The sequence below is a fragment of the Fredinandcohnia onubensis genome, assembly GCF_002734285.1.
In the GTDB taxonomy this organism is placed as follows: domain Bacteria; phylum Bacillota; class Bacilli; order Bacillales; family Bacillaceae_L; genus Ferdinandcohnia; species Ferdinandcohnia onubensis_A.
The window spans coordinates 313,111-428,453 of the sequence record NZ_NSEA01000003.1; the positions used below are offsets into that span (position 1 = coordinate 313,111).

Below are 115,343 nucleotides of genomic sequence, written 5' to 3' on the forward strand. Positions count from 1 at the left end.
CCGCATCTGGATAAAATTAGGAATTAGCGAACCAGTGAAGAAGAGAAAGAGATTCACAACTGGATAAAACTAGGAATCACTGTACCAGGTATAAGTTTTAATAAAAGCCATCTCCTTAAATACCCACTCAAAAATTACTCAGAGATCTTTACTTCCTTTTATCCATATAATATGAGCCTCTACCAAATGATATCAAATCAAAATTCTTGGATAGTATTTTTTGTATTGTTTTTTTTGACCTGATAACCTTACACCAATTATAAATAACATCCACAGTTATCCGTTTTTCAGGAAAAAGGAACCTAAACTCCTCTACACTCCTAAGTACCGCTGATTCTTTGTCCTCTACAAATCCACATTTTTTACAGACCAAAGTTTGTCTATTTGTATCTTCATAATCCAAGCACCCACACTTACAAACAATCCCCTTCTCTAACTCCTCATATGTGTAATCTGGCAGCCTCGAATAGGGATTCTTCGTTATATGCAAAGAAGCCAATTTTTTAGCTAATTCTATATGCCCCCCAGAAACCCTAGAAGTCGCACCTGCATCTATTTTTTTCAAAAATCGACCAAGTTGCGCATGAAATACAAAGGGGCCACTAACCGGTGCCTCATATAAATAAAATTCTGGGTTTATGAATATTACTTGAGATTCAACTGGTACATTAAACCTCAGTTCTTGGAGGAGTTGCCGAAATAATGATTCGCTACGAGAGATTTGGATGAGGGGATTTTTGATTTCTTTTCCATTAATTATGTGCAAGCGGCCATCTTTGATGTAATAGTCTCCTTCGTAGTTTTTTACTTCAAAGATGAATATTTTCTTTTGTGTGATAAGCAGGGAATCGATTTGGAATAGGGTGTTGTTCACTTTAAGGAGTAGGTCGTTTAATATGAGGCTTTCATTTGTGAGGCCTAAAAGCAACTGGTCAAACTGTTTTTCACCTAGCCAGCCTTTTTCGAGGGATACAAAATTGTTTTCATCTTCTTCTGCTAGTTTCTTATGAACTCGTATAGAGCGTAGTAACTCTAGTTCAATATTCTCACCACGTGGTTTAATAACTTTAACCAATTTACCACATCCTTTCAGCAATATTTTACAAAACAATTTGTATTTTTACAATATTTTCTGTTGCATTCTCGACCTGTATAAAACCGCATAGACTCCAAAAACTACTAACAAGGGAGTGAATGAGATGAGTGAAAATAGAATCAAATGGATCTTTAGAATATCACTATTATTACTAGCATTTTTGACAATCTATATTTTCTTAAAATTGGCTCCAGTCTGGCTCCCGATTGTGTTACTCTTAAAAACATTTCTAGTTCCTTTTGTTGTTTCTATTTTTATCGCTTACTTACTGCATCCTATAATCGAAAAAATCAGCAATCGTGGTGTACCGAGAGCACTAGCGATATTACTGATATATTTGTTTTTTTTCGGTGGAATTGGTTTTGCTATATACAAAGGGATTCCGGTGATTCTTGCACAACTCAAGGACCTTGCTGAGAGCTTCCCTGAATTCAGTAAGACCTACAGAGTCTGGTTAATAGAAATTGAATCAGGAAGTTCACAGCTTCCTGCTCTTGTTCACGCACAGCTTGATGATTTGCTTAATTCCTTAGAAAATTATGTAGATTATCTGCTTTCAAGGACAATTGAATTTTTGAAAGCATTGCTTAATTCAATTTTCATCATTGCCATTATTCCATTCATCGTTTTTTATTTGTTAAAGGACCACGACCAAATGATGAAAGCACTTTGGTATATAACGCCTCGAAAACTTAGAAAAGCAGGTCAGCTTTTTTTTCGAGATGTTGATGAGTCATTGGGGAATTATATTAGAGGACAGTTAATTGTTTGTTTGCTTGTTGGAACAACAGCCTCAGTCGCGTTTTGGATTTCAGGTATGAAATATCCCTTATTATTTGGAAGCATAGTGGGCATAACGAATATCATCCCATACTTCGGTCCGATTATTGGTGCGATACCTGCCGCCATTATTGCTGCAACAATTTCAATCAAAATGCTAATTATCGTTGTTTTTGTTGTGTTTGGCCTTCAGTTTATTGAAGGAAATCTGCTTTCACCAATTATTGTCGGAAAAAGCTTACGCTTGCATCCGATTGTAATTATAGCGGCGTTATTAGTAGGAGGAGAAGTTGGAGGAGTGGTGGGCCTTATTGTTGCTGTTCCGGTTGTTGCCATATTAAAGGTGTCTATCGTTCACGCGAAACAGCATTTTACAGTCGCTCGTAAGGAACAATAACACATTGAACGCCGGCGTTGACAAACATTTTTGACTTGAATATAATTGACAAGAACTAGGTAATACATAATGTGACAATTAAATCACGATTAGTGAAAACTATGAAGGAATCAGTATGTTACAGTACCATCAAACCAGAGAGAAATTTCCAAGGCTGAGAGGAATTTCGGATGAAGGGTAACAGAAAGCTACTCCTGAGTGTAGGTAAACCTACCGGTGAATACCGTTATCAATATACGAAGGTGATGGGCACTATTTCTTTGTGTCCGTAATCAGGGTGGTACCGCGAGCATACTCTCGTCCCTGTTTTTTAGGGGATGAGAGTATTTTTTTATGTCTAAAATGATATTGGAGGTAATGAAATGAAACAATTAACATCAGCTCAAGTTCGCCAAATGTTTTTGGATTTTTTCCAATCTAAGGGGCATGCAATAGAACCAAGTGCTTCCTTAGTTCCACATGAAGATCCGTCCTTACTATGGATCAATAGTGGTGTTGCTACTTTAAAAAAATATTTTGATGGACGTGTAATCCCTCAGAATCCAAGAATTTGTAATGCACAAAAATCAATTCGTACAAATGATATTGAAAATGTAGGAAAAACAGCACGCCACCATACTTTCTTTGAAATGCTAGGAAATTTCTCCATTGGTGATTATTTTAAAGAAGAATCAATTGAATGGGCATGGGAATTCTTAACAAGTAAAGAGTGGATTGGTTTTGACCCAGAGAAGCTTTCTGTTACGATCCATCCTGAAGATGATGAAGCATTTGAGCTTTGGAATAAAAAGATTGGAATTCCTGAGGAGCGAATCATTCGTCTAGAAGGAAACTTCTGGGATATTGGTGAAGGTCCAAGTGGTCCAAATACAGAAATCTTCTTTGATCGGGGCGAGGAATTTGGAAATGACCCGAACGATCCAGAATTATATCCAGGTGGAGAAAATGAACGTTATCTAGAAATATGGAACCTTGTGTTCTCGCAATTTAACCATAACCCAGATGGTTCTTATACGCCACTTCCTAAAAAGAATATTGATACAGGAATGGGTCTAGAAAGAATGTGCTCTGTTATTCAAAACGTGCCTACAAACTTTGACACAGATCTTTTTATGCCGATTATTGAGGCAACTGAATCCATTTCAGGTGAAAAATATCGTCAAGCAAAAGAAAAGGATGAAGCATTTAAGGTTATTGCTGACCACATCCGTACAGTTACATTTGCAGTAGGAGATGGAGCGCTTCCTTCCAATGAAGGGCGTGGCTATGTTCTTAGACGTCTATTAAGACGCGCTGTACGATATGCTAAACAAATCTCAATCAACCGTCCATTCATGTATGAACTCGTCCCAGTTGTAGGGGAGATTATGGTTGATTTTTATCCGGAAGTGAAAGAGAAGACTGAATTTATTCAGAAAGTCGTGAAAACGGAAGAGGAACGCTTCCACGAAACTTTACATGATGGACTAGCAATCCTATCAACTGTTATTCAAAAGGAAAAAGCAAAAGGCAGTGACACTATTCCAGGTGCAGATGTATTCCGCTTATATGATACGTATGGTTTCCCTGTTGAACTAACAGAGGAATACGCTGAAGAAGAAGGTATGAAAGTCGACCACGATGGCTTTGAGCGTGAAATGGAAAATCAACGTGAAAGAGCAAGATCTGCTCGTCAAGATGTTGATTCCATGCAGGTCCAAAGCGGGGTTCTTGGTGAAATTAAAGTTGAGAGTACGTTCGTTGGCTATGATGAACTTGAGGCTGATTCAATTGTTCTTGTAATTGTAAAAGACGGTGAATTAGTAGAAAGCGCAAACGAAGGTGACGAAATTCAGCTTATTTTAGACAAAACACCTTTCTATGCTGAGAGCGGTGGACAAATCGCTGATGAAGGTACAATTGAAAACGAAAATACAAAACTAGTTGTAAAAGACGTTCAAAAAGCGCCTAATGGACAAAACCTTCATCGAGTAGTTGTTGAACAAGGAAGTTTAACAAAAGGTGACAAGCTTCATGCGAAGGTTGACCAAGAGAATCGTGCGGGGGTTATTAAAAACCACACGGCAACTCACTTATTACATCAAGCATTAAAAGATGTGCTCGGTGCACACGTAAACCAAGCGGGTTCACTGGTAACATCAAATCGTTTACGTTTTGACTTCTCTCATTTTGGTCAAATTAAACAAGACGAGATTGAGCAAATTGAAGCGATTGTGAACGAAAAAGTTTGGAGCAGCATCCCGGTTAATATTGACTATAAATCGCTAGCTGAGGCAAAAGAGATGGGAGCAATGGCCCTTTTCGGTGAAAAATATGGCAACATCGTTCGTGTTGTTCAAGTTGGTAACTATAGTTTAGAGCTATGTGGTGGATGTCATGTACCAAATACATCAACTATTGGGTTATTCAAGATAGTTTCTGAGTCCGGAATAGGCGCAGGTACTCGTCGTATTGAAGCTGTAACTGGTGAAGCGGCATACCATGTAATTAATGATCAAGTTAAAATGCTGCAGGAAGTTGCTAACCTTTTAAAAACAAAGCCGGCAGAAGTTCCAAGTCGCATTGAAGCATTACAACATGAAATTCGTAATTTACAACGTGAAAATGAATCACTTTCAGCGAAACTTGGCAATATAGAAGCTGGTAGCCTTGTTGAAAAAGCGAAAGAAATTAATGGGGCAACTGTTTTATATAGTAAGGTAAATGCCCAAGATATGAATAATCTTCGTGCAATGGTTGATGACTTAAAGCAGAAGCTTGGCTCAGCAGTAATTGTCTTAGGTTCTGTTAACGAAGACAAGGTAAACTTAACGGCTGGTGTAACAAAAGACTTGATTGATAAAGGTTTCCATGCAGGAAAATTAATTAAGGAAGTAGCAACTCGTTGTGGCGGCGGCGGCGGTGGCCGTCCTGATATGGCGCAAGCGGGTGGTAAAAATCCAGAACAGCTTGAATCTGCATTACAATATGTAGAAGAATGGGTAAAAAATATCTAAAAGATGTCAATTTGTATCATTCTGTCTAAAGGAATGCTACAAATTGTCACTTCTTGTTTCTATTTAGTTGTGATTAGTGTACAATGAGTGGTAAGATTTACATGTACGGATGCGGACACCAGAATCTAAAGAGTGAGGTGCAAAACTTGAGCTCATTTGATAAAACGATGAAATTCAACTTTCCAGAGGAACCAGTTGAAACCAATGTTAATGAAGTATTATTCAATGTTTATGATGCTCTTCAAGAAAAAGGATACAATCCAATTAATCAAATTGTAGGGTACTTGTTATCCGGAGATCCTGCATACATTCCACGTCATAATGATGCAAGGAATATCATCCGAAAGCTTGAACGAGATGAAATAATCGAGGAGTTAGTGAAGTCGTATTTAAAGATCCATCGTGAGGGGTAAAACGAATGAGGATTCTCGGTTTGGACGTCGGCTCAAAAACAGTCGGTGTCGCCGTCAGTGATGAAATGGGCTGGACTGCTCAAGGTATTGAAACAATCAAGATAAATGAAGAACGACAGCAGTTTGGCTTAGAAAGACTTGGTGAAATTATCAAGGAATATGAAGTAGAATCTGTCGTAATTGGTTTACCTAAGAATATGAATGGAACTATTGGACCACGTGGTGAAGCCAGTCAATATTATGCTGATATGGTACAGGAGAAATTCGGTTTGCCTGTTGAATTGTGGGACGAGCGTCTCTCAACAGTAGCAGCTGAACGAGTCCTATTATCAGCGGATGTAAGTCGAAAAAAGCGAAAGCAAGTCATCGATAAAATGGCTGCAGTCATGATCCTCCAGGGGTATCTAGATAGTAAAAATTAATGAGGTGGATTAACATGGAACATGGTGAAAAGCAAATAACAGTAATTGACGAGCAAGGAAATGAAATTCTTTGTGAGGTATTATTTACATTCGAATCAGAAGAATTTGGAAAGTCATACGTCCTTTACTATCCTGTAAGTGATGAGAATGAAGATGAGGAAGATATCGAAATTCACGCTTCAAGCTTTAGCCCTTCTGAAGACGGAGAAGATGGTGAACTTAAACCAATCGAAACTGAAGAAGAATGGGACCTTGTCGAAGAAATGCTAAATACATTCCTTGATGAAGAAGGAGAAGAATAAAAACAGCCGCGGGCTGTTTTTTCTTTTTCTCCAACTTATGGCTTACAAAATTAAATAGATAAATAAAAAAGCACAAAATTTTTAGAAAAAACTGCAAAAATATAGTGAATTCTCCCTAAAATTGACGAATTAGATAAAAAAATGTAGTATAATAATTCGAGTGAGGGGAGGATTTTCGATATATGTCTGATAACGAATCGAAAAAGGATTTATATAAAAAGAATTTGCAAGAACGGCATAGAGAAGCCAAAACAATCCGTAAAATTGTGTTTATCGTATTTATCGTTATATTAGTAGTTTTATCTGGAATAATTGGCGGAGGCTATTTATATATAAAATCAGCACTTGAGCCTGTTGACCCTACAAATAAAGAACCAATCGAAGTAACTATACCAATTGGTTCGTCGCCAACAGCGATTGCAAGAATTCTTGAAGAAAATGATATTGTAAAACATGCAAAAGTTTTTCGTTACTACACGAAATTTAAAAATGTATCTGGTTTTCAGGCTGGAGAATATACATTTAATCAATCTATGAACTTTGATCAAATCATTGAAAGTCTGAAATCAGGAATCCTTATGGGAGAACCAGCTTTTAAACTAGTGATACCAGAAGGAAAACAACTTGAAGAAATAGCAATAATTATTGCGGAGCAAACAGGCTATACTAAGGAAGAAATCATGGAAAAGGTAGACGACCCTACCTATATTAAAGACTTGATTAGCAGGTTTCCGAATACATTATCGGAAGAAATTTTAAATAAGGATATTAAACATCCACTTGAAGGTTATTTATTCCCAGCAACCTATCCATTCTATGAGAAAAAGCCTTCAATAGAATCCATTGTCGAAACAATGCTAGAGCAAACTGATAAAATCCTAGTAAAATACGTAGGGCTAATGGAAGGGAACAACTATATTGATTCTACTCATAAACTATTAACCATGGCGTCGTTAATAGAAGAAGAGGCCACGGCACAAACAGATCGTGAACAAATTTCTAGCGTATTTTATAATCGTCTAGATAATGGAATGCCACTTCAAACCGACCCTACTGTTCTTTATGCATTAGGAGAACATAAAAAACGTGTTCTATATGATCATCTTGAAGTGAATTCGCCATACAACACATATAAAAACCAAGGTTTAACACCTGGACCGATTGCAAATGCAGGTGAATCATCCTTATCAGCGGCTTTAAACCCTGCAGAGACGGATTATCTATATTTCTTAGCTGCTCCAACAGGAGAAGTGTATTACTCCAAGACATTGGACGAGCATAATGCTAAAAAAGCACAGTATATAACTAATCAACAATAAGTAACTAGGGAACCCAATATGGCGTTCCCTTTTTCTTTATGGTAAAATAAGTTGAAATTATTATCATACAAAAATAAAAAAGCAAAATTACTGCACTTTTTAACCAATACCACCATACTGAAATGGAGGTTTTTTTCTTGTTATCAAGCAAAATAACCAATTATCTAGAAGCTCTATTTCCCAAAAGAGACGAAAACATTCAAGAAATTGAACATTATGCAAAAGAAAACAATGTACCAATTATGGAACTAGTAGGCATTGAAACAATGCTTCAAATATTGCGTATATCCGAGCCTAAGCAAATATTAGAAATTGGAACAGCGATTGGCTATTCTGCTATTCGGATGGCTCAGGCACTTCCAAATACGAAGATTGTCACAATTGAAAGAGATCAAGAAAGATACGAAAAAGCCCTTGAAAATATCGAGCGAACAGGGACAGGCTCACAAATTGAAGTGATTTTCGGTGATGCTCTTGAAGCAGCTGAAGAAGTAAAGAAACATGGTGAATTTGATTGCATCTTTATCGATGCTGCTAAAGGGCAATATCGACATTTTTTTGACATCTATGAAAAATGCCTTTCAAAGGATGGTTTAATTGTTACGGATAATGTACTATTTAAAGGGCTTGTTGCAGAGGAACAAATTGAGAGTAAAAGAATAAGAAATCTCGTAACAAAAATTAAATCGTACAATGAATGGCTCCTCGCACACCCAGATTATCTGACTACTATCTTACCTGTTGGGGATGGGGTTGCATTAAGTAAAAGAAGAGGTGTAACGGAATGAAGAAACCAGAGTTACTGGTGACTCCTACATGTGTAGAAGATATTGAACCATTAATTAATGCTGGTGCTACAGCTTTTATTATAGGTGAACAAAGATATGGTTTGCGTCTTGCTGGTGAATTTAACCGCGAGGAAATTGTAAAAGCGGTTGAGGTTGCTCATGCACATGACGCAAAAATATATGTTGCAATGAATGCCCTTTTTCATAATGAAAAGGTCCCTGAGTTAGGAGACTATGTAGCGTTTCTACGTGATAGTAATGTTGATGCGATTGTTTTTGGTGACCCTGCGGTACTGATGACTGTAAAAGAGGTAGCACCAGAAATGAAACTTCACTGGAATACTGAAACAACAGCGACAAATTGGTATACATGCAATTACTGGGGCAGAAAAGGCGCAAAGCGTGCGATTCTTGCTCGTGAGTTAAATATGGATGCAATTGTTGAAATAAAGGAAAATGCAGAAGTTGAAATTGAAGTTCAAATACATGGAATGATGTGTATGTTCCAATCGAAACGTTCATTAGTTGGAAACTATTTCGAATATCAAGGCAATGTAATGGAAATTGAAAATCGTAAAAAAGAAAAAGATATGTTTCTATTCGATGAAGAGCGTGGTAATAAATATCCTATTTTTGAAGACGAAAATGGCACTCATATCATGAGCCCAAATGATGTGTGTATTGTCGATGAATTGGAAGAAATGATTGATGCTGGTATAGATAGCTTTAAAATCGAGGGGATTTTAAAATCAAATGAGTATCTGATTGAGGTTACAAAAATCTATCGAAAAGCAATTGACTTATGTGTCGAAAATCGTGATGAGTATGAAGATATTAAGGATGACCTATTAACAAAACTTGAAGAACTTCAACCAATTAATCGCCCACTAGATACAGGTTTCTATTTTAAAGAAACGGTTTACTAATAAGTGATAAAGGAGGAATATGTATGACAGCAGTTGTAAAAGAACCTATTTCAAAGATAGTAGACGGCAAACGTGTAATTGTTAAAAAGCCTGAATTGCTTGCTCCAGCAGGTAACCTTGAAAAACTAAAAATTGCTGTTCATTATGGTGCGGATGCTGTTTTTATCGGTGGTCAAGAATACGGACTGCGTTCAAATGCTGATAATTTTACACTAGAAGAAATCGCAGAAGGTGTGGAATTTGCAAAAAAATATGGTGCGAAAATCTATGTTACGACAAATATATTTGCTCATAATGAAAATATAGATGGATTAGATGAATACTTAATCGGACTAGAAAATGCCGGAGTATCTGGAATTATCGTAGCAGATCCACTTATTATTGAAACATGCAAGCGAGTGGCTCCAAAAATGGAAGTACACTTAAGTACACAGCAATCACTTTCTAACTGGAAGGCTGTTCAATTTTGGAAGGAAGAAGGCTTAGAACGTGTTGTTTTAGCACGTGAAACAAGTGCCGAAGAAATTAAAGAAATGAAGGAAAAGGTCGATATTGAGATCGAAACTTTTGTTCATGGTGCGATGTGTATTGCCTATTCTGGACGTTGTACATTAAGTAATCATATGACAGCACGTGATTCGAATCGTGGTGGTTGTTGTCAATCATGTCGATGGGATTATGAATTATTTAAAATGGACGAAAATGAAAATGAAGTAGCCCTATTTGGTGAAAATGATGCTCCATTTGCAATGAGTCCAAAAGACTTAAAGCTTATCGAATCGATTCCACGCATGATTGAATTAGGAATTGATAGCTTGAAAATTGAAGGACGAATGAAGTCAATTCACTATATAGCAACAGTAGTAAGTGTTTACCGTAAAGTGATCGATGCGTATAGTGCTGATCCAGATAATTTCGTCATAGATAAAGAGTGGCTTAAAGAACTCGATAAGTGTGCAAATCGTGAGACAGCTCCTGCCTTCTTTGAAGGGGTTCCTGGTGTATCAGAGCAAATGTATGGTACACATAGTAAAAAAACAACTTATGATTTTGCAGGTCTCGTGTTAGACTATGAAAAGGAATCAGGAATTGTAACGTTACAACAACGCAATTACTTTAAAAAGGGAGACCAGGTTGAATTTTTCGGCCCTGAAATTGACAACTTCACACAAACAGTTGAGACGATTTGGGATGAGGACGGAAACGAAATAGAAGCTGCGAAACATCCATTGCAAATTGTTTCGTTTAAAGTGGACAAGCCTGTTTATCCAAACAACATGATGCGAAAGGGGAAGTAAGATGAGCAGAAAGCCAATTGTCATTGGCATTGCTGGGGGCTCAGGATCTGGTAAGACAAGTGTTTCAAAAGCCATTTATGAGCATTTTAGAGGCCATTCAATCATGATGATTGAGCAGGATTCCTATTATAAAGATCAAAGTGATATACCTTTTGAAGATAGATTAAATACAAATTATGATCATCCACTGGCTTTTGATAATGATTTACTCATTGAGCATATTAAAAATCTTCTTGAATATAAAGGTATAAGAAAACCAGTTTATGACTATAAATTTCATACAAGGTCTTCTGAAGTGATCAATGTTGAACCTAAAGATGTCATTATTTTAGAAGGAATTCTTGTTCTTGAGGATGCAAGATTACGCGATTTGATGGATATTAAGCTATATGTTGACACGGATGCCGATATCCGCATCATCCGAAGAATGCTACGTGACATAAAAGACCGTGGACGTACGTTAGAATCTGTTATCGAACAGTATGAAACAGTGGTTCGTCCGATGCATAATCAATTCGTTGAACCAACGAAACGATATGCAGATATCATTATCCCCGAAGGTGGACAAAATCACGTTGCAATAGACTTAATGGTAACAAAAATTCAAACAATTCTTGAACAAAATGTCATTTTGTAATAACATAACAGAGAAAAAGGTGTTATGATAGTACAATCAATAAGGAAAGGAGTGGTGGTAATTTTCTACCATTCCTTTCCCTACATACAGTAAAGAAAAAAATTCGTACTACATATTTTAACTTAAAAGCAATCACAGGGGGATTGTAACGACTACAAGGAGTGAAGGGATTATGGTAGAGAAAGTATTTCCTATGACATTAGAAGGAAAGCAAAAATTAGAGCAGGAATTAGAGCATTTAAAGACAGTTAAGCGCAAAGAAGTAGTTGAGCGCATTAAAATTGCAAGAAGCTTTGGGGACCTTTCAGAGAACTCAGAGTATGACTCTGCGAAAGATGAACAAGCATTTGTTGAAGGACGTATTACAACAATTGAAAATATGATTCGTAATGCAAAGATCATTGAAGAAGATGCTGACAGTGCTGGTCGTGTCTCACTAGGAAAATCAGTGACGTTTATTGAACTTCCAGATGGTGAAGAAGAAACATATACAATTGTAGGAAGTGCAGAAGCAGACCCATTTGAAGGGAAAATTTCAAATGACTCTCCAATTGCAAAAAGCCTTTTAGGCAAACATGTTGGTGATAAGGTAACTGTTCAAACTCCAGGTGGAGAAATGCTTGTCGAAATCACTAAGATTGACTAATATCGACATTGCATCAGGTCTTTTTATAACATTTTAATATGTATAAATAGTGTGACACCTCGTCGAAACTGTAGACGAGGTGTTTTTCTATGGTTATTAAAAGACGAGCATTACTAATTCTGGTACTAATTCTGTTAGGCTTAGCTGGATTAATCGGCAGGCTTATACAATTACAGCTAGTAAGTACAGAATCATTTACGGATAGAGATGTGAATTTAATTGAAGCGAGTGTATCGCAACGAACCCAAGAACTTGTTATAGACCAAGGCCGGGGTAGATTTATTGACCGAAATAAAAAGGCGCTAACTCATGAATATTATCCAACACTAGTGTTGTTTCCTTTTTTAAAAAACGTTGAATGGCCAGCTGAAGAAGTGGCGGATATCGTAAATATTCCTGCTTCAAAACTAAATGATGAAATTTTGGAAGCGAAAAAGCCAGTTATTGTAGGTGGAGATAGACCCATAGAATTAACGGAAACGCAAATGAATAAAATCAATAATCTCCAAATTCCTGGTGTATTTGCTGTCCATCGTCAATATGAACTCGATAGTGAAATCGCCGAGCACTTAATCGGCTTAATCCGGGAAAACAGAGAGTTGTTCGAAAATCGTTATCCAGAGAAAAACTATTTACCGAAAAATACAAAGCTAGGAATCACTGGTTTACAATCTACGTTTGATGAATTCCTATTACCAGAAGGAGAGGCGAAGCTTTTATATCATGTAGCAGGCGATGGAGGACCCTTATTCGGCATTGATGTAAAGTACACTGCACCTGCAAATCCGTATTATCCAGTTGCTATTCAAACAACACTTGATCGAGACCTCCAGCAGATGACAGAAGAGATACTTGATAAGCATGATTTGAAAAAAGGTGGAATTGTCCTTCTTGACGTTGAATCTAATGATTTACTTGCTATGGTAAGTAAACCAGATATAAATTCATCAAACCCATTTAGGGATGGCTCTGCTGAAAATCAAATGATTATGCCACAATTCCCTGGTTCTGTGTTTAAGACAGTCATTGCCGCTGCTACAATCGAAAATCAACAAATCTCAAACGATCGTATGTTCAATTGTGACCAAGATTTGTATGGGGAGGGGCAAGCCGAATATCCACATGGTATGCTGAATTTTCATGATAGTTTTGCAAAAAGCTGTAATTTTACCTTTGCTAAGCTAGCCCAAGAATTAATACAAAAAGACCAAAACGTGATTGAACAATATTCTGAAATGCTTGGTTTACTTGGCCCAGTTGGATGGAATGGGGATGTATTTCGTTTTCAAGATTTTAAGCAGCTGCCAAATGAATACAATGGTCGAATTTGGACGGATGAACGCGATAAAAAAGTAGCGAAAGCAGTGGCGCAAACAGCCATTGGACAAAAGGATGTTAGGGTAACTCCATTGGGGATTGCAAATATGATGGCAACTATTGCTCGTGGCGGTTCCAAAAAGGAGGTTCGTACTGTTAGTGATGTATTATATAAAAACGGGACAACCCTATTCTCATTCTCCAAACAGGATATGGATGGACCGAAGATTGCTCCTTACACGGCAAGTAGGCTTCAGGAATTATTAAGGGGTGTGGTTACATCCGGAACGGGACAAAGGTTCGCACAACTTCCATATACAGTGGCCGGAAAATCAGGTACAGCTGAGACAGGAAAAAAACAAGGAGATGCAGTCCTTGTAAACAAATGGTTTGCGGGTTATTTTCCATTTGAAAAACCAAAGTACGCGCTTGTCGTCGTCGATTTAGAACAGCCAGGAGCAAAGTCTGTAGCGAATACTGTTTTTTATGAAATCGTACAAGGTATATATCAACTGGAACAGGAAAAAGGTACCAAACAAAGCGACTGATAAAGAAATGTCTTCAACCTTTCTTTCACACATGCTAGAATAAGAAGATAGTTTACTGATTAATAGTCGTTTTTAGGAGGTACTATAATATGGGGTATGAGTTAGACAAATTGAATGAAGGGCCTCGATCTGGAAGAAGAGCGAAAAGAAAAAAGGTAAATCGAATTTTAAATATTTTAATCGTCCTTGTGGTTGTTATGATTGTCTTTTTTGGAGGAAAGTTAATTTTTGGCGATAAAAATATAGATGATTCTGTAGCTTCCAAACAGACAAACCAACCGGCAAATGATAATGGAAAAGTTGCTTCAGATCCTTCAGATAACAAAGAGAATGAAGCAGAAGAAACTTCAGGCGAAACGAATGAACAAACGAAAGAAGAGACAAAAAAAGATACGCCTGAAGGAAATGAAGAGGAAAAAACTACAGAATCTGATGAATCTGAAGTGATTACAGAAGGTGCTCCTGAATCAAATATTGTGAAAACAATCGTCAATCCGGCATGGAAGCCAATCGGTACTGAGCAAGCAGAACCACATACAACGAATTTTGAAACCGATTCAGTTGACCGCATCGAAATGGAAATGGCTACAAGCTACGCCACCGGTTTTGACCGCTCAGCTATGGTTGTGTGGTGGCTTGGCAGAAATGGTGGAAATTCGATCACTGCTACTGTTTCATCAAAAACAACAAAACAAGTTCTTAAAGTATATTTAGAATGGGTTCCTAACGAAGGCTGGAAACCAACAAAAGTTGAAGAATTAAAAGAAAATGACAGTGAAACATATAAAAACTATAAAACCTCAGAACCAGATGAAGACGAAAACGAACCAGATGAGGATGAGGATGAAGATTAATTATAGCGCAGGATATTCCTGCGTTTTTTTGTGCCGTCTTTTCATCTAATAATTGATAATAGCAGTATAATATGTTAAATTTAGAACAATTCATTGTTTAATTCATAGTATACTTATAGGAATAATATATAATTGTGGAGAGTGAGAAAAATGGGGCGAGAATTTTTAGATGTTTTTGAAGGTTGGGCAGATTCCTATGATTCAACTGTAACCGGTCATGATGTGGAATATAAAGAAGTGTTTTCACGATATGATGACATCTTAAATGATGTTGTACAAAAATCTGGCCACGCTGTTTTGGAGTTTGGTGTGGGCACAGGAAATCTCACTCAAAAATTACTTAACAATAATAAGAAAGTGTATGGAGTGGAACCATCAAAGCCTATGCGGGAAATCGCCTTAGAAAAGCTTCATTACTTTAATTTTACAATAGAAGATGGAGATTTTATCGTTTTCAATAAGCCAACTGCCCAAATTGATACCATTGTAAGTACGTATGCATTTCACCACTTAACTGACACCGAGAAAAACCAAGCTATTTCACAATATAGCAACTTGCTTGAAAAAGGTGGTAAAATAGTGTTTGCGGATACAATGTTTGAGAATAAACAAGAATATACAATGACGATTCATTCCGCAAAACAAAATGGCTTTCATAACCTTGCAAAAGATTTAGAAACGGAATATTACACAACCATTCCTGTATTACGTGAAATTGCAAAGCAAAATGGCTTTACTGTTGAATTCACACGTTTTAATCATTTTGTTTGGGTCATGGAGGCAACGAAACAGTAAAAACGAAAGGTGATACGTACTTATGAAGATAGCAATTATCGGAGCAATGGATGAAGAAGTAGGAATTTTAAGAGATAAAATTGAAAATAGACAGGAAACCACAGTTGCCGAAAGTGTTTTTTATACTGGGACGCTGAATGGGTATGATGTTATTTTATTAAAATCAGGAATTGGAAAAGTGAATGCAGCCATATCTACAACTATTTTATTACAGCAATTTAAACCAAATTATGTTGTAAATACAGGCTCTGCAGGCGGTCATTTAAAAACGCTAAATGTAGGCGATATCGTCATTTCTTCAGAAGTAAGACATCATGATGTGGATGTAACTGCATTTAACTATGAATATGGGCAAGTTCCTGGATTGCCAGCAGCATTTAAAGCGGATGAAAAGCTAATAGAATTAGCCGAAAAAAGCGCCGAAGGAATCACAGATATACAGGTTGTGACTGGATTAATTGCAACAGGTGACTCCTTCATGAATGATCCAGAGCGAGTATCATTTGTAAGTCAAAAATTCGGTGATTTATATGCTGTAGAAATGGAAGCAGCGGCTGTAGCGCAAGTTTGTCATCAATTTAAAGTACCATTTGTAGTTATCCGTGCCTTATCAGATATCGCAGGTAAAGAATCTGATGTATCGTTTGAACAATTCCTACAAACTGCAGCAGCACATTCATCAGACGTAGTTGAAAAAATGGTAGAACAAATTAATAAGTCTTTGTAAACGGAGTGAATCTAAAATGCAAGTGTATCAAAATGTTCACGGGCTTATCGGAAATACCCCGATCGTAGAGATTACGAAATTTCCATTATCTAATGGTGTTCGTCTTTTTGCAAAGCTCGAATTCTTTAATCCAGGCGGAAGTATAAAAGATCGTTTAGGAGTTGAACTTCTTCAAGAAGCTTTTGCTACAGGTCAGATAACTGAAGGAGGAACGATCATTGAGCCTACTGCCGGCAATACTGGGATTGGACTTGCACTTGCTGCAATCAACCGTAATGTAAATGTGATTCTTTGTGTTCCTGAAAAGTTCTCAGTTGAAAAACAAGAATTGATGAAGGCGTTAGGAGCAACTATCGTCAATACTCCAACAGAGGCAGGTATGAAAGGTGCCATTGAAAAGGCAAAAGAGCTTCTTAATGAAATTCCAAATTCCTATTGTCCACAGCAATTCGCTAACCCTGCGAACCCTGAAACCTACTATAAAACAATTGGACCCGAGATCTGGGAACAGCTTGAAGGACAATTAGATATATTTTTAGCGGGAGCAGGTACAGGTGGTACTTTTATGGGGACTGCTAAATATTTAAAGGAAAAGAAAAAGTCCATAAAGACCGTTATCGTTGAACCAGAGGGATCGATCCTAAATGGCGGTGAATCAGGTCCACATAAAACAGAAGGTATTGGAATGGAATTTCTTCCAGGATATATGGATACATCCTATTTTGACTCGATTCATACGGTATCAGATGAGGATGCTTTCCGTCGTGTGAAAGAAATAGCACGTACGGAGGGGCTTCTTGTCGGCAGTTCTTCAGGGGCAGCCCTTCATGCCGCTCTTTTAGAGTCAGAAAAAGCACAGCCAGGATCACATATTCTAGTCATTTTTCCTGACAGTAGTGAACGCTATTTAAGTAAAAAAATATATCAAGGTGGGATTTAAGAATGAAACGTAAAACAATGCTTATTCATGGAGGAGTTGGCGAGGATCCACAGACAGGTGCGGTTAATACGCCTATCTATCAGGTTAGCACTTATAAACAAGAAGGTATCGGAGGCCATAAAGGCTTTGAATATTCACGAACCGGAAATCCAACCAGACATGCACTAGAAGAATTAATCAAGGACATTGAAGGTGGAGAAAGAGGCTTTGCATTTGGCTCAGGTATGGCTGCAATCACAGCCGTAATGATGTTATTTAACAGCGGAGACCATGTCATTTTAACAGACGATGTGTACGGCGGTACATATCGCATAATGACAAAGGTTCTTAATCGACTAGGTATTGATTCAACCTTTGTTGATACAAGCAATCTAGACAATATTGAGGGTGAGATTCGTGAAAATACAAAAGCAATTTACATCGAATCTCCGACAAATCCTTTATTAAAAATTACCGATATTAAAGGTGCTTCAGAAATTGCAAAGAAACATAACCTTTTAACTATCGTTGATAACACGTTTAGCACGCCATATTGGCAAACACCAATAGCTCTAGGTGCTGATATTGTCTTACACAGTGCTACCAAGTATATTGGTGGTCATAGTGATGTAGTAGCTGGTCTTGCGGTTGTTAACTCCGCTAAGCTAGGTGAAGAATTGCATTTTGTTCAAAACTCAACGGGTGGTGTACTTGGTCCTCAGGACTCCTGGTTGTTAATTCGTGGGATACGTACACTTGGAGTACGGATGGAAGAGCATGAGGAAAATACGAATAAAATAGTCGAGTTCCTTCAAAACCATCCAGCAGTTAAAAAGGTATACTATCCTGGGATTGAATCACATCCAAATCACGCCATTGCGAAAGAACAAGCAAAAGGATTTGGTGGTATGGTATCCTTTGATGTTGGCAGTGAAGAAAATGCAGATAAGCTATTAAGGAAAGTTAAATACTTTACCTTAGCGGAAAGTTTAGGGGCAGTCGAAAGCTTAATTTCTGTGCCAGCTAAAATGACCCACGCCTCCATTCCAGCAGATCGCCGTGCAGAATTAGGCATTGGAGATGGGCTAGTACGGATCTCTGTTGGATTAGAAGATGTTGAAGACTTAATCGAAGACCTCGAACAAAGCTTACAATAAGAAGTAAACCTCTGGCTCATTTAAGGGTTAGAGGTTTTTTTGGGGGAATTAAACTGCTAAAATTTACATTCTTAACAACCTATCAAGCTATGATATTATAGGGTAGAAGTTTAATAATTTGGTAGGTGAGACATGATGGAACAAAATAAACAAGTGAAAAACCTGCGTACTAAAGTCACAGACTACACAAACTTCGGATATATCCTTCTTGTTTTAAGTGTATTTTTATATATCGGTGTTATCATTCCGGAGGGACGTTCTCCGTTTCAACTATATACAATGATGGGTTCTACACTCATTCTCTTAAGCTTGTCATTTACATTTTTTATTTTAGTGATTAAATATAAAAAACAACTCGAAGATTAATAGTCCTTCACCTAAATTTTTGGTGAAGGAATTTTTTTGCAAAAAAGTGTTTACATGTGTACCTTAATTGGTTATAATTACCACAGTAGGAAAAATTAATGATAAAAGGAGGTCGAATAAAATGATTAAATTAAATGCTATTGCTACAAATATCACAACTTCATATGAAACAATCTATTCGACCAAACCGGTGATTAATTTTTAATTTTATTTGATACGTTAATCATGCCACAGGTGGAATAGTACGCCTGTGGCTTTATTATGCCTTTAACGCCACAGGACTCGTATGCCTGTGGCTTTTTGGTGCCAATTTTTCCTACACGAATTTTAAGATGTATAGCTAACAAACAAAGGAGGTGAGTAAATAATGACCATCAATCTATTTTTCTTAACGATCTCAATTTCAAAACGTCAAAAGTCAATCGAAGAATATGTACATGAAGAAAAAGTTAATAAACATATGGAAGAAATGAAGGAACGCCAATATTCAATGATGCGCTTATTCTAATCAACAAAAATAAAAATTGGAAAGGGGAATGATGAAAATGTTAATGAGAAATTGTCCGATTATAGCTTGGTTATTTGTGGAGAAAGATTCCACCTAACGTACTAAAAATCATAGGAGGAGTTTCCGATGCTTTCGGTACATGTACTGATTTTTACCATTTTATTTTCAAAGAAAAATAAATAATAAATTGAAAGGAGCGCCATGCTAGGCGCTCCTTCCGTCTTAATTTTGTCAAATTTCTTTAACACAATGTTCAAAAGTGGATAACGTTTACACAGTTCGTAAGTGATAAAGTAAAAGTAAGAAATACATCTCTTTATGGAGGATGATTTATATGTTTATGATCGTTATGGGGCTTGTTATTACAGCTGTTATTGCCATTATTATTGGAACAGAGGTAAGTGTAGAGTTATAGGATAATTAGATAAGAAAAGGGTGGACTGCATATCTAGCAGACCACCCTATTTTTATGTCCTTCTTTTTTCTTTTTCTGCTCGATAAAATTCATGGAACATTTTCATTAATGCACGCTTTTCAATCCGTGAGACATAGCTTCTTGAGATACCAAGCTCTTTTGCAATTTCACGCTGTGTTTTTTCCTTCTTTAAATCAAGTCCGAACCTGCCCACAATTACTTCCTTTTCCCGGTCATCGAGGACATCAATGTATTCTTTGATCTTCTCAAGCTCCATATTTAATTGGATGGTTTCAATCACATCTTCCGTTTCAGATTTCAACACATCAATTAGACTAATTTCATTTCCTTCTTTATCCTGGCCAATTGGATCATGAAGAGAAACATCCTTTTTTGTCTTTTTTAGAGCACGCAAATGCATTAAAATTTCATTTTCAATACATCTTGCTGCATACGTAGCAAGTTTTGTCCCTTTTCCTTGTGAATAGCTTTCGATGGCCTTAATCAAACCGATAGTCCCAATTGAAATGAGATCCTCTGTGTCCTCACCTGTGTTTTCGAATTTTTTTACTATATGAGCGACTAACCGTAGATTATGTTCAATTAACACATTCCGAGCATGTTCATTTCCCTCGGCCAACAATTGTAAGTATTTCTTCTCATCAGAAGATGATAACGGTTGAGGAAAAGCATTATTTTTTACATAAGATACTAAAAATAATAATTCTTTTACAAAATAGCCTAATGCTGCTAAAAGTCCAGACATTCGCTCACCTCCACATATATCGTAGTGTATGTATGCATATCCATTACACTACTACCCTAGGCGTTTGCCCATTACTTAATGTTATGTAGTAAGTTGCTTCCTTGTGTCTGTCCAATGTAAAAAAGCTGATGATAGTACAAAAGACGATCTTTTATACACCAACAGCCCTAACAATAAATTTAATTTATTTAAAGATTGTAAAAAAAGGTCCAATAGCTATGATTATAGCTAATCCAAATACAACAATGGAACCTGATTTGTTTTTATCCTTCCAGAGGGAAACGGAAAACATGATTGTATAGAGAAACATGATTATCAACAACAAATATGTTATTGCGGTCATACGTTAGTCCCTTATCCTTTCGTATGTTGGTAATTCAGATTGTCGCCCAAATTCTCCAAATGTGATATCGACACTGACCCTAATATCTGCTTCAGGATAAGATTTCATCCAATCGTAGTTCTCCCACTCTGGTATGGTTAAGAATTGTTTTCTTGCTGTAAGAGAAAAACCAAATAGATCTGCTTTAAACTCCTCTTGGCTTCGTTTAACAAGATCACTTATTCTTGTTTCGAAGCCTCTAATGATATGTTCTTTCAATTCATTTCTTTTCTCTTCATCTTCTGCATAATTGACCATACTGTGATCTGTCAAAATCTCAGCTTGAATTGGGACTTTTACCATGATCTTGGGCGCCTTCTTCGATACATCAATATTAATTTGTGGTGCTTTTAGCTGTGAAAATCGTGCAGTAATAAAAAACTCTTTCAAAAAGGGATCAGGCATAGAAACTAAAAAGCTTGGTTTATCCCTCCATTTGTTTAACAGTTTAGAAATTCGTGTCTCTTGCACGGTTAATTTTCCAACCATTCGTCCTTCTTTAAAGACGGCTGAGCCAAGAAATTGTGCAGGATTCGTATTTCCAGTCACCTTCATTTTTCCAGCAATTAATTCTTCATCAATATTTTTATTAGCTGTATCCTCATCTAACTCTGTTGTTGCATAAGCAGTAGTAAATAGTTCTGCATCCCCTTCGGTTATTCTAAAAAAATTATGTATTTCCGAATTAGGCACTAAGCCAATTTCAGTTGCATTTTTAAAGATTACTTCAAAGTATTCATGCCTTCTAGTTTCTAATTTCGGTTTGTTTTTGCTAATAAATGTACTTGCATCTTCCTTCGTTACGATGATTTTCGTATCACGTCTAATCTCACGATCTTTAGTTGCATCATAAATCCAACGAACAAATTTTGCATCTTTCGCAAGTTCTTCTGAAACAACATAAAAGTCCAAAATGTCGTATGTAATAGCCTTTGCTATTACTGCGTTAGCGATATTTTGAGATTCAATAAAACTTGAGGAAGTGAAAGTGATAATTTCATGGGTGGGTTCATTTCCACCACCACCTTGTTGTGTTGAACCTGTTTCCGGATTTGAAATTAAATACGTAATTTTTAAAAAACCTTCCGTTTCGGATTTGTCTAAACCTATACCTAGTACATAGGCTCTTTGGTCAATTTCCTCTATATCCCAGCAACCAACTAATATTAATAATGTAGAAAATACGAATATGAGTCTAATTATTTTGTTTCGTTTTTTCATGCTTCAAATCCCCTCTTACTTTCGCGAGTATCCACATAAGACAAGGAACTAACACAAAAATTGGGCTCATAATATTTAATATAATTTCTCTTATTGAAAAGACTGTAAAGGTTGGCGCTTCAGGGGCAACTCCAAAAATAACAGTAATCGTCGCAATTATTGGAGCCAGATACTCAAACTTCTTAATATTAAAAATGCCTCCCAAAAATATTGAAATTAGATATAAATAGAATGAGAATCGAATAAATGAGGCAATAATCCAAAATGGAAAGAAAAAGGTTTCGATGTTTGTTAAAAATCCAAGCCTAATCAGGCGAATTAACTCTTGATATGGATAATCCAGAAATTTTAAACCTTCAAAGTCGAAGACGAGTAAATACACAAGAAATGAAATGGTCATCTCAATAACGAGTATAACTAGAGCGATCCATGTTCCTTTTTTAAATGCTTTTACAGATGCAATATAGGGAGCAATTAAACCGATAAAAAAGAATTCTGCAAAAATGGAAACATGGGAAGTACTCCTTTTTACTACTTCCCAATAACCAGGACCAAAAATCGGGAATATATGGGGTATTCTACTCTCCCTTAATGCTAAGATAAATGCAATTAATAGTGTGAATTTGATATAGAAAAGAACTAACCAAGAAACGGAGCCAATATGTTCAAGTCCTTTTTTAGCTCCATAAGCACAAACAAACATAAATACAATGTAAATAATTAATATTGGTGTTTCAGTAAAATACATCGTACCAATAATATCAATATACATGGCTGAATCAAAAGTAAGCGCCAAGAAACCTGAGAGAACTAGTATACATGATAAGAAATTGCCAATATATCTTCCAAATAAATGAAGGATTACATCATGTAAATTTTTATTCTTGTAAGCTGTAATAACCTTTATCGTGAAATAAATCGGTATAATCGATAATATTCCAATTAGGATGGGTGCCATCCATATTGCGTTCTTTAGGAAATCAGCAAAAATCGCCGGTGTATCATCTGATAACTTTACACCCACAGTTAGGAGTAAAATAGCCACATATTCTCTTATTCCGATTTTCCCTCTAGATTGCTCCATTTTCTATTCCTCTGCCTTTTTAGTGATGTCCTTTGGTTTTAGATAGCCAGGACGTAATCTTTCATTTTTGAGTATTTTTCGAATGATAGTATCTTCAGAAGACTTATATTTAGGCGACATTGGTGATAAATAAGGAACACCAAACGTTTTAATGGACACCATGTAAAACAATCCTATGGTAAACATGGCAGTCATACCATAAATTCCAAAAAAACCTGCTGATAAAATAAACGCAAAACGAACGATTCTTATGGCAAAATTCATACTAACATCACTAATTGTAAAGGAACATAATCCGCCTAATGCTACAACAATTACGACAATCGGACTGACAATATTCGCCTGTACAGCTGCTTGACCTAATATTAGAGCTCCAACAATACCAATTGTTGGCCCGATCGGGTTAGGGACTCGAAGTCCGGCCTCCCTAATTAACTCAAATGCAATTTCCATCATAATAATTTCAATTAGAGATGGAAAGGGAACCTTTTCGCGTGTGGCAGAAATAGCTAATAAAAGGTCGGTTGGAACCATTTCTGAGTGATAATTGGTAACTGAAACATAAATTGCAGATCCAAAAAGGGTAATAAATAAGGCAAATACCCGCATTATTCGTATAAAATTCCCATAAATAAACCGTAAATAATGATCTTCAGGGTTATGAATAAAAGACCAAAATGTTGCTGGTAATATTAATGCTGCAGGTGAGTTATTCATTAATAAGGCTATATATCCGTCTTCTAAGAAGGATGAAGTACGATCAGGTCTTTCAGTATACAAAAGACTAGGGAATATTGATTTCGGCCTTTCTTCAATATATTGTTCTAATAGAGAAAGGTTTTGGATTGCATCTACATCCAAAGCACTTACTCTTTCTTTAATATTTTTGATCATTTTTTCGTTTGCAAGATCCTTGATATATAGAATATACAGTTCATTATGAGAACGTTTAGATATAGTGGTTTGCTCAACCACTAAGTTTTCACTTCTAATTTTTTTTCGAATCAGTGAAATATTTGTATCTACCTTTTCGTTAAATGCTTCTTTTGGGCCCTTAATTACTACTTCGTTTTCGGCTTTTTCAACGGACCTACTTTGAAAATTAGAAGTTCCGAAGACAAATGCAAATTGCTCACCATCAATTAGTAATATCGAGTTTCCTTGATTTGCACTGTTGACAACATCCTGTATTTGTTGTGCCTTTGAAAAGGATTGGACTTCAATAAGGTTTTGGATTTCCTTTGATTGATCTTCATTTTTTAGCAACGGATCAAGTATATGTCCATTAATCATGTCCACATCAGTAATGGTTGAAATAAACAATATTGCAGCTTCTTTATTTAATCCGCCGATTGAAAAGTTATGAATCTTTACATCATTGTTCTCAGGTATTGTATATAATTCCTTCAAAATGGAAATGTTTCTCTGAAGATCTAGGTCAATTTTTTGCTTTTTTAATTGTATTTCTTCTTCCGCTGATTCTTCCGGATATTGTTCGGGGTCTAGATTAGCGTTTTTAAACTTATCTATATAGTTTTGAATTAATTTCTTCTTCATTACAAACAACTCCGGGTTTTTCCTAAGTTTGCCACTAAAGGTATATTTTAATTCAGAGAGATCAAAAAGCTTAAGAAAAGGTAAAAACTTCACGAAATGATAGAAATTTTATAAAACTCCCTTTATAATGAATCATATAAATTATTTAGAGAGTCTAAATAATTAAGAAGGGGGAAATAATTTGAGTACCAGTACATATGAACAAAAATGGGATTTAGACGTATTTTTTGAAGGAGGGAGCAGTTCAGCTGCATTTCACTCCTTCTTGGAAGCGCTACATAAGGAACTTTCAGAATTCAATGCTTTAGTTGACGCTTTTCAAGTACCAACAAATGAAAAAGATAAAGGCGAATTATTAAACATACTAAATGCTTTCCAATCTTCTTTTAAAAAGCTTCGCCAAGCAGGTGCCTTTGTTAGCTGTTTGACAGCACAGGATACTACAGATCGTGGAGCTACTCTTTTACAAGGAAAAACAACACAGTTAAGTGCACAACTTCAATCCGTCCTTACTGCTTTTGATCAAAAGCTAGTTGCAGTAGAGGAATCTGTTTGGACTAACCTTTTATCAGAGGAACCATTAAATGAGCTATCGTATGTATTAGAAGAAAGAAGAGCGAGAGCAAAAGAAAAGCTATCTCTTGAGCAAGAAAACCTAATTAATGCTTTAGGTGTTGATGGCTATCATGCATGGGGACAGCTTTATAATATGGTAGTTGGAAACATCAAAGTTCCATTTGAGGAAAATGGTGAGGAAAAACAACTTTCTGTTGGACAAGCATTTAACAAATTTTCAAGCTCTGACCGTAATGTTCGTAAAACGATGTTTGAGCAATGGGAAAAAGCCTGGGCTGAACATTCAGATTATATTGGTGAATCGCTGAATCATCTTGGTGGGTTCCGTTTAAATGTATATAAAGCACGAGGTTGGGAAAATGTTCTTCGAGAACCGCTGGATATAAACAGAATGTCTAAGGAAACGCTTGAAACCATGTGGTCTGTCATTACGGAATACAAAGCTCCATTTGTGGAGTATTTGAACCGTAAAGCAAAGGTATTAGGTCTAAATAAACTTAGTTGGTATGATCTGGATGCACCCGTTGGGCAAACTGAAACTAGGGTGTCCTATCAAGAAGGTGCGGAATTTATTTTAGAACAATTTAGTAAGTTTGGCACTGAGCTTACTGAATTTACCCAAAAAGCATTTGAAGATAGCTGGATCGAGGCTGAAGATCGTCCTGGTAAGCGACCAGGCGGATTCTGTACGAGCTTCCCTGAGAGCAATCAATCTAGAATCTTTATGACGTTCTCAGGAACTCCATCTAATGTATCAACGCTTGCCCATGAGCTTGGCCATGCATTCCATCAGCATGCAATGGCAGGGGTTCACACGTTAAACCGTAGTTATGCTATGAACGTTGCAGAAACTGCATCCACGTTCGCAGAAATGATTGTCGCTGATGCATCAGTAAAGAATGCAAAATCAGAAGATGAAAAGCTCGCACTTCTAGAGGACAAAATTCAACGAAGTGTTGCATTTTATATGAATATTCATGCTCGTTTCCTATTTGAAACTAGATTTTATGAGGAGCGTAAACAAGGAATTGTAAGCACGGAACGTCTTAATGAACTCATGCTTGAAGCGCAGAAGGAAGCATACTGTGGAGCATTAGAGGAATATCATCCACAATTCTGGGCGTCAAAAATGCATTTCTATATTACGGGAGTACCTTTTTATAACTTCCCATATACATTTGGTTATTTATTCTCTTTAGGTATTTACGCGAAAGCATTAGAAGAGGGAACAGATTACGAAGAGAAGTACATTGCACTGTTAAAGGATACAGCAAGCATGAAAGTAGAAGATCTTGCTGCAAAACACCTAGGTGTTGATTTAACAAAGCGCGACTTCTGGGAAAAGGCAGTAAAACTCTCTATAAAAGATGTTGAGGAATTTTTAGAACTAACAAAGTAAGAAAAAACACCTATCTGCTGTTAAAAGTGGATAGGTGTTTTTGAATTTGAATTAAACTTTCCTTAATTTAAATGTACCAACCATCAGGAAGGACAGAATAATCATGAGGTAAATAAAAAATTGAGGAGAAACATAAGGGATTGCTAAGAAGCTTAATGTCAAAAGACAGCCTGCAGCTGTAATTGGTAAGCCAACGAAGAAGCCTTTATTGTCGCTAATATTGAATTTTGCTAAACGAAATGCCCCGCATCCGATATAAAAAACGGTGAAAAACATTCCAGGTGCTCCGAATTCATGAATAATTCCTTGGTATAATAAAAGTGCAGGTGCGACTCCAAATGAAATAATATCACACATCGAGTCAAGCTGTTTTCCAAGCTCAGATTCAATTTGAAATTTTCTTGCTACCATTCCATCAAATCGATCAGCAAGAGCAGCTAAAAAGATCAACAATAATCCTAAATTTAATTCGTTTTTAAGAATAAATAATATTGAAAAACCACCTAAGCTTAAGTTAATTAAAGTAAGAATATTAGCTGTGTGTGCTTTAAGCTTTTTAAAAGTTGAATCTAAATATTCTAATAAAAACATCTCATCACTCCTTTCTTGGAAAAGTCTTTGTAAAAAGGACCAAAAATCAATAAAATAGTATAGTATCACTTTATTAATCTTATTTTATTCGTTCTATTTTGCTTTTGTAAAGAGAATTGTTATATCCTAGGAGGAATTGGGTTTGCAAAAATGGCTTTATCGCTTTTTTATAGAATTAACAAATCATCGTTTTTCATCGGCGATTTTAAAAAAATTTTCACAATCAAGAGTTAGTGCTATACTTATTCCGAGTTACGCGAAAATATACAAGATTAACCAAGCAGAAATGGAAAAAAACTTGACTGAGTTCTCAACCTTACATGACCTTTTTATAAGACGGCTTAGAAAAGAAAGTAGGCAAATCGATCAAACCGAAAATACGGTGATTAGTCCTGTTGATGCTGTCATTGAAGAAACGGGGATTATTACCGCTTCAAAAGAAATGATTGTAAAGGGTAAGCACTACCACGTTGCGGAAATGCTTGGAGATGAAGAGTCGCTTTCAAAATACATAGGTGGTACCTTCCTTATTCTTTATTTAAGCCCAAGCCACTATCATCGAATTCACAGTCCAATTTCTGGGGTCGTAACAAAGCAATGGGAATTAGGTCGGAAATCGTATCCAGTTAATCGACTAGGGTTAAAATATGGTAGAGATCCTTTATCCAAGAACTTTAGAAAAATCACAGAAATAAAGGGCAATGATTCATATGTTGCGATGGTAAAGGTTGGTGCAATGTTTGTAAATAGTATAGAAACTACATATACAAGTGATACTGTGGAAAAAGGGGAAGAAATTGCTTACTTTTCATTTGGCTCAACCGTCATATTGTTATTTGAAAAAGACAGTTTTATGCTTAGCCCTGAAATGAATGCCTCGACAGATATTAAAGTAGGTGAAGTTTTAGGGGTAATGAATGATAAAGAAAAAAAGAGCCACTAATTGGCTCTTTAAATAAATGAATTATGATATATTTCTAATTTTATGTCCCAATGATCTGCGCATTATTTCAGTTTCAATAAGGTGAATAAAATCAGGACTTAGCTTTAATTTTATTGCTTTAAAATAAGATTCAACTAACAAGTCATCTGATAATTTTTTCATATCATACTGCCAATAGTTGGCCATTCACCTCCTAAATTATTTACGTGTAAGATGTTCTAATGTATCTCATGTTGCATATACTATTATGTTATTCTTAGTTGTTAAATTAACTCTATCATGAAAAAAATAATAGAACAACCGTTCTGTTATCCACAGGAAATGGTGGATAACCTGTGGGTATTTTGTTTATAAAATATGGAAATCTATGTATATCGCTGTGTAAAATGTGCATAAGATTATCCACAGGTGTTGAAATTTACTGACTTTTGTCGAAAACTTTTTATTTTTTGTATAAAAAATGTAATATTATCATGCGTTTTGTCATCTTTTTGCTTTGTGGAAATCATATTAATTCGTTATGATAGGATGGGTATAAAAAGGGTAGTCCGAGAGAGGTGTAAACAAATTGTTAAATGTTTTTTTACCAAATGAACATGTGAAATCAGTTTTTGAGGTTTCACCAAGCAAATTAAAAGAACTAGGCATCAAAGGTGTCATTACCGATTTAGATAATACTTTGGTAGAATGGGATCGCCCAAGTGCAACTCCAGAACTTGTTGAATGGTTTAAGGAGATTAAGGAGCAAGGTATTACCGTAACAATTGTCTCAAATAATAATGAAAAACGAGTAAAAGAATTTGCAGATCCACTAGGTATTCCATTTATTTTTGAGGCGAGAAAACCATTGGTACGTGCTTTTAAGCGCGCAGTAAAGGAAATGGGTCTACAAAAGGATGAAGTTGTTGTAATCGGTGATCAACTTCTAACAGATGTCTTCGGTGGGAATCGGAGTGGCTTGCATACGATTCTAGTTGTTCCAGTTGCCCAAACAGACGGTTTTTTTACAAAATTTAACCGCCTAGTCGAAAGAAGAATATTAACTTGGATGAAGCGTCGTGGAATGCTTTATTGGGAGGATTAAATAGAGTGGAACAAGAAAAAATTAGCTGTATTGGCTGTGGAGTAGAAATCCAAACAGCTGACGAAACAAAATTAGGATATGCACCAGCATCTGCTTTAGAAAAGGATAAAGTCATATGCCAACGATGCTTTAAATTAAAGCATTATAATGAAGTACAAGATGTTTCTTTAACGGATGATGACTTTTTGAAAATCTTACACGGGATCGGCTCTACCAATGCATTAATCGTAAAAATTGTTGATATATTCGACTTTAACGGCAGCTGGTTACCAGGTCTTCACCGATTTGTGGGGAACAATAATATACTATTAGTCGGTAATAAAGTAGATTTGCTACCGAAATCGGTAAAACCAAAAAAACTAGTAAATTGGATGAAAGAATCATCTCGAGAACTTGGCTTAAAACCGGTAGATGTCTTTTTAATTAGTGCAGAAAAAGGTACAGGCATCAAGGAGGTAGCTGAAGCAATTGAGCACTACCGCTCAGGAAAAGATGTATATGTAGTAGGGTGTACGAATGTCGGAAAGTCCACATTCATCAATCGTCTGATTAAGGAATTTAGCGGAGAGAAGGAGGACATCATTACTACTTCTCACTTCCCAGGTACAACATTAGATATTATTGATATTCCTCTTGATGAGGAGCATTCCTTATTTGATACTCCAGGAATAATCAATCACCATCAAATGGCACACTTTGTATCAAAACAAGACTTAAAAGTTATTACACCTAAGAAAGAAATTAAACCGAAGGTCTTTCAGTTAAATGAAGGACAAACTTTGTTTTTTGGTGGTTTAGCAAGGTTTGATTTTGTAAGTGGTGGCAGACAGTCTTTCGTTTGTCATTTCTCAAATTTGCTTAATATCCATCGTACAAAACTTGAAAATGCTGACGAACTATATGAAAAACATCAGGGTGAGCTCTTGCAGCCTCCTGGCCAAAATGAATTAAATGATTTTCCACCACTGGTTGCCCATGAATTCATGATCAAAGAAGCGAAAACAGATATTGTTTTCTCTGGATTGGGTTGGGTAACGATTAATGAACCACATACGAAGGTAGTAGCTCATGTTCCAAAGGGCGTTGGGGTTATGATCAGAAAATCATTAATCTAAAAAGAGACAGTAGTAAAATGAATGGTAATGGGTGAGGAAATGGAAAAAGTATATGGGGTAATTGGAAGTCCCATTTCACATTCGATGTCACCGATGATGCACAATGATATTTTTGAACACTATAAGCTTTATGCAAGATACCATGCTTTTCATGTGGAACAAGGCCAGGTGAAAGCTGCAATTGAAGGAATAAGGGCACTTGGGGTATCGGGCATTAATGTTACAATTCCACATAAATTAGAAGTAATCGACTATTTAGATGAAATTGAAGAGGTTACTAAGAATATCGGTGCAGTGAATACGATTGTAAATGAAAATGGGAAATTAGTAGGTTATAACACGGACGGAAATGGATTTATCCGTTCGTTAAATCGTGTCATCAGTAATGAGGAATTGCGTTCTTCGAATGTATTGATAATAGGAGCTGGTGGTGCAGCTAGAGGGATATTTATCTCATTAGCAGCATTGGGTGTGAAAAGAATTGATATTGTAAATCGTACGGTTGACCGAGCAAAAGCCATTATTGATGATTGCAAATTCGAGGTTGACTCACATTCACTCGCTTTTGCGGATGCAGAGAGTGATCTAGGTAAATATAAAGTCATTATCAATACAACTTCGGTTGGTATGCATCCCAAGGTTGATGACATGCCGCTTAGACTGGAGAATTTGGCTCCAAAAACAATCGTAAGTGATATCATTTATAATCCATTTGAAACTAAGCTCTTGCGTGAAGCTGGAGAACGTGGTGCAATTACGCAAAATGGAATTGGAATGTTTGTTTATCAGGGTGCTTTAGCATTCGAAAAATGGACAGGAATATTTCCAGATACGGATAGAATGGAAAGACTAGTTACAAAGCAATTAGGAGGTAAAACATGCTAACAGGTAAACAAAAACGATTTTTGCGATCCAAAGCCCATCATTTAGATCCGATCTTTCAGGTTGGAAAGGGTGGGGTAAATGACAACATGATTAAACAAATCAGCGATGCGCTAGAAGCTCGTGAACTATTAAAGGTAAGTGTCCTTCAAAACTGCGAGGATGACCGTGAAACGGTAGCGCAAGAGCTGAGCAAAGGTGCAAAAGCTGAACTGGTTCAAATCATTGGAAATACAATTGTGCTGTACAAACAGTCTAAAGAAAACAAGCAATTGGAGCTACCAAAGGCTAACAAGTAAGCATCCAACTGAAAAGGAGGGAGAAAATGAACCATATCGGAATCATAGGTGGTACATTTGATCCGCCCCATATTGGTCATTTGTTCATTGCATCAGAGGTATTAACGCAGCTAGATCTTTCGGAGATTTGGTTTATGCCCAATCGTATACCTCCACACAAAGAACGGAAAAGTTATGTGACCGATGAGGAGCGGGTTGAAATGCTCTCTCTAGCCATTTCAGGCCAACCAAAATTCAAGTTACAGTTAATTGAACTGGATAGAGAAGGACCCTCATTTACATATGACACAATCCTATTGTTACGTGAACAATATCGTGATACAAAGTTTTATTTTATCATTGGTGGGGACATGGTTGAATATTTGCCACATTGGCATAAAATTGATGAACTCATGGATTTGATTACGTTTGTTGGGGTGAAAAGACCAGGGTATTCTTTTCCGACTCAATATCCAATCGTTGAAGTAGATGTTCCTCAATTAGATATCTCTTCTTCAATGATAAGAAAAAGACTGAGGGAAAATAGAAATACAATGTATTTAGTTCCTGAAAAAGTACGAAACTATATAGAGGAGAAGCATTTATATGGAACGTGATAGGGCCCTTGAGCTTGTTAAAGAACAGTTAACGGAGCACCGTTATCAGCATACACTTGGTGTTACGGAGACAGCAATTGAATTGGCCAACCGATATAATGCTGATGTGAAAAAGGCCGAAACGGCTGCCATATTCCATGACTATGCGAAATTTAGATCAAAGGAAGAGATGAAGCAGATCATCATCGACCAACATATGCCAAACGATTTATTAATTCATAATACAGAACTTTGGCATGCACCGGTTGGAGCCTATCTTGTTAAGACAGAGGTAGGGATTCATGATGAAGAAATCCTTGATGCAATCCGCTTCCATACATCTGGACGTGAAAAAATGACTCTGCTTGAAAAGGTTATTTTTGTCGCAGATTACATAGAGCCAGGTCGACATTTTCCTGGTGTAGAGGAAGTTAGAGAAATCGCAAAACAGGATTTAGACACAGCCCTCATCTATTCATTAAGAAACACCATCATGTTTTTGGTAAAAAAAAATCAAGCAATTTATCCCGATACTTTGCAAACATACAATGCATTAATCTTAAATAAAAAGGGGGAATCCTAGGGTGAATGAAAGAGACATTTTAACATTTGCAGTTCAAGCTGCTGACGATAAGCGTGCTGAAAATATTGTAGCATTAAATATGAAGGGGCTATCCCTTGTTGCTGATTATTTTTTAATCTGCCACGGAAATTCTGAAAAACAAGTTCAAGCAATTGCACGTGAAATTAAAGACAAAGCGGATGAAAATGGTATTCAAATTAAACGTCTCGAGGGCTTTGACGAAGCAAGATGGGTTCTTGTTGATCTAGGAGATGTAATTGCTCACGTATTCCATAAAGACGAGCGTACCTACTATAATTTAGAACGGCTTTGGGGAGATGCGCCTACTGAAACAGTAGAAGACGTGCTAAGTTTATGAGCTATGGAGAATTTGCCTATATCTACGATGAACTAATGCGTGATGTGGATTATGAGCAATGGATATCGTTTTTTAAAGAGAGAGTTTCACATGTTAATAAAAACCGTCCTTTACGTGTTCTTGATCTAGGCTGCGGAACAGGTGAAATTGCTATTCGACTTGCAAAAGAGGGGTATGAGGTTGTAGGGGTAGATCTCTCTGAAGACATGCTGGCAGTAGCGAATAACAAAGCAATGGAAGCTGGAGTGAGGGTTGAGTTTTACCAACAGGATATGGTGGAAATCTCGGGGTTAGACCCATTTGATATGATTGTCATTTTCTGTGATTCACTTAATTATCTACGTACAGAAAAAGATGTGCAAAAAACCTTTCAAAATGTGTTCAGGCTTTTGAAACACGATGGGCTTTTATTGTTTGATGTTCATTCCGTTTATAAAATGGATTCCATTTTTATGGATGGGCCATTTGTGAGCAGTGATGAAGAGGTTAGTTTTATTTGGAATTGTTTTGGGGGGGAACATCCTCACAGTGTAGAGCATGAATTATCGTTTTTTGTGAAAAATGAACATAATGATGATTATACGAGATTTGACGAATTTCATGAACAGCGAACCTTTCCGATTCAAACGTTTCAAAATTGGCTTGAGGAAATTGGTTTTAAAGTTGTTGATGTGCTTGCTGATTTTAGTAATCCAGTTCAGGAGACTTCTGAACGGATATTATTTACCGCAAAAAAATAGAGGGTCAGACGATGTCTGCCCTCTTTTTTTGTCGTGAAAAAATGAGTTCCTATTTAGGAAGTAACATGGTATATTTATCGAGATGGAGTCTCGTTAAATTGTTTATTCACTTCGTAAATGTCCTCATCAAATTTTCGATGGGTACTCTTAAATAGTTCTTCAAATAACTCACCTATATTTTCTTCCATTGCCTTAATCCCTTCCCAAGTGACACCACCTTTTACACATACTTTTTCCTGGAGAGTGGGTAACGTATAGAATTCCTTTTCAAGCAATTTCCCCATTCCGACAATCATTTCACTAGCTAATATTGTTGCCTGCTCCTCTGTAATTTTTGTTTCCTTCACTGCTGCATTTATAAACTTTCTCACAAGATAAGTAAAAAACGCAGGACCACAGCTTACAATATCAGAAGCGACTCTTGTAATGTCGTTATTTATGTGAACCGGAGCAGAAATTTGCTCAAATAGAAATTCTAAATAATCCTTAAATCTGCTGCTTATGCTACTTCCAAGAGTAAATAAGGAAACGCCTGTTAGTGCGCGATTTGTAATACTTGGAATAATACGTGCGACCTGACAATTTACAATTGATTCGAGCTGTTCAACAGAAATCGGACTCGTAATCGAAACGATACATTTATTACTCGTTAGGCAAGGAGATAATTGGTGTAAAAGGGGGTGAATTTCCAAAGGCTTTACACAAATGAAAATTAAATCAGAGCCTTTTACAACATCTTCATTTGCCGCTACAACTGTGATATCTGGCAAGGAGTTTTTTATGGCTATTGCTTTTTCAATCGTACGATTTGTTATCGTTAATTTTGAAGGCGGAACAGCAAGAGAATCTACAAAGGACTCTATTAAAATTTTCCCCATATTTCCTGTACCAATAAACCCTATATTCAAGTTCGTCCCTCCTTTACAGACTATTCTCCTAAAACAATATGTTTTCCCGTATAAAATTATGAATGATTTTAATTAAAGTATAAAAACAAAGGAGACCAAACCATGAATTTTAAAGAAAAAAAGATTAAGTTAATTTTTATTAGTTGTGGAATTTGTCTAGTTATCTTTATTGTCTTTTACAATATTTTTGATCATGGAACAAAAGCAGAACCTTATGAGGTAGAAGAGGATTTGTTCCTGGAACCGAACGTTGAGGATGAGCCCGTTGCAGAGGAAGAGACTAAGGTAATTCTTGTTGATATTAAGGGTGCGGTACATAATGAGGATGTATTTGAGGCTGAGAATGGGATGAGGATTAAGGACGTTATAGAGATGGCAGGGGGATTTACTGAAGATGCAAACATTAAGCAAGTGAATTTAGCACAGCGAGTGGAGGATGAAATGGTTATTTATGTTCCACGCATTGGTGAGGATGTCGAAATGGAGAACAGTTTGTCCCCGAAAAGCGATGGAAAGATTTCATTAAATAAGGGAACACAGGCAGATTTTGAAACGTTATCAGGAATTGGCCCATCTAAAGCGGCAGCGATTATTGCATTCCGTGAAGAAAATGGACCGTTTAAACAACTTGAGGACCTGATGGAAGTTAGCGGAATTGGGGAAAAATCCTTTGAGAAAATAAAAGACGAGCTTAAATTAAATTAACTTAATTCAGCAAGAGCTGAACTAAGTTAATTTGCCTCCGGCGGATGCCACAGATTTTTAGAGGAAGTTTTTCGAACAAGTTCGAAAAAATCTGGGCGCAAATACGCCAAGGGCGTATTTGATTTGACTGTTTGTACAAATAACCGATAAAATAATTGTAAGATTTTGTTGAAGGGATGGGGGAAGTTTTGAATCGAATAGAATGGGATCAATATTTTATGGCACAAAGCCATTTACTTGCATTAAGAAGTACATGTACTCGACTAACAGTTGGGGCAACAATTGTACGAGATAAGCGAATTATTGCAGGGGGCTATAATGGCTCCGTGTCTGGCGGTACACACTGTTCAGATGAAGGGTGTTATGTAGTCGAAAATCACTGTATAAGAACCGTTCACGCCGAAATTAATGCATTACTGCAATGTGCCAAATTTGGAGTCCCTACAGAAAATGCGGAAATCTATGTTACTCATTTTCCATGCCTCCAATGCACAAAAGCAATTATCCAAGCAGGGATTAAGGTTGTCTATTACGCGGAAGATTATAAAAATCATCCTTATGCAATAGAATTACTTCAGAAATCAAATGTAAGAATTGAGAAGGTTCCTCTTCAAGAAATGGTGATTGACTTAAAATCAAAGGAGAAATTAGCATTTGTTAATGATTTAATAGAAAGATTAACAGAGTCAGGTGCGGATGATAGAGAAATAGAGAAATTGCATGAGAAAACTGCTGCATTATTTTCAAATATTGGTTAGTTTGATAAATAAGTATGGGGACTATGTAAAAGGAAAGCTTGTTTTTCTTGCATCCTTTGCAATATTTGGAATACTAGTCCCCTATACATCTTTTTCGTGGTTAAGTATAATCCTCACATTACTCTTATTAGTATTTATCATATTCCGCCACCATTTCACTCTCGTTATCCTCAGTATTTTTACTCTATTTACTTTTATGTTTATTTTTACCATCATCGACTCCAACAATCATACAAAATTGAATCCTACCACAGAAAGGATTGAAGCGGAAATAGTTGAAGCACCAGATATTAATGGTGACAAGCTATCCGTCCTCGTAAATACTTCAAGGGATGAAAAACTGCTGTTAGTTTATTACATTCAAACGGAAATCGAGAAAAAGCAACTAAGCTCTGCTGTTCGTATAGGGTTAGTCTGTACTTTTAATGGAAGTTTAAAAGAACCCCAAGTCGCACGAAATCCCAATTCCTTTAACTATAAACAATATTTGTATACACAAAAAATCCATTGGATCTTTGAAGCGGATGAAATGAAGACAGAAAAATGTTTTTCAAACGAAAAGTGGTCGGTATATCACTTACTGCTAAATATAAGAGATGCTGGTATCCGATATATTGATTCTTATTTTGATGGCTCAACTGCAGGGATTATTCAGGCGTTGATATATGGGGAACGAACAAATATCGCAAGTGAAATAGAAAATTCTTATCAATCATTAGGATTGATACATTTATTGGCAATATCAGGACTTCATGTAAGTCTTATGACTGGGATGTTTTATTTTTTATGTATTCGTTTCGGCATGACACGTGAAATAACCGCAATTTCACTGTTATGCTTACTACCAGCATATATTTTCATTGCCGGAGGCTCCCCCTCAGTCACCCGCTCAGTTTTAATGAGTATGCTTCTATTAGCAAGCATGATGTGGTGGAAAAAAGGCAGTATCCTTGATGTTATTAGTTTTGCCTGCATGACCATGCTGCTGTTTAATCCGTACTATATCGTAAATATTGGTTTTCAATTGTCCTTTTTAGTTAGTGCAACCTTAATCCTTTCTTCAAGAGCCATTTTTAAATACTATCCAACAACGATTGCTTCTTTATTTGTCGTTTCATTGTTATCGCAAATTACTTCAATGCCAGTTTTACTCTTCCACTTTTATGAGTTCTCGTTATTGAGCTTACCTCTAAATATGCTTTATGTCCCATTATATTCAGTTGTGATTTTACCATTTGCCTTACTCACTGTATTGTTGCTGAGTATATTTAATCCGATTGGCAAAATTTTTGCTGTGATACTTTCGTGGATGCTCGAAATTTTAAATCAAGTGACAGTTTGGGCATCACAATTCAATTTCACTTTATTAACACCAGGTAAACCTGGGTTAATTTTAATGATCCTGTATTGTGCATCTATTCTATACTTTTTAATTTGTTGGGAGAAGAGAAAAGCCTTGATGCAAAGAGCGCTTCTTGCCCCGATTTTAGTCTTAATTTTTCATATGCTATTGCCCTATCTAAATCCATATGGTGAAATTACCATGCTTGATGTTGGGCAAGGCGATAGTATATTTATTGAGCTACCATATCGAAAAGGAACGTATCTCATTGATACAGGTGGAAACATTCAGTTTGATCAAGAGCAATGGCGACAAAGAAGGAAAGAGTTCTCGACTGCAGATATTGTCATTCCATTCTTAAAATCCAAAGGGATACGAAGTTTAGATAAGCTAATCATTACCCACGGTGATCAAGATCATATCGGTGGTGCGAAGGAAATTGTTGAAAAAATGAGGATTAACGAAATCGTCTTAGGTAAAAACAAGAAAGATACTGAACAAGAAACAGAGTTGAAGAAAATAGCTACTAAAGAAGGGGTTCCCATACATTTAGTTGAACGGGGACAAAAATGGCAGGAAGGAGGAAATACATTTTATACCCTTGCGCCAAAAGGAAATGAAATGGTGGAAAATGATAATTCAATCGTTATTCTTACGAGTCTTGGTGGGCTAAGTTGGTTATTTACAGGTGATATCGAAAAAGACGTAGAGCTAGATCTTATCCATACATATAAAAACATGAGGATAGATGTTTTAAAGGTGGGTCATCATGGAAGTAAGACATCGTCTACGGAGAGCTTTATCCAACACTTAAATCCCAAAATTGCCCTAATTCCTGTGGGTGTAAATAATCGGTTTAATCATCCACATCCAGATGTGATTAATCGATTAGAACAAGAAAAAGTAAAGGTATATAGAACGGACACAAATGGGGCTATACAATACCGTTTTTTTAAAAAATCAGGAACCTTTATTACCACAATTCCATAAGATACAGTAAAGGCAAGGAACGAAAAAAGACTGCCATATACGGGCAGTCTTGGTTTTGACAGTATGTATTCTGTCGGTATTAAGCTCCGATAACTTTAATTAAAGTTGCGATAATGAAAATTGTAGCGAAGAAGCCAAATGATACAACGAAAGCTACTCCAGCATCGATAACGTCATTTCGTGTGTTTTTTATATTCTTTTCAAATTCGTTCACGCCTAACCCCTCCTAAACAGTTATAGTATAGCCTAACTAGTCAAAAAAATCTATAATTCCTTTAAAAAGTTGGTTTTGTTTTACAAATCAAAAGTTAAAAACCTCAGGTAAATAAAACAAAGCCAAAAAAGGTAGAACCCTTTTTCCCCTATTATCCGATACTCTTCCTTTATTAACAACACTTGTCACAAATAGTTCAAAAAACAATGTAAATCCTAATAGTACATAAGAAAAACATCACAGCAATGGTCAGCTTACAAATAATCATTACTCGACAAGATACCCGGGGCTTGTTTGGTAATGTTTCTATAGATAGGGAATTGGCTAAAACCAATTCCCTTTGAATTTTTATGAAGGTTGAAAAATTTGTGTTTTACCGATACGATTAGATAAGAATTGAAGGCTTAAAGTGGAGAGGAATATGTATGAATTTAGAGCTTTGGAAAAAAATTAAGAAAAGGCAATTTTCACCTGTCTATTTATTACATGGTTCAGAAACCTTCTTAATAAAGGAAACAAAGGAGTTACTGATCAAACATAGCATTGAAGAGGAAGAAAAAGATTTTAACCTATCTATTTTTGATTTAGAGGAAACTCCCGTTGAAATTGCCTTGGCTGATGCTGAGACCCTTCCTTTTATGGGAGAAAGACGCCTGGTTATTTTACAAAATCCACACTTTTTAACAGCTGAAAAGAGTAAGGAAAAAGTTGAGCATAATGTAACGGTACTTGAACAATATTTAAAAGAGCCTGCTCCTTTTACGATTCTTGTCATTACGGCTCCGTATGAAAAGTTAGATGAACGGAAGAAAATTGTTAAACAGTTAAAGAAAAATGCCGAAGTGCTGACTGTTAATACATTATCTGAAAAGGATTTACATAGCTGGATAAATGAAAGAACAAACCAGTATCAGGTTACTATTTCAACCTCTGCGATTCAGGAGCTATTACATGTGGCAGGGACAAATCTTATGAATATAACTCAAGAAATCGATAAAATGTGTTTATATTTAGGGGGAAATGGAGAGATAACAGAGGAAACCGTGAAATTGCTCGTACCCAGGTCTTTGGAGCAAAATATTTTTTCGTTAATTGATAAGGTAGTTAACAGGAAACTCGATGAGGCACTAAGAATATTTTATGACCTTCTGCAAAATAATGAAGAGCCCATCAAAATATTATCTTTGCTTGCTACACAGTTTAGATTGATTTTTCAGGTAAAGGAGCTTTCTAGACAAGGCTACGGACAACAACAGATTGCTGGAAATCTTAAAGTTCATCCGTTTCGGGTCAAGCTTGCGGGTGGACAAGCAAATTTATTTACACAGGAAGAGCTACTGGGAATTTTGAGCCAGCTTGCTGAAGCTGACTATGAAATGAAAAACGGAAAAATGGATAAAAAATTAATTTTGGAATTGTTTATTATGAAGTTAGGTAAGTAAAAAAGAACGCAAAAAAAAACGACTCAAATCGAGTCGTTTATTTATTATGCGTTAACCCCGTTAAGTTTTTTTGCTAGACGAGATTTTTGACGGTCAGCAACATTTTTATGGATAAGACCTTTACGAGCCGCTTTGTCAAGCTTGCTTGAAGCAGTAAGAAAAGCTGCTTTTGCGTTTTCAACGTCATTGTTAGCAACTGAAGCTTCGAAGTTTTTTACAGCAGTACGCATTGCAGACTTAACAGTTGCATTATGAGCACGGCTTTCATCACTTGTTTTTACACGTTTGATAGCTGATTTAATATTTGGCATACTTTCACCTCCTGCGAATATCAAGATGATCTAACATGCAATCATCTACGAAAATTAACGAAAACCTTCTCTTATAAAGTTTTCCTTCGCTTAATGATCTCTTAATACATTCATTGATACTCTGATGTTACAACAAAAGTTATTCTATCAAATTGGCTGTGAGAATGCAATACCAATCTATTTCCTACTTGATAAAAATTGCATGAACCACATTTTAACAGGTAAAGCTATAGATACTATGTAAAAATTGGAGGTCATTGGAATGGGAGAACAACTAGACTTAACAAAATACTCTGTTCGTACTGACTTAGCGCTAGAAGCAAGCGCAATGGCAGTCGAGGAACGAAATAAAACACTAAAAGAAGATCAACAGCCTGTATCAGAAATTGAAGGTGTCATCATAAAAGAGAGACAAGAGGATGGAATTACCATCTCCACAGTCGAAATTACCGAGGAAGGCGCTAATGCAATCGGAAAGAAAAAAGGTAATTATTTAACACTAGAAGTTCAGGGTATACGCCAAAAGGATTCAGAACTCCAGCAAAAGGTGCAAGAAGTATTCGCAAAGGAATTTAATCATTTTTTATCTAAACTTAATATCGGAAAAGATGCTAGCTGCCTAGTTGTTGGTTTAGGAAACTGGAATGTAACACCAGATGCGCTAGGGCCGTTGGCAGTTGAAAACCTAGTCATTACAAGACATCTCTTTGAGCTGCAGCCTGAAAATGTGCAGGATGGTTTTCGTTCTGTAAGTGCAATTGCACCAGGGGTGATGGGATTAACAGGAATCGAAACAAGTGACATCATATACGGAGTCATTGAAAAATCAAAGCCAGATTTCATTATTGCCATCGACGCATTGGCGGCACGTTCTGTCGAGCGGGTGAATTCAACGATTCAAATATCGGATACGGGTATTCATCCGGGTTCTGGGGTTGGAAATAAACGCAAAGAACTAAGTAAGGATTCCTTGGGTATTCCCGTAATCGCAATTGGAATTCCAACAGTTGTTGATGCTGTTTCTATTACAAGTGATGCGTTTGATTTTATTTTAAAGCATTTTGGTAGAGAGCTTAAAGAAGGGGATAAGCCTTCACGTTCTCTAATTCCTGCAGGTATGACTTTTGGAGAGAAAAAAGTATTAACAGACGATGACTTGCCTGGTGAGCAAGAACGAAATACCTTCTTGGGAATTGTCGGAACTCTACCAGAAGATGAGAAAAGGAAATTAATTCATGAAGTGTTGTCCCCTCTTGGTCATAACTTAATGGTTACACCAAAAGAGGTCGACGTCTTCATTGAAGACATGGCAAATGTGATAGCGGGTGGCCTTAATACTGCATTGCATGGTGAGATTGGCCAAGATAATTCAGGTTCGTATACTCATTAATAAAATTGAATAGATTCTATCATTTCGGTTCTACTAACTCTTGTTTGCTCATATCAATATGATAGACAAACCATTGAGGAGGTAGAATATGAAGGGTTTTCGGTCTCAAGGAATGATGATCTCAATTCAAGGAACCAGCGTTGTAAAAGGGATTCTATTCCTCATATTCAGCTTTATTTTATTGTTTACGATTACGGGAGCGATTGTCTCTCTTAAACCAGAATTTAGAATAAGTTCTTCGTCTATAAGTAATGTCGCAACAAATCTCTCAGGGGAAGCACTTGTTCATTTATTAGGGTATGAAAATCATTATTTCGTTCAAGGCTTACCTGAATCTACTACGAAACCGGACTATTTAGGAGCTGTTTTTAAAGCAGCGACAAACCTTACATTAGATGACCCACGGAGCTTCTTAGGCAGGGAGCTCCCAGGGTTCTCGATATTTGACGGGAAGATAATTGTAGCAGGTGAAGGCACCAACTATACGAATATGCCGATAGAGTCTCCGCCACCATTAGATGTTTTACTTGATGAAAGAAAAGTGGCTACCCAAAATGTTGAACAGGCAGAAAAGCCTACTAAACCTGTGCCACCACCAACGATGACAACCGGCGAGAAAAAAGTTGCCTATATATATCACACCCATTCATCAGAAGCCTACTTCCCACATTTAAAAGGCGTGGATACAAATAATGCGAATAATGCAAGACATCCTGAAGTGAATGTAACCAAAGTAGGAGAAATGCTTCAGCAAGAATTAGAGGCAAGAGGAATTGGTACAGATATTGATAAGACAAATATGGATCAGTATATAAAAGGAAAAGGATACAATTGGTATCAATCATATAAAGCTTCTGGCGAGATTATGGCTAGCGCTATGGCAAGTAATAAGGAATTAAATTACTTCATTGATATTCACCGGGATGCACATAGAAAAGAAAAAACCACAGTGACAATTAACGGAAAGTCCTATGCAAAAATAGCATTTATCGTGGGATCAGACAATCCAAACATTGCTAAAAATCTTGAGCTTGCCAATTCGCTCCATGAGATATTTGAAAAAAAATACCCAGGTTTAAATCGAGGTATTTTTAAACAAGGTGGAGTTGGCAATAATGGAGTATATAACCAAGATAAATCAGGAAATGCCATGTTAATTGAATTTGGTGGTGTCGATAATAATTTCGAAGAACTCCGCCGAACCGCAGCAGCCGTAGCCGATGTCTTAGCAGAGTACTACTGGCAGGCTGAAAAAGTGAATGCGAATGAAACGAATAAAGAATAGGCAATAAAGGGAGTAATTCCAATGGTGAAGTTCATGATGAAATGTTTTTTAATAGTAACCGTGCTTCTTCTGGGCGTGTTGATCGGCATGCAACAAGCAAATGAAGGGATGAAGAAAATGAGGGGCTATAATGACCCCTCCCTTCAAGGCGCCTTTCATATTACTGACAATAACGGTGAAGTTGAAGCATCTGTCTTAGGCAGAAAGGTCACAAGCCATGACCTAGAAGAAAAACAAAAACAACTTGAAAATGTTGAATCATTCAACTTTTTTTCCAGTATTGGTGAAAAACTAGGGAATGGAATCAGTGCTATTTTTGAAAAAATCATGATTGCTATTGGAAATGGAATTGGAAATTTACTAGATAAAATATAGAAGAGAGCATGCTATGAAATAAAAAGCAAGCTCTCTTTGTTTTATAGTCGTTTTTTTTCGTAATTGAATGTGACAAAATAGTTCTGTATAATCTAATCTAGTGTAGTTGTTCCATACAGGAGGATTTTTAATGAACCAAGAAGAGAGACGTAATAGACAATCTAGAATTCGAAATTTTTCAATTATTGCTCATATAGACCATGGTAAATCAACTTTGGCTGACCGCATACTTGAAAAAACAAATGCGTTAACCCATCGTGAAATGAAAGAACAATTGCTAGATTCCATGGACCTAGAAAGAGAACGTGGCATAACGATTAAATTAAACGCGGTACAATTAAAATACAAGGCAAAAGATGGTGAGGAATATATTTTCCATCTTATTGACACCCCAGGACATGTTGACTTTACATATGAAGTTTCACGGAGTTTAGCGGCATGTGAGGGTGCAGTACTCGTTGTCGATGCAGCACAGGGGATTGAGGCACAAACACTAGCAAATGTGTACCTCGCTTTAGACAATGACTTAGAAATATTACCGGTAATTAATAAGATCGACCTACCAAGTGCGGACCCAGAGCGCGTTAGACAAGAAATTGAAGATGTTATTGGACTTGATGCGTCAGAAGCTGTTTTAGCCTCTGCGAAAGCGGGTATTGGAATTGAAGAGATATTAGAGCAGGTTGTTGAAAAAGTCCCTGCACCGCAGGGTGACCCTGAGGCACCTCTAAAAGCTCTTATTTTTGACTCTTTATATGACCCTTACCGTGGTGTAGTTGCTTACATTCGTGTCATAGAAGGTAAAGTTAGACCAGGTGATAAAATAAAAATGATGGCAACAGGTAAGGAGTTTGAAGTGATTGAAGCGGGCGTATTTACCCCTCGCGCAACACTTCAGGAAGAATTAACTGTTGGGGACGTTGGATTTTTAACAGCAGCAATCAAAAATGTAGGGGATACACGTGTGGGTGATACGATTACGAACGCGAAAAACGGTGCTACTGAGCCTCTACCAGGATATAGACGCTTAAATCCTATGGTGTACTGTGGTTTATATCCAATCGATACAGCTAAATATAATGATTTACGTGAAGCATTAGAAAAACTTGAATTAAATGATGCAGCCCTTCAATTCGAACCAGAGACTTCTCAGGCATTAGGCTTTGGCTTCCGATGTGGATTTTTAGGTCTATTGCATATGGAAATCATTCAAGAAAGAATCGAAAGAGAATTTAAAATCGACTTAATTACCACAGCACCAAGCGTTATTTACGATGTGTTTCTAACGGATGGTACAGACGTACGAATTGATAACCCAGCAGCAATGCCGGATCCACAGAAAATTGACAGAATTGAAGAGCCTTACGTAAAAGCAACCATGATGGTTCCAAATGATTATGTCGGTGCTGTTATGGAGTTATGCCAAGGCAAACGTGGTATCTTCATTGATATGCAGTATCTAGATGAAAGACGAGTAAGTATCGTCTATGAAATTCCACTTGCAGAAATTGTTTATGATTTCTTTGACCAATTAAAATCAAGCACAAAAGGTTATGCGTCATTTGACTATGAATTAATAGGTTACAAGCCTTCAAAGCTTGTGAAGATGGATATTTTATTAAATGCTGAAAAAGTAGATGCGTTGTCCTTCATCGTCCACAAGGATTCAGCATATGAACGTGGAAAAGTGATTGTAGAAAAGCTAAAGGAATTAATTCCAAGACAGCATTTTGAAGTACCTATTCAAGCAGCGGTGGGTCAAAAGATTATCGCTCGTTCAACTATTAAAGCAATGCGTAAAAATGTATTAGCAAAATGTTACGGTGGGGACATTTCCCGTAAACGTAAGCTTCTTGAAAAACAAAAAGAAGGTAAGAAACGTATGAAGCAAGTCGGCTCAGTCGAAGTACCTCAAGAGGCATTCATGGCAGTATTGAAAATGGATGATAAATAAGAAAAGTGCAAGGTGCGCAGCCTTAGGTGACAAGCATAAGACAAGCGCTGACAGAAGGTACCTTTTACCTTCCGAAGCGATTGGCTTAGACCAGAGAGCCGATGGCGCCTGGAACTAGACATATAAAGTAAGAGGCCGCAGACTTTTCTGCGGTTTTCTTTATTCTACTAATCGCGACATCCGCTTATAGAAAGAAGTGATTTTTTGGTACAAGCAGCATACCTTCACATCCCCTTTTGTGAACAAATTTGTCACTATTGTGATTTCAATAAAGTATTTCTAAAAGGACAACCCGTTGATGAATATCTTCAATACATGGATACTGAAATGAAAAATACGGTCGAGGCTCATCCGCCTTCGACACTCAAATCCATCTTCGTTGGTGGGGGGACGCCAACCGTTCTTTCCGCAAACCAGTTAGAGACATTCCTAACGAGTATCAATCAATATTTAAAGCCCCAAAGCAATACAATCGAATTCACCTTTGAAGCAAACCCTGGTGATCTTACAGAGGATAAATTAAAAGTATTGCTTGATTCAGGTGTCAATCGAATCAGTTTTGGAGTACAAACCTTCGATGATGAGCTCCTCAAAGCGATTGGTAGAACACATCGTCGTGAAGATGTTTTTCACACAATTGAACTGGCGAAACATGTTGGTTTTAAAAACATTAGTATTGATTTAATGTACGCTTTACCCCAACAAACGATAGAAAGTTTTCAAGAATCACTTAACTTAGCCTTTTCACTCGATGTAGAGCATGTATCAGCATACTCCCTCATTATTGAACCAAAAACAGTGTTCTATAATTTGATGAGAAAAGGGAAGCTGAATCTGCCAAATCAGGAAAATGAAGCAAGAATGTATGAAATCTTAATGGCTGAAATGGAAAAGCATGGTTTCCATCAATATGAAATTAGTAATTTCTCAAAGGATAGCTATGAAAGCCGCCATAATCTAACGTATTGGAACAATGAAGAATACTATGGAATTGGTGCAGGCGCCCATAGTTATGTGGCGGGAAGAAGAATTTCAAATGCCGGTCCAATAAAAAAATATATGCAAGCCATAGACGAACATAGCTTTCCGTATGTCGAAACGCATGAAGTAACAAAACAAGAAAAAATGGAAGAAGAGCTGTTTTTAGGTTTACGTAAAACAAAAGGAGTTTCGACCTCTCATTTTTCGGAAAAATTTTCAATCAGTATTTTTGATGTTTTTGCGGAACAAATTAAAGAACAAAAAGAAAAAGGTTTGTTAGAAGAAAAAGATGATTATATTCGGTTAACACAAGCTGGAAAGTTTCTTGGAAATGAAGTTTTTCAAGCGTTTTTGCTGTAGATAAAGAAGGAGTTTAAATCGTTGACAATGGCACTCGTATTTGGTAATTTAATTATAGAATTAGCACTCGCGGATTAGGAGTGCTAACAGAGGTGATGTTCCTTGCTAACAGATCGTCAACTATTGATTCTTCAAGTAATAATTGATGACTTTATTAGATCTGCACAGCCAGTAGGGTCAAGAACATTGTCGAAAAAGGATGGGATTGTGTTTAGCTCAGCAACTATTCGCAATGAGATGGCAGATCTAGAAGACCTAGGATTTATTGAGAAAACTCATAGCTCATCTGGTAGAGTCCCATCTGAACAAGGCTATCGATACTATGTGGATCATTTATTATCTCCGAGTCGATTAACTTTAAAGGAAAAGCATGAGATAAAGTCAATTTTTGCAGAGAAGATTTACGAGCTTGAAAAAATCGTTCAAAAATCTGCACAGATTTTATCAGATCTAACAAACTATACTTCAATTGTTTTAGGTCCCGCCTTTAAAGAAAATAAAGTAAAAAGGCTGCAAATTGTTCCAATTAACAATGAAACAGCTGTTGCAATTATCGTTACAGATAATGGACATGTGGAAAATCGAACAATTTCATTTCCAGAGTCCATCGACCCTAGCGATATTGAAAAAATGGTAAACATCCTAAATGAGCGACTTGTTGGTGTTCCACTGACTGATTTAAAAAACAAAATTTATAAAGAAGTTGCTTCTTTGTTAAAAACAAATATTCGTAACTACGATAGTGTTATCAATGTTTTAGACAAAACACTTACACTATCAACCGAGGAAAAAGTGTTTATTGGTGGAAAAACAAAAATGTTAAGTCAACCAGAATTTCATGACATTGAAAAAATTCGTTCTTTATTAACCATGATTGAAAGTGAACACGAATTTTCTCGATTGTTACGAACAGATAAAGCGGGAATCAATATCAAAATCGGTCATGAAAACAATAATATCGCAATGAATGATTGTAGCCTAATAACTGCAACTTATTCGGTTGGGGATGAGCACCTAGGGTCCATCGCGATTTTGGGCCCGACCAGAATGGAATATTCACGTGTTATTACATTGTTGCAGCATATCAGTCATGATTTTTCTAAGGTGCTGACAAAACTGTATCAAAACGAATAGCCGTGGCTATATTTAGTAGAGGGTGGTATTACCCTCTAGTACATATACTAGTTACTATGATGATAGGGACTTCACTTTAAGGGAGGTGAGTGTATTGGCTAACGAGAATGAAGTAATAAAAGAAGAAATTGAACTAGAAGAAGCTAACGTAGATAATGATGTGGTAGAAACGATTGAACAGGCTGAAGCAGAATTAGTAGAAGAACAAGAAGATAATGTGCAAGCCGAACTTTCGAAAGCCAATGAAAAAATTGCAGAACTTGAAGCTAAGTTAGAGGAGGCAGAAAGTCGCATTTTACGCCAGGTTGCCGATTTCGAAAACTTTAAGAGACGTGCACGCTTAGATCAAGAAACAGCTGCTACATATAGATCACAAAGTCTTGTAACGGATTTGTTACCGGCTCTTGATAACTTTGAGAGAGCACTTCAAATAGAAGCAACGAATGATCAAGCAAAATCTATTATGCAAGGTGTAGAAATGGTGTACCGAAGCATTATAGATGCCCTGAAAAAAGAAGGGGTAGAAGCAATCGAAGCAGTGGGAACACAATTTGATCCGAATGTGCATCAAGCCGTTATGCAGGTGAGTGAGCCTGATACGGAATCAAATGTGGTTCTAGAAGAGTTCCAAAAAGGATACAAACTTAAAGATAGAGTGTTACGACCTTCAATGGTGAAGGTGAATGAATAAGTTCTAAGTTTTATTCAATTAGGAGGTTTTTTTATGAGTAAAATCATTGGTATAGATTTAGGTACAACAAACTCATGTGTTGCTGTTATGGAGGGTGGAGAACCAAAAGTTATTCCGAACCCAGAAGGTAACCGCACAACACCATCTGTTGTTTCTTTTAAAAATGGGGAAAGACAAGTTGGTGAAGTGGCAAAACGTCAAGCAATCACAAATCCTAACACAATTATGTCAATCAAACGTCACATGGGAACAGATTACAAGACTGAAATAGAAGGTAAGCAATATACTCCACAAGAAGTATCTGCGATTCTACTTCAATACTTTAAGTCTTATGCAGAAGAATACCTAGGAGAAAAGGTAACAAAAGCAGTTATTACAGTTCCAGCATATTTTAATGACGCTGAACGTCAAGCAACTAAGGATGCAGGTCGAATTGCTGGTCTTGAAGTTGAACGTATTATTAACGAGCCAACTGCTGCTGCTCTTGCATATGGTTTAGATAAAACAGAAGAAGATCAAACAATTCTTGTATATGACCTTGGTGGTGGTACATTCGACGTATCTATCTTAGAACTTGGTGACGGAGTATTCGAAGTTAAGTCAACTGCGGGTGACAATCGTCTTGGTGGAGATGACTTTGACCAAGTAATTATCGATTATTTAGTAGACCAATTCAAAAAGGAAAATGGAATTGATCTTTCAAAAGATAAAATGGCGTTACAACGTTTAAAAGATGCTGCTGAAAAAGCGAAGAAGGATTTATCCGGTGTAACTTCTACACAAATCTCTCTTCCATTTATCACTGCAGGAGAAGCAGGACCACTTCACTTAGAAGTAAACTTAACCCGTGCGAAATTTGATGAGATTTCAGCAGGACTTGTTGAGCGCACAATGGGACCAACTCGACGCGCGCTTCAGGATGCTGGTCTTTCAGCTAGTGAAATTGACAAGGTCATCCTTGTTGGTGGCTCAACTCGTATTCCAGCTGTTCAAGAAGCAATCAAGAAAGAAACTGGTAAGGAACCACATAAAGGTGTTAACCCAGATGAGGTAGTTGCTTTAGGTGCAGCAATTCAAGGTGGAGTATTAACTGGTGACGTTAAGGACGTTGTTCTACTCGACGTAACACCTTTATCTCTAGGTATTGAAACAATGGGTGGTGTATTTACTCGTTTAATCGATCGTAATACAACAATCCCAACTAGTAAGTCTCAAACTTTCTCAACTGCTGCAGACAATCAAACAGCTGTTGACATCCATGTACTTCAAGGTGAGCGTCAAATGGCTGCCGATAACAAAACATTGGGCCGTTTCCAATTAACTGATATTCCACCAGCACCACGTGGAGTGCCACAAATTGAAGTAACATTTGATATCGATAAGAACGGTATCGTAAATGTACGTGCAAAAGACCTTGGTACAAATAAAGAGCAAGCTATTACAATTCAATCATCTTCAGGCTTATCTGACGATGAAGTTGAACGTATGGTACGTGAGGCTGAAGAAAATGCTGAAGCCGACAAAAAGCGTAAAGAGGAAGTTGAACTTCGCAATGAAGCAGATCAATTAGTGTTTACAACTGAAAAAACACTTAAAGACTTAGAAGGAAAAGTTGATGCTGCGGAAGTTGAAAAAGCTAACGAAGCTAAAGACGCTTTAAAACAAGCAATTGAGAAAAACGATCTTGAAGAAATCAGAGCGAAGAAAGATGCTCTACAAGAAATCGTTCAACAGCTTTCTGTGAAACTATATGAGCAAGCTCAGCAACAAGCTCAAGGTGCACAAGGAGCAGAAGGTGCAGCTCAAGGCAAGAAAGACGACGATGTAGTAGATGCAGAATACGAAGAAGTAAATGATGATAAATAATTAAAAATAAAGAATTAAATGCAAAAAAAGTCGAAGTCAGGCCTGTCTTGGCTTTGGCTTTTTTTGTTTAAAGTGGTTACTTTTAAAAGTTAGACAATTTTGAACTTAATGCTTAAAACAAGTATTATTGCCTTTTCATAAAATTAAATGATACAATATTCTTTATGTGAATGATGCGGGAGTGGATTCAATGAGTAAAAGAGATTATTATGAGGTACTCGGGGTTTCGAAAAATGCAAGTAAAGACGAAATTAAAAAAGCATATCGAAAATTATCAAAAAAATATCACCCCGATATCAATAAAGAAGCAGATGCTGCAGATAAATTTAAGGAAATTACAGAGGCTTACGATGCCTTAACAGACGATAACAAACGTGCTCACTATGACCAATTTGGCCATGCAGATCCAAATCAAGGCTTTGGTGGTTTTGGTGGAGGTGCGGATTTTGGTGGTGGCTTTGGTTTCGAAGATATCTTCAGCTCAATTTTTGGTGGCGGAACTAGAAGAAGAGACCCCAATGCACCACGTCAAGGGGCAGATTTACAATACACAATGACACTTAAGTTTGAAGAGGCTGTTTTTGGTAAGGAAACAGACATTGAAATTCCGAGAGAGGAAGAATGTTCAACCTGTCATGGGTCAGGTGCAAAGCCTGGAACAACCCCACAAGAATGTTCACACTGTGGAGGTTCGGGTCAAATCAATGTTGAACAAAACACAGCATTCGGAAGAATTGTAAACAGACGTGTCTGTCACCACTGTAGTGGAACAGGTAAATTCATTAAGGATAAATGTTCTACATGTAGTGGAGCTGGTAAGGTGAAAAAACGCAAGAAAATTCATGTGAAAATCCCTGCTGGTATTGATGACGGTCAACAGCTTCGCGTATCCGGTCAAGGTGAACCAGGTGTAAATGGTGGACCTCCAGGGGATTTATACGTTGTGTTCCATGTTCGATCTCATGAATTTTTCGAGCGTGACGGAGATGATATTTTCTGTGAAATGCCACTAACCTATGCACAAGCTGCATTAGGTGATGAAATTGAAGTGCCTACTCTTCATGGGAAGGTAAAGCTAAAGATACCTGCTGGTACTCAGACTGGAACAAAATTCCGCCTTCGAGGCAAGGGTGTGCCAAATGTCCGTGGATATGGTCAAGGAGACCAACATATTCGAGTTCGGGTTATTACCCCAACAAAGCTGTCTGAAAAGCAAAAACAATTGCTTCGTGAATTTACGGAAATAAGCGGTAATGAAGCTCCGGATGAACAACATGATAATTTTTTCGCGAAAGTAAAACGTGCTTTTAAAGGCGAATGATACAAAAAGGTAAAGCAACTTTTTAACAAATGGATTGGAGTTGGTAGTAATGAAATGGTCTGAAATTAGTATTCACACTACACAAGAGGCGGTGGAGCCGGTATCAAATATACTTCATGAAGCAGGTGCAAGTGGAGTTGTCATTGAGGATCCATTTGACTTAACAAAAGAACGTGAAAATGTGTTTGGTGAGATCTACCAACTCAATCCTGATGACTATCCTGAAGAAGGAGTTATCGTTAAGGCATACCTCCCAGTAAATAGCTTTTTAGGTGAAACGGTTGAAGAGATAAAAGTAGCAATTAACAACCTTTTGCTTTTTGATATTGACTTGGGTCATAATAAAGTCACCATTAGTGAAGTACATGAGGAAGAATGGGCTACAGCGTGGAAGAAGTATTATCATCCTGTGAAAATCTCTGAGAAATTTACAATTGTGCCTACTTGGGAAATGTACGAGCCTGTTCATAGTGATGAATTAATAATTGAATTAGATCCAGGCATGGCTTTCGGAACGGGTACACATCCAACTACTGTGATGAGTATTCAAGCATTAGAACGAACCGTTAAGAACGGAGATACAATCATCGATGTCGGGACTGGATCTGGTGTGTTAAGTATTGCAGCAGCAATGCTTGGTGCAGGTTCTGTCAAAGCACTTGATTTAGACATAGTTGCAGTTGAAAGTGCAAAATTAAATATTAAATTAAACAAGGTCCATGATAAAGTTACAGTGTCTCAAAATAATCTACTTGATGATATTGAGGGACCTGTGGATCTCATTGTAGCGAATATCCTAGCTGAAATTATTGTCCGTTTCACAGATGATGCAGCAAAAATCCTAAAACCGAATGGAGCATTCATCGTTTCTGGGATTATTAATACGAAAAAACAAGAAGTAAAGGACAGTCTTTTAGCATCTGGCTTCGAGATCGAGGAAGTACTCGTTATGGAAGACTGGGTATCGATGATTGCTAGAAAGAAAAGCGAATAAGGGTTATTTGCAGGTGGTGGAAAAATAGATGCAAAGATATTTCGTCGATCATATAAGCGAAACACAAGCCACAATTACAGGTGAAGATGTACACCATATAACACGAGTTATGAGAATGTCAGTTGGAGACTCTATTTTTTGTTGTTATAATGGTAGAGTAGCTATTTGTGCAATTACTGAAATTACCAATGATACAGTTTTGGCAAATGTTGTAGAATGGGTAGAGAACTCGAATGAGCTCCCCATTAAGGTATGTATTGCAAGCGGACTACCAAAAGGGGATAAGCTTGAATATGTAATCCAAAAAGGGACGGAGCTTGGGGCATCTGAGTTTGTCCCTTTTGTTGCGGCACGTTCAATTGTCAAATGGGATGAAAAAAAAGGACAAAAAAAGGTAGAACGGTGGGCGAAAATTGCAAAGGAAGCAGCTGAGCAATCCCATCGCGCAATGGTTCCCAACGTAAACAAACCATTATCATTTCGAGACCTTTTGTCCTTTAGTCAATCTTATACTTATAAGGTAGTGGCTTATGAAGAGGATGCAAAGCGCGGTGAAAGCTCTAATCTAGCACGTGTTTTTTCAAAAATGAAAAATGGCGAATCTCTTTTTGTTGTGATCGGGCCTGAAGGAGGTCTAACCGAAAAAGAGGTTTCTTCATTAATCGAAAATGAGTTTATTTCCTGCAGCTTTGGACCAAGAATTTTACGTACCGAAACAGCACCATTATTTGTTTTATCAGCTATATCATATCATTTTGAATTGGCGAGGTGACAATCATGTCATTAGTTGCATTCCATACATTAGGATGTAAAGTAAATCATTATGAAACAGAAGCCATATGGCAGCTTTTTAAAGAGTCTGGCTATGAGCGTACTGAGTTTGAAAGTACTGCAGATGTATATGTAATTAACACTTGTACTGTTACAAATACGGGGGACAAAAAGAGTAGACAGGTCATTCGTAGAGCAATCCGTAAGAATCCTGATGCAGTTATTTGTGTTACAGGCTGTTATGCACAAACATCACCAGCGGAAATCATGGCGATTCCTGGCGTTGATATTGTCGTTGGTACACAGGATCGTAAGAAGATGCTTGAATATATCGAGCAATACAAAGAAGAACGACAACCGATAAATGGTGTCGGTAATATAATGAAAACACGTGTGTATGAAGAACTTGATGTACCTTCATTTACTGACCGTACCCGTGCTTCATTAAAAATCCAAGAAGGTTGTAACAATTTCTGTACGTTCTGTATCATTCCGTGGGCACGTGGTTTAATGCGCTCTCGTGATCCACAAGAGGTAATCAAACAAGCACAACAGCTTGTGAATGCAGGCTATAAAGAAATTGTTTTAACTGGAATCCACACAGGTGGATATGGAGAAGATATGAAAGATTACAATCTGGCAGCTCTTTTACGAGACCTAGAATCAAAGGTAATAGGTCTTAAGAGAATTCGTATCTCTTCCATCGAAGCTAGTCAAATTACAGATGAAATTATTGAAGTGCTAGATAAATCCCAAAAAGTGGTAAGGCATCTACATGTTCCTTTACAATCAGGTTCAAATACCGTGTTAAAGCGTATGAGACGTAAATACACAATGGAGTTCTTTGCTGAACGTCTTACAAAGTTGCGTCAGGCATTACCAGGATTAGCTATTACATCAGATGTTATTGTTGGTTTCCCTGGGGAAACGGAAGAAGAATTTATGGAAACCTATAACTTTATTAACGAACATAAATTCTCTGAATTACACGTTTTCCCATATTCAAAGCGTACTGGAACACCAGCAGCTAGAATGGAAGACCAAATTGATGAAGAAGTGAAAAATGAGCGTGTACACCGATTAATTTCATTATCTGACCAATTAGCGAAGGAGTATGCGTCTAATTACGAAGGTGAAGTATTAGAGGTAATTCCAGAGGAAATCGACAAAGACGACCCGACAAGTGGTCTATATATCGGATATACCGACAACTATTTAAAAGTAAAGTTCGATGCCACTGAAGATATGATTGGAAAAATCGTAAAAGTGAAAATTACAAAAGCCGGTTACCCATATAACGAAGGTAAATTTGTAAAAGTCGAAGATGAACTAACGGTTGAACAAGAACAAAGAACAACCGCATAAGAACCAGAGAAACGTAATGAAGTTAATCATTGGATTAGCTTCTTTTTTTTATCGCATAATATGACAGAGAAGTGCTAGTCAAGCTGTTGCAACAATGATATGATGTTAGAGGTACGTACAACTGAAATTGAAGGGAGTAATACATAATGACGAATATTGCAAAAATGATTGATCATACAGCATTAAAAGCGGATACAACGAAAGCGCAAATTGAAACCCTTTGTGCAGAAGCAAAAGAATATGGGTTTATGTCTGTTTGTGTAAATCCAACATGGGTAGAAACGGCAGCAACATTGTTAAATGGTTCAGATGTAAAGGTTTGTACGGTTATTGGTTTTCCATTAGGAGCTAGTACTTCTGAAACTAAGGCATTTGAAACAAAGGATGCAATTGAAAAAGGAGCTACTGAAGTGGATATGGTAATCAATATCGGTGCTCTTAAGGATAAAAATGACGAATTAGTTGAAAAAGACATTCGTATGGTTGTTGAAGCAGCAAAAGGAAAGGCGCTTACTAAAGTTATTATCGAGACATCCTTGCTAACTGATGAGGAAAAAGTAAGAGCTTGTGAACTCTCCGTTAAAGCTGGAGCTGATTTTGTTAAAACATCCACTGGATTCTCAACAGGTGGTGCCACTGTGGAAGATATTCGCTTAATGCGTAAAACAGTAGGTCCAGATATTGGAGTAAAAGCATCTGGTGGCGTTCGTGATGTAAAGGGAACTCAAGATATGATTGATGCTGGGGCAACGAGAATTGGTGCGAGTGCTGGAGTCGCTATCGTTAATGGATTAACTGGTTCTTCAGATTACTAAAAAAGAAATTTAGCTGGCCAAATGGCCAGCTTTTTTATGCAGTTCTATGCACTTTCGTTATAAAATCAGTTAGGACTCCTGCAAATGGTAAAAACAGTAGTGAACTGAGGACATTAAAGATCAAACTAACGTGTGCGATTTGTACATCAGGATGTGATGTGAGTAACATGGCGATTTGACCAAGTACATTAATAAAAGGGAAGAATAACGCTACCCCGATTACGTTCACCCAAATATGAGCATATGCCGCTAATTTTGCTTCATGCTTACTTCCAATACTTGCAATATATGCAGTAATACAAGTCCCTATATTCGCACCAAGTAAGACGGCGATCCCTGCATTTAAAGTTAATAGCTGTTCATTCATAAAACCCATAATAATTCCAGTTGTAGCTGTACTTGATTGAATAATTGAAGTTAATATGGTTCCAACCCCTACACCAAAAAGATTACTTTGATTTGTATTTTGAAAAAAAGTATAAATCGAAGGGAAATCGCCGATAGGTCTTGCGAGTTGTTCGAATCCATTCATTGCCACAAACATGCATCCTAACCCAAATAAAAAGGCACCAAAGCTAAAAACCTGCTGATTTCGAACAAATAAACATAGAAATCCTATGATTAATATAGGGACTATCCATTCAAATAGATCAATAGTGATCATTTCTGCAGTAAATGTCGTGCCTATATTTGTTCCAAGAATAATTCCAATCGATTGTTTAAAAGTTAAATATCCAGTCGCTATTAACCCAACAACAAGAACCATAACAGCAGAACTGCTGTGGACAATTGCTGTAATGATCATCCCAGTTAATAAACCTTTTATTGGATTATTTGTAAAACGAATTAGCCATACCCTTAATTTATCTCCTGTCAAATTATACAGGCCTGTCCTCATAACAGTCATACCAAATAAAAAAATGGCTATAAATACAGCGAATAACGAAATAAGTTCAATCATGCATCTTCACCCCTATCACATTGTATGGACAAGGCTGCTTGAAAATGACTACTTCGACTTATTTATCTTTTTACTTGTTAAATTTTTTGATATAAGTTACAAACTGTAAAAAAGTAAGGATTTAGTAGGAATAACAGTATAAAACTTAATCAAAACTACTGAATATGAACTGCTTTCTAGTGTTCAATTATGATAAATAGTTGACCAAAAAACATGCATATATTATAATTGCAAAGTACATGTTTATTTTTTAGACGATATTTAGCTATCGACACTAAGAGAACCAATGGAACATGTGTCTTAATTAGATGTTAGTGGTTGTTTTCGGAGGGAGGGAATTAGAATGTCAAAAACGGTCGTTCGTAAAAACGAATCGCTTGAAGATGCTCTTCGCCGCTTCAAACGTACTGTATCTAAATCAGGTACTATTCAAGAAGCTAGAAAGCGCGAATTCTATGAAAAGCCTAGCGTAAAGCGTAAGAAGAAATCTGAAGCTGCTAGAAAGCGTAAATTCTAAAAGAGGGTGTAGTTTTATGAGTCTTCTCGAGCGTTTAAATAATGATATGAAAACAGCGATGAAGAATAAAGACAAAGATAGGCTATCTGTTATTCGAATGGTAAAGGCTGCTCTTCAAAATGAAGGCATTAAGCTTGGTTCCAACGAGCTATCAGAAGACGCAGAACTAACTGTTCTTACTCGTGAATTAAAACAACGAAAAGATTCCCTCCGCGAATTTAGTAACGCTGGTCGTGAAGATCTTGTTAATAAAATTCAAACTGAAATTGAGATATTAGAGGTATACCTTCCAAAACAATTATCCGAAGAGGAACTTGTTGAGATTGTGAAAGAAACAGTACAAGAGGTCAATGCTTCTTCAAAGGCTGAAATGGGCAAAGTGATGGCTGCAATTATGCCAAAAGTAAAAGGGAAGGCTGATGGCAGTCTCATTAACAAACTTGTTCAACAGCAACTATCTTAAACAAAGCACCTTACATTGTGTAAGGTGTTTTTCTATATGAGGGAAATTAAATCGCTTGTTTCGCTAATCATAATACTTCATATCAACACATACATAAATCCAAGAAATACCAACAAAAATATTGTATGAAACACACAAATTATTGAAACCTCACTTACATCTCAATCGTATTACATACTATCAAGTCGTAAAAATGAATAGAAAGGGGGGAACGCCTTGAAAAAATTGAGAATATTTTTGTATCTATCCATTATTCTTCTACCTTTGCTCCTTACACTAACGCCTAATAAAAGCTTTAGTGCAACAGATCAGGTAGTTTACATCATTCCGTTAGAAGAAACGGTTGAAAAAGGCTTACATGCTTTTATTGATCGTACGATTACAGATGCCGAGGAAAAAGGAGCGGATGTCATCATTCTCGAGATAAATACTCCTGGTGGGGCCGTTGATGCTGCAACTCAAATCGGAAAACGAATTCAGGAATCAACAATTCCTACAGTTGCATTTGTAAATAACGATGCCATTTCTGCAGGTGCATTTATCGCCTTAAACGCCAATGAGATTTATATGTCTGAGAATGGAAGAATGGGGGCAGCAGGAATAATCGACCAGGCTGGGAATACAGCAGATGAAAAAGCTGTTTCATATTGGCTTTCAGCGATGAAAGGCGCTGCCGAAAACAATGGTCGCAATCCGATTTACGCATTAGCAATGGCGGACAAAGAGATAGACCTGCCAGAACTAGGTGCTGAAAAAGGAAAATTTCTCACATTAACTGCAAATCAGGCTCTAGAGGTTGGATATGCTGAAGGTGTTGTAAAGAATAGAGCAGACTTACTAAAGGCAATTGGCTACGAAAAAGCTGCTGTTGAGGAAGCTGAACTTAGCCTTGCGGAAAAGATTGCACGCTTTATTACGAATCCGATTGTTGTTTCAATCTTATTAACAATTGGAAGCTTAGGTTTAGTAGTTGAACTTTACTCACCGGGATTTGGTATTCCAGGAATAATGGGAATATCATCACTACTACTCTTTTTCTATGGACATTTAGTAGCAGGACTAGCTGGAATGGAGTCCATTATCCTTTTTGTAATAGGAATTGTCTTAGTTTTATTAGAGTTTATATTGCCTGGGGGGATCATAGGCTTGATAGGTTTAGGAGCAATTTTAACAAGCTTTTTCTTGGCAGGAAGTAGTGTTATGGTTATTGGTGTTTCACTATTAGTTGCTTTAGTAGCTACTGTCATCGTTTCAATTATTTTAGTTAAAGTATTCGGTAAGAAATTACACGCCTTCAAAAAGATTATTCTCTTCGATTCTACGAACACTGAAAGCGGGTATGTATCAAATAAGAATCGGGAAGATTTAATTGGAAAACAAGGAATTTCTTTAACAACCTTAAGACCTTCCGGTACAGCAATCATTGACGAAGAAAGACTAGATGTTGTCTCACAAGGGAATTACATTGAGAAAAACACAAAAATTGAAGTGATCAAAACAGAAGGTTCTCGAATTGTCGTTCGAGAAGTTACTGATATTGATAAATAAACTTATTCTAGGAGGAAAATTAGAATGCCAACAGGTATGATTACAATTCTAATATTAGTTGCACTTGGTATTATTTTATTAGCTATACTATTTACATTTGTGCCAGTTGCACTATGGATTTCTGCACTTGCGGCAGGTGTTCGTGTAAGTATCTTTACATTAATTGGGATGAGGCTACGTCGGGTTATTCCAAACCGTGTTATTATCCCGTTAATTAAGGCTCAAAAAGCGGGACTAAATCTTAATACAAACCAACTGGAGAGTCACTATTTGGCGGGTGGTAATGTTGACCGCGTCGTAAACGCCTTAATCGCTGCACAACGTGCGAACATTGAATTAACCTTCGAAAGGGCAGCTGCAATCGATTTAGCGGGTCGTGACGTGTTAGAGGCCGTTCAAATGAGTGTTAATCCAAAGGTTATTGAAACCCCATTTATCTCTGGTGTGGCAATGGATGGTATTGAAGTAAAAGCGAAAGCGCGTATTACTGTACGTGCGAACATTGACCGCCTAGTCGGGGGTGCAGGAGAAGAAACTGTTATTGCCCGTGTAGGTGAAGGTATCGTTAGTACAATTGGTTCACAAAAAGACCATAAAAAAGTACTCGAAAATCCAGATATGATTTCTCAAACCGTACTTGCAAAAGGACTTGACGCAGGTACTGCATTCGAAATCCTTTCCATTGATATTGCTGATATTGATATTGGTAAAAACATTGGTGCTGTGCTTCAAACAGACCAGGCCGAAGCAGATAAGAAAATTGCTCAAGCGAAAGCTGAAGAACGTCGCGCGATGGCAGTTGCAAGTGAACAAGAAATGCGCGCTCGCGTAGAAGAAATGAAAGCGAAGGTTGTGGAAGCTGAAGCTGAAGTACCTCTTGCTATGGCCGAAGCATTGCGCTCAGGTAACCTAGGGGTACTCGATTATACGAACCTTAAAAATATCATGGCTGATACTGATATGAGAAATTCAATTGGTAAAAGCACACATCCAGAGGATGAAGATAAATAATAATTAAACCTCAAAATTTGAAGGGAGGTTTACATTGTGGAATCACCTTTGCAAGACTTGATTAATTTTGTAATGGGAAATGCTTGGATTCTAATCATTATCATTGGATTTGTTTTTAATACGTTTAAGCGATTTAACAGTGGGGAGTCAGAACCTACAACCCCAGTACCAATGCCAAAACAGTTTAATCCGTTTGACCAAGAACGTAAACCTGAAAAAGATGAATATCAGGTAGAAACAAAATATGATGCTGAATTAGAACCAGAAGAGATTCCCAATACTCAAGTTCCAAATACGTTTTATGATCGTTATCTCGAGCTTCAACAACAGGGAACCTATACTGAAACGATAACTGAGGAAGAAGAACCAGTCCTAACGGTTATTAAACCAACTGCTTCAAGAGAAACGAGTCCTGCGAAAACCTACTCGAAAAACAAGGTTGTAGAAGGTATTATTTGGTCTGAAATTCTGGGTCCGCCTAGAGCAAAAAGACCATATCAAATCCGTCGCTAAGTGTCCGTTTATGGATTTTAAAAAATGTACTAAGAACCCCTTTTCACTCATAAACATGAGATGAAAGGGGGTTCTTTGTTATGCCTAAAAACCTAAGTCAACGAATGAGAAGTTGGATTACAAACAAGATGGAACTTCCTGCTGACGTCATGATGGATCTTCCAAGAATAACCATGATTGGACAATTACATATTTACATAGAAAATCATCGAGGATTATTAACCTTTTCAGATAAAGAGGTACGGCTATTACTGAAACAAGGACAACTTCTGATAAAGGGAAATGCATTTGTGATTAAAACAATTTTACCTGAGGAAATAATGCTCGAAGGAAAAATTGAACATGTGCAATATATTGAGAATTGAATCATTGAATCAGTAGGGGGATAAGCATGAAAAATCATTGGATGCACTTTTTTAGCGGGAGCGTCAAAGCTGTTATTACTGGAAAAGGTACAGAGAGATTCATAAATGAATGTGTAAGACAAGGAATTGTCGTGTGGGATGTAAAGAAGCCAGGAACCCATGCCCTGAGCTTCTCTATGTATTTAAAGGATATAAAAAAAATTCGACAGGTTGTCCGTAAAAATGATTGTAAGCTTCGCTTTATTGGAAAAAAAGGATTGCCTTTTCTCGTTCAAAAGGCGATATACAATAGTGGATTTCTAATTGGAGCTTTTTTATTTCTTATCATTGTTACTTTGTTATCGAATATGGTGTGGGGCATAAAAGTAGAAGGTGCCAAGCCAGAAACAGAGCATTTAATTATTAAAGAACTGAAGAAACTCGGAGTTGAAAAAGGGAAGCTTCAATTTTTTATTGAGGATAATGAGTCCTTACAAAGGCATCTAGAAGAAGCGATTAACGATATTACTTGGATTGGTGTGGAGTTAAATGGGACGACCTATCATTTTGAGGTTGTTGAAAAGAACCAACCTGATCCGCCAGAACAGTACAGCCCAAGAGATCTTGTTGCAAATAAGACAGCTATTATCAAAAAACTAATCGTCGAGGAAGGAAAACCAGTTAAAGCAGTAAATGATCTTGTTAAAAAGGGAGATATCTTAGTTTCGGGCAAAATTGGAAAAGAAGGAGAAGAAGTCTATGTACCTGCTCGTGGGAAGATTTATGGCGAGACTTGGTACAAGGTTAAGGTGGAGAAAGAAATTACCACGAAATTAAATGTTCTAACAGGGGAAAATATACAAAAGCATTATATCTCGATAGCAAATTTACGTATCCCTATTTGGGGATATGGTAAAGTTGAATATAAGGAGTATCAAACAGAATTGGATAAAAGGAATATAAAATTTTTCAACTGGGAACTTCCGGTTGCATATGAAAAAGAAACGATAAGAGAAAGTGAAAATATTACCTTAGAGTATCCGAAAAATGAGGCTATTGAAGAGGCCAAAAAAATCGGAAGGAACACTTTAGAACAAGATTTGGATAGTGATGCTGAAATTATTGAAGAAAAAGTTTTGCGTCAATCCATTAACAATGGTAAAGTAAAATTGGAAATAAAATATAATGTTATTGAGAATATCGTAACTACGATACCATTAGTTCAAGGAGACTAAAGGATGTCAGAAGATTTAGTAATGAGTAAACATCAACTTGAAAATCCAAACGAAGCACTTGTGCTGTTTGGAAACAATGACCTCCACCTTAAAAGGATTGAGGAGGAATTAAACGTTTCAATTATAACAAGAGGCGAGGCACTTAATGTTTCAGGAAATCCAACAAGTGTACAGCTTGTAGAAGAAATTATTGAAAAGCTTCTTGGTGTCATTCGAAAAGGAATACGTGTAAGTGAACGTGATGTCATTTATTGTATTCAAATGGCGAAGAATGGTAATTTGGATTCATTTGAAGAATTATATGATGAAGAAATCACAAAAACTGCAAAAGGAAAATCAATTCGTGTAAAAACACATGGACAACGCCAATATGTAGCTGCTATCAAACAGCATGATTTAGTTTTCGGAATCGGACCAGCAGGTACAGGAAAAACTTATTTAGCCGTAGTAATGGCCGTAAGTGCACTGAAAAATGGACAGGTCAAACGAATTATTCTAACTCGCCCTGCTGTAGAAGCTGGTGAAAGCTTAGGATTTTTACCTGGAGACCTAAAAGAAAAAGTTGATCCATATTTACGACCTTTATATGATGGATTACACGATGTACTTGGAGCAGAGCATACGGAACGATTAATAGAAAGAGGAACAATTGAAATTGCCCCATTAGCTTATATGAGAGGGCGTACTCTTGATGATGCTTTTGTCATTTTAGACGAAGCGCAAAACACAACATTAGCCCAAATGAAGATGTTTTTGACACGACTTGGTTTTGGCTCTAAAATGGTCATTACTGGGGATATTTCGCAAATCGATTTACCTAGAGGGGTAAAGTCTGGATTACACGAAGTAATGCATATACTGAAGGATGTATATGGTTCTGCATTTATCTTCTTAGAACAGTCTGATGTAGTACGTCATCCCCTTGTAGCTCGTATTATTGAAGCTTATGAAAAGGCTGAAGCTGGACAATCATGACAAGACCCATGCGAAATGGGTCTTTTTTACCATTAAAGAAACTGGTAAAATCAGGTTAAAGGAGGTTCGAGAGATGAGGAAACCGAATAAGCTGCAAAATAAGTTGTCCATTTTAAAAAGCTATCAATCCCTACATATTTTGATATACATCCTCCTTGCGGGGATTATGTTTTTAGTCATGTTTAGCAATGTGAAACCGGAAGTTTTACAAATCGAAGCTTTAAAACCGTCTGAACAAACAATTCGTTCTCCTTTGACAATTGAAGATAAGGTTGCCACAAAAACAAAACAGGATGCAGCTGCAAAAGAGGTTGAAGATGTTTTCACTCTCAAATCAGATTATGCAGACAATCAAGTTGACCTAGTCATTTCTATTTTTGATTCAATTGATGAAACGAACAATGAAGCATTGGATATATACAACTCAAAGGTCAAAGAATGGGAAAGCCTATCGGAGGATGATCGAGGAGAAGAACCAAAGCAGCTAACAGCTTCTGAAAGGTTACAAATTTTAAAAACCAAACTTCCACAGGATTTAACTGATCGGATTCAAAACGATGTTCTTACAGCTTTATTAACAGCAAGTCCCAATCAATTATCACGCACAAAGGATGCAGTTATCACAGCTGTTAATAATGTGATGAACACTAGAATTCCAGCTTCTGAAGTTGAGAATGCAAAAAATAAAGTAGTTGAGGAACTACGTTATTCAAGTGTCGATACAGCTCTTCGAGAACCAATGCGTGAAATGGCGCGTTTTGCAGTTGTGCAAAATGTCTATTATGATGTTGAAGCTACGGAAGAAAAGCGTCAGCAAGCGATTGAAGCAGTTGAGCCAGTTAAAATACTGCAAGGTCAAATTATTGTTGAAGAAGGACATTTAATCACTAGGGATATATATCGCCAGTTAGAGCTACTTGGTATGACTAGCACAAATAACCCTATACAGCCATTCATCGGCCTGTTGTTGATTATTCTATTGATTATAACCGGGATTATTTATCATTTTCATAATGAGATGATTCCAACTGATCGGCATCGGAATATCTATTTATTAATTTTTGCGATTATCTTTACTATTACCATTCTATTAATGAAGGGTATTAGTTTATTCCAACAAATCGATTATTCTGATATAGGATATATTGTTCCGGTGGCAATGGGGGCAATGCTAATAAAGCTATTAATTAATGAAAAAGTTGCGATACTTTCAAGCATGGTTTTCGCTGTTTGTGGAAGCCTTATCTTTAATGAAGGTGTGACGGGTACGCTTAATTTCTCAGCGGGAATCTACTTCCTGTTTGGTAGCTTGGCTGGGGTGCTTTTCTTAAGTAAGCATAATCGTAGGGCGAAAATTCTCCAAGCTGGACTCTTTGTAGCTTTAATCAATATTTTAGTTATATTTTCAATTATGTTATTACAAAACGGTAGTTATTCAAGTCTAGACTATGGCTCTTCGATTATTATGGCAGTCTTATCTGGAATAATTGCTGCTGTATTAACTATAGGTCTATTACCATTCTTTGAAGCTGGATTTAATATTTTATCAACCATGAAATTAATCGAGTTATCAAACCCAAATCACCCGTTACTGCGGAAAATTTTGACGGAAGCTCCAGGTACCTATCATCATAGCGTTATGGTTGCAAATTTATCAGAATCAGCCTGTGAAGCAATCGGGGCAAATGGTTTATTAGCTAGAGTGTCATCGTATTATCATGATATAGGAAAAACAAAACGACCGCATTTCTTTATTGAGAATCAGATGAATATTGAAAATCCGCATGATAAGATTGCACCACAGCTTAGCAAAACAATTATTACAGCACACGCTACAGACGGGGCAGAAACTTTGAGGAAATTTAAGATGCCAAAGGAAATCGTGGATATAGCAGAACAGCACCATGGTACAACACTGTTAAAGTATTTTTTCCATAAAGCAAAACAACAAAGTGAACGAGATATCCTAGAATCAGATTTCAGATATGTGGGTCCTAAAGCAAAAACAAAAGAGGCAGCGGTGATTGGGATTGCAGATAGTGTTGAAGCAGCTGTGAGGTCGCTTTCAACTCCTACTCCACATAAGATTGAATCATTAGTAAATAGCATCATTGCAGACCGCTTACAGGATGGACAATTTGATGAATGCGATATAACACTGAAAGAACTTGATGTAGTTGCGAAAACACTTTGTGAATCACTAAAAGGGATTTTCCATTCAAGAATTGAGTACCCTACCGAGACCACAAAACAGAAGGTGAAGGAAGCATGAGACTAGAAATTGATTTTAATGATGAAATTGGTGAAGTAAAAGAGGAAGAATGTACATTAGTTCAAGAACTATTATTCTTGGCTGCTGATAAAGAAGGAGTCAGTGAAGGAACTGAGGTCTCCGTTACGTTTGTTGATAATGAACGGATTAAAGAAATAAACCGAGAATATCGTGACAAAGATCAACCGACTGATGTCATTTCATTTGCTATGGAAGAAATGGGTGAAGGGGAAATAACGATTATTGGTGAAGACATACCAAAGGTATTAGGGGACATTATCATCTCAATTCCGAGAGCAAAGGAACAGGCCGAAGATTATGGTCATTCTTTTGCAAGGGAATTAGGTTTCCTTGCTGTCCATGGTTTCTTGCATTTACTTGGCTATGACCATATGACAAAAGAGGATGAGGAAAAAATGTTTTTAAGACAAAAAGAAATTTTAGAGGCGTATGGTCTTGAAAGATAAACAAAAGAATAGATGGTCACGCTTAATCTATAGCTTTTCGTATGCTTTACAAGGCTTACGAGAAGCATTTTTTTCAGAACGAAATCTGCAAATTCATTTTTTTTTCTCGGTTATCGTTATTTTTTGTGGTTTCTTGTTTCATATTACAAAGGTAGAATGGCTGATTGTTCTCCTTTTATTCGGCGGAATGTTTTCAATTGAAATGCTGAATACTGCAATTGAAAAAGTGGTAGATTTAGTCACGGATGAGTATCATCCCTTAGCTAAAAAGGCTAAAGATATTGCGGCTGGAGCTGTATTAATATATGCGATAATAGCCATTATAGTTGGATTAATCATTTTTCTACCGTATCTATACAACTTAATATAGAGAAAATTCTTACAATTATGTAACAAATGAAACATAAACGATGATTTCGTGAACTTTTTTATGTAAAATGAAAATACACTGCCGTACTTAGATGCGCAGAAAGGAAGAAGAATTAGTGAAAACAGAGGAACTAATCAACGAAGCGAAAAAAGCAAGAGAACTAGCATATGTTCCATATTCAAAGTTTAAAGTAGGGGCTGCTATATTAACAAAGGATGGTAAAGTCTACCATGGCTGTAATATCGAAAATGCAGCATACAGTGTAACAAACTGTGCAGAGAGAACAGCGCTATTCAAGGCTGTTTCTGAAGGAGATAAAGAGTTTGCAGCAATTGCTGTAGTTGCAGATACAGAACGACCAGTACCGCCTTGTGGCTCATGTCGTCAAGTGATTTCGGAGCTTTGTGGACCTGATACTAAGGTATTCTTATCCAATCTTAAAGGTGACGTACAAGAGATAACAATTGATGAACTGCTACCAGGAGCATTTACACCGGAGGATTTACATGGAAACTAAGAATAATTATAAATCAGGTTTTGTTTCAATTATAGGACGACCAAATGTTGGGAAATCCACTTTTTTAAATCATGTTATCGGGCAAAAAATCGCTATAATGAGTGATAAACCACAAACGACACGAAATAAAGTTCAAGGTGTTTATACAGAAGAAAATTCTCAAATTATTTTTATTGACACGCCTGGTATTCATAAGCCAAAGCATAAGCTTGGAGATTTTATGATGAAAGTCGCTCAGAACACACTCAAGGAAGTTGATCTAGTTTTATTTATGATCAATGCGGAAGAAGGATATGGTCGTGGGGACGAGTTCATTATTGAACGTCTAAAAAATATTCAGACACCAGTTTTTCTCGTTGTTAATAAGATAGACCAAATACATCCTGACAAATTATTGGAGTTAATCGAGAAGTACAAAGGACTTTATCCATTTAAGGAAATTGTTCCAATTTCAGCACTCCAGGGAACGAATACCCCTAGATTAGTTGAACAGATCAAAGTTTATTTACCAGAGGGACCTCAATACTATCCTGCTGATCAGGTAACTGACCATCCTGAACGATTTATTATTACCGAGTTGATTCGTGAAAAAGTGCTTCACCTAACAAGAGAGGAAATTCCACATTCAATCGCAGTTGTAATGGATTCACTCGAAAGAAGAGAAAGTGGAAATACTGTCTACGTTGGCGCTACTATTATTGTCGAACGTAATTCGCAAAAAGGAATTGTAATCGGAAAGCAAGGTAGTATGCTAAAAGAAGTTGGGAAACGAGCAAGAGCAGATATTGAGGCATTGCTTGGTTCAAAAGTTTTTCTAGAGCTTTGGGTAAAGGTTCAAAAGGACTGGCGTAACAAAAGTTCTCAACTTCGAGATTACGGCTTTAGAGAAGATGAATATTAAAGTCTAAGTATACGTAAATTCCAAAAAAATACACGGATTAGCAAAATTTATGTAACATGTTTTTTAGGATTTTCGGTCAAGATATTCTTACAAGTGAATGAAATTGGAATAGTCTTTGCTAGTGTTTAAATTACAGAAAGGTGGGGTTACTATGTTAGATTTTACCTGGAAGGTGTTTAGTCAAACAGGTAATGTTGATACGTATCTTCTTTTTAAGGAATTGGAACAAGAGAAGACAGAGAGACCCGAGGCACAAAGTGAGGAGCTAGCAGAAATAGATTTTCCAATTACTTGACCATCCTAAAAAAGCGTCTTAAACTTTAAATAAGAATGTATGACGCAAATAAACAATGGTAATTGGATTGCCTAGTTGCCAATGGATGGTGACAGTAGTGCTACAAAAATGCGAAGGTATTATCATAAGAACAAGTGATTATGGTGAAACAAATAAAATCGTAACTTTGTATACCCGTGAATGGGGGAAAATAGGGGTAATGGCAAGAGGCGCAAAGAAACCTAGTAGTCGCCTTGCAGCTATTACCCAGGTTTTTACATATGGACAGTTTTTAGTTCAAAAGACGTCAGGTTTAGGCGTTTTACAACAAGGTGAAACGATTTCAACCTTCCGAAGCATTCGGGAAGATATTTTCTTAACGGCATATGCATCATATGTAGTCGAGTTAACCGATAAATGCACAGAAGATAAGAGATCAAACCCATTTTTATTTGAAACGTTGTATCAAACACTAAATTACTTAAATGAGGGATATGATCCTGATATTCTTTTGTATATATATGAGCTTAAAATGCTGCCACTGCTTGGATTGTATCCTCGACTTAATGAATGTACAAACTGTAACAGTACAGAGGGTGAATTTGCCTTTTCGATAAGAGAGGGTGGGCTACTTTGCCACCGTTGTTATGAAAAAGAACCCTATCATCTGAAAGTATCGCAAGCAACAATTCGATTGTTGCGCTTATTTTATTATTTTGATTTAAACCGATTAGGAAAAATTGCCGTAAAAGACGAAACGAAGAAAGAATTGAAGATTGTCATTGACATGTATTACGAGGAATATTCAGGCTTGTATCTAAAGTCTAAACGATTCCTAGACCAACTTGAAAATTTACGTCTAACCTAACGTGGTCTACTTGACATCGCAGTGAATTTGGAATATAGTTCAAATAAAATAAGAGTTCAAAAAGTTGACGAATCAGAAGCGAGAAGGTCAAGGAAAGAGTGCCTTGAGGACCGCAGCGTATGCTCTTAATACGTGAGGACCGGAGAGGCCGAATGACGCAGAGATTCGAAGTCTTATCATTTGGCTACTTTTTGAACCTCATCTAAAAATATTTGCACGGTGAAGGAAAGTAGTACTTATCCCCGTTCATAAAAGCGAACCTAGGATGGTGGAAGCTAGGGTATGAACAGATAAGGAAGGCGTTCCAGAGTGTATCGCTTGAAAGAGGCAATAACTCATAATAGAGTTATTTGCAAATAGGGTGGAACCGCGGGTAAACTCTCGTCCCTATGTCTACAATTAGGCATAGAGGAGGGGAGTTTTTTATTTTATTTTAAATAGTTTTTTCAATCTAGCTGCAGCGCCTAGAAACTCGAGAAACTTAGACTCCTCCTGCAGAGGCAAAAAGCGCCTCTTTGTCGGAGTCTCCGACGCACAGGATGTGCTAGTGCCGACGTTGCCTCAGGACGTGGCGATTCTAGTCGGCCAGTTTCCTCGTTTCTGAGCAAGGCGCTCCGCTTTATTATTTTGGAGGTGCAAGATTAATGAATATTCAAGAAATGATATTAACCTTACAGAAGCATTGGTCAGATCAAGGTTGCATTCTTATGCAGGCCTATGACGTTGAAAAAGGTGCTGGAACAATGAGCCCATACACATTCCTAAGAAGCCTTGGCCCTGAGCCGTGGAATGTGGCATATGTTGAACCTTCAAGACGCCCAGTTGATGGCCGTTACGGAGAGAACCCAAACCGTTTATACCAACACCATCAATTTCAAGTGATCATGAAACCGTCACCTGATAATATTCAGGAACTATATTTAGATTCCTTACGTGCATTAGGAATTAATCCATTAGAACATGATATCCGCTTCGTTGAAGACAACTGGGAAGCACCCACTCTAGGCGCAGCAGGTCTTGGTTGGGAAGTTTGGCTTGATGGAATGGAAGTTACTCAATTTACATATTTCCAACAAGTTGGAGGTATTGAATGTAAGCCAGTATCTGTTGAGATTACATATGGAATTGAACGTTTAGCTTCATATATACAAGATAAAGAAAATGTCTTTGATCTTGAATGGACAAAAGGATTTACAGTTCGAGATATCTTCCATCAGCCTGAGTACGAACATTCAAAGTATACGTTTGAAACATCAGATACAGAAATGCTATTTAACCTATTTAGCATTTATGAAAAGGAAGCGCACCGTCAAATGGATGAAGGACTCGTTCACCCAGCATATGACTATGTTTTAAAATGTTCTCACACCTTTAACCAATTAGATGCAAGGGGAGCTATCTCAGTTACAGAAAGAACTGGATATATCGGCAGAGTTCGTAATTTAGCCCGTAAGGTAGCTAAAACGTTTTATGAAGAGCGGGAAAAATTAGGCTTCCCAATGCTGAAGGCAAAAGGAGACGATCGTAATGAGTAATCGAGATTTATTGATTGAAATTGGATTAGAGGAAATGCCAGCACGCTTTGTAACAGATTCTATGAATCAGCTATCTGATAAGGTTACAAATTGGCTGCTTGAACATAATATTTCATTTGAGCAAGTAGAACGTTTTTCTTCTCCTAGAAGACTAGCGGTTCTTGTTCGGGACGTTTCTGACAAACAAAAGGATGTTGAACTTGAAGCAAAAGGTCCTGCCAAAAAAATTGCCCTAGACCAAGATGGAAATTGGACAAAAGCTGCAATGGGGTTCACAAGAGGACAGGGTGCTTCAGTTGAGGATATCTTTTTTAAAGAAATAAATGGTGTGGAATATGCACATATCAATAAATTTATTAAAGGGAAAGACACAAAAGAAATATTAGGTGAACTTGAGGATGTTATCGTACATCTTTCATTCCCTAAAAATATGCGTTGGGGCGATCAAGACCTTCGCTATGTCCGTCCAATTAAATGGATTGTCGCTTTGTTTGGAGATGAAATTATTCCAATCACGATTACAAATGTAACATCAGGTAATAAAACCTGGGGCCATCGTTTCTTAGGTCAAGAAATTGAGATCGCATCTCCTAGAGACTATGAAAAAGTACTGATGTCTCAATATGTGATTGTAGATTATCTTGAGCGTAAAGAAGCCATTACGAATCAAATTAAAATACTTGAAGAAGACAACGATTGGGAGATTCCAATTGACGAAGATTTACTGAATGAAGTAACGAATCTTGTTGAATATCCTACTGCCTTTTTCGGAAAATTTGAGGAAGAATTTTTGAATTTACCTGTAGAAGTGTTAATTACAAGTATGAGAGAGCACCAACGTTATTTCCCTGTTAAGGACAAAAGCGGTGCTCTACTCCCTTACTTTGTTGCAGTTCGTAATGGTGATCATAAATTTCTTGAAAAAGTTGCTAGAGGGAATGAGAAGGTTTTACGAGCACGTTTATCTGATGCAGACTTCTTTTATAAAGAAGATCAAAAGTTAAAAATTGATAACTTAGTTCAAAAGCTTGATAAAATAATTTACCAAGAAGAAATTGGTTCAATTGGTGATAAGGTTAGAAGAATTCAGTATATCACTAAGCGGGTGTCAGAACTTCTTAAAATAGATAGCCAAACACAGCAAAAAGCAAACAGAGCAGCAGAAATATGCAAATTTGATCTTGTAACCAATATGGTGTATGAATTTCCTGAGCTTCAAGGGGTAATGGGTGAACGTTATGCACGAATAAGTGGAGAAGACGAGGAAGTGGCGGTAGCTATTAACGAGCATTACATGCCTAGACATGCTGACGATTCTAGTCCTGCTTCGACTATTGGCGCATTAGTTAGTTTAGCGGATAAATTGGATACAATAGTTGGATGTTTCTCAATCGGTATTATTCCAACAGGTTCACAGGATCCATATGCATTACGCCGTATGGCTTCAGGTGTCGTTCAAATCTTATTAGATAAAGGTTGGAATATTGGCCTTGAAGAAATAATCGATGATGTATTAGATCTGTTTATTGAGGCCAAAGTTGCGAAGCTTGAAAAACAAGAAATTAAGAAAGAACTTGTTCACTTCTTCAAATTACGAATCAAACATGAACTAAATACTAGAAACATCCGCTATGATATTATTGATGCGGTTCTTGGCACAAAGATTGGAAATGTTGGACTTATTATTAAAAAGGCGGAAATGCTCGAGAATAACAAGGACCACCAAGATTTTAAAACAACCATTGAGTCATTAGGTAGAGTTGTTAACATCGCCAAAAAAGGCGAAGAAGCTGAAATTAATCCTAGCCTTTTCCAATCTAAAGAGGAAAAGAATCTCTTTGAGAAGTTCACTGAAGTAAAACCAAAAGTAATTGAAAGTCTAAACAACCATGAAGTAGCGGAAGCTTTCCATTTATTAGCTTCATTGAGAGAGCTAATTGATCAATACTTCGAACATACAATGGTTATGGCAGATGATGCTGCAGTAAGAAAAAACCGACTTGCACAAATGGTGGAACTAGCTAACACTATTTTTCTAATTGGGGACATGAACGTAATTATTGTAAAATAAACATGAACGTGAAAATCGTAATGTGCCCGTTTATGACCACGAAAAAGAAGCACTTGGGATAAACAATTAAAAAACTAGGAGCAGAAGAATTAGCTCCTAGTCTTTTTCTATTTACTATACGCGATTACGCAATTAGTATATAATAATTAATAATTAGTATAACTCTTTTGACATTTTACATATTTAAAATAAATACTATAGATTTTAGGAATGGTGGTGAGTACAATAGAACTGAGTAAGCGGCAAGAACAAATCGTACAAATCGTAAAAGACAATGGGCCAATCACTGGTGAAGCTATTGCAGAACGTTTAAATTTGACTAGGGCAACCCTTCGTCCGGACCTCGCTATTTTAACTATGGCAGGATATCTTGAAGCCAGGCCTCGTGTCGGCTATTTCTATACGGGAAAAACAGGGCTGCAATTACTTGCGGATAGGATAAATAAAATTAAAGTGATGGATTACCAATCTATCCCAGTTGTGATAAATGAGAGTATATCTGTCTATGATGCAATTGTGACAATGTTTTTAGAAGATGTAGGTACATTGTTTGTAGTGGATAAATCATCACTTCTTGTTGGAGTTTTATCTCGAAAAGATCTACTGCGGGCAAGCCTTGGAAATCAGGATTTAAAATCTGTCCCGGTTACAATTATTATGACAAGAATGCCAAATATCACGATGTGTGAAAAAGATGATCTTTTAATTGACGTGGCTCATAAATTAATTGAAAAACAAATCGATGCATTACCAATTGTTAAGCAATCTGAACGGGGTATAGAGGTAATTGGCAGAATCACTAAGACCAATATGACAAAAGCGTTGGTAGGACTTGCTGGTGATGAAATCCTTTAATGAGCATTTGATCTTTTAAGTTAGGAGATGGAGAATTAAAATGAGTAATCGCGTTGTATATGTAGTATCAGATTCAGTTGGGGAAACAGCTGAGTTAGTTGTTAAAGCGGCAGTTAGCCAATTTAACGGCTCCCATACAGAAATTAAACGAATTCCTTATGTAGAAGATACAGCTACTTTAGCAGAGGTTGTCGCACTTGCCAAACTTAATAATGCAATTATTGCGTTCACACTTGTTGTTCCTGAACTGCGAGATTTTCTTGTGATCGAAGCTGCACGTGAAGGGGTAATTGTAAACGATATCCTTGGTCCACTAATCGAGAAAATGTCTGGCCTTTATGAAAGTAACCCAAGATTTGAAGCAGGTCTTGTACGCAAACTCGATGAGGATTATTTCAAAAAGATTGAGGCAATTGAATTTGCTGTTAAGTATGATGACGGTCGCGACCCAAGAGGGATTTTACGTGCAGATATCGTCTTAATCGGGGTTTCAAGAACGTCCAAAACGCCTTTATCTCAGTATCTTGCCCATAAGCGCTATAAAGTTGCAAACGTTCCAATCGTACCAGAAGTCGATCCACCGGAAGAGCTCTTTAAAGTATCACCGAATAAATGCTTTGGACTAAAAATCAGCCCAGAGAAGCTAAACCATATTAGACGTGAAAGATTAAAGTCATTAGGTTTAGATGACCAAGCGATCTATGCAAATATTAATCGCATTAAAGAAGAACTTGACCACTTTGAATCACTCGTGAATAAAATTAATTGTGATGTAGTGGATGTATCAAATAAAGCGGTTGAAGAAACAGCAAATATTATTTTAAATAAAATAAGTAATCGTAAAATAAAATAATCATAAGACTACTTATACAGTAAAAAACATATCTCTAAAAAGATATGTTTTTTTATGGCGCTTGAGTGAATTTTATATTATAATAAAAAATTGTGATAAAAATACATATTTTTAGGTTTAGAGTTCGATTGGATAGAATAAACTATATATTGAAGGTTGTCAAGGATAAATTATGGAATAGGTGAATTAATTTTCGACATTTTTTTCTTGTTTCCAATCTTTTTCCTTCAAAAATGATAGAAAATCTGTCCATAATTGCTCACCTAAAGATTGGACAATCACAGATTGTTGAACTTATTTTTAATCTTTTTCTTGAAAAGAAGGATTCTTCGGAGTGATGTAGAATAGAGAAATATGACGAAAAAAAGAATAAAATATTTGTGGATGCTGATGCATGTCCAGTTAAAGAAGAAATACTTAGCATAGCAGGTACATATAATATCAATGTTGTATTTGTAGCGTCGTATGCCCATGTTATGTCGACTCCAATGGGTGGTAAATGGGTGTACGTGGATGCTGAGAAAGAGGCAGCAGATCTCTATATTATGAATCATGCAATAAAAAAAGACATCGTCATTACCCAGGATACTGGCTTAGCGAGTATTTTAGTAAATAGAGGTGTAAATGTTATATCACCTCGTGGCAAAGAGTTTAAAGAAGAGGATATGGAACAAATCCTCCATTTTCGCTTTTTATCTGCAAAAGAAAGACGGAGTGGTTCATATTCAAAAGGACCAAAACCCTTTACTGACGAAGACAGACAACATTTTACTAAAATTTTTAAAAAAAGTTTGTCGAATCTTGCAGGATTTAAACTCTAAACATCGAATAATTTAGTACTTGGGGATGTTATACATGGGATATCGAATACCCGAAGAAACAATCGAAAAAATTCGTATTTCTGTTGACATTGTTGATGTTGTTAGTGAATATGTTCAATTGAAGAAGCAAGGTAGAAATTATTTTGGCTTATGCCCATTTCACGGTGAAAATACCCCTTCATTCTCTGTATCTCCCGATAAACAAATCTTTCATTGTTTTGGGTGTGGAGCAGGTGGAAATGTATTTTCTTTTTTAATGGACCTAGAAGGGTATTCCTTCTCGGAGGCGGCTATAAACCTCGCTAATAAAGTGAACATAGATTTGTCAGATTATGAACAGCCAACTGCTGTTTCTGATAAAAACAATGAAACATCAAAAATGCAAGAAGCACACGAATTATTAAAGAAATTCTATCATCACCTATTACTTAATACAAAAGAAGGTCAACCAGCGCTAGACTATTTAACCAATAGGGGCTTCACAAGAGAAATCATTGATAAGTTTGAAATTGGCTATGCCCTCGACTCGTGGGACTTTGCCACGAAATTTCTCCAGAAAAGAGGTTTTAGGCCAGAGTTGATGGAACGGGCCGGACTGCTCGTAAAAAAGGAGGATACCGGTACATTCTTTGATAGATTTCGAAACCGCATAATGTTTCCGATATGGGATCACCAAGGTAAAACCATTGCATTTTCTGGCAGGGTGCTTGATAAGGGGCAGGAACCAAAATATTTAAACAGTCCTGAAACTATTATTTTTAATAAAAGCAAGACCCTTTATAATTTCCATCAAGCAAGACTTGCGATTCGAAAACACCAACAAGTGGTTCTTTTTGAGGGGTTTGCAGATGTCATTGCAGCTGATACAGCTGATGTTCCAAATTCAATAGGTACGATGGGCACATCCTTGACGGATGAACATGTGAAAATAATAAGACGGAATGTGGAATCTGTTGTTATCTGTTATGACTCTGACAATGCGGGTTTAGATGCGGCTTTACGAGCTTCTACTATGCTAGGTGAAGCGGGTTGTTATGTAAGAGTAGCAACAATGCCAAATGGCATGGACCCTGATGACTACATTAGAAAATATGGCGCAGAGAAGTTTAAAAATGATGTAATAGGGGCAAGTCTTACATTAATGGCATTTAAAATGCAGTACTTAAGAAAAGGAAAAAATCTTCAGGATGAAGGAGATCGCATCCGTTATATAGAAGATGTTATTAAAGAAATTTCCTCTTTAGAAAAGGCTGTAGAAAGGGACCATTACTTGCGCCAATTATCAAGTGAATTTTCTATTTCACTTGATGCATTAAAAACACAACAGCTTCAGTATTATAAATCTGAACGGAAAAAAAGGGATAATTTCTCTTCGAATAGAAATAATACGAAAGCGAAACCTACCGTATCAAAACATTTACTAAAAGCCTATCATAATGCAGAGCGATATTTAATTGCTTATATGTTGCGTAGTCGGGATATTGCTGAAAAGATACAAGATCAGCTTCAGGCCGAATTTAATATCGAAGAGCATCGAGCGATTGTAACGTACCTCTATGCATTTTATGAAGAAGGATTTGAACCAGATATCAGCACATTACTAACAAGGGTTCATGATGAGAGTTTAAAAAGGATTGTCACCGATATTGCAATGATGTCAATTGAAGAGGAAGTATCGGAATCTGTTTTATCAGATTATGTGAAACAGGTGTTGAATCACAAAAAATTGTCAATGATAAAAGAAAAAGAATCTGAGCAACTTGAGGCTGAACGAAGTAAGGATTATTTGAAGGCTGCTACAATTGCAAATGAAATCATTCAAATGAAAAAAGCATTAATTTAAACAAATAGGTTTTCTAACCTCTATGTCTTACAAGTTTGGAAGGAGGGGAACAAATGGCTGAAAAGTCTAAAGAAGTCGATACAGAGTTAACATTAGAGCAAGTCAAAGAAAAATTAACAGCACTAGGAAAAAAACGCGGTGTATTGACATATGAAGAAATCGCTGAGCGTATGTCTGGTTTTGAAGTTGAATCAGACCACCTTGATGAATACTATGAGTTCCTTGGAGAGCAGGGAATTGAATTATTAGGTGACAGCGGGGATCATGATGCTGATGATGACAATGAAGATGATCCAAATATTCAAGAACTATCCAAGGAAGAAGAGTTTGATCTTAATGATCTAAGTGTTCCTCCAGGAGTAAAAATAAATGACCCGGTACGTATGTACCTAAAAGAAATTGGCCGTGTTGATTTACTTTCAGCTGATGATGAAATTCAACTTGCTGAACGAATTGAACAAGGTGATGAAGAGGCCAAACGTAGACTCGCTGAAGCTAATTTACGACTTGTAGTAAGTATTGCAAAGCGTTACGTTGGTCGTGGGATGTTGTTCCTAGATTTAATCCAAGAAGGTAATATGGGACTTATTAAAGCTGTTGAGAAATTTGATTACCGCAAAGGTTTCAAATTTAGTACGTATGCAACATGGTGGATACGTCAAGCCATCACACGTGCGATTGCAGACCAAGCTAGAACCATCCGTATTCCCGTTCATATGGTAGAAACAATTAATAAATTAATCCGTGTGCAACGTCAGTTACTCCAGGACCTAGGGCGCGAACCAACACCTGAAGAAATTGGAGAAGATATGGATCTAACACCAGAAAAGGTAAGGGAAATCTTAAAAATTGCACAAGAACCTGTATCATTAGAAACACCAATTGGTGAAGAAGATGACTCACATCTTGGAGACTTTATCGAAGACCAAGACGCAACTTCTCCGTCAGAGCATGCTGCATACGAGCTTTTAAAAGAACAGCTTGAAGATGTTCTAGATACCTTAACAGATCGAGAAGAAAATGTATTACGTCTACGCTTTGGATTGGACGATGGACGTACTCGTACTCTCGAAGAGGTTGGTAAAGTATTTGGTGTTACTCGTGAGCGTATTCGACAAATTGAAGCAAAAGCCCTACGAAAGCTACGTCACCCAAGCCGAAGTAAGAGATTAAAGGATTTCTTAGAATAAATTTCATTTACATTCCGTAGTTTACTTCATACAATTGAAGTAAACTATTTTTTTTAGTTTTAGCCCCATTCGATGTGGGTTGCGAAGACATTGCCACTCAAGCGTGATGTTTTTAGTCTTTGATTTTATTCAAGTAAGGTGAGCGCTTTCATGAATCAAGAAAGAAAAAAGATTATTATCAATGAAATCCTATATTGGCGTAAAAATAAATTACTGCCAGAGGCATATTGTAATTTCCTACTCTCGCTATATACAGAGGGGGAAGGAATTGAGCCTACAAAAGAAACAACTTCATCAAAGAAAACACCATTTCTTTCAATCATCGGAATTGGTTTGCTTTTACCAGTTTTATTACTTGTCACTTATTTTACTGAAATATCGCCTATATTGCAAATGGTATTAAACTTTATTTTTTTAATTGTCTGCATTTTAGGCCTAATTAGTCAAAGAACAAATCCACTTTTTGTTCATATTGGCTCAATTATACTCGCCCTTTTTACCTTGCTTTTAACAGCGAATTTAAGTGAACTAATTTTTAAGGGACAGGCACTTTATTTAATCGGGATGATTCTTTTGAATTGTATCGGTTGGATTTTTGTTGGGTTGTTCACTAAGAAGAAGTATTTTTTGATTGCCGGCGTTCTCGTTAGTATGATTGCTGTTGTAACTTTATTGAATATTTAAATTATTTGAAAATTCATCAACTCCCGATATAATAGATATGAAAACGCATACAATGGGAGGGGTATTATGAATTTCGATTTAACGACAGAGCAAAAATTGATTCAAAAAACAATTAGAGAGTTTTCCGAAGCAGAAGTTGCTCCAGGTGCTGAAAAACGGGATAAAGACAAACGTTTCCCAAAAGAAATTTTTCAAAAGCTTGGAGAATTAGGGATGATGGGCTTGCCGTTTCCTGAAGAATATGGTGGAGCAGATTCTGATACAATTAGCTTTGCAATCGTGGTCGAAGAACTAAGTCGTGCCTGTGGGTCTACCGGAATTACATATTCAGCACATATCTCACTTGGTGGTGCACCCCTTCATTTATTTGGAACAAAAGAACAAAAACTAAAATACTTAACTCCAATTTGCACAGGAGAATCCTTGGGAGCCTTTGGATTAACAGAACCCAATGCTGGATCAGATGCAGGTGGAACCCAAACAGAAGCCATTCTCGAAAATAATCACTTTATCATTAATGGAAATAAATGCTTTATCACAAATGCCAGTTTCGCAAAGCATATAGCCCTCACAGCGATAACGGGCCGTCATGGGGCTAAAAAAGAAATAAGCGCAATTATAGTACCAACTAATGCAGAAGGCTTTAAGGTTATTGATAACTACGAGAAAATGGGACTCAATGCCTCAAACACGACGGAGTTAGTTTTAGAGGACGTTCATGTACCTGAAGAAAACCTGCTTGGAAAACGAGGAGAAGGCTTCAGACAGTTTCTAATTACGCTAGATGGCGGCAGAATCGGTATTGGAGCAATGGCGGTTGGAATTGCACAAGCAGCTTATGAAAAGGCCCTAACGTATGCAAAAGAACGCAAACAATTTGGTAAGTCCCTTTCAAGTTTCCAGGCTATTCAATTTAAATTAGCAGATATGGCGATGAAGATTGAACTGGCACGGAATATGGTATACAAAGCTGCATGGTTGAAGGATCAAGGAAGAAATTTCTCAAAAGAAGCTTCAATGGCAAAGCTTTATGCCTCTGAAATTTGTATGGAGGTGACAAATCAAGCTGTCCAGATACACGGTGGCTATGGTTATATGAAAGAATATCATGTTGAAAGATTTATGCGAGATGCAAAGCTTCTTGAAATCGGGGAGGGGACATCTGAAATTCAACGAATGGTCATTGCACGTACAATTGGATGCTAAAATGTTATGTCAGATTTAACTCCTTGCCAATTGGTAGGGGGTTTTTATTTTTTTTATGACAAATTTGTGACGTTTTTGTGTAAAATAATTTTACAATATTATGTTAAATAAGTTCTTGTACAAATAGGTCTTTTACTTCTATCATTTTTCAAGTAAAATAGAGAGTGTTTGTATAGAATAATAATTATATCTATTTTGATGTACATAAGGTAAGGGAGGTCAGAATAATGAAAAAGAATCCATTAATACCATTTGCCCTGATTGCAGTTTTCGGTATTGGACTTATGTTCCTATTAGGCTTTGTTGGACTAGGTAACATGGAGGAAATGGCAAACCAAGGTGAAGAGGCTCCAGAAACAGCAGCTGCTTCCCCAGAAGAAGTTGTCCAAAGTACATGTGCAGCTTGCCATGGTCAAGATTTAGCAGGTCAAGGTAATGCACCTGCATTAAAAGGTATTGATCTTTCCGTAGAAGAGATTCAGGATGTAATCACTAATGGTAGAGGTGCGATGCCAGGTGGCTTAGTTAAAGACCCTGCACAAGTACAAGAAATCGCAAATTGGTTAGTTGAACAAAAATAAATAATAAAAAAACCCTTTGCATAAAATGTAAAGGGTTTTTTACTGCCCTTCCTGGTCAGATGGAAGTTTCTACTGACATCTTGTATAATAAAAATTAAAAAAATGTGGTGTTATTATGAATGAAGAAAAGCTATCGAAGCGGCTTGAAACAGTCGCATCATACATACCAAAAGGGGCAATATTAGCAGACATCGGGTCTGATCACGCCTATCTTCCATGCTATGCATACTTAAATGGGTTAATCACTGGGGGAATAGCAGGAGAGGTAGCAGAGGGACCATTACAATCTGCAAAAAAACAAATTTCCAAAAGTGAGCTTGATTCCAAAATTGAAGCACGAAAAGGGGATGGACTTGAAGTCATCCAACCAAATGAAGTAACATGTATTACCATAGCAGGAATGGGTGGCTCGCTTATACGCTCCATTCTTGAAAATGGCAAAAACAAACTGCCAGGCGTAAAAAGACTAATCCTACAACCTAATATTGGCGCTTCAACAATTAGAGAATGGCTTATTGAAAACAATTGGGAGCTAATCGCCGAAGAAATCCTAGAGGAAGACAAAAAAATTTATGAAGTTTTAGTTGCCGAAAAAGGAAGCCCACTTAAGCCATATCAGCATAAGGAACAAGAACTTTTACTAGGGCCATTCTTATTAAAAGAAAAAAGTTCAGTTTTTGAAAAAAAATGGGCCCATGAACTAAAACATTGGGAAAAAATCTTATCACAGCTTGAAACAGCAGGAGAAACACCCGAAAATCAGACACGAAAAGAAGAGCTCAAGCAAAAAATAAAAATAGTAAAGGAGGTATTACAATGAGCAAAATTCCTAACGGTTTTGAAGTGATACAAGTATTTGAGCAATTTTCTCCAAAGCACTTAGCCGTCGAAGGTGATCGGGAAAGAATCGGCCTTCAAGTTGGTACTTTAAACAAGCCAGTAAAAAAAATCATGGTTGTACTTGATGTATTAGAAGAGGTGGTTGATGATGCTATTTCAAATGATGTTGATTTGATTATTGCTCATCATCCACCCATTTTTAGACCCTTGAAAACAGTACAAACAGATACACCGTCTGGAAGAATCATTGAAAAATGTATTTTACATAATATAGCGATTTATGCAGCACATACAAATTTAGACGTGGCTGTCGGTGGCGTTAATGACCTACTTGCGGATGCATTGGGGTTAACAAATATTGAATTGCTTGCGCCAACCTACGAGGAAACGTTAAAAAAACTCGCTGTTTATGTCCCTCGGGAGTCTGCTGATGAAGTACGAGATGCATTAGGATCGGCTGGTGCAGGTTATATCGGAAATTACAGTCATTGTACGTACAATACGCCTGGTACAGGAACATTCTTACCACATCAAGGGACAAACCCACATATAGGTGAAGTCGGTAAATTAGAAGTAGTTGATGAAATCAAAATTGAGACAGTTTTCCCAAGTAGCCTTCAAAAGAAGGTGATTACGGCTATGCTTAACGCTCATCCATATGAGGAGGTTGCTTTCGATATTTATCCCCTTGAAAATGAAGGTAATGTGCTTGGACTTGGACGTGTTGGTTATCTCGAACAGGAAATGACACTTGAGCAATTCGCCTTGTATGTTAAAGATAAATTAGAAGTAAATGGTCTTCGTGTAGTGGGTTCTCTTTCAGATAAAGTGAAGAAGGTTGCGGTGCTTGGAGGAGACGGAAATAAATATGTTTCACATGCTAAAAGAGCTGGAGCAGACGTGTATGTAACCGGAGATATGTATTACCATGTTGCTCATGATGCGATGATGATGGGCCTTAATATCGTTGATCCAGGCCATAATGTTGAAAAGGTCATGAAAAAAGGGGTAGCTAATATCCTAACGGAACGTTTCAAAGAAAAGAAATTCGAGGTTACTGTGATTACTTCGGAACTAAATACAGACCCATTTAAATTCCTATGAAAAAAAGGTACTCCAATTTTGCTGGGGTACCTTTTTCTTTATATAAAATCGCTTTTGATCGGTTATTTTTTAGCTATTTTTACCTTTGGTAACACTTTATAGAGCGGAACTTTTCGAGCTCGTTCCCATGTTTCCTCATTTTCAGGATCGAATTGCTCTAAAAAGTTAATGACCTCTTTTGTAATTGGGGTTGGGGTGGAAGCGCCAGCTGTAACGGCTACTTTCTCAACACCTTTAAGCCATTCAAGTTGAATATCACTTACGTCTGCAACACGATATGCTTTTGTACCTGCAATTTCTTCAGAAACTTGTGCAAGACGGTTTGAGTTATTGCTCTTCGGATCTCCAACTACGATTGTTAAGTCAGCCACAGTTGCTTGCTGGGCAACAGCTTCTTGTCGAACCTGTGTAGCTAAACAAATTTCATTGTGGACTTCAGCATGTGGAAACTTTTCCTTAACCTTTTCCATTACATGAAGAACGTCCCACTGACTCATTGTTGTTTGGTTGGTCACAACAAGGTTTTCATGATTCAGCTCTAGTTTTTCAACATCTTCAACTGTTTCAACAAGATGAACGAAACTAGGTGCTACACCCAATGCACCTTCTGGCTCTGGGTGGCCCTTCTTACCAATATAAATAATATGGTAGTCTTCAGCTGTTTTTTCCTTAATTAAATCATGTGTTCTTGTTACATCAGGGCAAGTGGCATCAAGTGTAACAAGACCACGTTCTTTTGCTAATCTTTTCACCTCTGGTGAAACGCCATGTGCTGTGAAAATAACGGTACCTTCTTTAACCTGATTTAAAATATCTAAACGGTTTGCTCCATCAAGCGTAATAATTCCTTCTTCTTCAAAGGCATCAGTTACATGCTTATTGTGAACAATCATCCCTAGTATATATATAGGTCTTGGTAATGTTTTATCTAAAGCGGCATTTTTCGCAATTACCATCGCATCTACTACACCGTAGCAATATCCACGGGGAGCAATTTTGATTACTTCCATGCTCTTCTCCTCCTCAGTCAATAAATCGGATAGCTCATACCTATTGGTACTCTCGTAATCTCGTATTTATTATATCTGAGTATGAAGGATAATACAAAGTCTTTTAAATGTAAAGCCTTGGAACTGATTGACCTGTACCACTTGCTTTTGGTTTTTCTTCTTCATTTTCAAACTGTTCACTATCTGAAGTCACATCCGATAGTGAAATAGTCTCATTCTCTTCTTCCTGTTCATTCCCTGCATTTTTAATTGCACTATACATCCTAATCATTGCGGGGATGTTTTTCATTAATGGCCCATATTGTTGAACCATTGGAACTACAGATTCAGCCATTTTTAACGTTTTTTGTACATTTCCCATCATCGCACTAAGGTTAGAGGGATTTGCTAAACTTTGAAGGGTGCTAGGGTTCATTCCTTGTGAAGGATTAAAGAAACCAGGCATACCTCCCATTCCTTGCATGGGATTCGACTTTCCCATTCCAGGGATTAATTTTTTCAAAATGCCACCTAATCCGGATCTTCCTTGTCCTTGCATACCTTGCATACCACCATACATTCCTGGTGGTCGAAACCCATATTGCTGTGGAAACATGGATGGCGGCCTCATTTGTCTCATTGGTCTCATTTGATTCATTGGTTGTCGTGGATAAAACATTTACTTCTCCTCCTTTCAGGTTACATAAGTTAAGTAGAAGAATGAATCGGGTGATAATACCTTATTTTTAGAATATGCGGTGGGTGAATTAAATGTTTACCTATTACTTCAAATGGGCGCAATTGGTATTTTGACAAGCTTTCCTATATAATAAATTGTTAGGTTATGAGAAAACATATAATAAAACCCAAACCTTGCAAAACAAATTCATATTTATATAAATGAGGGATCGTAATGACAGTAAAAGATTTTGAACGTTTTCAATTTCAGCCATTTATACTTGAAGCATTAAAAGAGATTAAATTTACAAAGCCGACCGAAATTCAAGAACGGTTAATACCGAGCATTCAGCGGGGCGAAAGTGCGATTGGGCAATCACAAACAGGTACAGGTAAAACCCATGCGTACATACTGCCAATTATTAATAATATTGATTCTGCAAGACAGGAGGTACAGGCTGTTATTACTGCGCCTACTCGTGAGCTTGCAACGCAAATACATCATGAAATTGGAAAAATCATTAAATTTAGTGGTGAGAATCCAATTACAGCAAAATTGTTTGTAGGTGGGACTGATAAAGCACGTGCCATCGAAAAACTAAAAACACAACCACATATTGTGGTAGGAACTCCTGGAAGGATTCACGATTTAATTAAGGAACAAGCTCTTCAAGTTTACACAGCGAATCAAATTGTGGTCGATGAGGCTGATCTAATGCTTGATATGGGCTTCATTGAAGACGTCGACCAAATTGCAGCAAGGATGGCCGAAGACCTACAAATTTTAGTGTTTTCTGCAACCATTCCTGAGAAATTAAAGCCATTTCTAAAAAAATATATGGAGAACCCTAGATACACTCATGTTGCACCTGAACAGGCTACTGCTGCTAAAGTAGAACATATTCTTATACCATCACGACATCGAAATAAACTTAACCTTCTGAAATCCATGTTAGAGGTTTATAATCCATATTTAGCGATCATTTTTACCAATACGAAAAAAATGGCTGACGAAGTAGCGGATGGTTTAATTGCAAAAGGGATGAAGGTAGGACGACTCCATGGAGACCTTCCACCAAGAGAGCGTAAAAAGGTCATGAAGCAAATTAATTCATTAGAGTTCCAATATGTAGTGGCGACGGATTTAGCCGCAAGAGGTATCGACATTGAAGGTGTGAGCCATGTCATCAATTATGAACTACCTAGTGATCTTGATTTTTACATTCATAGGGTTGGTAGAACGGCAAGGGCAGGCTATTCAGGAATCGCAGCTACCATTTTTGAGCCAGCGGATGAAGATGCAGTCATAAGGCTTGAAAAAATGGGAGTTACTTTTGTAAATAAGGACCTTGAAAACGATGAATGGGTCAATATTGGCGAAAGAAACAAACGAAAGGCTAGAAAAAAGCAAGTTGATGAAGTTGATAAACTTGCACAGAGTCAGGTGAAAAAGCCTAAGAAGGTGAAACCAGGCTATAAGAAAAAAATGAATCAGGAAATGGAAAAAATTAAAAAGCGCCAAAAACGCTTAAAGAGAAAATAAGCATGATCTATGGTAATATACTTTTATGAATTTGTAGGGAGATAGGAGAGGTATAGCATGCTAAAACTTGGCTCACATGTATCAATGAGTGGAAAAAAAATGCTCCTAGCAGCAAGTGAAGAAGCCGTATCATACGGTGCAAATACATTTATGATTTATACAGGAGCACCCCAAAATACAAGACGTAAAAAAATCGAGGATTTAAACATAGAAGCAGGACATGCTCATATGAAGGAAAATGGAATTGATGAAATTGTTGTTCATGCACCATATATCATTAATATCGGTAATACTTCAAACCCAGCAACGTATGAACTAGGTGTTAACTTTTTACGTTCTGAAATTGAAAGAACAGAGGCGCTCGGTGCAAATCAAATTGTTCTTCATCCTGGAGCACATGTAGGAGCAGGTGCTGAAGCGGGAATAAAGCAGATAATTGCGGGCTTAAATGAGGTTCTGACAAAGGATCACAAAGTACAGATTGCATTAGAAACAATGGCTGGTAAAGGCTCTGAATGTGGAAGGTCATTTGAAGAAATTGCCCAAATTATTGATGGAGTAACACATAATGAAAAGCTATCTGTCTGCTTCGACACTTGTCATACTCATGATGCAGGCTATGATATTGTGAATGATTTTGATGGAGTCTTAGAACAATTCGATAAATTAGTAGGTCTAGAACGAATCAAAGTCCTCCATATCAATGATAGCAAAAACGAAATAGGGGCTAGAAAGGACCGTCACGAAAATATTGGTTTTGGTAAAATTGGATTTAATGCAATCAATTATATTGTTCATCATCCATCCCTAGAAAATGTCCCTAAAATCCTTGAAACACCATATGTAGGTGAGGACAAGAACAATAAAAAGGCTCCATATAAGTACGAAATTGAAATGATTCGAGAAAAATCATTTGATGAAGGTTTACTCGAGAAAATAATTAATCAGTAAAAAAAAGCTGTCGATCGACAGCTTTTTTTAACTTGTAAATTTTATAAACAATTGGTTGAGTTTTCTTGCAACCTCAGGACTTGTAACACGGGCAATTTCCCTTAATAACTGATTTTTTTCATCTGGATTAAAGATATTAATATTCTTGTTTTTTCGAATTATTTTTAATACATTTGTTGCTTGTTCTTTGGATACATATATATCATATTGTTTCCCGTATTTCATTAAGTCATCAGGTGTTAACGTTTTTAATTTTTGATTAATGATTTGTTGATAAATGTTCATTGTTATCATCTTCACCTTCCTCTCGTTAGTGTATTTCACAACGAAAAGGTGTGTGCATAAATCTTATTCGAGAATCAAATTCTTTACTTTATAAAATTCATCCTGTATACTTCATAAAGGATAAATCGTAATGATTCTTAATAAGAGCAAAAATTAACGATAGATAAGGTGATAACTTGACACATCCAAATTCGGTATTAAAGATAAAGGATCTTTCTTTTCGATATGAGGAACAAACCGTATTAGAAAACATTAATCTAGTTGTCCCTCAAGGATCTTTCTTAGCTATTGTCGGTCCTAATGGATCTGGTAAAACCACCCTGTTAAAAAGCATCCTTGGACTAGTTAAACTTCAAGAAGGGTCAATTGAATTATTTGGCACACCAATTTCGAAATTTAAAGACTGGCCAAAAATAGGTTTTGTTTCTCAAAAAGCAAATAGCTTTAACTCGGGATTTCCGGCTACGGTATTTGAGGTTGTATCAAGTGGCCTAACCGCAAAGCTTGGATTATTCAATTTTTTCAAATACGAACACAAAAAAAAAGTCATGGATGCACTCCAATCAGTTGGAATGGAAAAGTTTTTATATCGGAACATTGGGGAGCTTTCTGGAGGACAACAACAGCGCGTTTTTATTGCAAGATCGCTTGTCAGTGAACCAGATCTTCTTATCCTTGATGAACCGACTGTCGGGGTAGATGCCCAAACTGTTCAAACTTTTTACAATATGCTTGAGGACATAAATAAAAACAAGGGAATTACATTGATATTAGTTACCCATGATGTAGGGACAATTTCGGAAAAAGTGTCACATGTTGCATGCTTAAATAAGCATCTTCATTTCCATGGAAGTGCTGATGAGTTTGAACATGTTCAAGATCAGGACTTATCCCAATTTTATGGACATTCACTTCAAATAATTACCCATGAACATAGTCATGGAAGGTGAAACAATGCTTTCAGATATTTTTCAATATGAATTCTTACAAAATGCGTTTCTAAGTGGTTTGCTAATTGGATTTATTGCACCGTTACTTGGTGTTTTTATAGTAGTAAGACGACTGTCACTCATTGCGGATGCTTTAAGCCACGTGACGTTAGCAGGGATTGCTGCGAGCCTTTTACTTGAAAAGAAGCTTGGGCTTGCCGGACCTATCAATCCCATCTACATGGGAATGACATTTTCAGTGGTTGGTTCTTTATTTATTGAGCGTTTAAGAACGGTTTATAAGCATTATCAGGAACTTGCAATTCCAATTATTTTATCCAGTGGAATTGGTTTAGGTGTTATTTTTATTTCACTCGCAGACGGCTTTAACACAGATTTATTCAATTATTTGTTCGGTAGTGTAAGTGCGATTAGTCGGTCAGATTTATGGACTATCCTGACAATTTCTGTGCTTGTCATTTTTATTGTTACTTTTCTATACAAAGAATTATTTTTGTTATCATTTGATGAAGAGCATGCAGCTGTTTCGGGGATCAATGCGAAAACAATTCATTTTATCTTTATAGTTACCGTAGCATTAGTTATTGCTGCATCAATGAGGATTGTTGGGATTTTATTAGTCTCATCTTTAATGACATTGCCTGTTGCGGCAGCCATACGAATTGCAAAGGGCTTTAAACAAACGATTATCCTCTCGGTAGTATTTGGAGAATTGGCTGTCATTTTTGGATTGGTGCTTTCATACTATCTGGATTTAGCTCCAGGCGGAACCATTGTTGTACTTGCAATCATTATTCTTTTAGGCGCAATTAGTTGGAAAAAAAGGTGGAAAGGAAGAATAGCATGAATGTTTCTGAAGCGATGCAGTTAATGAAGGACAAAGGGTTTAAACATACAGGGAAGAGACAGGAAATGCTTGAACTCTTTTCCGTATCTGATAAATATTTAACAGCTAAGGATGTTTTAGACGAATTAAAGGAAAACTATCCTGGACTAAGTTTTGATACGATTTATAGAAATCTTTCTTTATTTGTGGAGCTTGGCATCTTGGAATGGACAGAGCTTTCAGGTGAAAAGCATTTTAGGTTTACTTGTGGTGGAAGTCACCATCATCATCATTTTATTTGCTTGGAATGTGGTAAAACAAAGGAAATCGAATCATGTCCTATGGATAAAATGAAAGATAATTTATCTGGATATGATATATCAGGTCACAAATTTGAAATATATGGTTCATGCCCAGAATGTAGAATCTAATATAAAAGAGCAGGATTTAATCTAGTCTACTGGTATTAAAGTCAATGATTAACAATTATATTTCTCGCTCCTTTAACTCATACTAAAAATGCTCCTTACCCATAAGGAAAGCGAGGGATAAGCATGGCGAAAGAAGATACTAACGTAAGAAAGATTCGAGACGATGATTTTGAATACGTTGATCCAAACTTAGGTGCAAATGCTGACTCAAGCTACAATGAGGAAACGGCAGCAGAAGTTGCCGCTCCAATCAATTATGGAACCACAAAACGTGAAGCAAACAATCAAAATCAAGGAAACAATACGAATGATAATGTAGCGAGTGGTGCTGGTTTAGGCTGGCTTGCTCTTGCTTTATCAATCATTTCCTTATTTGTAATGCCTGTACTATTAGGAGCAGCAGGTATTATCATTGGATTTATCGCACGTCGACGTGGAGCAACTGGTTTAGGAGCATGGGCAATCGGAATTGGTGCTGTTTCGATTATAGTTGGCATCTTTATCCTCCCATTTTTTTAACAACGTGGATATGTGAAATAAAAATAAGCCCGACAATTTGTCGGGCTTGTTTTTATTTTTGCTCTGCTGCTTGTTTTGCGTAATATTCTTCAGCAAGCTTGTCAATTTCTTTTTTCAATTCTTCTACCATGGTTTCTTCAGGTACTTTACGTACAGTTTTACCGTGGCGGAAGAGTAGACCTTCTCCTCTTGCTCCTGCAATGCCGATATCAGCCTCACGTGCTTCACCAGGACCGTTAACTGCACATCCTAATACAGAAACCTTGATTGGTGCTTTGATTGTTGAGATATACTCCTCAACCTCATTTGCGATTTTAATTAAATCAATCTCAATACGTCCACAAGTTGGACATGATATTAATGTTGCTGCATTAGCCGCCAAACCAAAAGATTTTAGCAATTCACGTGCAACTTTAATTTCTTCTACAGGGTCTGCACTCAATGAAATACGTAGTGTATTTCCGATTCCCTTACTTAAAATAGCACCTAAACCTGCCGCGCTTTTGACTGTTCCGGAGAATAGTGTACCTGATTCAGTAATCCCTAAGTGAAGTGGGTAATCAAAAGCCATTGCTGCTTTTTCATAAGCTTCAATCGCAAGTGGTACACTTGATGCTTTCATTGATACAATGATGTCATGGAAATCAAGGTCTTCTAAGATTTTAATATGGTGTAAAGCACTCTCAACCATACCGTCTGCTGTTGGGTAGCCATATTTATCAAGGATTCGCTTCTCTAATGACCCAGCGTTTACACCGATTCGAATAGGAATTCCTTTTTCTTTAGCCGCTTTTACAACAGCTTCAACCTTTTCTTTGCGACCGATATTACCTGGATTAATCCGAATTTTATCGGCTCCTCCCTCAATCGCTTTTAAGGCTAATTTATAATCAAAATGTATATCAACTACAAGAGGAATTGAAATTCTCTTTTTGATTTCAGATATTGCATTGGCTGCACGCTCATCAGGACATGCTACACGAACGATTTGACAGCCTGCTTCTTCAAGTCTTTTGATTTCTGCAACGGTTGCTTCAACATCATGTGTCTTTGTTGTGGTCATACTTTGAATAACTACTTCATTGTTACCACCAATCGTTAAATTACCTACCTTTACAGGACGTGTTTTTGTACGATGGATGATTTCATTCACAAATATCGCTCCTTTTACAAGCATTTGAATAACTTATATAAGAGTAATCCTTTATTTGAAAAATATCTAGTCTAAAGAATCATTTACTTGCCTATTTTACAGTTGAAATAAAAAATTGACAAGAAAATACCCTTATTCACTCGTATATAATGGGAATTTGTAGGTTTTCCCAATTTGTAGAAGCTCTGCTTTACTATCTGGATTAAGTTCTTCAAAATCCTTGATTACAGATTCGATGGACGAGATTTGTCTCTCTTTATTTACTCTTTCAACGATGGAAAGTAACGTGTCACCTGCTTTTACTTTGACTTCCATATAGGGATCGTTTGGTGTCTGGGCTATGACTTCAGCTGCCTCTATCTTTTCATCTTTTGCTGTTGGTAGAGTCCCAATTCTTATGTCGTAATAAATAATATATACAATAAACACAATTGCTAGGAATGCAAATAAACGCTTCATCTTAAAACCTCCGCTAGGTCTACTTAATACAGAATATGCTTCGCCGACCACTATATTCCAAAAAATAATAGAATAGGAAGAAAAATTTAATAGGGAAACTAGAAATACATAATTTTGCATATCAAGTGAAAAATAGAGTTACAAGAGAAGGGAAAATTGTCTTATGTTACAGTATTGTAAATTTACTTAATAAACCTTTACATTAAAAATGGACTACGGTACTATTTTTATGGCTTTACTACAAAATTCGATCATTTTTTTAGGAGTTGGCATTGTGGAACTAGACGTACAAAGTATGATATTTCAGTTTATAGGCGGTCTTGGTATTTTCTTATTTGGTATCAAGTACATGGGGGATGGATTACAAAAATCTGCTGGTGATAAACTCAGAGATATCTTAGATAAGTTTACGACCAATCCATTCATGGGTGTTCTCGCTGGTATTTTTGTAACATGTTTAATCCAAAGTAGTTCAGGAACAACAGTTATTGTTGTAGGACTAGTAAGTGCTGGTTTTATGACATTAAGACAAGCAATTGGCGTAATAATGGGAGCTAATATCGGGACAACGATTACGGCATTTATCATAGGTATTAAAATTTCCGATTACGCGCTTCCGATAATTGCAGTGGGTGCAATATTACTGTTTTTCTTCAAAAATAAAAGAATACATAATTTTGGACAAATTGTGTTCGGTTTTGGAGCTTTATTCTTAGGTTTAGAATTAATGGGGGATGGAATGAAACCTCTTAGATCCCTTGAAACCTTTCATGATTTAACGGTTAATATGAGTTCTAATCCTATACTAGGAGTTGTCATCGGTACCGTATTTACGGTTATTGTACAAAGCTCAAGTGCAACGATTGGAATATTACAGGGATTATTTGGAGAAGGCCTTTTAGATCTTAAAGCAGCTATACCTGTTCTGTTCGGTGATAATATTGGGACAACAATTACAGCTGTTTTGGCTTCCATCGGGGCGTCTGTTGCTGCTAAACGAGCAGCACTAACACATGTAATCTTTAATATCATCGGGACCATTATTTTTATGCTCCTTCTTGTGCCTTTCACAAAGTTTATTGGGTACTTACAAACAACATTAAATTTAAATCCGGAAATGACAATCGCATTTGCACACGGAACCTTTAACGTGACAAATACTATTATTCAATTTCCATTTATCGCTGTTTTAGCCTTTATAGTAACAAAACTTATTCCAGGTGAGGATTCGCTAATTGAATATAAGGCCAAACATCTTGATCCTGTCTTTGTGGAACAATCTCCAGCGATTGCATTAGGGCAAGCGAGAGAAGAAGTTGTTCGAATGGGTGAATTTGCGGTTAAGGGTCTGGAAGAATCAAACACCTATTTAAATGAAAGATCTCAAAGATATGCGGATACCGCTATGCAAATTGAGGATGCAATTAATAATTTAGACAAAAAAATTACAGACTACCTAATCAAAATATCATCTAGATCACTTTCAGCACAGGAGTCTGCCTTACATTCCGTACTTGTTAACACGGTTCGTGATATTGAAAGAATCGGTGACCATTTTGAAAATGTGGTGGAATTAGTTGACTATCAGATTTCAAATAAAGTGAAGTTAACTGAAGATGCAATGGAAGATTTAAATGAAATGTTTAAATTAACAGTATATACAGTAAATGAAGCAGTTCAAAGTCTTCAAAAGAATGATCGTACATTGGCGATTGATGTTGTAAAACAAGAAGAAAAGATTGATACAATGGAGCGTTCATTACGTAAGAAGCATATTCTACGATTAAATGAAGGTAAATGTTCAGGTCAAGCAGGAATCGTTTTCGTTGACATTATCAGTAATCTAGAACGTATCGGTGACCATGCTGTAAATATTGCGGAAGCAGTTCTAGGCGAAAGACAACTTTAATATCTTACATTAGATACAAGGCATACAATGCCTTGTATTTTTTTAAAGGAGGCTAAAATCTATGGGATTTCTGATGTGGACAATTATTATTTTATTGTTTGTAATCGCATTTGTCGGGCTTGTCTATCCGATTATTCCGAGCGTGCTTTTCATTGCAGGTGGCTTTTTAGTTTATGGATTCTTCCAGGGGTTTGATTCTTTTTCAATTTGGTTCTGGGTGATAGAAGGGTTATTTCTCCTTCTATTATTGGGTGCTGATTATGCAACTAATTTAGTTGGTGTAAAAAAGTATGGTGGAAGTAAGGCGGCAGTTTGGGGAAGTACGATTGGACTACTCGTTGGCCCTTTTGTAATTCCGATTTTTGGTATTATTATTGGTCCGTTCCTGGGTGCGTTTTTAGCAGAATTACTCGTGCACAAAAAGGATGTAAAAGATGCATTTAAAAGTGGTGTAGGTTCACTCATAGGATTTCTCAGTGGAGTTCTGGCAAAAGGGATCATTCAAGCTATTATGATTATCTATTTTTTAATTGTTGTGTTTTGATGAATAATCCTTTCATATAAAGGGAACTTTATATCTGGTACTATTTGATTACGTATTAAGATTTATGAATTAATAGTGCTTTTCATTTGAAAGGTTATACTTATTTTGGTAATCTTACAAGTGAGGACTACTGAAGACGAAATCGTTTTCAAGGTTCAATTTTACATACATATTTAAGGAGGAATAAACAATGGCATACGAATTACCACAATTACCTTATGCTTATGATGCTTTAGAACCACATATTGACAAAGAAACAATGAATATTCACCACACTAAGCACCATAATACTTACATTACAAACGTAAACAATGCAATCGCAGGTAAAGCTGACCTAGAAGGCAAATCAGTAGAAGAATTAGTTTCTAATCTTGACGCTGTTCCAGAAGATATTCGTACAGCAGTAAGAAACAATGGTGGTGGACATGCAAACCACAGCCTTTTCTGGACTATTCTTTCTCCAAACGGTGGCGGAGAGCCAACTGGCGAATTAGCAGACGCAATCAACAGCAAATTTGGAAGCTTAGAAGCATTCAAAGATCAGTTTACTAAAGCAGCTACAACTCGTTTTGGTTCTGGTTGGGCTTGGTTAGTTGTTAACAATGGTGAGCTTGAAGTTACAAGCACGCCAAACCAAGATTCTCCATTAATGGAAGGTAAAACTCCGATTCTTGGTCTTGATGTTTGGGAGCATGCTTACTACCTAAACTACCAAAACCGTCGTCCTGATTATATTTCTGCATTCTTTAATGTAGTTAATTGGGAAGAAGTAGCAAACCGTTACAATTCTGCAAAGTAATGTCGAGTAGAGCCAGTGGATTCGTCCACTGGCTTTTTATTTTGTTCCAAGCTTAGGGAACCTTCTGCTTTTTTTTGTATATCTGCTTTTTTTTATCACACAATAATGATGTAGATAAAAAAGGGGAGTCAGCAGATGTTTGGTTTTAAAAAGGTATTAGGTGATGTACCCATACACAGGGATTTAATTTTGTTACTAGTAATTGGTGGATTGTATGCATTAAGTATTGCCTTGTCCAACACCTTTGTGAATGTGTACTTATGGAAGCAGTCAGGAGATTTTAAGGATTTAGGGTTATATAATTTAGCAGTCGTTGTTTTGCAACCAATAACCTTTATCCTGGCAGGAAGATGGGCTAAGAAAATAGATAGAGTGATCGTGCTAAGGCTTGGAGTTTCATTCTTAGCCATTTTTTATATCACCGTTCTCTGGATTGGTGAAAATGCCTCACAGTATTTGCTTTTATTAGGGGCTCTACTTGGAATAGGTTATGGCTTTTACTGGTTAGCTTTTAATGTTTTAACCTTTGAAATTACAGAGCCTGAAACGCGTGACTTTTTCAACGGATTTTTAGGGTTGCTAGGCTCATTCGCAGGAATGATCGGTCCTATTGCAGCGGGAATCATCATATCTTCAATGGCAAGTTTTACTGGTTATACAGTCATTTTTGGAATCTCCTTAGGTTTGTTTACTGGTGCTGTAGTGCTTAGCTTTTTCTTGAAAAGGCGAAGCGCAGAAGGAGATTTTGTATTTAGACGAATTCTAGCTGAACGGAAAAATAATTCAAACTGGAAGAATATTCTTCATGCTCACTTTTTTCAAGGAATCCGTGAAGGTACATTTGTATTTGTCATTTCAGTGTTTGTTTTCGTTGCGACAGGCAGTGAGTTGGCTTTAGGGAAATTTGGATTAATCAATTCGGCCGTGTCGTTTTTGTTTTATTTCCTAGCAACGAGGTTAATCAAAAAGAAAATGCGCAAAAAGGCAATACTTCTTGGCGGTTTAATGATATATGTTGCAATATTTGCGATTCTTTTTGATGTAACCTATGCAAGGCTGCTCATATATGGTGTTATTATTGGAATTGCTTATCCCATCTTACTCGTTCCCTATAATTCTTTAACCTATGATGTAATTGGTAAAGGATGGAACGCAAAAGAGATGAGAATTGAATATGTGGTAGTGAGGGAGATCTTTTTAAACTGCGGAAGAATACTCTCGATTATTTTGTTCCTAATTGCGGTTATTTTCTTTGATGAAAAACAAAGCATTCCAATTCTCCTTGCGATTGTCGGTGCGGGACATATACTGCTTTATATTCCAATCCGGCGTATCCAAACACCTGAAGCATCTGGTCCAGTCCAATCCAAATCGGGGGCTAATCGCAAGTTAATAGAAGGAGAAGGTGGATCAACTGCTTAAGGCAATATTTAATCATGGAAAAAAACTTGAGTTTCTTTTACAATAGAAGATAAAGGCACCTAGCCTTGGTTAGGTGTCTTTTTTATTCATAAGAATGTGGTTTAAAGATAAAATTAGGAATACGCAAATAAATAAAGGTAGTTGATGTTTATGATCAAAAAGAAAAAGTCCCATGTTCCATTTCGTTTAAATATGTTATTCTTTGCTGTCTTTTTGCTATTTTCAGCCTTAATCCTCCGACTGGGGGTTGTACAGATTGTACACGGTGAGAAATTTCAAAAGGAAGTAGAAAAAACAGAAAATGAAATTGTAAATCTTCCTGTTCCACGAGGTAAGATTTATGACAAAAATGGAAATGTCATCGTTGATAACAAGGCGTTGAATGCGATCACATATACACGTGCAAGAGGGACTAAGCAAGAAGAAGTATTAGAAGTTGCAGAAACCCTTGCAACGTTTATTGAAATGAAGACAGACAAAGTAACAGAACGTGATTTGAAAGATTTTTGGATGCTAAAAAACCCAGATGAAGCAAAGGCATTGGTCGAGCAAGAAATGAAAAAAATGGAAGATGGGGAACTAGAATTATCCAGTAAAGAAATCTATAAACTCCAAATCGAAAGAATTACGGAAGAAGATCTTAAACAGATTACAGAAGCAGAGCTAGAAGTTGCAGCAATCTTCCGTGAAATGACTAAGGGCTATGCTCTTGTCCCACAGATAGTAAAGAATGATAATGTAACACCAGAAGAATATGCTGTAGTCAGTGAAAACCTCGAGCATTTGCCAGGTGTCAACACGACAACTGACTGGATTCGTGATTATAAATTTGATAACACTTTAAAATCAATCCTTGGCCGGATTTCTGATACAGATGAAGGACTACCAAGTGATAAACTTGATTACTACTTAGCTCGTGGGTATAACCGGAATGATCGTGTTGGTTTAAGTTATTTAGAAGCACAATATGAATCGGTATTACATGGTCAAAAGGCAAAAGTAGAAAATATAATTAAGGGTAATGCCGTACAAGAAACAATCATGATTTCTGAAGGACAAAGAGGTAGTGACCTAGTTCTAACAATCGATATGGAGCTTCAACAAGCTGTTGAACAAATCATCGAAGAGCAAATGTTGGCTCATAAACAAATGAAGGGTACTCAATATCTAGACCGAGCATTTGTAGTCATGATGAATCCAAAAACCGGTGAGATTCTAAGTATGGCTGGAAAAGTCTACACAAGAGGCGAAGATGGCAAAATGGGATTTCAGGACTATGCCCTAGGTACAATGAATGCAGCTTATGAGATGGGATCTGCTGTTAAGGGTGCTACCATGTTAACTGGGTATGATACAGGTGTCATTGATATTGGTTCTATGTATTATGATTCACCAATGAAAATTGGTAGAGAAGGATCACTTAAAGCATCATGGAGGAATTTAGGACCTACTAATGATTTAAAAGCACTAGAATTGTCATCTAACGTTTATATGTTTAAGTTATTTCTCGAATTAGCGGGTGGACATTATGTGTATGGCCAACCCATCTCTATTGATACTGATACATTTCGTACTGTAAGAAATTATTTTAGTCAGTTTGGTTTGGGAGTGAAGACAGGAATTGACTTACCTGGTGAAGCGACTGGGTATCCTGGACCAGATCTTACTCCTGGTCTATTAATGGACTTAGGAATTGGACAATATGACACTTATACAACCTTACAATTAGCGCAGTATGTGTCTACGATTGCAAACGACGGTTATAGGATGCAACCTAAGATTGTTAGACAAATTCATCAACCAACTATGGAAGAAAATGAATTAGGTCCAATCCAAGAACCTTTTGAACCAACTGTTATGAACAAACTTGATATAGATATGAAATATATTGAGAGGGTTCAACAAGGATTTAAATTAGTTTTTCAAGGGTCAAGTGGAACAGCACGCAGCGCATTTTCGGGTAAACCTTATGACGCTGCCGGTAAAACCGGTTCTGCTCAATCATTCATCAAGGGTGTAGAAGCAGTAAATAGTACACTTGTTGGATATGCTCCATTTAATAATCCTGAGGTAGCATTTGCTGTAGTATTACCATACGCATATTATGGAAACACATCACATAATATGAACCTTAAAGTTGGAGAAGCCATTTTAGATAAATATTTTGAACTGAAAGAAAAGCGAGCTACACAATCTCAACAAAAAACGGATCCAGAAGCTGAACAAGAAACATCTACAGAGGAAGATAATGCTTAGTGAAATGAATAAGAATGAAAAAAGCCTAACGAATTCGTTAGGCTTTTTTCTATGGTTCATAATAGAAAACTTCGACAAAATATAAGGAATTTCATCATTTTACTCGAATTTACAAAACCTTTACATTCAATTCATACGAGATTAATAGAATACGATTATTCTAAGTTTGTAAGACAAAGCAAAACAAACTCACTCTTAGGGGGAATTAAGGAATGAAACGCTTGAAGTTCTTAGGTTTAGCAATGATCACAATCACAATGCTTATTTTAGCAGCATGTGGAAATGAAAAAAGCACAGGGGAAGACGAAACTAAAACAGGAAGCGACACCGAAAGTGCTGAATTAGAAGGCAGCGTTGTAATTGATGGATCTGGAACAGTTTATCCTTTCATGTCAAAGATGGCAGAAAATTATATGACTAATGAGCAAGAAAATGTATCAGTTGAAGTAAGTCGCGCTGGAACAAGTGCTGGTTTTAAAAAGTTTTTAGTTGAAGAAGGCGGAACAGATTTCAACGATGCATCTCGTCAAATTAAGGACGAAGAAGCAGCAACTGCTGAAGATTTAGGAATTGAAGTAAAAGAATTAAAGGTTGCTCTTGATGGTTTAACATTTGTTGTACACCCCGATAACGATTGGGCTGAAGAATTAACTCAACAAGAAGTAATTGATATTTTCTTAGCAAGCGCTGGTAAGAAAAATTGGTCAGATGTACGTTCGGATTTTCCAAATGAGCCAATCAAAACTTACGGTCCAAACGAAAACCACGGTACGTATGAATTCTTCTGGGAAAACATTTTAGACGAGCAGGACTTAGTAGCTGAAGCAAATCTTCAACAAGAATACTCTACATTAGTAGACTTAGTTTCAAAAGATAAAAATGCAATTGCATTCTTCGGATACGGTTATGCAGTAAATAACAAAGATAAAGTTAAAATTGTAAAAGTTGATTTTGGTAACGGACCTGTTGAACCTAACTTAGATACAATCAGTGAAGATGGCGACTATGCTCCATTCACAAGACCAGTATTTACTTATCTAAATGTCAACATGGCAAAAGAAAAGGCACAAGTATTAGATTATGCAATTTATACAATGAAAAACGCTGCTGATGTAGCTTCAGAAACTGGATTTGCTCCACTTCCAGAAGAAGAATTAAACGCAGTAGTAGAAGAATTAGAAGCTTTAAAATAAGAATTTAAAATGAAGGTGAGAGCAATCTTTGCTTCTCATCTTCACCTAATTATAGATAGATAGAAAAAAATTGGTCTTTATTAATGATGAAATGGATCGAAGGGAGTTTATCATGAAGGAAGGTTCTAATGTGAATGTGCGTGAGATGATTGCCAAAAATAAAAGTACAAAAAGCATAAACACTATTGTAGAGAAAGTCATTCCAAAAGGCTTACTCTTAATTGCGATTATCTCGATTTTAACAACAGTTGGTATTGTACTTACACTTCTTTTTGAAACATTTGAGTTTTTTAAACGTGTACCATTTCTTGACTTCTTTACAGGTACAGTATTAAAACCCCTTGGCGATAATGCCGAATTCGGGGTATTACCTCTATTAACAGGAACGATTATTTCATCGGCTATAGCAATGCTTGTCGCAATACCTGTCGGAATGATGTCAGCCATTTATTTAAGTGAATATGCATCTGAACGAGTAAGAAAAATTTTAAAACCGATTCTTGAAATTCTTGCGGGGATTCCGACCATTGTATATGGTTTCTTTGCTTTAACGTTCGTAACACCTCTATTACAATCAATTATTCCTGGTCTTGAACCGACCAATATCCTCAGTCCGGGCATCGTAATGGGAATCATGATCATTCCTATGGTTGCATCGCTATCAGAGGATGCAATGAGCTCTGTACCAAATTCCATTAGAGAAGGTGCGCTTGGTCTAGGCTCAACAAAACTTGAAGTAACGTGGAAAGTTGTTATTCCTGCAGCAATGTCTGGAATTATTGCATCATTTGTTCTTGGTATATCTAGAGCAATCGGCGAAACAATGATTGTTACGCTTGCAAGTGGAAGTTCCAAGAACTTTACATTTGATGTTACCCAATCAATGCAAACAATGACATCTTATATTGTTGAAGTAAACAGTGGAGATGCACCTGCGGGTTCAACTTTATATTATAGTTTATACGCTGTAGCAATTACACTATTCGTGTTCACATTAGTAATGAACTTACTTGCACAATATATTTCTCGCAAGTTTAAGGAGGAATATTAAAATGAAATATGTAAATACCGCACAGGTGCAAAAGAAACTTAATTCTCGACTTTTTACAAATAATATAGCAAAATCAATTTTCTTTTTATCAACTTTGTTTGGTTTAGTCGTTCTCGTCATTCTTTTTTACCGAGTCATATCTCAAAGTCTGGGTTGGATCGATCTCCAATTCCTAACTAGCAAGCTTTCGACTGTTGCTGAGAACGCCGGAATTATGGGTGCTCTCCTCGGAACTTTGTGGTTAATGCTTGTTGTTGCACCAATCACACTTTTCCTGGGTGTTGGTACAGCTATTTATCTTGAAGAATATGCAAAAAAAGGACGTCTTCAACGATTTATTCAAACAAATATCTCAAATCTTGCAGGTGTTCCGTCAATTGTATTTGGTATATTAGGTCTTACAATTTTTGTTCGTGGCTTTGGATTAGGCAATATCGTGTTAGCCGGTGGACTTACAATGTCATTACTAGTACTTCCAATCGTAGTGGTTGCTAGTCAAGAAGCAATCCGTGCAGTTCCGGGTTATTTGAGAGAAGCATCTTACGGAATGGGAGCTACAAAATGGCAAACGATAAAAAATGTTGTTTTACCTGCTTCATTACCTGGTATTCTAACAGGGGTTATTTTGGCACTTTCTAGAGCAGTTGGAGAAACAGCGCCACTTGTAGTAATTGGAATTCCAGCCTTGCTAATTCCATTTCCAGATAGTATTTTTGATAAATTTACAGTATTGCCAATGCAAATCTATTATTGGACACTCGATTCTGCCCTAGTAGCTGAATACGCAAACCTAGGAGCAGCAACTATTGTCATTTTATTAATCGTACTATTCTTAATGAACTCAATTGCCATCATGATACGAAACAAGTTCCAAAGAAGATTTTAATTTAAAAAAAGAGAAAGAAGCAGTATTAATATCAGGCGCAAAATTTGGCCTATGCGCATTTGATTCTAATTTGAAGGGGAGAACTCAGATTATGACAATACAAGTAATGACTAATAAAAATACCAATCCAGATCAGATAGATAAAAAAATTGTTTATGATACAAAGGATTTAAACCTATGGTATGGGGACGATCATGCCCTTAAAAATATTAATTTTCCAATCTATGAGAACGAAGTAACAGCAATTATTGGGCCGTCAGGTTGTGGAAAATCAACTTATATTAAAACCTTAAATCGTATGGTTGAACTCGTTCCGATTGTTCGCATTTCAGGAGAAATTCTATACAGAGGAAAGAATATTTTCGATAAATCATATAAAGAAGAAGAACTCAGAACTCGAGTAGGGATGGTTTTCCAAAAGCCGAATCCTTTTCCAAAATCAATTTATGACAATATTGCTTATGGACCTCGTATTCATGGGATTCGAAATAAAAAGGTCTTAGATGAAATTGTTGAAAAAAGCTTGCGTGGAGCAGCTATTTGGGATGAGGTAAAAGACCGCCTTCATGAAAATGCTTATGGACTCTCAGGCGGTCAGCAACAAAGAATCTGTCTTGCAAGATGCTTGGCAATTGAACCTGACGTAATTCTAATGGATGAGCCGACTTCTGCTCTTGACCCAATTTCAACATTAAAAATTGAGGAACTTGTTCAAGAACTTAAGCAAAACTTCAGTATAATCATCGTTACTCATAATATGCAACAAGCTGCACGTATTTCAGATAGAACAGCCTTTTTCCTAAGTGGAGAAGTGATTGAATATGAAAAAACAGATAAAATGTTTTCAAATCCATCCGACAAGCGCACAGAAGATTACATCACTGGTAGATTTGGATAATAAAGAATAAGAGGGGTGTATGTCATGGCAATACGTACGACATTTGATAAGGATTTGGACCATCTTAAAGAATTATTGGTTGAAATGGTCAATCTATCGAAAACGGCAGTAGAAAAATCAGTACAATCACTTGCACATCAAGATATTGAATTGGCTGAACAAATTATTAAAGATGACCAAAAAATTAATGAGCTTGAAGAGCAAATCGATAGTATTATCATTCAATTAATCGCACAACAACAACCGGTGGCATCGGATTTACGTGCCATCATCGCTGGCTTGAAAATCTCAAGTGATATTGAAAGAATCGGGGATCTAGCCGTAAATATCGCGAAATCGACTATCCATATTGGAGATGGTCCTCTCATCAAGCCAATAGTTGATATCCCAAAAATGGCTGAAAAAGCTTTAGACATGTTAAACAACGTAATAAAAGCGTATATCGAAAAAGACATCAATTTAGCCATTCAAACAGCTAAAGCAGATGATGAGGTTGATGAGTTGTACGGAAAAATCATTAAAGAACTACTGGAGCTAATGCCAAGCAATCCTAATTCAATTAACCAAATCACACAATTAGCCTTTATTAGCCGCCATATCGAAAGAGTAGCAGACCACACAACAAATATGGCTGAACACATCATCTATATGGTGAAAGCTAAAAAAGTCGATTTAAATGCCTAAAAAAAACTCAAGCCAATCTCGGCTTGAGTTTTACTTTGTCGTTAAATAGTAAATAAGACCATAAACAATTGTAGAAAAAATAATACCGATTGCTATACCGCGTAACAAATATTTATCCATTATATGAGCCCTATTTTTTTTGCTTGATCCAGAATGAGTCGAACTTCTTTGACTGGTAGATTTGTTTTTTTTCCAATTTCCTCATAGCTTAAGCCACTATCATATAAGGATAAAATGGTGGAATTTGCCAAGGACATGACACTTGTTTGAGATGGCCCTGATTCATAATCAATGTCATGGGTTAGAAGCTCTTCTTCAAGGACTTTTATTTTTTTCTTTAAAAGGTATGTTTCTTGAACCATTGAAAGAGAAAGTTGGTCAATTTCTTCTTGCACCATTTTAACTCTGTCCTTTCCATAGAAAGAAACGACAAGAAGAAGGATTGCGATAGCTAATAAGATAATAATTGCGTATTCCATACTGTCACTCCATTCCATAATCTATCTTATCGTAACTTGTTTAGGTGGACAATATTAGTTCGTCATTTGAATTGTATTTTGATATAGTAATTAATTTTACTTTGTCCAAAAAATAGGACTGGAATTTTGGGAAGTTAAGTGGTATGATAGGTAAGTCTGATTAAAGCTTTATATGTTTGGAGGGAAATGAAGATGCGTGTTAAAATTACTTTAGCTTGTACTGAATCTGGTGATCGTAATTATATTACAACTAAAAATAAGCGAAACAACCCTGACCGTCTTGAACTTAAGAAATATAGCCCAAGACTAAAAAAGGTTACTCTACACCGCGAAACAAAGTAACAGTAGGAAAGCAATTTCCTGCTGTTTTTTTATATTATATAAAAGTTATAAATGGAGAGGAGCGAATAAATTGAAGACGAAACAGGACATGAGAAGAGAGATGAAGGAAACATTACATTCAATTGATAAAGAAACTTTAGACAAGTGGTCAATGGAAATTACTGAACAAGTTCTCTCTTTACCTGAATGGATGAATGCAAATACAATTGGAATCACCATTTCTGGGGAGTATGAGGTCAATTCAAAATATCTAATTGAAAAAGCGTGGGAATTAAATAAACGTGTGGCTGTACCGAAATGCCATCCAAAAACAAAAACCATGACATTCCGTGAAATCACATCCTATTCTCAATTAGAAGTAGTCTATTATGGCCTCCAGGAACCAGTTGAAGAACAAACATCCGTCGTTATACATAATGAAATCGATTTATTATTTGTGCCAGGCCTTAGTTTTGAAACGAATGGATACCGCTTAGGTCATGGTGGAGGTTATTATGATCGGTATTTAACCCTTTATCAAGGAAGTACAGTTTCTTTAGCATTCCCTGTACAGGTTGTAGACGAAATACCTGTCCAGCCTTTTGATATCCCGGTCCAGAAAATCGTAACAAATACAAGGGTCATCGAAACAAATGGTTAATCTTCCTATCCAAATTATTGCTTCTATAGTTGTAGCAGTATTAGGATATAAGCTTAAATCATTAACAAAAAGTGGAGCAGTCGGGACAATTCTTGTTGGTAGTGCCGTCTCGATTGGATTTGGTTATCGGGGCATGCTTTTATTAGGCGTTTTTTTTGCGACTTCAAGCTTATGGAGTAAAATCAAAGCTAGAAATAAAAGAAATCTCAAAAATAAAAGTGCAAAAGGAGAACAGCGGGATATTGTTCAAGTTTTTGCGAACGGTGGTGTCGCTGCCTTCACAAGTTTAATGTTTGCTTTCACTGACTCAATCTTTTGGCTTGTCTTCTTTGTTGGTTCAATCGCAGCTGCGAATGCTGATACTTGGGCTTCGGAAATTGGAACGCTAAGTAAAAAAAAGCCAATTTTATTAACAAAATTGAAGCGTGTTGATACAGGGACATCCGGAGCAGTTTCCGTCTTAGGAACGTTGGCTGGCTTTTTTGGTTCTTTACTTATTAGTTTTATTTCATTTTTAGTGTGGCCAGAGCTTTCATTTTTTCTATTTTTTGGACTAACCGTGATTGGCTTTTGCGGCAATTTAATTGATACGATTTTGGGAGCGAGTATTCAAGTTGTTTATAAATGTCCTGTCTGCGGAATAGAGACTGAAAAAAAGCTCCATTGTGAAAAACAAACGACCTATTTAAAAGGCTTGCGGATTTGCGATAATGATGTTGTGAACTTTTTATCAATCCTTCTGGCATCAGGACTTGGGACATATTTCTTTTTTCGTTTACTAGGATAAAATGAAAGAGATAGTCAAAAAGTATAACTAGGAGGGATGAATATGTTGAGCTTATTGACCCGAATAGCTTTACTTTTTGGTGGGATATATGCAGTCTACAGGTACCGATATCGCATATTTAATCGCGTTTTCGGCAATCCTGCCGTTCGTCGTGTTGCTATCAGTACCTCGATGAAAATCCCATTTATTCGTAACAAAATGATACAAACAGCCTTCCGATAAATGAAAAAACCTGTTGATTTTCAGCAGGTTTTTTCAATTTTGAAACAGAAATTTGGTAACGGAAATAGAAAAACGTTTATAATAAATATAATACCCATTGGAAGAGGGGGGATTTGGTGTTTACGCAGGATTATCTTTTTTGGAAAATGATACAGGGGCTTCAGGCAGAAGGTGGCTATCGAATTCTCCAACTATCGAAATCGAATAATGAAATTTGGTTAGAAACGATGCAGAAGAACAAGCCAAGAATTATTCGCATCTTACGTCATGATTTGGACTGGAGCAATTGGATGCAGCGGGATATGGAACTTACCGCCCAACGATTGGAACAGCTTAGAAAACGTCTATTTGCCCGCAAATTGGAAGCTCTTAATATTTACATAACGACATACCCACCTGTTGATGACTGGAGATTTCGGGTAGAACAACCACTCCTTGCAGGTGCAAAAGGCTTAACTACCTTGAGAACTGTTTTAATTAATTCTGAACATAAAGAAACAGGACTCAAAGAAGTTTCAACACTTGTACATACGGAATTAAAAATAGATGACTCTATTTATATTGACCTTGAAACAGTTGAACACATCAAGCAAGAGGTTATTACGGTTGCAAATAAGCGAATATCGAATGAAAAGCAAATTTTCCAAAATGGTAAGCCTTTTTTTACATATATCTTAATTGCGATTCAATTAGTGATGTTTGCCATTTTAGAATTCAATGGTGGAAGTACAAACACGGAAACCTTGCTTAAATACGGGGCAAAGGAAAACTTCCGGATTCTAAATGGTGAATGGTGGCGTTTTTTCACGCCAATGATTTTACATATCGGATTTCTTCATCTCCTAATGAATACTTTTGCGTTGTATTATTTGGGAGCAGAGGTAGAGCGACTATACGGCAAACTGAGGTTTTTATGGATTTATGTGTTCGCCGGATTTGTAGGAAGTCTTGCAAGCTTTGTTTTTAACTCAAATATTTCTGCTGGGGCTTCAGGTGCTATTTTTGGATGTTTTGGAGCATTATTATTTTTTGGTGCTGCTTATCCCTCTTTGTTTTTTAGAACAATGGGCCCAAATGTAATTGGAATTATTATCATTAACCTTGTCCTTGGATTTATGATTCCTGGTATTGATAACTCAGGGCATATTGGGGGCTTAGTTGGGGGCTTTTTAGCAGCGAGTATTGTTCATTTGCCAAAACGTAAAGAATTTGCGAAACGAGTAGGTGGTCTTGTCATAACATTGGCGACTGTAGGTGCGCTTATTTATGCAGGATATGTGATTCAGCCACACTCCGATAACCCACGCTTTGTTGTTCAAACTGCTCAGGAATATATACAGGCTAATGAGGTTAATAAGGCGTATGAGATGCTAAAAAGTGCAGAGGAAGACGGGACTGACTCACCAGAAGTTTATTTTTATCTTTCCTATACTGAAATTAAGCTTGGAAAACTTGAAGATGCTAGGGATCATTTACTAATCGTCACTCAAAAGGCACCAGATATCTCAGAAGCACATTATAATCTTGCCCTTATTTATGTTCAGTTGCAAGAATTTGAAAATGCAAAAACTGCAGCGGAGCAGGCTGTCGATATTGACCCAGAAAATGAAAACTATCAAGAACTTATCAATGAAATAAAGAAAATGGAAGAACCAATGTAAAAGTGTCTCTTTTGAGGCACTTTTCTTTATTTACCCTGAATAAGTATTATTTTCCAATTTTACGTCAAAGATGGATTAGTAGCCTATTACGAAAGCAAACTAGAGTTCTTTGTATGTGATTGGAGTGATACTCATGGGAAATGAAAAGGAAGAGCCAAAACATCCGGTCTCATTAAGTTTAGAAGAAAATCGGAGATATTTAAAAGAAGCCCTTGGTGTAGACAAAAGCTTTGACGTGATCCAAATTGATGTCGAATACGCTGGCAAAGACATGTCAATGTTTTTAATTGATGGACTGATAAAAGATGATATTTTACATTTATTGCAAAAATTTCTTGCGAAACAAGACGAGAGTACTTTTAAAATAGATGGATTAGAAAAACTACTTAAGACGTATATTCCGTATGTCGAAGTGGAAAGCACAGATGACCTAGATAAGGTTGTTGACATGGTCCTTGCAGGTCCTACTGCTCTAGTCATCGAAGGCATTGATAAGGTTATTTTAATAGATGCTAGAACCTATCCAGTAAGGGGTCCAGAAGAGCCTGATACAGAACGAGTTGTAAGAGGGTCTAGAGATGGCTATGTCGAGACGGTTGTCTTTAATACTGCATTAACGAGAAGGAGAGTTCGGGATAAATCCCTCCGAATGGAATATATGCAGGTGGGAAGACGTTCAAAGACAGACATTGTGATTAGCTATATTGAAGATATTGCTGATCCTGCTCATGTTAAAGAAGTTAAAGATGCCATTTCAAAGATTGACACAGATGGTTTGCCGATGGGTGAAAAGACAATTGAGGAATATATTTCCGGACGACATTATAATCCCTATCCGGTCGTAAGATATACGGAAAGGCCAGATACGGCAGCTGCCCATCTATTCGAGGGTCATATTATCATCATGGTTGATGGTTCACCTAGTGTTCTTATCACACCAACCACATTTTGGCATCATATGCAACATGCGGAGGAATATCGAAACAGCCCAGTAACCGGGTTGTACTTGCGTTTGGTTCGCTATATTGGTGTGTGGGCTTCATTATTTTTGTTACCACTTTGGTATTTATTTGCAGTTCATCCTGAACTATTGCCAGATAGTCTTAAATTTATCGGTCCAAATGATGATGGAAGATTACCCTTGATATTACAGTTCTTTCTAATCGAAATTGGGATCGATCTGTTGCGAATGGCAGCCATTCATACTCCGACCGCCCTTGCTACAGCACTAGGGCTTGTCGCTGCCATGTTAATTGGACAGGTTGCAGTTGAAGTTGGGTTATTTACAAATGAGGTTATTTTGTACCTTGCAATTGCAGCAATTGGTACCTTCTCAACACCAAGCTATGAGATGAGCCTTGCAAACCGCTTAGCAAGACTATTTTTCTTATTAACGACAAGTATATTTGGAGTAATTGGATTTGTCGGAGGAATTACACTATGGATTATCTATTTAGCACGAATGAAATCATTTAATGTTCCTTATTTATGGCCGTTTATTCCATTTTCCTTGAAAGGATTTAAGGACGTTTTATTCCGTGCTCCTATTCCGTTAAAAAGAAATAGACCGAAGATATTACATACAAAAGATCCGGATAAATAATAATGTTTTAGGAGTGTTCACTGTAAAGTTGAGCACTCCTTTTACAATTTTATGGACTTTTATGAGAAAAACTTGCGTGTTTCTATTTTTTTAAATAAGCTAGTATCATATTGTGGAATGCAGAAGGTGAGAAAGTGAAAACAATTTATGATATTCAACAATTTTTAAAGAAATTCGGCACGATCATTTATGTTGGTGACAGAGTTGCCGACCTTGAATTAATGGAGACTGAAATACAAGAGCTTTACAATTCACAGCTCATTGAAACAAAGGATTATCAATTAGCTATTTTTCTACTCCGTCAAGAAATTGTCTGGGAAACCGAAAAAAGAGCGAAAAACAAATAAACAAAGGAATGGACTACATATGGAAAACTTATTAATTGGAATTGATTTAGGTGGTACAACGGTCAAACTTGCCTTTATTACACAGGAAGGTGAAATTGTAACAAAATGGGAAATTCCAACCGATAAATCTGGGGCAAAAATTATCCCGGATATTGCAGAAGCAATTGCAGCTAAAATGAACGAACTTAAGCTTTCAAAAGAACAATTTGCTGGTGTAGGGATGGGTGCACCTGGTCCAATACATTTTGAAGATGGCGTTATCTATAAAGCAACCAATCTAGGCTGGAGAGAGATGTATCCCCTTAAAGCAGAGCTTGAAGCAAAAATTGGGTTGCCTGCAGTTGTCGATAATGATGCAAACGTCGCTGCTATCGGTGAAATGTGGAAGGGTGCAGGTGAAGGCGCAAAGGACTTACTTTGTGTAACGTTAGGCACAGGTGTCGGCGGAGGAATTATCTCTAATGGTAACGTTGTTCGCGGAGCCAATGGGGCAGGTGGAGAAATTGGCCATATCACCTCCTTGGTTGATGGTGGTGCTTTATGTGGCTGTGGAAAGACGGGCTGTATTGAAACGATAGCATCCGCTACTGGTATTGCACGTTTGGCAAAAGAGGCCATTCAAGGTGGTAACGAATCAAGTGTCCTTAGAGAACAATTTGAACAAACGGGAGAAGTCACTTCAAAGGATGTCTTTGAAGCAGCAGGTAAAGGGGACCTTCTAGCTCAAGAAATCATTGACAATGTAACAACTCATCTAGGCTTAGCTTTAAGTCATGTTGCGAATGGCCTAAACCCAGAAAAAATTGTTATAGGTGGCGGTGTCTCAAAAGCAGGTGAGCAATTACTCCTTCCATTAAGAAAACAGTTTAAACGTTTTGCTTTTCCAAGGGTAGCAGAGGCTGCTGAAATCACCATTGCCACATTAGGAAACGATGCGGGTGTAATCGGTGCAGCTTATTTAGCTAAAAGTAATCAATAAATAGGAAAAAGAGATTTCACAATGAAATCTCTTTTTTTACATTTTTGTTAGAATATTTAAAAGATTGTTACTTTTAAATACTATGAAACTTTCTAGTCAACTAAACGTCTTATATGTATATACATAATGTACATCTATATGATTCTATAAAATTAAGTTATTTGGATGATTGATTTTTGGTAAAAAAAGTATTAAGATTATCTTTAGATTTTTCTAAAATACCTAAAAATGGAAATGAAAAGCATCGATTTTTTGTGCTCCGCGGTCTTGAAAACAAGGAGGTATATTGATGATTACGTCATCAACGTTATCCAAATCAAAGTTCATCTTTTTAGCTGCATTTATGCTTTGGATAAAAACATATATCGTATATAAAACTAGCTTTGATATAAAAATAGAAAACTTGATGCAAGAGTTTATTTTACTGATAAACCCATTGAGTTTCTTATTGCTGTTCTTTGGTATTTCCTTTTTTATTAAGGAAAAGCATCGAACTAAGTTTATTATTTTTGCTAGTTTACTATCTTCATTTGTGTTATTTGCCAATGTTGTCTTTTACAGATTTTTCAACGACTTTTTGACTCTTCCTGTTCTTTTCCAAACAAGTAACATGGGGGATTTAGGAACGAGTATTACAGGAAATTTAAAGGCAACAGATTCACTTCTGTTCATTGATGTGGTTATTCTAATTTTAATAAATAAATTTAAACCAAGCTTTACTGCTGCTGAAGTAATCACGAAGAAGGAGAGAAGATCATATTTCATCCTTGTTGCAGCTATATTCTTTTTTAATCTTGGATTAGCAGAAGCACAGCGACCACAGTTATTAACAAGAACCTTCGACCGTGAAATGTTAGTAAAGAATATCGGGACATACAACTATCAAATTTATGATATTGTCCTTCAATCAAAATCTTCCGCCCAACGAGCTTTAGCCGATAGTAGTTCATTTATTGAAATCGAGAACTACTTAAAAGCGAATCAAAAGGAACCAAGCGATAAATTTGGTATTGCACAAGGAAAGAATGTCGTCGTGATCTCAATGGAATCACTTCAGAACTTCGTAATTAATGAAACCATTGATGGGGAAGAAATCACGCCATTCTTAAATGATTTTATAAAAGAAAGTTATTACTTTGACAATTTTTATCATCAAACTGGTCAAGGAAAGACATCAGATTCAGAGTTTTTATTAGAAAATTCATTATATCCACTTGGACGCGGAGCCGTATTCTTCACTCATGCTAATAATGAATTTACAGCCACTCCTGAATTTATTAAGGACTATGGATATTTTTCATCAGTCTTTCATGCGAATAATAAGACTTTCTGGAATCGCGATATCATGTATGATTCTCTGGGGTATGATGAATTTTTTGATGTAGAAAGCTATGAGGTTACAGAGGAAAATTCAATTGGATGGGGCTTAAAGGATATCGATTTCTTTGAACAATCCATTGACCTATTAAAATCACAGCCACAGCCGTACTATTCTAAATTTATTACATTAACAAACCATTTCCCTTTTGAACTTGGTGAAGAGGATAAAATGGTAAATGAATTTAATTCAAACTCAAGAACGTTGAACCGTTATTTCCCAACCGTTCGCTATATGGATGAGTCTATAAAAATCTTTATTGAAAAACTTAAAGAAGAAGGAATGTATGAAAATACAGTTTTTGTCCTTTATGGGGATCACTATGGAATTTCTGAAAACCATAATAAAGCGATGGCACAGTTTCTAGGGAAAGAAGAAATTACACCATTTGATTCCATTCAATTGCAAAAGGTGCCATTAATCATTCACATACCTGGAGTAACAGATAAGAATCCACAAGTTATTTCAACTGTATCTGGACAAATTGATTTAAAACCAACCATCCTAAATCTCCTTGGAATGGATATACGCAATGACGTTCATTTCGGTAGTGATGTATTTTCTAAGGAAAAAATACCATTGACTGTCTTACGGGATGGAAGCCTTATCACAGATAAGTATGTATATACGAAAAATGCTTGTTATGATAAAGCGACAGGTGAAGAGGCAGAAATGAGCTATTGTGAGCCTTATATGGAAAAAGCAGAGCTAGAATTAGATTACTCTGATGAGATTGTCTATGGAGACCTTCTCCGTTTCTACAATGGAACATCCTATCATGAACCTGTCCCTGAAGAGTTTAAAGAATAGGGATATCAAAGCCTTGGCCAATTAGGGTCAAGGCTTTTCAAATGGAATGAAGTACATCCTATCGCTCATAAAATGGTAGGAGAGGCTAACAAGGAGGTATTTGTAGTGAAGGTAATTGTCCGTCCAGGAGACACGTTCTGGTATTACAGTCAACTGTTTGCTATCCCTACTCATTTATTAATTGACTCAAATTTACATTTGAATATAAATAACTTGCAGGTTGGAGCAGAAGTAAATATTCCCGGTTTTCTTTTAAAACAGCATAGTATTGTTCAAGGTGATACGTTATGGAAGTTGGCGAAATCTCGTACACTAATGGCAGATGCCTTATTTTTAGTGAATCCAGGAATAAAAGCGGAGAATCTAGATGTTGGCCAAATCATTCTGATTCCAGAAAGAGTGGTTCAACCGATCGTAAATGGAAATCGAGAATACGATTTTGCTGATATGATGAGGGATATAGAGCAATTAAAGACCATTTATCCATTTCTTCAAACTCGGTCTATTGGTAAAAGTGTATTAGGAAAAGATCTGATTGAGCTTCGAATTGGAAGAGGAGAAAAAAGGGTTCATTGGAATGGGTCGTTTCATGCAAATGAATGGATTACAACAAATGTCATTATGACCTTTATAAATGAGTATTTGCTGGGGTTAACAAATATGGCCCCGATAAGAGGGTTTTATGTAGAACCGTTTTATTTGGATGCATTCTTATCAATAGTTCCAATGGTAAATCCGGATGGCGTTAATTTGGTTTTGAATGGTCCTCCTGAACAAGATTCATATAAACAGGAAGTTATAAAAATTAACAATGGAAGACTTGATTTTAAAGACTGGAAAGCCAATATTCGAGGAGTCGATTTAAATAATCAATTTCCGGCAAATTGGGAGACTGAAAAAGAAAGAAAGGAACCGAAGTCACCCGCACCCCGAGATTACCCAGGAGATGCTCCATTAACTGAACCTGAAGCAATCGCCATTGAGAAACTAACAAAAGACTCAAACTTTAATCGTGTTTTAGCCTTCCATACCCAAGGAGAGGTTATTTATTGGGGATATGAGGGGTTAGAGCCATCAGAAGCAGGAACCCTTGTGAATGAATTTTCAAGGGTTAGTGGATATAGAGGCGTTCGAACGATAGATAGCCACGCAGGGTATAAGGATTGGTTTATTCAAGAATGGAGGAGACCAGGGTTCACATTCGAATTAGGGGAAGGGGTTAATCCGCTCCCACTTAACCAATTTGATGAAATTTATCAGGAGACTCTCGGAGCATTTTTAGCCTCCTTGTATATGTGAAAACGCTCTCTAAAAAAGTCGGTAAAAAGGCCGGCTTTTTTCCTTGCGCTGAAACTTTTTAACGTGCATAATCGTATTATCTGTTAAGGGAAACAATAGAACGTGGAACTCAATTTAGATGCAAAAGAGGTGTTATCGAGTTGGTGAGAAATTTAATATTCTTTTTTATGATTCTTTTTCTATTGGCTGGCTGTAATTCTCATCAACCTTTTGATATAAGCGATGCGCCAAATAGTAGGAATAAGAATGTAACAAAAGGCCCTGTTCCTACAGAATTCTTTGGAGAAAATCAAGAGGTGCAGCCACTTGATCTCCGTGGGGAAGAATTCAATAGTGTGGGTGAATGGTATGATGATGAAAGCATCCTCTATGTTACTGATGATAATGGAGTTTCAAAAATATACAAGTATCATTTGTTTACCGGTAAAAAGGAGCTGTTCATTCAAACCTCTGCCCCTGTGCTGACAATGAAGGCAAATGAGGACCATTCCATGTTCTTAATACATACATCAGATTCTCAAAATATCGCGAAGTTAACGGCTGTAGATAAAGAGGGAAACGTGCAATTTGAATGGGAAATCAATTCCTTTGATTTATTTTACAGCTGGAACCCTTATCATCCAAGTGAGGTATTCGTAACGTCGTTTTTAGAAGATTGGTCATTTCAAACCCATTTGGTGGATATCCAGGCCAAGGAAAAAACGAAATTTGAGGTCTTTCAGCCTTTTATTCAATGGGTTAGTCCCAATACGATTTCATATTTAAAATGGGACCAAAACGAGTTAGATTACTTTGCGCCACTTTATTCGTATCATTTAGATACAAAGACAGAAGGACTCTTATTTGAAGATATTATTTCGTTTGCTACCTTTAAAGACCTACTTGTTACATATGAATTAATTCAGGGCGAGGAGGCATTTGCAAAGGTTGGCCTTTACAATCCCGAAAAGAATAAAAAGCTATATGAATTTGAAATGCCACTCTTAAGTGATTACTCGAAGTGGTATATTCCTTCGGCCGATTATGTCGTCGAACAAAAGAAACTCTACTCATTTCAGCCATATTCAAATGGGGCATTTGATACGTACGGAGAAAAATTCGAATTGGTTTCATACGACATCAGTACAAGGAAAGAAGAGATCATTCTTGAAAAGGTAGATGATCAACCCCTAAACTTTTCTCCAAATGGTTTCTTATGTTTATATGGATTTCAATTTGAGAAAATCATTGATATGAGGACAAAAAAAATAACAGACCTTTATTAAGGACAAATGAAAAAGCCATCGTATCTGATGGCTTTTAAATCTTTTTTTATCTTAGTGAGCAGTTGGGAAACCATGTTTCCAGATTGTCATGATTGTGAACCAGCCTAATACTAAAAAGATTCCTGTAGAGAATAATAAGGCTAAAAGGTTCTTATCGCGTAAAGAACGAATAATACCAAATGCAGCTAAAATTACAATTAGTGAAAAGATAATCATTAGACCCATGTGACTTACCCCCTTGCTATAATCAATGTTACATGTAAAAGCGCGCCTTTACTTTTAAATATTCATTACTATTTTTCCCCATAGCATGAAAATTTACAACATCCCATCAATTTTAACTCATGAAAAATGTTGCTCCGAAAGGCTGAAAACCCTTTATGTAAAGAAATAGATAGATTCAATCTATATTCTAATCGTTTTATACGTATTTGTCGAGGAGGAAAAAGTGACACTTTCAAGACAAATTACCATTAGCAAAACCTCAAGTGCATTTGTTTAAGTGCTTTTTCGATTTCATTTGATAGTGTAGA

At 36.8% G+C, this 115,343-nt stretch carries 119 protein-coding genes and 1 other annotated feature; of the genes, 100 read left to right on the forward strand and 19 right to left on the reverse strand.

The annotated features are described in order from the left end of the window. Positions 1 to 148: 148 nt before the first annotated feature. Positions 149 to 1,075 carry a nuclease-related domain-containing protein gene (locus CKJ95_RS04320; RefSeq protein WP_099352167.1) on the reverse strand — a complete coding sequence of 309 codons (927 nt, stop codon included), beginning with the start codon at positions 1,073 to 1,075 and terminating at the stop codon, positions 149 to 151. Between the two features lie 124 nt (positions 1,076 to 1,199). On the opposite strand from CKJ95_RS04320, the gene CKJ95_RS04325 reads away from it, so the two are divergent. The 19 genes from CKJ95_RS04325 to CKJ95_RS04415 all read left to right on the forward strand — a co-directional run bounded on the left by CKJ95_RS04325 (position 1,200) and on the right by CKJ95_RS04415 (position 19,211). Beyond that, positions 1,200 to 2,273 carry an AI-2E family transporter gene (locus tag CKJ95_RS04325; RefSeq protein WP_099352168.1) on the forward strand — a complete coding sequence of 358 codons (1,074 nt, stop codon included), beginning with the start codon at positions 1,200 to 1,202 and terminating at the stop codon, positions 2,271 to 2,273. Positions 2,274 to 2,365: 92 nt separating this feature from the next. Beyond that, positions 2,366 to 2,581 (forward strand) — a binding site (T-box leader). Between the two features lie 54 nt (positions 2,582 to 2,635). After that, complete coding sequence (gene alaS / locus CKJ95_RS04330) at positions 2,636 to 5,269, forward strand: alanine--tRNA ligase (protein ID WP_099352169.1); 2,634 nt, start codon at positions 2,636 to 2,638, stop codon at positions 5,267 to 5,269. A gap of 146 nt (positions 5,270 to 5,415) precedes the next feature. Further along, positions 5,416 to 5,682 carry an IreB family regulatory phosphoprotein gene (locus tag CKJ95_RS04335; protein ID WP_010678229.1) on the forward strand — a complete coding sequence of 89 codons (267 nt, stop codon included), beginning with the start codon at positions 5,416 to 5,418 and terminating at the stop codon, positions 5,680 to 5,682. Positions 5,683 to 5,687: 5 nt separating this feature from the next. Continuing rightward, positions 5,688 to 6,104: a Holliday junction resolvase RuvX gene (ruvX, locus tag CKJ95_RS04340; protein WP_099352170.1), complete on the forward strand. Its 417-nt coding sequence runs from the start codon at positions 5,688 to 5,690 to the stop codon at positions 6,102 to 6,104. Between the two features lie 14 nt (positions 6,105 to 6,118). Continuing rightward, a complete protein-coding gene (locus CKJ95_RS04345) occupies positions 6,119 to 6,406 on the forward strand; it encodes a DUF1292 domain-containing protein (protein WP_099352171.1) in 288 nt (95 codons plus the stop codon). Between the two features lie 182 nt (positions 6,407 to 6,588). Continuing rightward, the gene (gene mltG, locus CKJ95_RS04350) at positions 6,589 to 7,725 is read left to right on the forward strand and encodes an endolytic transglycosylase MltG (protein ID WP_099352172.1); all 1,137 of its coding nucleotides are present in this window, start codon (positions 6,589 to 6,591) and stop codon (positions 7,723 to 7,725) included. A 137-nt stretch (positions 7,726 to 7,862) separates the two neighbouring features. After that, positions 7,863 to 8,513 carry an O-methyltransferase gene (locus tag CKJ95_RS04355; RefSeq protein ID WP_099352173.1) on the forward strand — a complete coding sequence of 217 codons (651 nt, stop codon included), beginning with the start codon at positions 7,863 to 7,865 and terminating at the stop codon, positions 8,511 to 8,513. Next, positions 8,510 to 9,439, forward strand: coding sequence for a peptidase U32 family protein (locus tag CKJ95_RS04360; RefSeq protein WP_099352174.1), 930 nt, complete (start codon positions 8,510 to 8,512; stop codon positions 9,437 to 9,439). The genes CKJ95_RS04355 and CKJ95_RS04360 overlap by 4 nt, the downstream gene beginning before the upstream one ends. A gap of 23 nt (positions 9,440 to 9,462) precedes the next feature. After that, positions 9,463 to 10,737: a peptidase U32 family protein gene (locus tag CKJ95_RS04365; RefSeq protein WP_099352175.1), complete on the forward strand. Its 1,275-nt coding sequence runs from the start codon at positions 9,463 to 9,465 to the stop codon at positions 10,735 to 10,737. 1 nt (position 10,738) lies between these two features. Then, positions 10,739 to 11,374: a uridine kinase gene (gene udk / locus CKJ95_RS04370; RefSeq protein WP_099352176.1), complete on the forward strand. Its 636-nt coding sequence runs from the start codon at positions 10,739 to 10,741 to the stop codon at positions 11,372 to 11,374. A 169-nt stretch (positions 11,375 to 11,543) separates the two neighbouring features. After that, the gene (greA, locus tag CKJ95_RS04375) at positions 11,544 to 12,020 is read left to right on the forward strand and encodes a transcription elongation factor GreA (protein WP_099352177.1); all 477 of its coding nucleotides are present in this window, start codon (positions 11,544 to 11,546) and stop codon (positions 12,018 to 12,020) included. A gap of 89 nt (positions 12,021 to 12,109) precedes the next feature. Further along, positions 12,110 to 13,885, forward strand: coding sequence for a peptidoglycan D,D-transpeptidase FtsI family protein (locus tag CKJ95_RS04380; protein WP_099352178.1), 1,776 nt, complete (start codon positions 12,110 to 12,112; stop codon positions 13,883 to 13,885). An 89-nt stretch (positions 13,886 to 13,974) separates the two neighbouring features. Beyond that, on the forward strand, positions 13,975 to 14,739 hold the full coding sequence (locus CKJ95_RS04385) for a YrrS family protein (protein ID WP_099352179.1): 765 nt from the start codon (positions 13,975 to 13,977) through the stop codon (positions 14,737 to 14,739). Between the two features lie 150 nt (positions 14,740 to 14,889). Further along, positions 14,890 to 15,534, forward strand: coding sequence for a class I SAM-dependent methyltransferase (locus CKJ95_RS04390; RefSeq protein WP_099352180.1), 645 nt, complete (start codon positions 14,890 to 14,892; stop codon positions 15,532 to 15,534). Positions 15,535 to 15,556: 22 nt separating this feature from the next. Then, positions 15,557 to 16,261, forward strand: a complete 705-nt coding sequence (mtnN, locus tag CKJ95_RS04395) for a 5'-methylthioadenosine/S-adenosylhomocysteine nucleosidase (protein WP_099352181.1) — start codon at positions 15,557 to 15,559, stop codon at positions 16,259 to 16,261. Positions 16,262 to 16,277: 16 nt separating this feature from the next. Next, entirely contained in the window at positions 16,278 to 17,201 is a 924-nt protein-coding gene (locus CKJ95_RS04400; protein ID WP_099352182.1) for a PLP-dependent cysteine synthase family protein, read from the forward strand. 2 nt (positions 17,202 to 17,203) lie between these two features. After that, positions 17,204 to 18,337: a bifunctional cystathionine gamma-lyase/homocysteine desulfhydrase gene (locus CKJ95_RS04405; RefSeq protein WP_099352183.1), complete on the forward strand. Its 1,134-nt coding sequence runs from the start codon at positions 17,204 to 17,206 to the stop codon at positions 18,335 to 18,337. Between the two features lie 135 nt (positions 18,338 to 18,472). Beyond that, positions 18,473 to 18,703, forward strand: coding sequence for a YrhC family protein (locus tag CKJ95_RS04410; RefSeq protein ID WP_142353920.1), 231 nt, complete (start codon positions 18,473 to 18,475; stop codon positions 18,701 to 18,703). A gap of 367 nt (positions 18,704 to 19,070) precedes the next feature. Continuing rightward, the gene (locus CKJ95_RS04415) at positions 19,071 to 19,211 is read left to right on the forward strand and encodes a YrzI family small protein (protein WP_099352184.1); all 141 of its coding nucleotides are present in this window, start codon (positions 19,071 to 19,073) and stop codon (positions 19,209 to 19,211) included. A gap of 467 nt (positions 19,212 to 19,678) precedes the next feature. Here the strand turns inward: CKJ95_RS04415 and sigK are convergent, their stop codons facing one another. The 5 genes from sigK to CKJ95_RS04435 form a co-directional block, all read right to left on the reverse strand. Then, complete coding sequence (sigK, locus tag CKJ95_RS04420) at positions 19,679 to 20,392, reverse strand: RNA polymerase sporulation sigma factor SigK (protein ID WP_099352185.1); 714 nt, start codon at positions 20,390 to 20,392, stop codon at positions 19,679 to 19,681. A 184-nt stretch (positions 20,393 to 20,576) separates the two neighbouring features. Next, positions 20,577 to 20,735 (reverse strand): hypothetical protein, encoded by a 159-nt coding sequence (locus tag CKJ95_RS23650; protein WP_218962739.1) that lies wholly within the window; start codon positions 20,733 to 20,735, stop codon positions 20,577 to 20,579. 3 nt (positions 20,736 to 20,738) lie between these two features. Then, entirely contained in the window at positions 20,739 to 21,995 is a 1,257-nt protein-coding gene (locus CKJ95_RS04425; RefSeq protein WP_099352186.1) for a Ger(x)C family spore germination protein, read from the reverse strand. Next, positions 21,970 to 23,079, reverse strand: a complete 1,110-nt coding sequence (locus tag CKJ95_RS04430; RefSeq protein ID WP_099352187.1) for a GerAB/ArcD/ProY family transporter — start codon at positions 23,077 to 23,079, stop codon at positions 21,970 to 21,972. Before CKJ95_RS04430 ends, CKJ95_RS04425 begins: the two co-directional genes overlap by 26 nt. Before the next feature lie 3 nt (positions 23,080 to 23,082). Next, positions 23,083 to 24,636 (reverse strand): spore germination protein, encoded by a 1,554-nt coding sequence (locus CKJ95_RS04435; RefSeq protein ID WP_099352316.1) that lies wholly within the window; start codon positions 24,634 to 24,636, stop codon positions 23,083 to 23,085. Between the two features lie 181 nt (positions 24,637 to 24,817). Here CKJ95_RS04435 and CKJ95_RS04440 point away from each other — a divergent pair, with 181 nt between their 5' ends. Next, positions 24,818 to 26,611, forward strand: a complete 1,794-nt coding sequence (locus CKJ95_RS04440) for a M3 family oligoendopeptidase (RefSeq protein WP_099352188.1) — start codon at positions 24,818 to 24,820, stop codon at positions 26,609 to 26,611. A 51-nt stretch (positions 26,612 to 26,662) separates the two neighbouring features. Here the strand turns inward: CKJ95_RS04440 and pssA are convergent, their stop codons facing one another. Beyond that, positions 26,663 to 27,202 carry a CDP-diacylglycerol--serine O-phosphatidyltransferase gene (gene pssA / locus CKJ95_RS04445; RefSeq protein WP_099352189.1) on the reverse strand — a complete coding sequence of 180 codons (540 nt, stop codon included), beginning with the start codon at positions 27,200 to 27,202 and terminating at the stop codon, positions 26,663 to 26,665. A gap of 142 nt (positions 27,203 to 27,344) precedes the next feature. Between pssA and CKJ95_RS04450 the strand changes: the two genes are divergently transcribed. After that, positions 27,345 to 28,145 carry a phosphatidylserine decarboxylase gene (locus tag CKJ95_RS04450; protein WP_099352190.1) on the forward strand — a complete coding sequence of 267 codons (801 nt, stop codon included), beginning with the start codon at positions 27,345 to 27,347 and terminating at the stop codon, positions 28,143 to 28,145. A 21-nt stretch (positions 28,146 to 28,166) separates the two neighbouring features. Here the strand turns inward: CKJ95_RS04450 and CKJ95_RS04455 are convergent, their stop codons facing one another. Next, positions 28,167 to 28,307: a sporulation histidine kinase inhibitor Sda gene (locus CKJ95_RS04455; RefSeq protein ID WP_099352317.1), complete on the reverse strand. Its 141-nt coding sequence runs from the start codon at positions 28,305 to 28,307 to the stop codon at positions 28,167 to 28,169. Positions 28,308 to 28,713: 406 nt separating this feature from the next. Between CKJ95_RS04455 and CKJ95_RS04460 the strand changes: the two genes are divergently transcribed. Genes CKJ95_RS04460 through CKJ95_RS04495 form a run of 8 tightly spaced genes read left to right on the forward strand, consistent with a single transcriptional unit; the run spans position 28,714 to position 33,781 of the window. Continuing rightward, positions 28,714 to 29,229, forward strand: a complete 516-nt coding sequence (locus CKJ95_RS04460) for a YqeG family HAD IIIA-type phosphatase (protein WP_099352191.1) — start codon at positions 28,714 to 28,716, stop codon at positions 29,227 to 29,229. A gap of 5 nt (positions 29,230 to 29,234) precedes the next feature. Continuing rightward, positions 29,235 to 30,344, forward strand: a complete 1,110-nt coding sequence (yqeH, locus tag CKJ95_RS04465; RefSeq protein ID WP_099352192.1) for a ribosome biogenesis GTPase YqeH — start codon at positions 29,235 to 29,237, stop codon at positions 30,342 to 30,344. Between the two features lie 39 nt (positions 30,345 to 30,383). Further along, on the forward strand, positions 30,384 to 31,229 hold the full coding sequence (gene aroE / locus CKJ95_RS04470; RefSeq protein ID WP_099352318.1) for a shikimate dehydrogenase: 846 nt from the start codon (positions 30,384 to 30,386) through the stop codon (positions 31,227 to 31,229). Further along, positions 31,223 to 31,525 carry a ribosome assembly RNA-binding protein YhbY gene (gene yhbY, locus CKJ95_RS04475; protein WP_099352193.1) on the forward strand — a complete coding sequence of 101 codons (303 nt, stop codon included), beginning with the start codon at positions 31,223 to 31,225 and terminating at the stop codon, positions 31,523 to 31,525. The genes aroE and yhbY overlap by 7 nt, the downstream gene beginning before the upstream one ends. Before the next feature lie 26 nt (positions 31,526 to 31,551). Beyond that, entirely contained in the window at positions 31,552 to 32,121 is a 570-nt protein-coding gene (locus CKJ95_RS04480) for a nicotinate-nucleotide adenylyltransferase (RefSeq protein WP_099352194.1), read from the forward strand. After that, positions 32,111 to 32,683, forward strand: coding sequence for a bis(5'-nucleosyl)-tetraphosphatase (symmetrical) YqeK (yqeK, locus tag CKJ95_RS04485; RefSeq protein WP_099352195.1), 573 nt, complete (start codon positions 32,111 to 32,113; stop codon positions 32,681 to 32,683). The genes CKJ95_RS04480 and yqeK overlap by 11 nt, the downstream gene beginning before the upstream one ends. 1 nt (position 32,684) lies before the next feature. After that, positions 32,685 to 33,041, forward strand: coding sequence for a ribosome silencing factor (gene rsfS, locus CKJ95_RS04490; protein ID WP_099352196.1), 357 nt, complete (start codon positions 32,685 to 32,687; stop codon positions 33,039 to 33,041). Then, the gene (locus tag CKJ95_RS04495; protein ID WP_099352197.1) at positions 33,038 to 33,781 is read left to right on the forward strand and encodes a class I SAM-dependent DNA methyltransferase; all 744 of its coding nucleotides are present in this window, start codon (positions 33,038 to 33,040) and stop codon (positions 33,779 to 33,781) included. The genes rsfS and CKJ95_RS04495 overlap by 4 nt, the downstream gene beginning before the upstream one ends. Before the next feature lie 74 nt (positions 33,782 to 33,855). Here the strand turns inward: CKJ95_RS04495 and comER are convergent, their stop codons facing one another. Next, positions 33,856 to 34,689, reverse strand: coding sequence for a late competence protein ComER (gene comER / locus CKJ95_RS04500; protein WP_099352198.1), 834 nt, complete (start codon positions 34,687 to 34,689; stop codon positions 33,856 to 33,858). Positions 34,690 to 34,791: 102 nt separating this feature from the next. On the opposite strand from comER, the gene CKJ95_RS04505 reads away from it, so the two are divergent. From CKJ95_RS04505 to CKJ95_RS04515, 3 genes are all read left to right on the forward strand, one after another. After that, complete coding sequence (locus tag CKJ95_RS04505; RefSeq protein ID WP_099352199.1) at positions 34,792 to 35,394, forward strand: helix-hairpin-helix domain-containing protein; 603 nt, start codon at positions 34,792 to 34,794, stop codon at positions 35,392 to 35,394. Between the two features lie 188 nt (positions 35,395 to 35,582). Continuing rightward, positions 35,583 to 36,152 (forward strand): ComE operon protein 2, encoded by a 570-nt coding sequence (locus tag CKJ95_RS04510; RefSeq protein WP_099352200.1) that lies wholly within the window; start codon positions 35,583 to 35,585, stop codon positions 36,150 to 36,152. Next, the gene (locus tag CKJ95_RS04515; RefSeq protein WP_099352201.1) at positions 36,115 to 38,484 is read left to right on the forward strand and encodes a DNA internalization-related competence protein ComEC/Rec2; all 2,370 of its coding nucleotides are present in this window, start codon (positions 36,115 to 36,117) and stop codon (positions 38,482 to 38,484) included. Before CKJ95_RS04510 ends, CKJ95_RS04515 begins: the two co-directional genes overlap by 38 nt. A 79-nt stretch (positions 38,485 to 38,563) precedes the next feature. Here CKJ95_RS04515 and CKJ95_RS04520 read toward each other — a convergent pair whose 3' ends face one another. After that, positions 38,564 to 38,698, reverse strand: coding sequence for a YqzM family protein (locus tag CKJ95_RS04520; RefSeq protein ID WP_099352202.1), 135 nt, complete (start codon positions 38,696 to 38,698; stop codon positions 38,564 to 38,566). Between the two features lie 425 nt (positions 38,699 to 39,123). Between CKJ95_RS04520 and holA the strand changes: the two genes are divergently transcribed. Next, positions 39,124 to 40,140, forward strand: coding sequence for a DNA polymerase III subunit delta (holA, locus tag CKJ95_RS04525; protein WP_099352203.1), 1,017 nt, complete (start codon positions 39,124 to 39,126; stop codon positions 40,138 to 40,140). A 44-nt stretch (positions 40,141 to 40,184) separates the two neighbouring features. Here holA and rpsT read toward each other — a convergent pair whose 3' ends face one another. Next, positions 40,185 to 40,451: a 30S ribosomal protein S20 gene (rpsT, locus tag CKJ95_RS04530; protein WP_099352204.1), complete on the reverse strand. Its 267-nt coding sequence runs from the start codon at positions 40,449 to 40,451 to the stop codon at positions 40,185 to 40,187. 262 nt (positions 40,452 to 40,713) lie between these two features. Between rpsT and gpr the strand changes: the two genes are divergently transcribed. From gpr to deoC, 13 genes are all read left to right on the forward strand, one after another. Continuing rightward, positions 40,714 to 41,841, forward strand: coding sequence for a GPR endopeptidase (gene gpr, locus CKJ95_RS04535; protein ID WP_099352205.1), 1,128 nt, complete (start codon positions 40,714 to 40,716; stop codon positions 41,839 to 41,841). An 88-nt stretch (positions 41,842 to 41,929) separates the two neighbouring features. Next, positions 41,930 to 43,126, forward strand: a complete 1,197-nt coding sequence (gene spoIIP, locus CKJ95_RS04540; RefSeq protein ID WP_099352206.1) for a stage II sporulation protein P — start codon at positions 41,930 to 41,932, stop codon at positions 43,124 to 43,126. A 21-nt stretch (positions 43,127 to 43,147) separates the two neighbouring features. Further along, complete coding sequence (locus CKJ95_RS04545) at positions 43,148 to 43,501, forward strand: YqxA family protein (RefSeq protein WP_099352207.1); 354 nt, start codon at positions 43,148 to 43,150, stop codon at positions 43,499 to 43,501. A gap of 130 nt (positions 43,502 to 43,631) precedes the next feature. Further along, complete coding sequence (lepA, locus tag CKJ95_RS04550; protein ID WP_099352208.1) at positions 43,632 to 45,455, forward strand: translation elongation factor 4; 1,824 nt, start codon at positions 43,632 to 43,634, stop codon at positions 45,453 to 45,455. 204 nt (positions 45,456 to 45,659) lie between these two features. Continuing rightward, a complete protein-coding gene (gene hemW, locus CKJ95_RS04555) occupies positions 45,660 to 46,796 on the forward strand; it encodes a radical SAM family heme chaperone HemW (RefSeq protein ID WP_099352209.1) in 1,137 nt (378 codons plus the stop codon). Positions 46,797 to 46,898: 102 nt separating this feature from the next. Next, on the forward strand, positions 46,899 to 47,930 hold the full coding sequence (gene hrcA, locus CKJ95_RS04560) for a heat-inducible transcriptional repressor HrcA (protein ID WP_099352210.1): 1,032 nt from the start codon (positions 46,899 to 46,901) through the stop codon (positions 47,928 to 47,930). Positions 47,931 to 48,024: 94 nt separating this feature from the next. Continuing rightward, positions 48,025 to 48,621, forward strand: a complete 597-nt coding sequence (gene grpE / locus CKJ95_RS04565) for a nucleotide exchange factor GrpE (protein ID WP_099352211.1) — start codon at positions 48,025 to 48,027, stop codon at positions 48,619 to 48,621. Positions 48,622 to 48,654: 33 nt separating this feature from the next. After that, complete coding sequence (gene dnaK, locus CKJ95_RS04570; protein ID WP_099352212.1) at positions 48,655 to 50,487, forward strand: molecular chaperone DnaK; 1,833 nt, start codon at positions 48,655 to 48,657, stop codon at positions 50,485 to 50,487. Between the two features lie 190 nt (positions 50,488 to 50,677). Then, positions 50,678 to 51,808, forward strand: a complete 1,131-nt coding sequence (dnaJ, locus tag CKJ95_RS04575) for a molecular chaperone DnaJ (RefSeq protein WP_099352213.1) — start codon at positions 50,678 to 50,680, stop codon at positions 51,806 to 51,808. A gap of 49 nt (positions 51,809 to 51,857) precedes the next feature. Further along, a complete protein-coding gene (gene prmA / locus CKJ95_RS04580) occupies positions 51,858 to 52,802 on the forward strand; it encodes a 50S ribosomal protein L11 methyltransferase (protein ID WP_099352214.1) in 945 nt (314 codons plus the stop codon). Between the two features lie 28 nt (positions 52,803 to 52,830). After that, positions 52,831 to 53,574 carry a 16S rRNA (uracil(1498)-N(3))-methyltransferase gene (locus CKJ95_RS04585; RefSeq protein ID WP_099352215.1) on the forward strand — a complete coding sequence of 248 codons (744 nt, stop codon included), beginning with the start codon at positions 52,831 to 52,833 and terminating at the stop codon, positions 53,572 to 53,574. A 5-nt stretch (positions 53,575 to 53,579) separates the two neighbouring features. Then, on the forward strand, positions 53,580 to 54,938 hold the full coding sequence (gene mtaB / locus CKJ95_RS04590; RefSeq protein WP_099352216.1) for a tRNA (N(6)-L-threonylcarbamoyladenosine(37)-C(2))-methylthiotransferase MtaB: 1,359 nt from the start codon (positions 53,580 to 53,582) through the stop codon (positions 54,936 to 54,938). A 146-nt stretch (positions 54,939 to 55,084) separates the two neighbouring features. Then, complete coding sequence (deoC, locus tag CKJ95_RS04595) at positions 55,085 to 55,753, forward strand: deoxyribose-phosphate aldolase (RefSeq protein ID WP_180271404.1); 669 nt, start codon at positions 55,085 to 55,087, stop codon at positions 55,751 to 55,753. A gap of 34 nt (positions 55,754 to 55,787) precedes the next feature. Here deoC and CKJ95_RS04600 read toward each other — a convergent pair whose 3' ends face one another. Further along, the gene (locus CKJ95_RS04600) at positions 55,788 to 56,714 is read right to left on the reverse strand and encodes a Na/Pi symporter (protein ID WP_099352218.1); all 927 of its coding nucleotides are present in this window, start codon (positions 56,712 to 56,714) and stop codon (positions 55,788 to 55,790) included. A gap of 343 nt (positions 56,715 to 57,057) precedes the next feature. Between CKJ95_RS04600 and rpsU the strand changes: the two genes are divergently transcribed. The 27 genes from rpsU to CKJ95_RS04735 all read left to right on the forward strand — a co-directional run bounded on the left by rpsU (position 57,058) and on the right by CKJ95_RS04735 (position 82,572). Further along, positions 57,058 to 57,231, forward strand: a complete 174-nt coding sequence (gene rpsU, locus CKJ95_RS04605; RefSeq protein WP_015595024.1) for a 30S ribosomal protein S21 — start codon at positions 57,058 to 57,060, stop codon at positions 57,229 to 57,231. A gap of 16 nt (positions 57,232 to 57,247) precedes the next feature. Next, on the forward strand, positions 57,248 to 57,694 hold the full coding sequence (locus CKJ95_RS04610) for a GatB/YqeY domain-containing protein (protein ID WP_099352219.1): 447 nt from the start codon (positions 57,248 to 57,250) through the stop codon (positions 57,692 to 57,694). 216 nt (positions 57,695 to 57,910) lie between these two features. Continuing rightward, positions 57,911 to 59,242 (forward strand): NfeD family protein, encoded by a 1,332-nt coding sequence (locus tag CKJ95_RS04615; protein ID WP_099352220.1) that lies wholly within the window; start codon positions 57,911 to 57,913, stop codon positions 59,240 to 59,242. 24 nt (positions 59,243 to 59,266) lie between these two features. After that, the gene (floA, locus tag CKJ95_RS04620; protein ID WP_099352221.1) at positions 59,267 to 60,253 is read left to right on the forward strand and encodes a flotillin-like protein FloA; all 987 of its coding nucleotides are present in this window, start codon (positions 59,267 to 59,269) and stop codon (positions 60,251 to 60,253) included. A 36-nt stretch (positions 60,254 to 60,289) separates the two neighbouring features. Then, on the forward strand, positions 60,290 to 60,766 hold the full coding sequence (locus CKJ95_RS04625; RefSeq protein ID WP_099352222.1) for a hypothetical protein: 477 nt from the start codon (positions 60,290 to 60,292) through the stop codon (positions 60,764 to 60,766). A gap of 80 nt (positions 60,767 to 60,846) precedes the next feature. Next, positions 60,847 to 61,131, forward strand: coding sequence for a sporulation protein YqfC (gene yqfC, locus CKJ95_RS04630; protein ID WP_099352223.1), 285 nt, complete (start codon positions 60,847 to 60,849; stop codon positions 61,129 to 61,131). A 26-nt stretch (positions 61,132 to 61,157) separates the two neighbouring features. Then, complete coding sequence (gene yqfD, locus CKJ95_RS04635; protein WP_099352224.1) at positions 61,158 to 62,345, forward strand: sporulation protein YqfD; 1,188 nt, start codon at positions 61,158 to 61,160, stop codon at positions 62,343 to 62,345. Positions 62,346 to 62,348: 3 nt separating this feature from the next. Beyond that, a complete protein-coding gene (locus CKJ95_RS04640) occupies positions 62,349 to 63,320 on the forward strand; it encodes a PhoH family protein (protein ID WP_099352225.1) in 972 nt (323 codons plus the stop codon). A 73-nt stretch (positions 63,321 to 63,393) separates the two neighbouring features. Continuing rightward, entirely contained in the window at positions 63,394 to 65,592 is a 2,199-nt protein-coding gene (locus tag CKJ95_RS04645; protein WP_099352226.1) for an HD family phosphohydrolase, read from the forward strand. After that, entirely contained in the window at positions 65,589 to 66,059 is a 471-nt protein-coding gene (gene ybeY, locus CKJ95_RS04650) for an rRNA maturation RNase YbeY (RefSeq protein WP_099352227.1), read from the forward strand. Before CKJ95_RS04645 ends, ybeY begins: the two co-directional genes overlap by 4 nt. Continuing rightward, a complete protein-coding gene (locus tag CKJ95_RS04655) occupies positions 66,043 to 66,429 on the forward strand; it encodes a diacylglycerol kinase family protein (RefSeq protein WP_099352228.1) in 387 nt (128 codons plus the stop codon). The genes ybeY and CKJ95_RS04655 overlap by 17 nt, the downstream gene beginning before the upstream one ends. A 115-nt stretch (positions 66,430 to 66,544) precedes the next feature. Then, entirely contained in the window at positions 66,545 to 66,946 is a 402-nt protein-coding gene (locus CKJ95_RS04660) for a cytidine deaminase (RefSeq protein WP_373604829.1), read from the forward strand. Next, positions 66,936 to 67,847, forward strand: coding sequence for a GTPase Era (gene era / locus CKJ95_RS04665; protein WP_099352230.1), 912 nt, complete (start codon positions 66,936 to 66,938; stop codon positions 67,845 to 67,847). The genes CKJ95_RS04660 and era overlap by 11 nt, the downstream gene beginning before the upstream one ends. 151 nt (positions 67,848 to 67,998) lie before the next feature. Next, a complete protein-coding gene (locus CKJ95_RS04670; protein WP_099352231.1) occupies positions 67,999 to 68,142 on the forward strand; it encodes a YqzL family protein in 144 nt (47 codons plus the stop codon). Positions 68,143 to 68,239: 97 nt separating this feature from the next. Beyond that, positions 68,240 to 68,989 carry a DNA repair protein RecO gene (gene recO, locus CKJ95_RS04675; RefSeq protein ID WP_099352232.1) on the forward strand — a complete coding sequence of 250 codons (750 nt, stop codon included), beginning with the start codon at positions 68,240 to 68,242 and terminating at the stop codon, positions 68,987 to 68,989. A 644-nt stretch (positions 68,990 to 69,633) separates the two neighbouring features. After that, on the forward strand, positions 69,634 to 70,524 hold the full coding sequence (glyQ, locus tag CKJ95_RS04680) for a glycine--tRNA ligase subunit alpha (protein ID WP_099352233.1): 891 nt from the start codon (positions 69,634 to 69,636) through the stop codon (positions 70,522 to 70,524). Next, positions 70,517 to 72,595, forward strand: a complete 2,079-nt coding sequence (gene glyS, locus CKJ95_RS04685) for a glycine--tRNA ligase subunit beta (RefSeq protein ID WP_099352234.1) — start codon at positions 70,517 to 70,519, stop codon at positions 72,593 to 72,595. The genes glyQ and glyS overlap by 8 nt, the downstream gene beginning before the upstream one ends. 210 nt (positions 72,596 to 72,805) lie before the next feature. Further along, positions 72,806 to 73,450 carry a helix-turn-helix transcriptional regulator gene (locus tag CKJ95_RS04690; RefSeq protein ID WP_306475353.1) on the forward strand — a complete coding sequence of 215 codons (645 nt, stop codon included), beginning with the start codon at positions 72,806 to 72,808 and terminating at the stop codon, positions 73,448 to 73,450. A 40-nt stretch (positions 73,451 to 73,490) separates the two neighbouring features. Next, positions 73,491 to 74,303 (forward strand): pyruvate, water dikinase regulatory protein, encoded by an 813-nt coding sequence (locus CKJ95_RS04695; RefSeq protein WP_099352236.1) that lies wholly within the window; start codon positions 73,491 to 73,493, stop codon positions 74,301 to 74,303. A gap of 380 nt (positions 74,304 to 74,683) precedes the next feature. Beyond that, a complete protein-coding gene (locus CKJ95_RS04700; RefSeq protein ID WP_099352237.1) occupies positions 74,684 to 75,124 on the forward strand; it encodes a YaiI/YqxD family protein in 441 nt (146 codons plus the stop codon). A gap of 34 nt (positions 75,125 to 75,158) precedes the next feature. Continuing rightward, complete coding sequence (dnaG, locus tag CKJ95_RS04705) at positions 75,159 to 76,967, forward strand: DNA primase (protein WP_099352238.1); 1,809 nt, start codon at positions 75,159 to 75,161, stop codon at positions 76,965 to 76,967. A 53-nt stretch (positions 76,968 to 77,020) separates the two neighbouring features. Next, a complete protein-coding gene (rpoD, locus tag CKJ95_RS04710; protein WP_099352239.1) occupies positions 77,021 to 78,157 on the forward strand; it encodes an RNA polymerase sigma factor RpoD in 1,137 nt (378 codons plus the stop codon). Positions 78,158 to 78,307: 150 nt separating this feature from the next. Continuing rightward, entirely contained in the window at positions 78,308 to 78,841 is a 534-nt protein-coding gene (locus CKJ95_RS04715; RefSeq protein WP_099352240.1) for a hypothetical protein, read from the forward strand. Between the two features lie 66 nt (positions 78,842 to 78,907). Continuing rightward, positions 78,908 to 80,047 (forward strand): acyl-CoA dehydrogenase family protein, encoded by a 1,140-nt coding sequence (locus tag CKJ95_RS04720; protein WP_099352241.1) that lies wholly within the window; start codon positions 78,908 to 78,910, stop codon positions 80,045 to 80,047. Between the two features lie 227 nt (positions 80,048 to 80,274). Continuing rightward, entirely contained in the window at positions 80,275 to 80,628 is a 354-nt protein-coding gene (gene cccA, locus CKJ95_RS04725) for a cytochrome c550 (RefSeq protein WP_099352242.1), read from the forward strand. Positions 80,629 to 80,743: 115 nt separating this feature from the next. Further along, complete coding sequence (locus CKJ95_RS04730) at positions 80,744 to 81,448, forward strand: tRNA (adenine(22)-N(1))-methyltransferase (RefSeq protein ID WP_099352243.1); 705 nt, start codon at positions 80,744 to 80,746, stop codon at positions 81,446 to 81,448. Next, the gene (locus tag CKJ95_RS04735) at positions 81,445 to 82,572 is read left to right on the forward strand and encodes a Nif3-like dinuclear metal center hexameric protein (RefSeq protein ID WP_099352244.1); all 1,128 of its coding nucleotides are present in this window, start codon (positions 81,445 to 81,447) and stop codon (positions 82,570 to 82,572) included. Before CKJ95_RS04730 ends, CKJ95_RS04735 begins: the two co-directional genes overlap by 4 nt. Before the next feature lie 62 nt (positions 82,573 to 82,634). Here CKJ95_RS04735 and CKJ95_RS04740 read toward each other — a convergent pair whose 3' ends face one another. Together CKJ95_RS04740 and vrrA are read right to left on the reverse strand one after the other, a co-directional pair. Beyond that, positions 82,635 to 83,582 carry a 4-hydroxy-3-methylbut-2-enyl diphosphate reductase gene (locus CKJ95_RS04740; RefSeq protein WP_099352245.1) on the reverse strand — a complete coding sequence of 316 codons (948 nt, stop codon included), beginning with the start codon at positions 83,580 to 83,582 and terminating at the stop codon, positions 82,635 to 82,637. A 103-nt stretch (positions 83,583 to 83,685) separates the two neighbouring features. Then, positions 83,686 to 84,240: a VrrA/YqfQ family protein gene (gene vrrA / locus CKJ95_RS04745; protein ID WP_099352246.1), complete on the reverse strand. Its 555-nt coding sequence runs from the start codon at positions 84,238 to 84,240 to the stop codon at positions 83,686 to 83,688. A gap of 234 nt (positions 84,241 to 84,474) precedes the next feature. Here vrrA and CKJ95_RS04750 point away from each other — a divergent pair, with 234 nt between their 5' ends. Both CKJ95_RS04750 and CKJ95_RS04755 read left to right on the forward strand, forming a co-directional pair. Continuing rightward, complete coding sequence (locus tag CKJ95_RS04750; protein WP_099352247.1) at positions 84,475 to 85,782, forward strand: DEAD/DEAH box helicase; 1,308 nt, start codon at positions 84,475 to 84,477, stop codon at positions 85,780 to 85,782. Between the two features lie 57 nt (positions 85,783 to 85,839). Then, a complete protein-coding gene (locus CKJ95_RS04755; RefSeq protein ID WP_099352248.1) occupies positions 85,840 to 86,733 on the forward strand; it encodes a deoxyribonuclease IV in 894 nt (297 codons plus the stop codon). Between the two features lie 27 nt (positions 86,734 to 86,760). On the opposite strand, the gene CKJ95_RS04760 is transcribed toward CKJ95_RS04755, so the two are convergent. After that, positions 86,761 to 87,027, reverse strand: a complete 267-nt coding sequence (locus CKJ95_RS04760) for a DUF2624 domain-containing protein (RefSeq protein ID WP_257215712.1) — start codon at positions 87,025 to 87,027, stop codon at positions 86,761 to 86,763. A 167-nt stretch (positions 87,028 to 87,194) separates the two neighbouring features. Here CKJ95_RS04760 and CKJ95_RS04765 point away from each other — a divergent pair, with 167 nt between their 5' ends. The 4 genes from CKJ95_RS04765 to CKJ95_RS24015 all read left to right on the forward strand — a co-directional run bounded on the left by CKJ95_RS04765 (position 87,195) and on the right by CKJ95_RS24015 (position 89,744). Beyond that, the gene (locus CKJ95_RS04765) at positions 87,195 to 87,968 is read left to right on the forward strand and encodes a metal ABC transporter ATP-binding protein (RefSeq protein WP_099352249.1); all 774 of its coding nucleotides are present in this window, start codon (positions 87,195 to 87,197) and stop codon (positions 87,966 to 87,968) included. 4 nt (positions 87,969 to 87,972) lie between these two features. After that, a complete protein-coding gene (locus CKJ95_RS04770) occupies positions 87,973 to 88,815 on the forward strand; it encodes a metal ABC transporter permease (protein WP_099352250.1) in 843 nt (280 codons plus the stop codon). Beyond that, a complete protein-coding gene (locus CKJ95_RS04775; protein WP_099352251.1) occupies positions 88,812 to 89,225 on the forward strand; it encodes a Fur family transcriptional regulator in 414 nt (137 codons plus the stop codon). Before CKJ95_RS04770 ends, CKJ95_RS04775 begins: the two co-directional genes overlap by 4 nt. A 123-nt stretch (positions 89,226 to 89,348) precedes the next feature. Beyond that, positions 89,349 to 89,744, forward strand: coding sequence for a hypothetical protein (locus tag CKJ95_RS24015; RefSeq protein ID WP_099352252.1), 396 nt, complete (start codon positions 89,349 to 89,351; stop codon positions 89,742 to 89,744). A gap of 52 nt (positions 89,745 to 89,796) precedes the next feature. On the opposite strand, the gene ispG is transcribed toward CKJ95_RS24015, so the two are convergent. Then, positions 89,797 to 90,903, reverse strand: a complete 1,107-nt coding sequence (gene ispG / locus CKJ95_RS04785; protein ID WP_099352320.1) for a flavodoxin-dependent (E)-4-hydroxy-3-methylbut-2-enyl-diphosphate synthase — start codon at positions 90,901 to 90,903, stop codon at positions 89,797 to 89,799. Between the two features lie 126 nt (positions 90,904 to 91,029). Further along, entirely contained in the window at positions 91,030 to 91,356 is a 327-nt protein-coding gene (locus tag CKJ95_RS04790; protein WP_099352253.1) for a LysM domain-containing protein, read from the reverse strand. Between the two features lie 274 nt (positions 91,357 to 91,630). Here CKJ95_RS04790 and CKJ95_RS04795 point away from each other — a divergent pair, with 274 nt between their 5' ends. The 10 genes from CKJ95_RS04795 (at position 91,631) to phoU (ending at position 102,998) form a co-directional block, all read left to right on the forward strand. Continuing rightward, a complete protein-coding gene (locus CKJ95_RS04795) occupies positions 91,631 to 93,265 on the forward strand; it encodes a Na/Pi cotransporter family protein (RefSeq protein WP_180271406.1) in 1,635 nt (544 codons plus the stop codon). Positions 93,266 to 93,326: 61 nt separating this feature from the next. Beyond that, the gene (locus tag CKJ95_RS04800; RefSeq protein WP_099352254.1) at positions 93,327 to 93,809 is read left to right on the forward strand and encodes a DUF456 domain-containing protein; all 483 of its coding nucleotides are present in this window, start codon (positions 93,327 to 93,329) and stop codon (positions 93,807 to 93,809) included. Positions 93,810 to 93,999: 190 nt separating this feature from the next. Further along, positions 94,000 to 94,608 carry a superoxide dismutase SodA gene (sodA, locus tag CKJ95_RS04805; RefSeq protein WP_099352255.1) on the forward strand — a complete coding sequence of 203 codons (609 nt, stop codon included), beginning with the start codon at positions 94,000 to 94,002 and terminating at the stop codon, positions 94,606 to 94,608. A 135-nt stretch (positions 94,609 to 94,743) separates the two neighbouring features. Beyond that, positions 94,744 to 96,030 (forward strand): MFS transporter, encoded by a 1,287-nt coding sequence (locus CKJ95_RS04810; protein ID WP_099352256.1) that lies wholly within the window; start codon positions 94,744 to 94,746, stop codon positions 96,028 to 96,030. A 150-nt stretch (positions 96,031 to 96,180) separates the two neighbouring features. After that, complete coding sequence (locus tag CKJ95_RS04815) at positions 96,181 to 98,286, forward strand: peptidoglycan D,D-transpeptidase FtsI family protein (RefSeq protein WP_180271407.1); 2,106 nt, start codon at positions 96,181 to 96,183, stop codon at positions 98,284 to 98,286. A gap of 212 nt (positions 98,287 to 98,498) precedes the next feature. After that, the gene (locus tag CKJ95_RS04820) at positions 98,499 to 99,479 is read left to right on the forward strand and encodes a PstS family phosphate ABC transporter substrate-binding protein (protein ID WP_099352258.1); all 981 of its coding nucleotides are present in this window, start codon (positions 98,499 to 98,501) and stop codon (positions 99,477 to 99,479) included. 112 nt (positions 99,480 to 99,591) lie between these two features. Beyond that, the gene (gene pstC / locus CKJ95_RS04825; RefSeq protein ID WP_099352259.1) at positions 99,592 to 100,530 is read left to right on the forward strand and encodes a phosphate ABC transporter permease subunit PstC; all 939 of its coding nucleotides are present in this window, start codon (positions 99,592 to 99,594) and stop codon (positions 100,528 to 100,530) included. 1 nt (position 100,531) lies between these two features. Beyond that, a complete protein-coding gene (gene pstA / locus CKJ95_RS04830) occupies positions 100,532 to 101,416 on the forward strand; it encodes a phosphate ABC transporter permease PstA (protein WP_099352260.1) in 885 nt (294 codons plus the stop codon). Between the two features lie 91 nt (positions 101,417 to 101,507). Further along, entirely contained in the window at positions 101,508 to 102,314 is an 807-nt protein-coding gene (pstB, locus tag CKJ95_RS04835) for a phosphate ABC transporter ATP-binding protein PstB (protein WP_099352261.1), read from the forward strand. A gap of 24 nt (positions 102,315 to 102,338) precedes the next feature. Then, positions 102,339 to 102,998: a phosphate signaling complex protein PhoU gene (gene phoU, locus CKJ95_RS04840; RefSeq protein WP_099352262.1), complete on the forward strand. Its 660-nt coding sequence runs from the start codon at positions 102,339 to 102,341 to the stop codon at positions 102,996 to 102,998. A gap of 119 nt (positions 102,999 to 103,117) precedes the next feature. Here phoU and CKJ95_RS04845 read toward each other — a convergent pair whose 3' ends face one another. Beyond that, complete coding sequence (locus tag CKJ95_RS04845; protein WP_099352263.1) at positions 103,118 to 103,477, reverse strand: hypothetical protein; 360 nt, start codon at positions 103,475 to 103,477, stop codon at positions 103,118 to 103,120. 192 nt (positions 103,478 to 103,669) lie between these two features. On the opposite strand from CKJ95_RS04845, the gene rpmG reads away from it, so the two are divergent. The 11 genes from rpmG (at position 103,670) to CKJ95_RS04900 (ending at position 114,810) form a co-directional block, all read left to right on the forward strand. Continuing rightward, the gene (gene rpmG / locus CKJ95_RS04850) at positions 103,670 to 103,819 is read left to right on the forward strand and encodes a 50S ribosomal protein L33 (protein ID WP_099352264.1); all 150 of its coding nucleotides are present in this window, start codon (positions 103,670 to 103,672) and stop codon (positions 103,817 to 103,819) included. Between the two features lie 70 nt (positions 103,820 to 103,889). Further along, positions 103,890 to 104,459: a 5-formyltetrahydrofolate cyclo-ligase gene (locus tag CKJ95_RS04855; protein WP_099352265.1), complete on the forward strand. Its 570-nt coding sequence runs from the start codon at positions 103,890 to 103,892 to the stop codon at positions 104,457 to 104,459. Beyond that, positions 104,452 to 105,246 carry a DUF92 domain-containing protein gene (locus tag CKJ95_RS04860; protein ID WP_099352266.1) on the forward strand — a complete coding sequence of 265 codons (795 nt, stop codon included), beginning with the start codon at positions 104,452 to 104,454 and terminating at the stop codon, positions 105,244 to 105,246. The genes CKJ95_RS04855 and CKJ95_RS04860 overlap by 8 nt, the downstream gene beginning before the upstream one ends. 42 nt (positions 105,247 to 105,288) lie before the next feature. After that, positions 105,289 to 105,468 carry a hypothetical protein gene (locus tag CKJ95_RS04865; protein WP_099352267.1) on the forward strand — a complete coding sequence of 60 codons (180 nt, stop codon included), beginning with the start codon at positions 105,289 to 105,291 and terminating at the stop codon, positions 105,466 to 105,468. 116 nt (positions 105,469 to 105,584) lie between these two features. Further along, a complete protein-coding gene (locus CKJ95_RS04870; RefSeq protein WP_099352268.1) occupies positions 105,585 to 107,129 on the forward strand; it encodes a rhomboid family protein in 1,545 nt (514 codons plus the stop codon). A 133-nt stretch (positions 107,130 to 107,262) separates the two neighbouring features. Continuing rightward, the gene (locus CKJ95_RS04875; protein WP_099352269.1) at positions 107,263 to 108,732 is read left to right on the forward strand and encodes a spore germination protein; all 1,470 of its coding nucleotides are present in this window, start codon (positions 107,263 to 107,265) and stop codon (positions 108,730 to 108,732) included. A 134-nt stretch (positions 108,733 to 108,866) separates the two neighbouring features. Beyond that, on the forward strand, positions 108,867 to 109,079 hold the full coding sequence (locus tag CKJ95_RS04880; RefSeq protein WP_099352270.1) for a YqgQ family protein: 213 nt from the start codon (positions 108,867 to 108,869) through the stop codon (positions 109,077 to 109,079). A gap of 19 nt (positions 109,080 to 109,098) precedes the next feature. Continuing rightward, the gene (locus CKJ95_RS04885; protein WP_099352271.1) at positions 109,099 to 110,058 is read left to right on the forward strand and encodes an ROK family glucokinase; all 960 of its coding nucleotides are present in this window, start codon (positions 109,099 to 109,101) and stop codon (positions 110,056 to 110,058) included. A 292-nt stretch (positions 110,059 to 110,350) separates the two neighbouring features. Further along, positions 110,351 to 112,246 carry an LTA synthase family protein gene (locus CKJ95_RS04890; RefSeq protein ID WP_373604831.1) on the forward strand — a complete coding sequence of 632 codons (1,896 nt, stop codon included), beginning with the start codon at positions 110,351 to 110,353 and terminating at the stop codon, positions 112,244 to 112,246. A 105-nt stretch (positions 112,247 to 112,351) separates the two neighbouring features. After that, on the forward strand, positions 112,352 to 113,545 hold the full coding sequence (locus CKJ95_RS04895; protein WP_099352273.1) for a M14 family metallopeptidase: 1,194 nt from the start codon (positions 112,352 to 112,354) through the stop codon (positions 113,543 to 113,545). 143 nt (positions 113,546 to 113,688) lie between these two features. Further along, the gene (locus tag CKJ95_RS04900; RefSeq protein WP_142353921.1) at positions 113,689 to 114,810 is read left to right on the forward strand and encodes a YqgU-like beta propeller domain-containing protein; all 1,122 of its coding nucleotides are present in this window, start codon (positions 113,689 to 113,691) and stop codon (positions 114,808 to 114,810) included. Positions 114,811 to 114,861: 51 nt separating this feature from the next. Here CKJ95_RS04900 and CKJ95_RS04905 read toward each other — a convergent pair whose 3' ends face one another. Then, positions 114,862 to 115,035 (reverse strand): DUF2759 domain-containing protein, encoded by a 174-nt coding sequence (locus tag CKJ95_RS04905; RefSeq protein WP_010678113.1) that lies wholly within the window; start codon positions 115,033 to 115,035, stop codon positions 114,862 to 114,864. Positions 115,036 to 115,343 lie beyond the last annotated feature (308 nt).

What these genes read in the sequence shown, in the direction of transcription:
- CKJ95_RS04325 (WP_099352168.1), top strand. Translation starts at nt 1,200, where the DNA reads ATGAGTGAAAATAGAATCAAATGGATCTTTAGAATATCACTATTATTA.
- alaS (WP_099352169.1), top strand. Translation starts at nt 2,636, where the DNA reads ATGAAACAATTAACATCAGCTCAAGTTCGCCAAATGTTTTTGGATTTT.
- ruvX (WP_099352170.1), top strand. Translation starts at nt 5,688, where the DNA reads ATGAGGATTCTCGGTTTGGACGTCGGCTCAAAAACAGTCGGTGTCGCC.
- CKJ95_RS04345 (WP_099352171.1), top strand. Translation starts at nt 6,119, where the DNA reads ATGGAACATGGTGAAAAGCAAATAACAGTAATTGACGAGCAAGGAAAT.
- mltG (WP_099352172.1), top strand. Translation starts at nt 6,589, where the DNA reads ATGTCTGATAACGAATCGAAAAAGGATTTATATAAAAAGAATTTGCAA.
- CKJ95_RS04360 (WP_099352174.1), top strand. Translation starts at nt 8,510, where the DNA reads ATGAAGAAACCAGAGTTACTGGTGACTCCTACATGTGTAGAAGATATT.
- CKJ95_RS04365 (WP_099352175.1), top strand. Translation starts at nt 9,463, where the DNA reads ATGACAGCAGTTGTAAAAGAACCTATTTCAAAGATAGTAGACGGCAAA.
- udk (WP_099352176.1), top strand. Translation starts at nt 10,739, where the DNA reads ATGAGCAGAAAGCCAATTGTCATTGGCATTGCTGGGGGCTCAGGATCT.
- CKJ95_RS04380 (WP_099352178.1), top strand. Translation starts at nt 12,110, where the DNA reads ATGGTTATTAAAAGACGAGCATTACTAATTCTGGTACTAATTCTGTTA.
- CKJ95_RS04385 (WP_099352179.1), top strand. Translation starts at nt 13,975, where the DNA reads ATGGGGTATGAGTTAGACAAATTGAATGAAGGGCCTCGATCTGGAAGA.
- CKJ95_RS04390 (WP_099352180.1), top strand. Translation starts at nt 14,890, where the DNA reads ATGGGGCGAGAATTTTTAGATGTTTTTGAAGGTTGGGCAGATTCCTAT.
- mtnN (WP_099352181.1), top strand. Translation starts at nt 15,557, where the DNA reads ATGAAGATAGCAATTATCGGAGCAATGGATGAAGAAGTAGGAATTTTA.
- CKJ95_RS04400 (WP_099352182.1), top strand. Translation starts at nt 16,278, where the DNA reads ATGCAAGTGTATCAAAATGTTCACGGGCTTATCGGAAATACCCCGATC.
- CKJ95_RS04405 (WP_099352183.1), top strand. Translation starts at nt 17,204, where the DNA reads ATGAAACGTAAAACAATGCTTATTCATGGAGGAGTTGGCGAGGATCCA.
- CKJ95_RS04410 (WP_142353920.1), top strand. Translation starts at nt 18,473, where the DNA reads ATGGAACAAAATAAACAAGTGAAAAACCTGCGTACTAAAGTCACAGAC.
- CKJ95_RS04415 (WP_099352184.1), top strand. Translation starts at nt 19,071, where the DNA reads ATGACCATCAATCTATTTTTCTTAACGATCTCAATTTCAAAACGTCAA.
- sigK (WP_099352185.1), bottom strand. Translation starts at nt 20,392, where the DNA reads ATGTCTGGACTTTTAGCAGCATTAGGCTATTTTGTAAAAGAATTATTA.
- CKJ95_RS23650 (WP_218962739.1), bottom strand. Translation starts at nt 20,735, where the DNA reads ATGACCGCAATAACATATTTGTTGTTGATAATCATGTTTCTCTATACA.
- CKJ95_RS04425 (WP_099352186.1), bottom strand. Translation starts at nt 21,995, where the DNA reads ATGAAAAAACGAAACAAAATAATTAGACTCATATTCGTATTTTCTACA.
- CKJ95_RS04430 (WP_099352187.1), bottom strand. Translation starts at nt 23,079, where the DNA reads ATGGAGCAATCTAGAGGGAAAATCGGAATAAGAGAATATGTGGCTATT.
- CKJ95_RS04435 (WP_099352316.1), bottom strand. Translation starts at nt 24,636, where the DNA reads ATGAAGAAGAAATTAATTCAAAACTATATAGATAAGTTTAAAAACGCT.
- pssA (WP_099352189.1), bottom strand. Translation starts at nt 27,202, where the DNA reads ATGTTTTTATTAGAATATTTAGATTCAACTTTTAAAAAGCTTAAAGCA.
- CKJ95_RS04455 (WP_099352317.1), bottom strand. Translation starts at nt 28,307, where the DNA reads ATGAAAAAATTATCAGATGACTTGTTAGTTGAATCTTATTTTAAAGCA.
- aroE (WP_099352318.1), top strand. Translation starts at nt 30,384, where the DNA reads ATGGAAAAAGTATATGGGGTAATTGGAAGTCCCATTTCACATTCGATG.
- yhbY (WP_099352193.1), top strand. Translation starts at nt 31,223, where the DNA reads ATGCTAACAGGTAAACAAAAACGATTTTTGCGATCCAAAGCCCATCAT.
- CKJ95_RS04480 (WP_099352194.1), top strand. Translation starts at nt 31,552, where the DNA reads ATGAACCATATCGGAATCATAGGTGGTACATTTGATCCGCCCCATATT.
- yqeK (WP_099352195.1), top strand. Translation starts at nt 32,111, where the DNA reads ATGGAACGTGATAGGGCCCTTGAGCTTGTTAAAGAACAGTTAACGGAG.
- CKJ95_RS04495 (WP_099352197.1), top strand. Translation starts at nt 33,038, where the DNA reads ATGAGCTATGGAGAATTTGCCTATATCTACGATGAACTAATGCGTGAT.
- CKJ95_RS04505 (WP_099352199.1), top strand. Translation starts at nt 34,792, where the DNA reads ATGAATTTTAAAGAAAAAAAGATTAAGTTAATTTTTATTAGTTGTGGA.
- CKJ95_RS04515 (WP_099352201.1), top strand. Translation starts at nt 36,115, where the DNA reads ATGAGAAAACTGCTGCATTATTTTCAAATATTGGTTAGTTTGATAAAT.
- holA (WP_099352203.1), top strand. Translation starts at nt 39,124, where the DNA reads ATGAATTTAGAGCTTTGGAAAAAAATTAAGAAAAGGCAATTTTCACCT.
- rpsT (WP_099352204.1), bottom strand. Translation starts at nt 40,451, where the DNA reads ATGCCAAATATTAAATCAGCTATCAAACGTGTAAAAACAAGTGATGAA.
- gpr (WP_099352205.1), top strand. Translation starts at nt 40,714, where the DNA reads ATGGGAGAACAACTAGACTTAACAAAATACTCTGTTCGTACTGACTTA.
- spoIIP (WP_099352206.1), top strand. Translation starts at nt 41,930, where the DNA reads ATGAAGGGTTTTCGGTCTCAAGGAATGATGATCTCAATTCAAGGAACC.
- CKJ95_RS04545 (WP_099352207.1), top strand. Translation starts at nt 43,148, where the DNA reads ATGGTGAAGTTCATGATGAAATGTTTTTTAATAGTAACCGTGCTTCTT.
- lepA (WP_099352208.1), top strand. Translation starts at nt 43,632, where the DNA reads ATGAACCAAGAAGAGAGACGTAATAGACAATCTAGAATTCGAAATTTT.
- dnaK (WP_099352212.1), top strand. Translation starts at nt 48,655, where the DNA reads ATGAGTAAAATCATTGGTATAGATTTAGGTACAACAAACTCATGTGTT.
- dnaJ (WP_099352213.1), top strand. Translation starts at nt 50,678, where the DNA reads ATGAGTAAAAGAGATTATTATGAGGTACTCGGGGTTTCGAAAAATGCA.
- prmA (WP_099352214.1), top strand. Translation starts at nt 51,858, where the DNA reads ATGAAATGGTCTGAAATTAGTATTCACACTACACAAGAGGCGGTGGAG.
- CKJ95_RS04585 (WP_099352215.1), top strand. Translation starts at nt 52,831, where the DNA reads ATGCAAAGATATTTCGTCGATCATATAAGCGAAACACAAGCCACAATT.
- mtaB (WP_099352216.1), top strand. Translation starts at nt 53,580, where the DNA reads ATGTCATTAGTTGCATTCCATACATTAGGATGTAAAGTAAATCATTAT.
- deoC (WP_180271404.1), top strand. Translation starts at nt 55,085, where the DNA reads ATGACGAATATTGCAAAAATGATTGATCATACAGCATTAAAAGCGGAT.
- CKJ95_RS04600 (WP_099352218.1), bottom strand. Translation starts at nt 56,714, where the DNA reads ATGATTGAACTTATTTCGTTATTCGCTGTATTTATAGCCATTTTTTTA.
- rpsU (WP_015595024.1), top strand. Translation starts at nt 57,058, where the DNA reads ATGTCAAAAACGGTCGTTCGTAAAAACGAATCGCTTGAAGATGCTCTT.
- CKJ95_RS04610 (WP_099352219.1), top strand. Translation starts at nt 57,248, where the DNA reads ATGAGTCTTCTCGAGCGTTTAAATAATGATATGAAAACAGCGATGAAG.
- floA (WP_099352221.1), top strand. Translation starts at nt 59,267, where the DNA reads ATGCCAACAGGTATGATTACAATTCTAATATTAGTTGCACTTGGTATT.
- yqfC (WP_099352223.1), top strand. Translation starts at nt 60,847, where the DNA reads ATGCCTAAAAACCTAAGTCAACGAATGAGAAGTTGGATTACAAACAAG.
- yqfD (WP_099352224.1), top strand. Translation starts at nt 61,158, where the DNA reads ATGAAAAATCATTGGATGCACTTTTTTAGCGGGAGCGTCAAAGCTGTT.
- CKJ95_RS04640 (WP_099352225.1), top strand. Translation starts at nt 62,349, where the DNA reads ATGTCAGAAGATTTAGTAATGAGTAAACATCAACTTGAAAATCCAAAC.
- CKJ95_RS04645 (WP_099352226.1), top strand. Translation starts at nt 63,394, where the DNA reads ATGAGGAAACCGAATAAGCTGCAAAATAAGTTGTCCATTTTAAAAAGC.
- ybeY (WP_099352227.1), top strand. Translation starts at nt 65,589, where the DNA reads ATGAGACTAGAAATTGATTTTAATGATGAAATTGGTGAAGTAAAAGAG.
- CKJ95_RS04655 (WP_099352228.1), top strand. Translation starts at nt 66,043, where the DNA reads ATGGTCTTGAAAGATAAACAAAAGAATAGATGGTCACGCTTAATCTAT.
- era (WP_099352230.1), top strand. Translation starts at nt 66,936, where the DNA reads ATGGAAACTAAGAATAATTATAAATCAGGTTTTGTTTCAATTATAGGA.
- CKJ95_RS04670 (WP_099352231.1), top strand. Translation starts at nt 67,999, where the DNA reads ATGTTAGATTTTACCTGGAAGGTGTTTAGTCAAACAGGTAATGTTGAT.
- glyQ (WP_099352233.1), top strand. Translation starts at nt 69,634, where the DNA reads ATGAATATTCAAGAAATGATATTAACCTTACAGAAGCATTGGTCAGAT.
- glyS (WP_099352234.1), top strand. Translation starts at nt 70,517, where the DNA reads ATGAGTAATCGAGATTTATTGATTGAAATTGGATTAGAGGAAATGCCA.
- CKJ95_RS04690 (WP_306475353.1), top strand. Translation starts at nt 72,806, where the DNA reads ATGGTGGTGAGTACAATAGAACTGAGTAAGCGGCAAGAACAAATCGTA.
- CKJ95_RS04695 (WP_099352236.1), top strand. Translation starts at nt 73,491, where the DNA reads ATGAGTAATCGCGTTGTATATGTAGTATCAGATTCAGTTGGGGAAACA.
- dnaG (WP_099352238.1), top strand. Translation starts at nt 75,159, where the DNA reads ATGGGATATCGAATACCCGAAGAAACAATCGAAAAAATTCGTATTTCT.
- rpoD (WP_099352239.1), top strand. Translation starts at nt 77,021, where the DNA reads ATGGCTGAAAAGTCTAAAGAAGTCGATACAGAGTTAACATTAGAGCAA.
- CKJ95_RS04715 (WP_099352240.1), top strand. Translation starts at nt 78,308, where the DNA reads ATGAATCAAGAAAGAAAAAAGATTATTATCAATGAAATCCTATATTGG.
- CKJ95_RS04720 (WP_099352241.1), top strand. Translation starts at nt 78,908, where the DNA reads ATGAATTTCGATTTAACGACAGAGCAAAAATTGATTCAAAAAACAATT.
- cccA (WP_099352242.1), top strand. Translation starts at nt 80,275, where the DNA reads ATGAAAAAGAATCCATTAATACCATTTGCCCTGATTGCAGTTTTCGGT.
- CKJ95_RS04730 (WP_099352243.1), top strand. Translation starts at nt 80,744, where the DNA reads ATGAATGAAGAAAAGCTATCGAAGCGGCTTGAAACAGTCGCATCATAC.
- CKJ95_RS04735 (WP_099352244.1), top strand. Translation starts at nt 81,445, where the DNA reads ATGAGCAAAATTCCTAACGGTTTTGAAGTGATACAAGTATTTGAGCAA.
- CKJ95_RS04740 (WP_099352245.1), bottom strand. Translation starts at nt 83,582, where the DNA reads ATGGAAGTAATCAAAATTGCTCCCCGTGGATATTGCTACGGTGTAGTA.
- vrrA (WP_099352246.1), bottom strand. Translation starts at nt 84,240, where the DNA reads ATGTTTTATCCACGACAACCAATGAATCAAATGAGACCAATGAGACAA.
- CKJ95_RS04750 (WP_099352247.1), top strand. Translation starts at nt 84,475, where the DNA reads ATGACAGTAAAAGATTTTGAACGTTTTCAATTTCAGCCATTTATACTT.
- CKJ95_RS04755 (WP_099352248.1), top strand. Translation starts at nt 85,840, where the DNA reads ATGCTAAAACTTGGCTCACATGTATCAATGAGTGGAAAAAAAATGCTC.
- CKJ95_RS04760 (WP_257215712.1), bottom strand. Translation starts at nt 87,027, where the DNA reads ATGATAACAATGAACATTTATCAACAAATCATTAATCAAAAATTAAAA.
- CKJ95_RS04770 (WP_099352250.1), top strand. Translation starts at nt 87,973, where the DNA reads ATGCTTTCAGATATTTTTCAATATGAATTCTTACAAAATGCGTTTCTA.
- CKJ95_RS04775 (WP_099352251.1), top strand. Translation starts at nt 88,812, where the DNA reads ATGAATGTTTCTGAAGCGATGCAGTTAATGAAGGACAAAGGGTTTAAA.
- CKJ95_RS24015 (WP_099352252.1), top strand. Translation starts at nt 89,349, where the DNA reads ATGGCGAAAGAAGATACTAACGTAAGAAAGATTCGAGACGATGATTTT.
- CKJ95_RS04790 (WP_099352253.1), bottom strand. Translation starts at nt 91,356, where the DNA reads ATGAAGCGTTTATTTGCATTCCTAGCAATTGTGTTTATTGTATATATT.
- CKJ95_RS04800 (WP_099352254.1), top strand. Translation starts at nt 93,327, where the DNA reads ATGGGATTTCTGATGTGGACAATTATTATTTTATTGTTTGTAATCGCA.
- sodA (WP_099352255.1), top strand. Translation starts at nt 94,000, where the DNA reads ATGGCATACGAATTACCACAATTACCTTATGCTTATGATGCTTTAGAA.
- CKJ95_RS04810 (WP_099352256.1), top strand. Translation starts at nt 94,744, where the DNA reads ATGTTTGGTTTTAAAAAGGTATTAGGTGATGTACCCATACACAGGGAT.
- CKJ95_RS04815 (WP_180271407.1), top strand. Translation starts at nt 96,181, where the DNA reads ATGATCAAAAAGAAAAAGTCCCATGTTCCATTTCGTTTAAATATGTTA.
- CKJ95_RS04820 (WP_099352258.1), top strand. Translation starts at nt 98,499, where the DNA reads ATGAAACGCTTGAAGTTCTTAGGTTTAGCAATGATCACAATCACAATG.
- pstC (WP_099352259.1), top strand. Translation starts at nt 99,592, where the DNA reads ATGAAGGAAGGTTCTAATGTGAATGTGCGTGAGATGATTGCCAAAAAT.
- pstA (WP_099352260.1), top strand. Translation starts at nt 100,532, where the DNA reads ATGAAATATGTAAATACCGCACAGGTGCAAAAGAAACTTAATTCTCGA.
- pstB (WP_099352261.1), top strand. Translation starts at nt 101,508, where the DNA reads ATGACAATACAAGTAATGACTAATAAAAATACCAATCCAGATCAGATA.
- phoU (WP_099352262.1), top strand. Translation starts at nt 102,339, where the DNA reads ATGGCAATACGTACGACATTTGATAAGGATTTGGACCATCTTAAAGAA.
- CKJ95_RS04845 (WP_099352263.1), bottom strand. Translation starts at nt 103,477, where the DNA reads ATGGAATACGCAATTATTATCTTATTAGCTATCGCAATCCTTCTTCTT.
- rpmG (WP_099352264.1), top strand. Translation starts at nt 103,670, where the DNA reads ATGCGTGTTAAAATTACTTTAGCTTGTACTGAATCTGGTGATCGTAAT.
- CKJ95_RS04860 (WP_099352266.1), top strand. Translation starts at nt 104,452, where the DNA reads ATGGTTAATCTTCCTATCCAAATTATTGCTTCTATAGTTGTAGCAGTA.
- CKJ95_RS04865 (WP_099352267.1), top strand. Translation starts at nt 105,289, where the DNA reads ATGTTGAGCTTATTGACCCGAATAGCTTTACTTTTTGGTGGGATATAT.
- CKJ95_RS04875 (WP_099352269.1), top strand. Translation starts at nt 107,263, where the DNA reads ATGGGAAATGAAAAGGAAGAGCCAAAACATCCGGTCTCATTAAGTTTA.
- CKJ95_RS04885 (WP_099352271.1), top strand. Translation starts at nt 109,099, where the DNA reads ATGGAAAACTTATTAATTGGAATTGATTTAGGTGGTACAACGGTCAAA.
- CKJ95_RS04905 (WP_010678113.1), bottom strand. Translation starts at nt 115,035, where the DNA reads ATGGGTCTAATGATTATCTTTTCACTAATTGTAATTTTAGCTGCATTT.